Below are 108,279 nucleotides of genomic sequence, written 5' to 3' on the forward strand. Positions count from 1 at the left end.
GAGACGTAGTGTTCGGGGATGCGGGGCATGTACGAGAACACGCGGTCGCCCTCGTCGACGAGGGAGGCGAGAACGTTCGCGAACTTATTCGACTGGCGAGCGAGCTCCCAGAAGGTGAGCGTCTCGCGCTCGCCGTCTTTGCCGGCGTAGTAGAGGGCCACCTTCTCGCGATTTTCGGCGTGGCGGTCACACACCTCGTGGGCAATGTTGAGCGAGTCGGGTGCATCCCAGTCTGCCTCGTCGAAGATGTCGGACCAATCGAAAGAGTCGCACACTGCGTCGTACTCGTGGAGGTTGTGAACTCCCATCACGTTTCACCATCACGAAAGGAGGAAATAAATCATTCCCAACGTTCGTGAAAAATTCGTTCGAAGAACCCTTACATGTAGCCGAGGTCGCGCAGGCGGGCCATGAGGCCTTCCTTGTCCTGTGCGCGACCGGCGCGTTCGGTGGTGTGTTCTAAGTCCTGCAGCCACGCGGGGCGGTCCTCACTCTTCGCAGAGCCTTTCGAGGTGCCGAGGCTGCGGAAGCCTTCGAAGTACTTCGGCCCCACGGGGAGGTCTTCTGGCGTCAGGCCGTTCGGCAGGTCGTCGTAACCCTGTGGCACGTAGCCCTCCTGTGGGTACTCGGGCACGAGGTCGGGCACGAGGTAGAACCAGAAGGCGTCCCAGAGGGCGCGTTCGTTGAACTGGAGAATCGAGTGCACCCGGTCGTGTGGCGGGTACTTCTCGGAGTCGTGGCGCGGGCTGAAGAACGTCTCGTTCTTGCGGGCGTCCTGTTCGTCCCAGCGCACCCCGGAGAACACGCCGTCAATGTCGTGTTCGGTGATGACGTTGTTGAGCGCGACGGTCTTGAGCAGGTGGTTGCCCGCGTAGGAGTCCGCGGAGAAGACGAACGTGTCCGCGGTGTGGTCGAGTCGCTCGCGCAGTTCGCGCTGGTTCTGCTCGTTCAGGTCGGCGACGGGAATCTCGTCGCCGGGCGTCGCCCCGAGACGAGCGAAGTCCTCGTTGCGCGCGACGATGAGTTCGAGACCGAGGTTTTCGGCCCAGCGGTGGACGAACGCCGTCACGTCCTCGAAGTGTTCGTAGTGGTCGATGAAGACGACGGGCGGCATCTCGTAGCCGAACTCCGCTGCGACTTCTTTGACGAAGTAGAGGACGAGGGTGGAATCCTTCCCGCCGGTCCACATGATGGCCGGGTTCTTGTACTGAGAGAGGGCGGTCTTCGTGACCTCGATTGCCTTCGCAATCTTCTCGTCTACGCTCGGGTAGTCTGCACCACTTTGGCCGCGGCCGTCTTCGTAGTCCACGCTGAGATACGAGGGAAACCCTTCAGGCATTGGTACTGTAGTTTGTGCGCTCGCACGATATTGGTATGGGTTGCCTACCGGAACGTTAGGGTCTCTTTGCCCGCCTGAACCGCGTGACGGTGCTGTCGCTAACGAGGGTTGTGAACGGAAAACTGGCGAATCGGTGGCGGTTTACCCAACCATACTCACCGGACGGACCCACCCGTCAGGCGTTGGCCTCCCTGCAGAGGCCGCGTGTGCCACCGCGTCCGCCGAGAGTACCTGCCGTGGGATGACACACGGCGGGGGAAGCGGTCTACGTGACCGACTTCACATGTAGCCGAGGTCGCGCAGGCGTTCCATCAGGTCCTCTTTGTCCTGGGCGCGGCCCGCGCGCTCGGTCGTGTTGTCCAAGTCCTGCAGCCATGCAGGCTCGGTGTCGCTCTTTTCGGTGCTGACTTCGCTGCCGAGGCTGCGAAAGCCCTCGAAGTACTTCGGGCTGACCGGCACGTCCTTGTGGGTCAGACCGTTTGGCAGGTCGTCGTAGTCCTGTGGCACGTAGCCCTCGTCCGGGTAGTCTGCGACCGTCTCCGGGACGACGAAGTTCCAGAACGCCTCCCAGACGTCCGCCTCGTCGAACTGGAGGATTGGCTGAATGCGGTCGTGTGGCGGGTAGATGTCCGGGTCGTGACGTGGGCTGAAGAACGTCTCGTCGGCACGGGCTTCCTGCTCGTCCCAGCGGATGCCGGAGATGACGCCGTCGATGTCGTACTCTTCTAACGCGTTGTTGAGCGCGACGGTCTTGAGCAGGTGGTTGCCGACGTAGGTGTCGAGCAGGAACGGGAACGTGTCCTCCTCGTATTCGAGGATGTTGCGGACGTGGTGCTGGTTCTGCTCGTTCAGGTCCGAGACGTTAATGGTATCGCCCGGCTCGTTTGCGAGGGTGCCCACGTCGTCGTTGCGGGCGTAGATAACCTCTAAGTCCCACTCGTCGGCCCAGTGTTCGACGAAGTCGAGCAGGTCGTCGAAGTGCTGGAAGTGGTCGATGAACACCGCAGGGGGCATTTCGAGGTCGAATCGGTCTGCGACCTCTTTGACGAAGTAGAGGACGAGGGTGGAGTCCTTCCCGCCGGTCCACATGATTGCGGGGTTCTCGTACTCCTCTAAGCCCTTCTTCGTGACTTCGATTGCCTTCTCGATTTTGTGCTCGATCGAGGGATAGTCCTCGGCGCTCTCGCCTTCACCGTCGGTGTAGTCTGCGTTGACGTAGTCGGGGAAGCTCTGTGCCATCTTCATAATTGCATATAATTAGGACTGTAAAAGGCGTTACGGCCTGAAAACGGGTGATAATGACACACAGGGGTCGCCCGGCGCGTGCGCTCACGGGCACACGAGCGATGGAAAGAACGAGTGAAACTTACGAGATGAACTTGTTGTCCCGCCAGTTGACGCCCTTCTTCGAGGCGGCGTCTTCGGTCGGGTTTTCGACGACGTCGATGGAGGCCGGTCGCTCCTCACCGTCGACGATGCGCGTCGCGACGAGTTCGTCGTCGATGGCGGAAATCGCGGTGAGCGTCCCCTTCTCTGCGATTTTCGCGAGTTCACACAGCACCTCGAACATCGGGTACTGGAGCGCCGTATTCTGGAGCACCGTCTCGCGGTCGCCCTTGAAGCAGGCGTACTCGACGAGTTCGGACGGCGGCTTTTCCTGTTCCTCCTGCTCTGCGGCACCCCAGTTTGGTGCGCCGCCCCGCTGTGCTTTGTTCCACTCGTCGAGTGGAACTTCGTACACGCGGTTCTCGCTGACGCTTGCTTTCAGCTGCGCCGTCGGCGTGTACTTGCTGATGCTGTCATCGGCGGCAACCGCACTGATGATAAGGGTGTTATTGCGTCGAGTGATGTCGATGTCTGAGATTTCTTCTGGCAGGTCGGCACTTTCGAAGAACTCGTGGACATCCTCGAGTGGCAGTTCGAGCGTCGAGTGGAGTCGATATACGCGGCTGGTCATGAGTGTGGGGCGTCAAACGGAGTCGACAGCGGCTCCGTATGGGGTCGTCTGTACATAGGTGTTCGGGGCTTATATGGGCTACCCTTTCGGTTTCGCCGCCCAGAACACGCCGGCAATCAGCCTGCCGGCAGGCGAATCTCGCGTTTCGAACGCGACAGTTCAGGCGTCGAGTGCTGCCTCGAGTTCTCCACGTTCGTCCAGTTCTGCGAGGATGTCGCTCCCGCCGATGAACTCGCCGTTCACGTAGGTCTGTGGAATTGTCTCCCACCCGCTGTGGGCCTTGAGTGCGACGCGGAACTCGTCGAGCGAGGCCAGGGTGTCCACCGTCTCGAAGTCCTCGCGGTACTGGCCGATGAGCTGGACGGCGCGTTTCGAGAAGCCACACTGGGGCATGAGGCGGTTACCCTTCATGAACAGGACGACCTCGTTTTCCTCGATGGCGCTGTCTACGCGTTCCGTTACTTCGTCTTGACTCAGTGACTCGCCGGGCTGAAAGGTCATACCCAACGGTACCCGCTCGCGGTCTAAAATCCTTGCGTCGATGACCCGTTCGCGGCGCACGCCCCACGAGCGCCGTCCCTGAATCACCCCTGATTCTGTGAGTCGCTGTGGCATACTCTACGCCCTTAAAAGAAGATTTCCCCTAAAGAGATTGGGCGGAACGTTCTCAGGACCGATCGACCCGCATGACCTGAACGAGCGAGTGAACCGGTACGCCTTCCAGTTCCTCGACGCCCTGTTTGTCCACGAGGACGACGCACGCGACGACTTCGCCGCCTTCCTCCTCTACGGCCTCGATCGTCTCGGTCATCGTCGTCCCGCTCGTGATGGTGTCGTCCACGATGACGCACTTGCGACCCCGAACCTGCGCGAAGTTCCGTGAGAAACTCCCGCCCAGGTCCTGTTCTTCGATGTCGCCGCTCTCCCAGCGGTGTTTCGCGGGTGCGTAGGCGGCGAGTTCCGTGTCGAGCGACCGAGCGACGGCGGTGGCGAGCGGGACGCCCGCCTTCTCGATGCCGACCGTCAACTCGATTTGCTCTGCGGCCTCGCCGAGGACGTTGGCCATCGTCTTCGCGGTGTAACTCAGTCGCTGACTGTTGCGTCCGAGCGAACTCCAATCGACGTGGATGTCGTCGGGACTCGCGTCCGCACTGGGTTGCGCTCGCGTCTGCGTCTGTCGCGACTGCTTTTCGCTCTGTTCGACCAGCCACTTCGCCGTCTCCCGGGAGACGTTGAGTTCGTCCGCGATTTCTCCTTTCGAGAGGCCGTGGTTCGCGAGTTCGCTCGCACTCTCGATGAGGTCGTCTACGTTCTTCATATACGGGCCTTCGCAGGCCCTTTTTATCATCGTTTCGTCAGCGGTCAGACTCGTCAAGCCGCACGCTCCTTCAGGGCCTTCTTGTCGGTCTTCCCGATGTCGGTCAGTGGGAGTTCGTCTACGAATTCCACCTCGCTCGGAACGGCGTGGGCGGCGACCTTTCCGTCGAGGAACTCGACGATGTCTCCAGCTTCGACGGTTCCGTCGTACGCCTCGTCGAGTTCGACGAACACCTTCACGCGCTCGCTGCCGGGCCGCTCTGGGTCCGGAACGCCGACGGTGGCCGGTCGTTCGACCGCCGGATGGCCGAACAGAATCTCGTCTAACTCCTCTGAGTACACCTTGAGCCCACTGACGTTAATCATGTGCTTGACTCTATCAACGATGTACAGCCGCCCCCACGAGTCGAGCATCGCGATGTCGCCAGTGCTGACGTACCCCTCGTCGTCGAAGGGATTTTTCGACTCGTCCAGATAGCCCTTCATCCGCTGGGGGCCATTGACGTAGAGTTCGCCCTCGCGCTCCTCGGCGACGGCCTCGTCCAGCGGAATCACCTCGCCGGAGTCCACGTCCACGAGTTTGATTTCCGTATCCGGAACTGGCACGCCGATGGTCGGTTTGTCGAACCCATCCTCGCGGGTGTCCCGACCGAGGAGCATGTCCTGCAAGCCGCGCGTGTTGAACGTGGTAATCGGGGACATCTCGGAGAGTCCGTAGCCCTGCGAGACGCCCTTGCTCTTTTCCTCGAACTGGCGTTTGGTCTCGTCCGCGAGCGGGGCAGAGCCAGAGATACCGATGACGTCTGTGTCAAGTTCTCCTTTCACGATTTCCATGAACTGCGTCGGCACGCCGAGCATGATGATGGCCTGCCACTCCTGGATGTACTCGACCATCTGGTCCGTGTCCCGGGCGTCGGGGACGACCAGTAGATTCACCCCCAATTCCAGGAGCACGTTCGTGACCGAGTAGCCGTAGGAGTGGTACATCGGCAGCGCCATCACCGCCGACTCCTCGCCGCGCATCATGTTCGCCATCTGTGACTGGCTGGCCACTCCCTGATAAGCGTTCGTGAGCACGTTTTTGTGGGTCAGCATACACCCCTTCGGGAGGCCCGTCGTGCCCCCGGTGAACAGGAGCGTGTGAACGTCCTCGTCTACGTCGAAGTCCAGGTCGGGAGGGTTCGGGTCGGTCTCCGCGATGACCTCGGGCAACCACTCGACGCCCGGCACCTCGTCGTGTGTCACGGGCGGGTCCTGACTGTAGTCTTCGATGTCGGTGAGAATCACGTCGTCGAGGCCGAGTTCGTCCCGCAACGAGAGGACCAGTTCGCGATGTTTGTCCTGGCCGATGAGGACTTCCGGGTCGCCCCGTTCGAGGCGATAGACGAGATCCTCCTCTGCGTCGAGGAAGTCGTTCGGGATGTGGACCCCGCCGGCCCGCGAGATGGCCTTGTCCGCGATGACGAACTGCGCCGAGGTCGGCAGAATTGTGGCGACTCTGCTCCCTTTCTCCACGCCGCGGTCGCGCAGTGCAGTGGCCAGTCGTTCGACGTGGTCGAGCACCTCAGGAAAGGTGTACTGCTGGCCGAACTGCACCAGGCCCTGCGCTGGATAGCGTTCTGCGGCCTGTTCTAGCAGCGAATGGACCGGTTCGTCGGGGTAGGGGGCGAGCGTCTCTGGAATACCGAACTGCTCGTATTCGCGAAACCAGGGTCGGTCGTAAGACATCTATCCGTGTGACTCAGGGACACACCTTCAGTCCGTCTACGGCTATACACGGGGTTTGAAAAGTCGCCAGCTCCGCGGGTGGTGAAATCGAGAGAACCGTCGGATTAGTCGTCTGCGGCGGCGGGTTCTGCACTCGCGTCGGAGGTAGCGTCGTCTTCGATGCTCGGCGGGTACTTGCCGCGGTCGAGCTTCAGGTCCGAGAGCGGGCGAGCCATGCAAGTGAGCGCGAAGTCCTCGCGCTCCTCGTCGGTGAGGCCGCGGGCGGCCGGTTGGGCCACGTCGCCCTCGACGATTTCGGCAGAACAGGCGAGACACATGCCGACGCGACAGGAGTACTCCTGGGCAATCCCCTCTTCGAGACATCGCTTGAGGATGGTTTGCTTGTCGGAGACGGTGATCTCCTCGCCCGTGCCGACAAACTCGACGGTGTAATCGGTCATAGCACCTCCTACGAAAGAGCGCACCTTTACTCTTTATGTAGGCAGGTGGCAACCACGTCCCCCTCGAAAGGTCGGAATCGAACGACCGAGCCAAGATAAAGAGTTTTCTCCGTTGGGAGAGCAGTCGTGTGCATGACCACGTATTCTCCTGACGTTGCCATCGTTGGCGCAGGCACGTCGGGTTGCTACGCCGCGGCGACGCTCGCAAAGGCGGGCTACGACGTCGTCGTCGTCGAGCGAAAAACGGAGCAGGAAGCGGGACACATCGCCTGCGGTGACGCGCTCAAGGGGGCAGACGCCTTCCCGGAGGCCATTCCGAAGCAGAAGATAATGCCGGCGTTCACGAACACGGACGTGGACCACGGCCGGTTCGAGATACCACAGGAGGACGTCGTTCTCGACATCCCGATTCCGGGGGAGCTCGCCGTCATCGACCGCTGGGAGTACGGACGACTCATCATCAAGGGCGCAAAAGAGGCGGGCGCCACCTTCCACTACGACACCGTCGTCCAGGACGTGACCCAGGAAGAGACCGGCCGCGTGACGGGTCTCCGCGGGAAACGAAAGGGTGACGCGGTGGAGTACGACGTGGAGATCACCATCGACGCGGCGGGTGCGCTCTCGCTGCTCCAGGACAAGGTGGACTTCACCGGCTCTACGTTCGACACGAACGTCTCCTACTCGCAGTTCTGTTCTGCCTACCGCGAAATCATCGAGGTACCAAACGAAGTCGAGTGGAGCGACGCACTCGTGTTCAAGCCGACGAAGCGCGCGGCGGGCTACCTCTGGTACTTCCCGCGGACGGGCACGGAAATCAACGCCGGGCTCGGCTTCCAGATGACCGAACAGCCGATGAAGCTCGTCGAAGACCTGAAACAGGACCTGCGCAATCGCCCCGAGTTCAAGGGCGGGAAGGTCACCGACAAACTCGGCGCGGCGCTCCCGACCCGCCGACCCTACGACTCGGCGGTCGCCCAGGGCTACATGGCCATCGGTGACGCCGCAGGCCACGTCAACCCCACCACCGGCGGCGGCATCGCCGGGGCCGCCTACGCCGGCAAGTACGCGGGCGAACAGGCCATCAAGGCACTCGAGCAGGGCGAGGTTACAGAGGAGATTCTCTGGCGGTACAACACCCGCATCATGGAGCACTTCGGCGGACGCTACGCCGCCCTCGACATCTACAACATCTTCACGACGGCCTACGACTCAGACGTGCTGCAGGGGTTAATGGCCGCCCTGCCGATGGACAAACTCTCCGAAGCGCTCTACTCGGGCAGCGCGAGCATCGGGATGGGCCTCAAACTCCAGACCGCGCTCAAAAGCTACGGCTACTGGGGGACGCTCTACGACCTCTACAAGACGAAAAATCTCGCAGACGAGCTATTGACCCACTACGAAGCCTACCCGTCCTCGCCGACCGGCTTCGAGTCCTGGAAGACCAAGCGCGACCGCATCATGGACGACATCTACGCGACGACCGGCGCGGACCCCAAATACTGACGCCATAACGAAGCCATTCGCTCGCTTCTACTGGTGTGACACCTCCGTCGCACCGTGATGACACCCGCCATTCTCACTCGATTCAAACACCCGGCGTACACTGGCGAGAATCGCTGTTTCCCGTGTACCGCCGTGAACCTCGCCATCGCTGGCGCAGCGAGCGCCCTGCTCACGGCATGGTCGACCTGGGCCGCGTTCGCCGTCTTCGTCGCCTGTCTTTCGGTCATCTATTTCCGGGGCTATCTCGTCCCGGGCACGCCGACGCTCACGAAACGCTACCTCCCGGCTCGTATTCACCGGCTATTCGGGACGCATGGCCGCCGTGAACCGCCCCGCGAGGGCGCAATCGACATCGAAACAGAACTCAGTGCGGTGGGCATCGTGAGCGACGACGGCGACGACCTCGTCCTGAGTCGGAGTTTCAGGCGGGCGTGGGACGACGCCATCGCCAGCATCGGTACCGACTCCCTAATCGAGTCGTTAGAGGCCTTCCTCGAAACTGACGGGCCGCTTTTCATCGAGGACAGCCCGGACCGTATCGTCGTCCGCGCTGGCGACCGGCAGGTGGGCAACTGGGAGTCGCAGGCGGCACTGCTCGCCGATGTGGCGGCCCACCAGACGCTCGTCGCTCAGTTTCCGTCGTATCTCGGATACGACCTCCAGACGCGGGCGCGGATGGTCGGAGCGATTCGCATCTTCCTCGACGTCTGCCCGACCTGCGGGGGCCCCGTCGAAATCGGAGAAGAAGTAGTCGAGTCGTGCTGTCGGGCCTTCGACGTGGTCGCGTTCGTCTGCGAAGAGTGCGGCGTGCGACTCGCCGAATTCGAGTTGGTAGACGCAGCTTAAACGTCAGCGCCTTCGAGGCCGAGCAACTGTTCTTTGAGCCCCGGGTACGCGAAGTTCCCGATACCGTCGGTGCGGACGATGCGGTGACACGGAACGACGAGTGGCACCGGGTTTCGCGCACACGCCCCGCCGACCGCACGCGCTCCCGAATCGATGCTCGACGCCACGTCGCCGTACGTCCGCACTTCGCCGTAGGGAATCTCGCTCATCGCCCGCATCACGCGACCGGTGTAGTCGTCGGGATACGCGACGGTGAGGTCGAAGTCGGTTCGTTCGCCGGCCTCGTACTCACGGACCTGTCGCTCGATTTCCGCGGTCGATTCGTCGACGAGCGACTCGTCTATCGTGACCTCCGTGTCGAAGATGGTGACGTGCATACCTCCCCTTCAGCGGGGGCGTGCAAATCCTTTATCGTCACCCTCGTAATCGCCGCCGTACTTGAGCAGGAAGAACGCGAACAGGAGGACGGTGACGAGCGCGATGGTCGTCGCGATGCCGATGACGACCGCGCCGGAGGGAACCGGTTGCGGTGCGGGGCCGGGCGTGGGTGCACCGCCGACCTGCACCGAGATTTGCCCGAGCATTCCAGTCGATTCGTGCGGGATACAGAAGTAGCCGTACTGCCCCTCGACGTCGAACCTGTGCTGGTAAGACTCCCCGCCGGCGACGTTCCCCTGCTGTGGATAGCCGGACCGTGCGGCGGATTCGCTCGAAAAACCGCCGCTCGCCCAGTAGGCGGCGTCCGTCGGGAGTTCATCTTCGTACGCGGTCACCGAGTGGCCGACGTTGCCGACGTTTTCCCAGACGACGGTGTCACCGGGCGAGATTGTGAGCGTATCGGGAGCGAACACCAGTCCGTCGGTCATATCGACGGTGTGCGTCGTCGGCGTCGTCTCCTGTGCGCTCGCCGTCGCGGCGGTCGCTGCGAGAATCGGTGCTGTGGCTGCGGTGCGGAGGAAGGCCCTCCGGGAGTACTGGTCCCCCACCATACGGGAACTACGGCGGGAGCCTACAAAGCCGTTTCAGCGGCTACGGACGGCGAGCGGCGATTTCGAGAATCGACTTAGAGAGCACGTCGACCGCGACGTCGATGCTCTCCTCTTCGACGTCGAACGTCGCGGTGTGGTGGCCCGTCGGATGGGACGTGCCGATGCAGACGTAGGCTGCCTCGCCGCCGTTGTCCTGGACCTCCTGCATGAGGAACGTCGCGTCCTCGCTGCCGCCGAGCGTGTCGCGCTCCATCGTTGAAGAGACGAGCGGTGAGTTGCCGGCGACTTCGTTCACGATGTCGACGAGCGACTGGTCGCTCTCCGCGCTCGGGGCTTCGCCGATTTCCGTGAATTCCACGTCACACTCGTACATGTCCGCGGCCGACTCGATGACGCGAACTGCCTTCTCCTTCATGTACCCCATGAGTTCGGTCGTCCGCCCGCGCACCTCGACGTGCATGAAGGCCGACTCGGGGATGATGTTCGCGGCCGTGCCACCGCCGACGACGCCGCAGTTCACCCGGGTCGCGCCGTCCTGGTGGCGAGGAATCGCGTAGCAGTTCTGGATGGCGGTGGCGAGTGCCTGCACCGCATTGTGTCCTTCGTCGGGAGCGGCCCCGGCGTGGGCTGGCAGGCCCGTGAACTCCACGTTGAAGTGGTTCACCGCGAGGAAGCCGTCGATGCCCGCCACGACCTCGCCAGTTGGGTGGTCCAAGCCGACGTGAACGCCGAGCAGGTAGTCCACGTCGTCGAGGTGCCCGCTTTTCGCCATCGGCTTGCCACCGCCAATGACCTCCTCTGCGGGCTGGAAGAACAGCTTGAACGTCCCGGAAAAGTCGCTCTCTTTTATCTGTTCCAGAACGCCGATGCCGAAGGTGACGTGGGCGTCGTGACCGCAGGCGTGCATCGCGCCCTCGTGTTCCGACCGAAAGCCCTCCGCTGCCGGAACGTGGTTCGGGTCGTCGGACTCTCGCTGGGGCAGCGCGTCGATGTCCACGCGGAGGGCGATAGTCGGTCCGTCACCCTTTTCGAGGACCGCGAGCGCGCCGGTGTACCCGCCCTTGGTCTGTTCGAGCACGTCCTCGCGTGCGCCCTCGGCGCGGGCCTGTTCGAACCATTCGTCGAGGACGTCGTCGTCTGGAACCGCGAGTCGTAGGTCGCCGTGTTCGGTTCCGAGCGCAGCTTTGCCGACGTAAAGCTGGTCGACGCCGATGCGTTCGAGTTCGTCCACGATACGGCTCGTGGTGTAGAACTCACGCCACGCGGGTTCCGGGTGGCGGTGGAGGTCGCGGCGCAGCGAGACGAGGTGGTCAGGCACGGACTGTTGCATGGATGAAACTCAGGGGGGGAGCGGCTTAATACCGTGCTGCCGACCCACGCATCGCTTGCCGGGTTTGGGAAGCGTCACTCGCAGAAGAACGTCAGCGACCGGCCGCGCGAACCTGTTTGATTTCTGCTTCGACGTGGACGCCAGCGGGGAAGTCCCACTGGGTCGCGGCGCGTGCGAAATCGTCGTGACCCTCGATTTCGATGACGCGCGTGTAGACGGTGTACTCCCACTGTGGATAGGAGTCGCCGGTTGGGTGGAGGTGTTTTGCCTGCGGGGCGGCGTGGACTTCGGTCGGCTTGGTGTGTGGTCCGTGGAGTGCGGCGCCTTTTCGATTCGCGGTTCGTTTGATGTCGGTCACGACCTCGTCGAGGACGGTTCGGTCCCCGCTCGTGAGGGTGAGTGTAGTGGTGAAACTCATAGATAATCGGTTATCACTACCCTGTGTGCTCAACCCGTAAAAACTCATCCAAAATCTCTCGCCGCCAGACGTGTCCGACCGCCGGGAGAATCGTGGGACTAATTGGCACAGCACCGGGTGAATTCTCCCTTGAAAACCTTTTAACCAACCACGCAGTATCACTCTGTAATGGCTGTAAAAGCGACAAGCGCGGGGGCTATCCTTTTTCGCGATACAAGGGGCCGCCGCGAATATCTCCTGCTGAAGAGCCGTCCCGGGGACTGGGAATTCCCCAAAGGCGGTGTCGAGGGAGAAGAAGAACTCCAGCAGACCGCGATTCGCGAAGTCAAAGAGGAGGCGGGCATCAACAAGTTCCGCCTCATCGACGGCTTTCGCGAAGACTACGACTACGTGTTCGAGGCGAACGGGAAGACCATCCACAAGACGGTTCACCTGTTCATCGCCAAATCGTTCGAGGCGAGTGCGGAACTCTCGAAAGAGCACCGTGACCTCCAGTGGCGCGACTACGAGCAGGCTATCAACACCATCACCCAGGATGGACCGCGTGATATCCTCCGCGACGCCCACGCCTTCCTCGACAAACTGAAACAGAACGGCGACATCTGAGCCGTCGCCGGGGCGAACGCCTTAGTCTGCGCAGTGCAAACCACGGGCCGTGAACGCGCCGGGCGACTCAGAGTTCAGCTTCGAACTGGCCGTCTGCCAGTGGGCAGAACGCCACTGGCCACCGGACGGTCCGGCCAGCGAGGACGCCGCCTTTGTCGTCGCCCGACAACTCGGCACGCGAGGGCGGCGCTGGGACACCATCGTCGTCGAATCGACCCGAGAGTTGCTTCGCCAGCGCGCCCTGTTCGGCCCCGACGCGCTCTCGTGGAACGTTCTCGATGTCGTCCAGCACGCGCCAGCAGACTGGGCGTGGTACCAGGACGCGCTGCCCGACCCGGGCTATCCGTGGCGCTACGTCAGGGAAGCCATTCACGAGGCCGCAGCGAGCGGCGTCCTGCAGACGCGGCGAAACGGGAACAAAATCGAGATACGACAGATTGCGCCGTACCCGGACTGGGTCTCGCGCATCGTCGCCGTCGAGAACAAACCCGACCTCGACGCGAGCGCCGCCCGCGCCCTGCGCGGCCAACTGGAGAAAGATACGAACCTCGCGCTCGCAGATGAGGTGTGGGTGGCGACCGAGCGAACCGGCGCACAAATCGAACCCGCGCTGCTCGAACGCATGCCCGTCGAAGTCGGCATTCTGACCGTCGAGTTTCCCGCCGCCAGCGTCGAGTGGTATCCGACCAGCCTCTCAGTGGACGAACCCGGCACGACGCCCGGCGGGGACGAACTGGGTCCAGAGAAGAAGGCCAAAAAGCGACTCGCGCTCGCGGAGCGCGCCTACGCACGCGGATGGCGCTCGTACGCGGACACGATGCGTCCCGACTGTCGGCACTTCACCCTGAAGCGCGAGGCGGAAACGTGGCTCCCGTGGTGTGAGGCAAAGCAAAAGTTCCCGACGCGCGCCGAGTGTTCGGGGTCGTGTCCGAAGTTCTCGCCGGAACCGCCCGCCTGGCGAACGCGCGGGTGGCCAATCGAGGGCGGTCCGGGGAAGGCAATCAAGCGATTTCTCGACCGCAAGCGCCGCGAGCAGCGCCCCGGACTGGTCGATTAGTCGAGCAGTTCGACGGTGAGCGAGTCGCGCTCGACCGCGAGCCGGAAGGTTGGGACGGTCCGATAGACGATTTCGACGACGCCTTTCTGTTCTAAACTCCGCAGTCCCGAGCGCACGTCGTCGACCTCAGGGTCGGCGTCGAAGGCGTCGCGAATCCGGTGGAGAATCGACACGACGCTCTCAGATTCTTCGTCGTGGTCGGGGGCGACTTCGACGATTTGCTTCTGGAGCAGCGGGACGCGAATCGCCCGCGGGCCGTCGCCCTCGTCGACGACGCCCGGGTCGACGCCGACCAGTTCCGCGGCTTCCGGCGTCGCCCGAATGAGGCTGTTCTCGTCGCGGTAGTAGTACTCCTTCAGTTCCTTTTCGAGATACTGGTGGACTTCGCTCCCGCTCTCTAACCCCCAGCGTTTCTGGAGGTCCTTGTTCTTTGTTGGCTGGAGCGCCACGATGTCGGCGAGTCGCTTTTCTGCCTCCTCGGACAGCGTCATACGTCGCCGTACGAAGTGGTGGTACATTGGCCTTTCTGACCGCGGGGGAACGATTAAGCCGACCCTTCCCGTCGGTTGTTCCATGTCATGGGACACCGTGAACCTGGAGTGGGACGGCAAGGTTGCGACGATTACCGTAGACCGACCAGAGCGGTTGAACGCGATGAACACGGAGACACTGGATGCCCTCAAGGAGGCCATCGAAACGGCCAAAGACGAGGGCGCGCGCGTCCTCATCCTCACCGGCGCGGGTGACAAGGCGTTCGTCGCCGGGGCGGACATCTCGTTCATGAAAGACCTCTCCGTGACGGAGGGCCAGGAGTACGCAGAGAAGGGCCACCGCGTCACAGACCTCATCGAGGAGTTCCCCGCGCCGGTCATCGCCGCCATCAACGGCTACGCCTTCGGCGGCGGGTGTGAACTCGCCCTCGCCTGTGACCTTCGCGTCGCGAGCGAGCGGGCGGTGCTCGGGCAGACCGAAATCGACCTCGGCATCATCCCCGGGTGGGGCGGCACGCAGCGCCTCTCGCGCATCGTCGGCGACGAACTCGCCCGCAGACTCGTCTTCTTCGGCGAGCGCGTCGATGCACAGGATGCGAACGAGATGGGACTCGTTGGCGAAGTCGTCGCCCACGACCAGCTCGCCTCGCGAGTGATGGACATGGCGAAAGAACTCGAAGCCAAGCCGAAGTTCGCCATGCAGGCGGCCAAAGAGTCGCTGAATCAGGTCCACGAGATGACGCTCGATTCGGGGCTTACCTACGAACGGCGCATCTGGAGTTCCCTGTTCGGGACCGACGACCAGCGCGAGGGCATGACTGCGTTCGTCGAGAAGCGCGACCCCGACTTCGAATAATCAGGCGGGCAGCGTTTCTTCGACCTGCGAGTAGACGAGCGCGAGCGCCAGCACCGAGAGGACGGCGGCGAACGCGAAGGGCACGACGAAGCCGAATCTGACGAGATAGCCGGAGGCGAGCGGGCCAATCGCCGTGCCGAGGCCAAAGGCCATCGTCAGCACGGAGAGCGTCGTCCCCGACTGCCCCTCTTTTGCAAGGTCACCGGCCACCGCGAGGCCCGGCGCGAACACCATTGCGACGGCGACGCCGTGAATGAGGCGCGCGGCGATCATCGTGAGCGAGTCCGTGACGAGTCCCTGGGCGAGGACGGCGGGCGCGAGCAGGACGAACCCCCAGAGCAAGAACGGACGACGACCGATTCGGTCGCTCGCCTGGCCGATGGGGACCTGGAGGAGGACGTTCGCGATGATGACGGCGGCGAACTGCACCCCGAAGAGGAACTCGCCCTGTCCAAGGCGGGTGTTCACGTTCTCCTGCAAGGTGGCGAACAGGGCGATGGAGATACCCATGAACAGCGTCGCGACGCCAAGCGCGAAGACGGGGTCGAGCGCCTGTTTTCCGGTCGGGTCGCGCACCTGAAAGGCGAGGTCTTCGCTAGCGAGGTCTTCGGTCGTTTCGGGGTCTGAGACGAACACCGTGACCAGCGCGATGCTGACGAGTGCGCCGAGTGCGGCGGTGTAGAAGGCCGCGTCGAACCCACTCACGGTGAATCCAGAGAGCGTGTAGGGGCCCGCGGCGACGACGAGGCCGGCCACGATGGGGCCAAACCCGAAGCCGATGAGTCGGAAGGTGTTGAACACGCCGAGGTTGCCGCCGCGCGATTCGGTCGTGGCGAGTTCGTTCACGAGGGCGATGGTGACCGGGATGGTGAACGCCGCGCCGAGGCCCTGAAGCGCGCGGAGGACGACGAGCGTCGCGTAGTTCTGGGCGAAGGCGTAGGCCGCGCTCGCCGCCCCGAGGAGGACGAGGCCGAACAGGATGTACACGCGACGCTTGCCGGTTCGGTCTGAGAGGCGTCCGGTAAACGGCTGGGCAAAGGAGTTGAGGAAGCCAAACAGCGAGAGCAACACCCCGATGAGCAGTTCTTCGGTGATGGTGATGCCGAGTCCCGGAACGGTCGCCCCGAGCAGTCCCTGAAGGGAAACGATGTCGGAAGCGAGGTACAGCGGGAGGACGATGATGAGAAACGAGTTCCCGACAGCGTCTGCCATTCGCGCGAGGGCGAGGACGAGGACACGCCTGTCGGTTCCGAGGACCATGCGTGGTCACTCGTATGGCAAACCAGCCGAAAACCGTTTTGAAAGCGGCTAGACGACTGGTCTGACCTTCGAAAACCCGATGAGGAGGACACCCAGCACGAGCACGAGGGTCATCGCCGACAGCTGGGGATTCGGTATGGAGACGAACAGCGATGCGAGCAACACGAGTACGGAGAACGCCATGAGCGCCATCCCCGCCTGCGTGCCATCCTGAAGCGCTTGGACCTCGACCATGTGTGCGTCTACCACTCACACGTAGTTAGTTGTTGGTGAAAAAACAGGATCGGATGGACGCGCCTAACTCCCAGGTAGGCAGTCCGTGACGAGCGTGAGCCGCAAATTTATCACGATTAATCGATGAATACTAATACCGGTCGGCGGAGATGGACGCGGTATGGCACGAACCGTAAAACTGAGCCGCGTCAATGGGACGCTCGCCGAACTGTCGTACCCGATTTCGCGGACTGACGCCATGGCCGAGCTTTCGGACGTGACGGTCCTCCTCGCAGATGGGGAGACGAAACTCAGCAACGTCATCGAGCGAGCTCCGAGTATGATGTACGAGACGATGGAAGACCTCCAGACGGACCTTCTCACCTACATGCCCGTGCGCGCCGTCGGCGAGCCCGGCCAGTCCGAAGGCGACGCCTGAGCACGGATTTTTGCGTACCCCTGTGTGGTGATTCCACGCCGGGAAAACAACCGACAATATAAATGACCCCGGTTTCTTAACCGTGGTATGGAATTCTGCGACGAATGCGGGTCCCTGATGCGCGCAGAGAACGGCGAATGGGTCTGCAGCCAGTGTGACTTCACGAAGCTCAAAGACGCGAGCAAGAACTACGTCCTCACCGAGAGCCAGGAGGCCTCCGAAATCGTGGACGTGAGCGATGCAGAGGACCGCGGTCTGCCGACGACCAAGGTCCACTGCCCGCAGTGTGAGAACGACGAGGCCTACTGGTACATGCAACAGATTCGCTCTGCAGACGAGAGTGAAACCCGCTTCTTCGTCTGCACGAACTGCGAGCACAAGTGGCGCGAAGACGACCACTGAGATGGCGTCTCGGGGACCAGTCGTCCCCACCGAAAAACTCCCTGAGGGGTGGGAGCAAACGGGACGCGACGAGGAGCGACTCGTCGCCCTCCCGACGATGGAGGTGTGGGGTGAGACGCGGCGATACGAAGACGTGGCGCTTCAGCGATGCCTCGGGAGCGACCACCCGTGGCGGCTGTTTTTCGCGACGCGCCTCACCTTCCGCCCGCCGCTTGCCCCCGGCATCGGCCCGGCGATGCTCATGCCGACGGTCTGGCCTGCCGTGCGCGAGGAATTCCTCGCTGACCTCGAGGAACGAGGCGTTCGGGCCACGGTTCGGGACCGAACAGAACGCATTCGCGTGGACACCGGCGAGCGGGCGTCGCTCGTCTGCCTCGAAGCGCGCCACGGGGACGACGAGGCAGCACAACCGCCACTCGCGGGCTTTCTCGCCTGCTGGCCGCGCCTCACGGACTTTCGCGTCGCGGGCGGATTCTATCCGACCACCCTTCCGCCGGAAGCCGACGACCTACCAACTGACCCGCGGACAGATGAACAAACGTTACTTTCGCTCATCAGGTCAGTTCGATGAATAGAACCCCCCTCAGGACCGTTTAGCAGTGTTCTAAGGCCCAAATTGGGTCGCGCGAGAGGGGCGTCAGACGACCGTCAGACAGTTTATACCAGCCGAAATCGACCGATGAACGATCTAAACCATCACAAACGGTAGAGACCATTTATAAGGAAATAGGCGTGAAAGACTGACAATGAGAACGGGTCAGAACCTCTCGTTGCTCCTCGTGGCGATACTCGTCGTAAGCGGGGTCGCCCCCGTCGTGGCTCTCCCGTTCGAGTCAAGTTCCACCGGAGAACATGCCGCTCAGGAGGCGGCACAGAACGATTCGAACGTGTCGGTGACGGTCGGCGCCCAACTCTCGACGATGATGTCGACGACGGGCGAGAATCTCCAGTCGTCCTACGAAGACGACGCGTTCGAGCGACAGGTCGAATCGTCCGACGACACGAAGAAAGCGAAACTCGTCGCGAACAGAATTCAGCGTCTCGAGCGACAGGCGTCGCAGATTCGCGCCCGGTACGACCGGGTCACCGCCCAGTACGAGGACTACGAGCTGACGCGCAACCAGTACGCCCAGCGACTCGCGGTTCTCAACACCCGGGCTGAGAACTGCCTCGAAAGTTTAGCCCAGGCGGAACAGCGACTCGACCAGCTCTCTGACCTCGAACTGTCTGCCGGCGGTGTGAACAAGAGTGCAATCGCTGCTGCTCGCATCCACCTCGAACCGATTACCGGGCCGGGCGCGACGGCGCTCAAACAGCGGTTCCTCGGCGCGAACGACGCGCAGGTCACCCTCGAGACGGACAACGGGCTGTCCATCAACGTCGACAAGGACGAGAGCGAGCGCTCGCGGACGATAAAACGGCCACGTGACGACGACAACAGCATCGCGGTCAACCAGGGCGAGGCGCTGAAATCCGCACGCGCCGTGTTGCAAGGCCAGAAGTTAGGCTGGACGCTCATGAACGCCCGCGTCAACCGTGACCGAGGCTTCTACGAATTTCGCTTCGACTACGAGATGAACGGCATCACTGGCGACGCAGCGGTATACGTCGATGGCTCGTCGGGCAACGTGTTCGCCATCGACGAGGAGTTCTCGGGGCGAAATGCGTCCAGTAACCAGACGAACGAAACCGACGAACTGGCGGTTATTGTCGCCGAAGGCACACCCGCACCCGACGAGCAGGTGACGATTCAGGCGCTCTCGAACGGCAAGGCTGCCCCAGGCGTCACCATCTCGGTGAACGGCAACGACGTCGGCAAGACGAACTCGAACGGGCAGGTAGCAGTGAGCCTTCCCAGTGGCGACGTGAACATCACAGGCGTCCGCGGACAGGCGACCGGCCACCTCGAATTCGAGTTCGATTCGGCCGCGGACGCCCCACAGACGGGTGCCCTCAGAGGGATGGACGCGACGGCGACGCTCGACAACGGCACCGCGACGGTGACCGTGACCTACGAGGACGAACCGGTCCGCAACGCACTCGTGTTCGCGGAGGGTGACCGCGTTGGACGGACCGACAAAAACGGCGTCGTGACCTTCCAGACGGACGTGACCGACACCCTGCTCGTCGAGGTGGCGAAAGGAGAGTTCGGTGCGGCATTCACTTTCGTCATCGACGGCAACGAGACGATTGTGGACCGCGACGCCCGCCGGAGCAACGTTTCTGACATCCTCCCGGACGACGAAACCCCGCAGAACGAGACCCAGAACGACTCGAACGACAACACGACGGAGACTCCACAGCAGACCAGAACCCCGACGCCGACGGCCACGCAGACACGAACACCAACGCCAACACAGACGCAGACGGCGACGGCCACTGAAACGACTACCAGTACGGAGACGACCACTGGGACAGCCACGACGACGAACGCGGACACCACTCAGTATACGGAGACGACGCAGAATACGTCCACCACCGACTCGTCGAGTGGCGAAACGACGACCCAATCCGCAACCGAAAATCGAACGCCACAGGCCACGTCCTCGCCGGGCTGGACCTGACTTAGCTGTTTCTCGCGAACGTCAGATAGCCGGTGTGTCCGACGCCCTTGGTCGATGGTCGAGAGCCACGCTCGTCGAAGTCCATCCGGCGTTGAATCGTCTCGACCGTCTCAATGTCGGTGAGACCAGCGTCCCGGGCCGTTTCCACCGCGTCGCGCGTGTGCTCGACGAACGGCGAGTAGATGGCGACGAACCCGCCGCTCACGAGCAGGTCTGGCGCGTGAGAGACGACGCTGGCTGCGTCGCCCGTGTCGAGCGTCAGCACGTCGAACTCACCGAGGTCGTCGAGTTCTTCGGTGATGTCGCCGGTTCGAACGTCCACGATGTCCTCGACGCCGGCGAGACGCATGTTGTCGCGTGCGACGTCGGCGAACTCCGCGTTGCGCTCGAACGTCGTCACGTCCGCTCCCATCCGGCCCATGTACGCAGAGAGGACGCCGGTTCCAGTGCCAGCGTCGAGCACGCGGTCACCCTGAGCGATGCCGACGGTGCCGACGATGAGGCCGATGTCACGAGGCAGCATCGGTGCGCCCGTCCGGTCTAAGTGGTTGAACAGGTCGGGGCCACGCAATCGGCGCACCGTGAACGGCTCGTCGAGGTGCGTATAGAGCGTCTGTCCGGGTTCTACGTCGTCGGGAACCTGCAGGACGCCGAGGTCGGTCTGTAACTCCTCACCCGGTTCGAGCAGGTACTCCCGAGAACCGTGGACCAGTAAGACGGTCACTCTAGGCGGGAGATAGCGGCGGCGAGGTCGCCGTTCTCCGCTTCGAGTGCTTCGCGGGCTTCCGTCGCGCTCGCGCCCGTCCGCTGGGCGACGATTTCGACGTCTGAGTCCGGGATATCCACTTCCGTGGACGCATCTTCTTCTGGTTCGCCAGCGGCGTCGCCTTCGACGGCAGGCGTCGAGTCACCCGCACCGCGCGGGCGGGACTCGGGCTCGCCGACGATCTGGTAGGTCTGCTGGCCCTGGGCGTCCATGCGCTGGACCTCCGCGTCGGTGAACACGAGGTCTTCGTCTTTCGTGCGGATGATGACCTCCTCTGCATCGATGTCCTCGACTTCGATGCCCATCTGCTTCATCATCTGCTTCATCTTTCGCGGGTTGAGTCCGCCTCCTCCAAACATACCTCCAGACTTGAAGTCCGGAGGCAAAAGACTAGCGACCGACGACCAGCGTCAGGAGTCTTGCGCACCGTCTCTGACTTTGACCGCCATGCCCGTCTCGAAGTCGAGCATGGCCGAGGCGGACAGTTCCGCCCGTCCCACGGCGAGAATGTACCCCTCCTCGTGGACGACGACGACTTCGTCACCCGGGCGGACGTCGGGGTCCACGTCGCTCACGAACTTCGCGAACACGTTCTTGCCGTCGCGGACGAACGGTTCGCTCTCGTCGCCGACGACGACCCGCGCCTGCGGGGAGGCAAGCGAGTCGAGCAGGCGTCGTCCGCCCTCGACGCCGAGGGTGAACCGGCCGTCCAGCCCGAAGGACACGATGCGTGCCCGCCCGTCTCGAATCTGCTGCGGTCGCCCGTTGCTGGAGCGCTCGATAGAGATGTCACCAGCGAAGAGGGCGTCGCCGGCGCCCGCCCCGAACTGATAGTCTGCGATGGTACGGAGGTCCGTACGCTCGTCTGTCTCGCTCATTGGCCGCTCTTTGGGACTGGCTGGTAAAACGCCTTCCACCCGAAAATGTGTGATTTGCAACCACACATCAATCATGAAAGATAGTGTTCAATGCCACGCCGTACCGCGATTTTCCAGAACGCTCATATGCGAGAACTTCCAAGGACCGGGCATGAGCAACCAAACATCGAAAGTAACCCTCGGCATGCTGGTCCTCGCGATTAGCTCGGTCGTGCTGCTCGGCGTGAGCTTCCTCGGTTCGCCAGTTCCAGTCGCCCTCGCCGCCCTCGCCGCGCTCGGCATGGCAGCTGGGTCGCTGCTCGTCGGGACCTCCGAAAGCGGCCGTCCCGTCTAGAGCAAGAACTCGTCCGGTTTTTCGCTGAAGTCCGTAAAGGAATCCGCCGCTTCGATGAGGGACTCCGACGTCGATTCCTCGAACGCCATCACTTCGACGCGACAGCCCTGATGGCGGACGTGCGAACACAGGCGGCTGAAGTCGCCGTCGCCGGTACACAGCACGAGCGTGTCGTGGTGTGGGGCGAGCGTGACGGCGTCGAGACTCATCCCGACGTCCCAGTCTGCCTTCTTCGACCCGTCTGCGAACGTCTGAATGTCTTTTATCTTCGTCTCAAAGCCGATGTCGTTCAGCGCCTCGAAGAAACTCTCCTCGTCGGGTGAGTCTGCGCGAATGACGTACGCGATGGCTCTGGTGAGCGTGCGGCCGTCGACCGCTTCGTTCAGCAGCGCCGTGTAGTCGATGTTCCGCGAGTAGAGGCTCTGTGCGGAGTGATAGAGATTCTGCGCGTCTACGAGAAGGGCGACGCGCTGGCCCGAGTGATGGATACCCATATTTTGCAATCAGACGCCCGCAAGAAAGGTGTTTACCCTTCTGCCCGTGGCCACATCGAAGCGTGGTGTGTCCACACGACCCATGAGACGGCCGCCGAGCCTCGGCAGGCTTCGCAACTGGCGCAATGCCTAAGTACTGGCGACGCTGTGAATTTCGTATGCGACGCGCTACATCAACGACCATCGCAACACGGAACAGCGATGGGTGTGGCGTGCGACGTTTTTGGGGCGCTAAACGCAAACGTGCGTAAGCACACTCTGTTCACGGCGGACGTGGCACCTCCGTTGTGAGCTATTCTCCGATGGCAGAGCGCACGTAGACTACCTAGACCCCAACCACCAATGACAGACCAGACATTCAGTGGCGTGTTCCCCGCGATGGTCACGCCGTTCACCGACGACCTTAGTATCGACTTCGACCAGCTAGCCGCAGACGCCCGACGCCTCGAGGAAGCCGGCGTCGACGGCCTCGTTCCCGTCGGCACGACCGGCGAGAGCGCGACGCTGACCCACGACGAGCACATCGAGGTCATCGAGTGCGTCGTCGACGCCGTCTCCGACGTGCCGGTCATCGCCGGTTCCGGGTCGAACTCGACCCGAGAGGCAGTGTCGCTCTCCCAACGCGCCGCAGACGCCGGCGCGGACGCACTGCTCCTCATCTCGCCGTACTACAACAAGCCCGAACCGGCGGGCATGGAAGAGCACTTCCGCACCGTCGCAGACGAGGTCGACCTGCCACAGATTATCTACAACGTGCCGAGTCGCACGGGCCGGAACATCGCCGTCCAGACCGCGGTCAACCTCGCCAGCCACCCGAACATCGCGGGTTACAAGGCCGCGAGTGGCGACCTGAACCGCGTCGGCGAGGTCCTAGAGAAGACCCACGACGAGGAGTTCGCCGTCCTCTCCGGCGACGACGGCCTCACGCTCCCGATGATTTCGATCGGCGCGACGGGCACCATCAGCGTCGCCGCGAACGTCGAACCCGAGCGCACCTGCGCGATGGTCGGCGCGGCACTCGACGGCGATTACGAGATGGCCCGCGACCTGCACTACGAACTCGGCCCGCTGTTCCGGGCACTGTTCATCGAAACGAACCCCATCCCAATCAACGAGGCGCTCGCCATCCGCGGCCACGGCACGGGTGCGATGCGTCCGCCGCTGTCTCGAATGGGCGAAAAGAACCTGGACGCGCTGCGTGAAGCCCTCGCAGACCTGCAAGACGCGGAGGCCCCGCTCGCCCGATGACGCGGGTTGCGGTCACCGGCGCGACGGGCCGGATGGGACAAGAGGTCATCACGCTGGCGAGAGACCGCGACGACGTGGACCTCGCCTTCGCCGTCAGCCGCGACCCCGAAGACGTGGCGACGGACGTGACCCTCGAATCGGACGGCGACCTGCCCGCACTGCTCGCCGAGCACCAGCCCGACGTGCTCGTGGACTTCACCGTCCCCGAGGCGTCGGTCGAGTACGTCCGCGCCTGCGCCAAGGCGGGCGTCGCCGTCGTCGTCGGGACGACCGGCTTCGCAGACGAACAGAACGCGGCCCTCGACGCGGCGAGCGAGACGATTCCGCTCCTCGAATCGTCGAACTTCGCTCGCGGCATTCAGGCGCTACTCAACGTCGTCGAGGAAGCCGTCGCCGCGCTGCCCGACTACGACATCGAGCTGGTCGAAACCCACCACAACGGCAAGCGCGACGCCCCGAGCGGGACGGCGAACATGATTTTAGACCGCATCGACGAACAGCGCTCTCTCGAACGGGTCTACGGCCGGGAGGGAGACGCCCCCCGCGCCGCGGACGAAGTCGGCGTCCTCGTGCGACGAGCAGGCAACATTCGCGGGGAACACGAGGTACTCCTTGCTGGGAACGATGAGGTAGTCACACTCACCCACCGTGCCGAGAGTCGCGGGGTGTTCGCCGCCGGGGCGCTGGACGCCGCCGTATGGGTGGCGACCCGCGACGCCGGCCGGTACGACTTCGCGAACGTAATCGACGATTCCCAATGAGCCTACAATCGACAATCGAAGCCCTGTGGCAACGAAAGCAAGACGGACTGACGGCCGCCGACGTCGGCGCGGACGAACTCGACGTGTTAGACGCCTTCCTGGCCGCGCTCGAAGCCGGCGACATCCGCGCCGCGGAGAAGCGCGACGGAACCTGGGAGGCCAACGAATGGGTGAAGCAGGGCATCCTCCTGAACTTCGGCCTGCGAAACACCGAACCCCGAACCTACGGCGGCGTGACCTACCACGACGTGCTCCCGCTTCGCGAGACGAGCGACCTCGCAGAGAAGGGCACGCGAAACACCCCGAACGGGACGGTCATTCGGCGGGGAGCCTACATCGGGTCGAACGCCATCCTCATGAGTCCGGCCTACGTCAACATCGGCGCGCACGTCGGCGACGGCACGCTCGTCGATTCCTGTGACACGGTCGGCTCCTGCGCCCAGATTGGCAACGACGTGAAACTCGGCGCGAACACGCTCATCGGCGGCGTCTTAGAACCGGTCGAGAGCGCGCCGGTCATCGTCGAAGACGGCGTCTCGCTCGGCGCTGGCTGCCGGGTCACCTCCGGATTCGTCGTCGGTGAAAACTCCGTCGTCGGCGAGAACACGCTGCTCACGCCGCGCATTCCGGTTTACGACCTCGTCGAAGAGGAAGTCCTCTACGGCGAACTGCCATCGAACCGTCGGGCGTTCACGCGCTTCGTCGAATCCTCGATTGGCGACCACGAGCTGTTTTCCGGCGGGGCGTACAAGCCCGCCGTCGTCGCCACGGACATCGAGGCGACCACGCTCGAAGCCACCGCACGAGAGGAGGCACTGCGCGAATGAACGACGAAAGCGGCGGCCCCGACGTACGCCGACTGCACGAGTGGGACGCCGGCCTGCTCGCCGACCTCGCAGCGGAGTACGGGTCGCCGCTTTACGTCTACGACGTAGACCGCGTCCGCGAGAACGCCTGGCGGATTCGCGGGGCGTTTCCTGACGCGGAGGTAAGCTACGCGACCAAGGCCAACACCTCGCGACCTGTCCTGCGCGCCCTGCGCGAGGAGGACGTCGGTGCGGAGTGCGCCTCGGCCGGCGAAGTCGAGCGCTCGCTCGCCGCCGGTTTCACGGGAAACGAGGTGCGCTACACGGCGGTCAACCCGCCGAGTGAGGACCTAGACCACGTCTGTGCCCGCGCCGAAGAACACCCGCTGACCATCACTATTGGCGCGGCCGACACGCTCGACCGCCTCGCAGACCGCGGGTTCTACGGCAAGCTCGCGGTGCGCGTAAACCCCGGCGTCGGCGCGGGCCACCACGCGAAGGTTACGACGGGCACTGATCCGAAGTTCGGCGTCCCGTACGACGACGTTCCCGAACTGCTCGCCGAGGCCGCAGACCGCGGGTTCGACGTGGTCGGCATCCACGCCCACGCGGGCAGCGGTATCTCGGGCGACGACCTCTCTTCGCACCGCGAACTCGTGAGTCGGATGGGCGCGCTCGCCCGCGAGTCGCCCGTCGCGCTCGACTTCGTGAACGTGGGCGGCGGCTTTGGCGTCCCGTACCGCGAGGACGAACCACCCCTCGACATCGACGCGGTGGCCGACGCGACTCGCGAGGCGCTCGGCGAGGTGGACGCCCAACTCGCCATCGAACCGGGCCGCTACTTCGTCGCCGACGCGGGCGTTCTGCTCACCAACGTAAACACGGTAAAGCAGACGCCTGAGACGCTCGTGGTCGGCGTGGATGCCGGGATGACGACGCTCGTCCGCCCGGCGATGTACGATTCCTACCACGCGATTCGCAACCTCGCGCCCGACGCAGGAGAACGCGAATCGGTAGAAACGCTCGTCGCCGGCCCCATCTGCGAGACGAGCGATATCTTCGCCACCGACCGGGTTCTGCCAGCGCCCGCCCGGGGCGACTTGCTCTGTATCGGCAACGCTGGCGCATACGGCTACGAAATGGCCAGTCAGTACAACTCACGACCGCGACCCGCGGTGGTCGCACTTGACGACGGCGAGGCAAGCCTCGCGATTCGACGCGAAACCCTCGCCGACGTCACCACCTTAGAAGAACCATGATTCGATTCGACAAGTACCACGGAACCGGAAACGACTTCGTACTAGTAGATGCAGCAGAGGCAGTCCCTGACCGCCGGGCGCTCGCGACGGAACTCTGTCATCGCGAGACGGGTGTCTCCCACCCGTCGAGTGACCGCGTGGGCGCAGACGGCGTGCTCTTTCTCGCGCTCGAAGACCGCTACTCGCCGCCGCGCGTCGTCATGACGCTCGTCCAGCCGGATGGCTCGACCGCCTCGATGTGCGGCAACGGGGCGCGCTGTGCTGCGGCGTGGGCCGCAGAACGCACCGGTGCGTCCGAGATTATGATCGACACGCAGGCGGGCACCCGCCACGCTCGCATCGAAGACGACGGCGTGACCATCGAGATGGGAACGCCCCTCTTCGAACCGGCCGCCGTCCCGGTTCTCGCTGACGAACCGGTCGTCGAGCAGGACTTCGAAGGCTACGCCGTCACGGCCGTGAACACGGGCGTTCCCCACGCCGTCATCTTCGTAGACGACGTGGCCGACGTGGACCTCGACGCGGTGGCCCCGGCCATCCGCCACGCTGAGATTTTCCCGGAGGGGGCGAACGTGAACGTCGCCAGCCAGCGCGACGACGGCGGTTTCGACCAGCGCACCTTCGAGCGCGGCGTCGAGGGCGAGACGCGCTCCTGTGGCACGGGTGCGGTGGCCATCGCGGCCGCCGCCCGCGAACTCGGCCTCGTCTCCGGTGGCTCTGCGGTCTCCGTCTCGCCGCCGGGCGGCGACCTCGAAGTCACGCTCACCGACGGCCCGGCGTTCCTCCATGGGCCGGTCGAACTCGATTTTCGGAGTGAGGTCCCCGTCAGCAAGCCCCGACGACTCGACCCGACGGAGGCCTGAGGTGGATTTCGACCCCGTCGCTTTTCTCGAAGACGCCGTCAAGACGCCCTCCCACGAGGATATCGCCGAGATGCGCCAGTTGCTCGTCTCTACTATCGAAGCCCAGGGCTTCGCGGCACACGTAGACGACGCTGGCAACACAATTTCCACACGCGAGACCGACGAACCCGGCCCCCACGTCGTCCTCAATACCCACATCGACACCGTCGCCCCGCACGTCGAATTTTCCCGCGACGGCGACATTATCCGCGGCCGCGGTTCCTGCGACGCGAAAGGGCCACTGACCGCCCTGCTCGTCGCGTTTTTCGATACCGACCTCCAACGCGGCAAACTCACGCTCGCGATTACCCCTGACGAGGAAGTCAAATCGACCGGCGCGGCCGCCCTCGATTTGGACGGCGACGCCTACATCGTCGGCGAACCGACCGGCCTCGACGTGTGTAACGCGGCGAAAGGCCGCTTCGAGGGAACTATCACCGTCCGCGGGGAGAACGCCCACGCCGCGGAACCACAATCCGGCGTAAACGCGATTACCGGCGCAGGCCACGTCCTCCGGGCGCTCGAAACCTTCCTCGACCGCGACGACGCCCCACCGGTCCACGAGGAACTCGGCGCGGCGACGCTCGAACCGACGATGATTCGTGGCGGGACGGCGACCAACCAGATTCCCGCAGAATGCGAAATCGTCGTCGACCGCCGGAGCGTTCCCCCCGAGACGAGCGACTCCTTCGAGCACCTGCTCGAAACCCACCTTCGCGAGAACGTCCCCGACGTCGAGTTCGACGTGACCTACGACTTCGAGTTCACCGACCGGCCCACACCCTTCCTCGAAGCGTGGGAAACGGACCCTGAGGGGAAACTCGCCCAGACGCTTGCCGCCGCCTCCGGCGGGGCAATTCGTCCGTTCTCGGCCGCCACGGAAGCTTCATACTTCGCCCACGACGCCCCCACCGTCGTGTTCGGCCCGGGCCTACTCGCCGACGGCAATGAACCGGTCGCCCACTCGCCCAACGAGTACGTCCTCGTGTCAGCGGTCGAAGCCGCTGCCGAAGCCGTGACGGAGACAGTCGCCGCATTCCTCTCCTAACTGCCGTCGCCTACAACCCAGTCCGCGAGTGTCTCACGGTTCGTGTATCCTAAAATCGACAGCACGAGCACTAGCAGCCCCAGAACCGCCGCCATTGCGAGATTTCGGCTGGCGAGTTCTGCGCCGACGAGGTTCGTGAGCAGGAGCGACGGGGCGCGACCAACCACCGCGATGACGACGATGCGCGAAAGCGAGAGGCGCGTGAGTCCGGCGACGAAGCAGATGGCGTCGTCGGGTAAGCCGGGAACCAGAAAGGCGAGAAACAGACCAATTTCCCCGCGCCGGTCGGTCACGCCGTCGAACCGGGAGAGGGTATCGGGGTGGACGACGCGCTCGACGTAGGGGCGGCCGAATCGGCGAGCGGCGGCGGCCGCGATGAAACTCCCCAGTCCCGCGCCAACGACGCTGTAAAACGTCCCGAGGTATGCACCGAAGAGGTAGCCGCTCACCACGCCCATCGCCTGGCCCGGGATGGGCGCGAAGACCACCTGGAGCACCTGCACCGCGATGAACGCGAGTGGCGCGAGCGGGCCGTAGGCGGCGATGGTCTCGCGGGCGAACTCGGGGTTCACGAACAGCGGGAGCATCCGCCTGCTGAGCAGGGCGAGCGCGACGAAAAAGAGAAAGAGCGCGGCTACCCGAAGCAGGAATCCGCGCCGCCCTTCAGCAGAGACGAAAAGTTGCACTCATCCACATTACGACGGGCGAACGGATAATATGCTACTCCAGTTCATCCACGAGGTCGGCGGCGAGACCGGTGTAGCCCGCGGGCGTCAGGGCGTGGAGTTCTGCGCGCACGTCATCGTCTACGTCGAGGTCATCGAACAGGTCGCGGAAGTCGGCGAGCGTGACGCGCTTGCCCCGCGAGAGTGCCTTCACGCGCTCGTAGGCGTCCTCGTGACCCTCTCGGCGCAGGATAGTCTGGACGGCCTCGCCGATGATTTCGGGCGTTGCCTCCAGTTCCTCGCGCATGACCGCCTCGTTCGGGACGACCTTCGAGAGCCCCTTCTGGACTTTGGTGTAGGCGATGAGGCAGTAGGCGAACGCCGCGCCGATGTTGCGCTTGACCGTCGAATCCGAGAGGTCGCGCTGGAGGCGCGAAGTAGTGATGTAGTCGCCGAGGAAGACGAGGTCCGAGTTCGCCTTCGAGAGGTTGCCCTCGCTGTTCTCGAAGTCGATGGGGTTCACCTTGTGGGGCATCGTCGAACTGCCCGTCTCGCCTTCGACCGTCTCCTGGCCGAGGTAGCGGTCGGAGACGTAGAGCCACATGTCGCGGTCTAAGTCGATGAGGACCGTGTTCGCGGTGCGGATGGTCGCGAAGAGTGCGGCGAGGTCGTCACACGGGTTCACCTGCGTGGCCAGTGGCGTGTATTCGAGGCCGAGCGAGGTGACGAACTCGCGGGAGAACGCCCGCCAGTCTACGTCCGGGTAGGCGGCGTGGTGGGCGGCGTAGGTGCCGCTCGCGCCGGCGAGTTTCCCCGAGATTTCGTCGGTCGCGCGTTCGATTGTCGCGACGGTGCGCCCGAGGCGGGCGGCGTAGACAGCCATCTCCTTGCCGAAGGTCGTCGGCGTCGCTGGCTGGCCGTGGGTCCGGGCGAGCATCGGCAAGTCGCGAAACTCCCGGGCCATCTCGATGAGCGCGTCGCGCGTGGCGTAGAGTTCGGGGAGGAGAACCTCTTCGACGGCCGGTTTCACGAGCAGGCGATGGGCGAGATTGTTCACGTCCTCGCTGGTGAGGCCGAAGTGGACCCACGGGCCGGCATCCGAGAGCGACGCGGGAAGGCCTTCGCGGATGAAGTACTCCACTGCCTTCACGTCGTGGTTGGTCGCGGTGTAGTCCTTGTAGCCGGTCGTTTCGAGCTGTTTGACGATGTCCGCGTCCGCGGCGTCGAACTCCTCGTAGAGTTCGCGGAGGAGGTCGCGGGCTGCGGCTCCGATTTCGAGGGGTGTCGCGTCGAGGTCGGCGAGCGCGATGAGGTACTCGACTTCCACCTGCACGCGGGCTCGCATCAGCGCGGCTTCACTCGCGTAGGGCGCGAGCGCCTCCGTGTAGCGGCCGTAGCGCCCGTCGAGCGGCGAGACGGCGAACAGCGGGCCGTCGCCAACAAAGGTTGACATACCTTCGACTGCCGCCCGGCGTAGCAAAAGCGTGTCGGTCGGAGGACACAGAGATGTGCATAGAACGCAGGCATAGGCCGCACTTTTGCCCGGTAAATATACACGAACTCGCACAGAATCGCTCCTGCAATCGCAATTACTTTACTCCCGGCGGACCCGCACTCGCACATGACACGAATCGCCGGTCTGGCGAGTAACCGCGGACGGAATCTCATGCACGTTGCAGACCTCGCGCCGGGTGGCGCAGAGGTCGCCGTCGTCCTCACGAACACGGAAGGCGCACCTGTACTGGACGCCGCCGCAGAGCGCGGCATCGCCACCGAAGTCGTCGAACGCGAGGAGGGCGAATCTCGCGAGTCCCACGAGGAACGCATCGTCTCACGTCTCGCGGAATACGACTTCGACCTCGTCTGCCTCGACGGCTACATGCGCGTGCTGACCGGCGAATTCCTCGACAACGTCCCGACGACGCTCAACGTCCACCCGTCGCTCCTGCCGACGTTCAAGGGCATGGACGCGTGGGGCGACGCCCTCTCCGCAGGCGTGAAAGTCACCGGTTGCACCGTCCACGTCGTGAACGAGGACGTGGACGCCGGCCCAATCGTCACCCAGGAGCCAATCCCAATCTACGAGGGGGACACAGAAGAGACGCTCAAAGAGCGCGTCCTCTACGAAGGCGAGTTCAAGGCGTACCCACGTGCTGTCAAGTGGTTCGCAGAGGACAGAGTCACCGTCACCGCAGACGGTGTCGAAATCGAAGGTGACGACGCCGGCGAGTTCCCGGCCCGCCGCGTCGACACGACAGACCACCTCACCGGCCTGCGCTACGGCGAGAACCCCCACCAGGCCGCGGCCGTCTACGCCGACAACACCTGCGAGGAGGCGAGCGTCGTCCATGCAGCCCAGCTCAACGAGGGCGCGAAGGCGCTCTCCTACAACAACTACAACGACGCGGACGCCGCGCTCAATCTCATCAAAGAGTTCGACGAACCCGCCGCCGCCGTCATCAAGCACACGAACCCCGCCGGCTGTGCGACCGCCGACACCCTCGCGGAAGCCTACGAAAACGCCCTTTCGACGGACCCGATGAGCGCATTCGGCGGCATCGTCTCGCTCAACCGCGAGTGTGACGCGAAAACCGCCGAGCTCATCGTCGATTCGTTCAAGGAAGTCGTCGTCGCGCCGGGCTACACCGACGCTGCACTCGACGTGCTCACCGAGAAGAAGAACCTGCGTGTCCTCGACGTGGGACCACTCGGCGACATCACTTCGACGCTCGTTGAGAAACCAATCGTCGGCGGTCGCCTGATTCAGGAGCGCGACCAGCAGAAACTCACCGTCGAGGATCTCGAAATCGCGACGGAGAAGGAACCAACCGACGAGGAACTGGAGACCATGCTGTTCGCGTGGCAGACGCTCAAGCACGTCAAATCCAACGGGATTCTGTTCGCCAAGGGCACGGAAACCGTCGGCATCGGCATGGGACAGGTCAGCCGCGTCGACGCCGTCCGCCTCGCCGCGATGAAGGCCGAGGAGCACGCAGAGGGGAAGGACGCGAAGGGCGCAGTCATGGCTTCAGACGCCTTCTTCCCGTTCCCGGACGGCATCGAAGCCGCTGCCGAGGCCGGCATCACCGCCGTCATCCAGCCCGGCGGCTCGGTCAACGACGAAGACGTGATTGCGGCCGCAGAAGAACACGGCATGACGATGGTGTTCACCGGGAAGCGATCGTTCAAGCACGACTGAGCGGCGGACAGTCGGTCTCCGTGGCGGTCGCTCAAACGGCGGCACTCTCGGTCGAAAAATACTCGTGGTTAGCGAGTGGGTAATTCGGTGAGCCCGAGTTGTTCCATCATGCCGAGCATGTCGGGTTGGACCCACCGCTCTGCGATTTTACCGTCTTCGATGCGGGTGAACACGAGGTTCTGGACCTCGAACGTCTTGCCGGTTGGTTCGTAGCCCATGAACTCGCCGTCGTGGGTGCCCCGTAGCGTCACGCGCATGGCGACGGTGTCGCCCTCTTCCACGATGTCTTCGACAGTCGCGGAGAAGTCGCTGAACGCGTTACGCATGCTTCCAATCTGCTGTTTCGCCTCCTCTCGACCCACGGACTCGCCGAGCGGGCTGTGGTCGCGAATATCTTCGGTGCAGATTTCGTCGATGAGGTCGAGATTGCCTTTCGTCGCGACGTCCTCTGGGATGCGTCGCACAAGTTGTTTGTATTCCGAGCTTCTGGTTGTTGCTGCCATTTTCCCCACCTGGGTAACCGTCCACGAGTCACTCACACGGCGTGAGCACCGTGTAGACGAGTGCTTGAAGATACGTCACGTTGCGCATTAACCGTTGTTCAAAATCCAACCGCTGGACGAATTTCAGTGAGGCTGTCGTGTCGGTCACCGGAAGTGACAAAAAGGGAATGGCGACAGACGACCGCCTCAGTACGCCGGCATGTCCGTCATCTCGTAGCCCACAATCAGCTTCTGAATTTCGGTCGTCCCATCTGGCACGGTCATCGTCCGGGCGTCGCGGTAGTAACGTTCGAGCGGGTAGTCGGTCGAGAGGCCGTTCGCGCCGTGGACCTGCATCGCGTCGTAGGTGGCATCGACGCACTGCTCGCAAGCGTAGCCCTTCGCCAGCGAGGAATACAGGCGCGATTCAGGGTCGGCGTCGTCGAGGAGTTCGACGGCGTGGTAGGCCATGTGCCGCGACGATTCGACGGCGCACTTGATGTCGTAGAGTTGCTCCTGGACAAGTTGGTGCTGACCGATTGGCTTGTCGAACGTCTCCCGGTCGGTGGCGTAGGCGAGCGCGTCGTCCAGGGCGGCCTGTCCGATGCCGACGGCCATGAACGCCATGCCGACGCGCATGAACGAGAAGATAGCGTTCAGCGGTTTCTCGTTCAGGAACAGTTCGACCATGCTGTCGGCGAAAGGCAGTTCGTAGAGGTCCTTGCCTTGCTGAAGCATTCGCGTAATCGAGGTCGAGAGTTTGTTCTCCGCCGGAATGCGCACGTCGTCGAGGAAGATTTGGCCGGTCGGCGAGGCTTTCCATCCGAGCTTATCCAGTTTCCGCGTCTCGAACGGCGAGGTCTCTTGGTCGACGATGAACATGTCCTGCATATCGGCTTCCTCGTCGTGGGCGACGACGAGCGCCACGTCCGCGATTGGCGCGTTCGAAACCCACGTCTTCTCGCCAGAAAGGACGTACTCGTCGCCTTCTTTTCGGGCAGTGGTGTTCGGGCGGGCGGTGTCGCTGCCTGACCCGGGTTCGCTCACGGCCATGCAGCCGATGAGTTCGCCTTTGTCGAGTTTGTCGCCGACGGCGTTCTGCGTCTGCTCTGATGCCCAGTTCGCCCACAGCGCGGGGAAGGACATATTCAGCGTGACGTTGAGACTCGGCCAGACACGGGCGATTTCCTCCGAGCCGATGGCGTAGTACATCAGGTCGCCAAAGTAGTCCTCGGCGGTGTCGGGGTCGTAGCCGATGCCCAGTTCGCGCAGGTCGCGCATGTACGAGAGCGCCTGCTCCTTGGAGAGTGGCTCCTGGTCCATCTCGTCCACCTCGGGAGCGATTTCTCGTTCGAGGTAGTCCCGGAGCGTCTCTTTGAACAGGCGCTGGTCCTGGGTGAGTTTCATTGCTCGAGCGTCGTGGTGAGTTGGTTCATCACCGGCGCGAGGCGAGTACCCTTGCCGACGTTTCCTTCGAGGGAGTACTGCTGTTGCATGAAGCCCTGAACCGGGTCGATGGCGCCCGTGATGAGTTGGACGTGGACTTCGGCGGGAGCTTCGATAGTGAAATCGACGTCTGAAAGCGTGCCCGCTCCGCCCGTGATGGTTCCCGCGTCCGGGTTCAACTGGAGGTGACCCTCCATCGGACAGTCGGTAGCGACGAAGTTCGCCACGATGTCCTCGCGAATCTGATCCTGGAGGTCCTCGTTCTGCCGGGCGAGTACCTCCGCACCCTTCCAGACGAGGTCCATGTAGCGGTCGGCCACGTCGGGGTGGTCGTTGACGAACGCGGCCACGTCTATCTCCTGCATCTGCATCACGAGGCCGCGATAGAGGTCGGGCCGGGATTCTATGAGTTCCGGGACGGTCCCCTCCAGTTCTGCGAGCACCTGTGGAAGGATGTCGCCGAGTTCAGACTGGTCTGCGGTCAGTGCGCGTTCGATGTCAGATTCTGGAATCGTCATTGGAAGTCAGTTGGTGTAAATTTCGTCTGCGAACTGTGCGTCGACGGAGGCGGCGAGTTCGGTCAGGCGCTGGGCGGCGGCGGAGTACTGCAACGTCTTTTGCATGTCGCCGTCGAGTGCGAACCGCCCGGACATCATCCCGGAGATGATGTCCACCTGCCCGTCGATGAGGTCCTTCCAGTCGTCGATGGTCGCCGTGAGGACGAAGCCGTGGTCCACCGCGTCCGGGCTTTCGACGAGGCGCGCGCCGGTGCAGCGCCCGTCTTCGAGGCCGAGGTAGGCACACCCAACGTGGCCGTCGTCGGGCGTCTCGTGGACGAATTCCTCGAGTTCCTCGCGCAGAAAGTCAGGCATCTCCGCCTCGTTCATCTCGTCTACGGGCATGTCTGTCATCACGAAGATGTAGTCGCCGTTGAAGTCGGTGCCATAGCCGTCTGCGAGTTTCGCGTGCTTTTCGTCGCCGTTGATGACTTCCCGATACCGGTCGAACCAGGGTTGGCTCGGGAAGATGAGTGGGCCGGTGTGGTCAGTTGCCATGTGAGTTCGTGACAATCGACGCGACTAACTCCGAAGTCGATTGGGCGTCGCATACGAGGGACTTTATAAGCCGGCTACCGCCGGCAGAAGCTAAACCGTGGCTGCGCGTCGATTTGAACGACGCATGCGGCAGTTCACCATCCGGCTGACACCGAGCACGCCGGGCTTTCACAGCGTCGACGGAGCCATCGCCGAGTGTCGGGCGGTGACCCGCGAATCGTTCTTGCACCTCAACCTGCTCAACGACGGAACGGGCGTCGCACTCTATCGGTTGCGAGGGGACGCAGACGCGCTGAAGGCGGTACTCGCCGACAGCGAAGCGGTGCTCTCCTTCGACGTGTTCGACGCGACTCGCGAGCAGTTCCACGCGCACGTCCACTTCGAACCGGACGACCCGGCGACGGCACTGCTCACCCTCGCCGACGAGCACAAACTCATCATCGACACGCCACTCGAATTCACCGGCGAGGGGAGCCTCAAACTGACGCTCGCCGGCGCACAGGACCGAATTCGGCGAGCCTTCGCCGGCCTGCCCGAGAGCGTGACCGTCTGGCTCGAACGGACGGGGGAGTACGACCCGGACCGAGAAGCGTTGCGGGCCGCCCTCACCAGTCGCCAGCGAGAAGTTCTGGACGTAGCACTCGACCTCGGCTACTACGAGAACCCGCGAGCCGCGACCCACGCCGATATCGCCGCTGAACTCGACTGCGCCGCCGGGACGGTGGGCGAGCACCTGCGGAAGGCCGAGGGCGCGGTGTTGTCGGAACTCAGGCGGTAAGCGCCGCCGCTTTCGGCCTTCGACAGGCTAAAGCGGACACCTCAAGATTTCATCTGTATGGAGTTCCACGACGCCGCGAACTTTCTTTTCGACCTGCGGCGGTTCACCCCACGGGCCGGGACCGAGGCGACCCGCGACCTGCTCGACCACCTCGGCAGTCCCGACGAGGACGTCGCCTTCGTGCAAGTCGCGGGGTCGAACGGCAAGGGAAGCACCGTCCGGATGGTCGAATCCACGCTCAGAGAGGCCGGACTGAACGTCGGCCTCTACACCTCGCCACACTTAGAAGACGTTCGCGAACGAATCCGCGTCAATGGCCGGATGATTTCGAAGCGGGGCCTCGTCCGATTCGTCGAGGAGGCAAAGTCGTATCTCACCGAGGCGGCGGCGCGCGGCGAGTCACCCACCTTCTTCGAGACGCTCACCGCACTCGCCATCTGGGAGTTTGCCCGACAGGACGTGGACGTGGCCGTCCTCGAAGTTGGCATCGGCGGGAAGTACGACGCGACGAGCGCCGTCGACCCAATCGCCAGCGCGGTTACGAACGTCTCGCTCGAACACACCCAGTACCTCGGTGACACCGTCGAAGAAATCGCCACGGACAAGGCCCACGTCGCGAGCGGCGTGAACCCCCTCGTCACCGCCGCGACGGGGTCGGCTCTCGACGCGGTCCGCGCACAGGCCGGCGACGTGGTGACCGTGGGAACCGACGGCGCGGACGTGACGGTCACCTACGAGGGACGCGACGGCCTCGAAGGCCGCATCTCCCTCGCCGGCCCCGACTGGAACGTCGATGCGCGACTACCCATGGTCGGCGCACACCAGGCGACCAACGCGGGCGTGGCCGCCGTGCTCGCTCGACAGGTCGCAGACGTAGAAGGGAGGACGCTCGCCCGCGGGCTGCGCAAGGCGTTCTGGCCGGGCCGATTCGAAATCATGAGCCAGGAACCGCTCACCGTCCTCGACGGGGCGCACAACCCCGGTGCATGCGAAGTCGTCGCCGACGTGCTCGCGGAGTTCGAGTACGAGAACCTCCACCTCGTCTTCGGCGCGATGAGCGACAAGGACCACCAGGGCATGGTCGATGCGCTGCCGACGCCCGATTCCGTGGTCACCTGCCAGCCCGACATGGACCGCGCCGAGGACAGAGCCGTGCTCGCGAGCATCTTCGAGGAGCGCGGCGTCTCGGACGTCGAACGACGAAGCGCGGTCGAGAGCGCCGTGGAACTCGCGCTCTCGAAAGCTGGCCCCGAAGACTGCGTCCTGATGACCGGGTCGCTGTTCGTCGTTGCTGAGGCGCGCCGGCGCTGGACGCGGGTCGAGATTCCAAAGCGAATCGTTGACTTAGACGCCGCCCGCGACACGCTCGCCGGCGCACACGTCACCGCCCCCGGCGTCTGGCGGATGCGCGAGAAGGGCGTCCACCGCGTGCTCAAGACTCGCGTCCAGAAGCGCCAGGCGCAGTACCTGAAAGAGGAGCTGCTCTCACTCGGCGGCGAGTGTGCCCTCTCGGGGCTGAACGACCAGGACGAGGAGACGTTCGACGTGGTGTTGATGGGGACGCTCGCCCAGTTCAAGCGCCTCGCCGACAAACTGGACGGCCAGCCCTACGGGCTCTCGCACTTCGCAGACGACATCCGCGAGGCGCTCTCGATTCAGACCCAGCCCGAATCACTCGGCTACCCGTGGGAGGACCACCCTGTCGTCATGGGGATTCTGAACGTCACCCCCGACAGCTTCCACGACGGCGGCCGCTACGAGGCCGTCGACGACGCCCTCTCGCGGGCGAAGGAGATGCTCGCGGACGGCGCAGAAATCATCGACGTCGGCGGCGAGAGCACGCGCCCCGGCGCGGAGGAAGTGAGCATCGAAGACGAGATTGCACGGGTCGTTCCCGTCATCGAACAACTTGCCGACCTCGATTGCCTCATCTCCATCGACACGCGCAAAGCCGCCGTGGCGCGGGCAGCACTGGATGCGGGTGCCCATATTATTAACGACGTGACTGGCCTCGGCGACCCGGAGATGCGCTTCGTCGCCGCCGAGTACGACGCGCCCGTGGTCGTCATGCACAGCTTAGATGCGCCCGTCGTCCCAGAACACACCGTCGAGTACGACGACGTGGTCGAGGACGTCATCGAGGAACTCAAAGAGCGCGTCCTGCTCGCGGAGAAGGCGGGTTTGGACCGCCGGAAGATAATCGTCGACCCCGGCCTCGGATTCGGCAAATCGCCCGCCGAAAACTTCGAGATTCTCGGCCGGGCCGGCGAGTTCCACGCCCTCGGCTGTCCCGTCCTCATCGGTCACTCACACAAGTCGATGTTCGGCCTCATCGGCCAAGAAAAGGGCGACCGACTGGCCGCAACCGTCGCGGGGACGACGCTCGCCGTCGAACGCGGTGCCGACATCGTTCGCGTCCACGACGTAAAAGAGAACGTGGCGGCAGTCCGCGCCGCGTTGGCCGCACGCGACCCGGCACGATTCGACTGACGCCTCCAGAACTTCGGATTTTTTATCACAATTATTCGGGCAAAACTTTTCTCCATCTGGAACCCGCCTCAAACGGTATGAGCATCATCGTCGAGTTTCGCGTTCCATCAACCGCGTTTTCGCTCGGGAACGCGTTCGCCGGGCATCCGGAGACGCATGTCGAACTGGAACGAATCGTTCCCCTCGGGGAGACGCCAGTTCCGTACGTCTGGGTTTCAGGGGTGGAACCAGACGCGTTCGAGGATGCGGTCAAAGGGGCGTCAGCGGTCGACGCGCCGATTTTGCTCGACCACATCGGCGATAAACGCCTCTATCGCATCTCGTGGGAGGTCCCGCCCGACGACTTGCTGGAGGGGTTGGTTCGAGCGAGTGGCACGCTCCTCGAAGCGAGCGGCGGCGAAGAGTGGTTCTTCAGGGTTCGGTTCCCCGAACACAACACCGCCACCACGTTTCACTCGTTCTGTGAGGCCCACGAGATTCCGGTCGAGATTGTCCGCGTCGTCTCTCCCACGGCCGGAGACGCGAAGGAGGGTCGATACGACCTCACGAACGAGCAGTGGGAGGCCCTCGTGCTTGCGGTCGAAGAAGGCTATTTCGAGAGTCCGCGCGCGGCGTCGCTCGACGCGCTCAGTGCCGAACTCGGCATCTCCTCGCAGGCGGTCTCAAAGCGCCTGCGACCGGCGGTCCGGAAAGTCGTCCAAGCGGCGGTTGGGTCCTTCGACGACGACGGTGGGGAAGCGGACGCTTCATAAATACGTTTCCCGAGCAACCGAATGAAATAACTCCGCGAGTATGAAAAGTGACGGTACCTGCGTGCACACACGTTGGGGGGTGTACGCGCGTAGGTCGCGCCGAGGGGCGATAGAAACGGGGGCGGGTAAAAATGGAACTTGCATTCCGGGGAACGCACCACCGCCGCCCCTCGCGTGCCATACGCTTTTCAGAACAGTCCGTACGTCCCGCGGACGTCGCGGTAGCAATCGAGATACCGCTCTAGCATCGTCTCCTGACTGTATGTGAAAAATCGGTCGTCGGTCGTGCGGTGGTCCAGTCGGCCGGCTTTCTCGATGGCGCTCGCGATTTCGGGCGGCGAGGTCGCCCGAAAGCCGCGTTCGAGTCCCTCGACGAGTTCGTGGGCCGCCGAGTTCGCGTGGTACTCGACGACGCCGACGCAGCCGCAGGCGAGCCCCCAGAGCAATTCCGTGGCGAAGGGCGTTCGCTTCGCGGTGTGGGCGAACACGTGGGCTCCCTTGTAGTAGGCGACGCGTTCTGCGGGCGGGAGTTCGCCCGTGAACGTCACGCGGTCTGCGATTCGTAAGTCCGCGGCCTGTTCCTTCGCGCTCGCACGCGCCGGACCGTCGCCGATGACGACGGCGTGCCAGTCACGGTCGCGCAGTTCCGCGAGCGCGAGTAGCAGACTCTCGACGTTCGCGTTCCCGTCCATCTGCCGGCAGGTGACGATGTCCACGTCCGAGTGTGGCTCGGTCTCAGCCGTGAGTTCCACGTCGATTCCCTCCGGAATGATTTCGACGGCCTCCTCTGCCGCGCCGGCTTCGCGAACCCAGGTGCTCACCATCCGCGAGGGCGTGACCACGGTGGTGGGTGCACGGGTCGTGTATCGTTCGCCCCACGACGTGGGCGGGTCCTCGTCGCCGTACCACTCGACGACGAGCGGCCGGCGGCCGAAGAGAGAGAAGAACCGGGCGGCAGCGACCTGCGACGGCGGGTCGGGGGTGGCGTGGACGACGTCCGGCGAGAACGAACGCAAGGCGAAGGGAAGGCGACTCGCAAACGAAAGCGGGCCAGGAGTGTCAGTGAGGGCGTGGTAGGTGACGTCCGCGCGGTCGAAGACGGAGACGGTCTCTCCCTCCCACCACTGGGCACAAAAGACGGCAACCTCGTGGTCGGCCGCGGCGAGTCCCTCTGCGACTCGGCGAACTCGCCAATTCCCCGGAGTGTCTCGCCTGTCTGCCCCAGAAAGCGAGACGAACGCGACGCGCATACACCTCGGGACGAAATCAATTGATAAAAAACCACCCGGAAGGACCCCGACGTCCTCGTGACAGTCACGCGACCCGAACGGCTTTCTCCCAGCCGTCGTATGTTGACCTATGACGTACGAAGTCGAGCGGTATCTCAATATTCGCAGTGCCGGGTCGGCCTCCTTTGGCCCCCACGGCGAACTCGCCTTCCTGATGGACACGACCGGCGTTTCGCAGGTCTGGTCGCTCCACGAACCCGGCCACTGGCCCGAACAGCGCACGTTCTACGACGAGCGAATCACCTTCGCCTCGTGGTCACCCGAGAATCCCGAACTCGTCTTCGGGATGGACGAGGGCGGCAACGAGCGCGAGCAACTGTTTCGCCTCGACAGCGACGGGACGATTACCAACCTCACCGCGACCCCGGACGCGAAACACTGGTGGGGCGGCTGGAGCCACGACGGCGAGCGATTCGCCTTCTCGTCGAATCGCCGCGAAGGGAGCGTCTTCGACATCTACGTACAGGACAGAGACGACATGGGCGACGAGGCACGACTCGTCTACGAGGGCGACGGCTGGCTCACGGTCGGCGGCTGGAGCCCCGACGACTCACGACTCCTCGTGTCGAAAGCCCACTCCAGTTTCGACCAGGACGTGTACGTCCTCGACATCGAATCGGGCGACTTAGAACACGTCACGCCCCACGAGGGGGACATCCGCTATGGGAGCATCCAGTGGGGTCCGGACGGCGAGAGTCTCTATCTCGTGACTGACGAGGACGCGGATCTGCTCTGGCTTGGCCGCCTCGACCTCGCGACCCACGACATCGAACCGGTGGTCGTCGACGACGAGTGGAACGTCTCGGGAGCCGCCATCGACGAGGAGACGGGCCGCATCGTCTACGCCCGGAACGTCGAGGGCTACACCGACCTCACCGTCGGCGACCTTGTCGCCGCGACGGAAATCGAATCGTACCCGGACCCCGACCTCCCGCGCGGCGTCCAGGGCGGCATCAGCTACAACGACGACGCGACCCAGTTCGCGATTACCGTCACCGGGAGCGCAGAGAACGCGAACGTCTACGTCGTGGACGTAGAGACCGGGGAGTCGACGCGGTGGACGAACGCCGCCACCGCCGGGATTCCGAAGGACACCTTCCGCGAACCGGAAGTGGTCCGCTACGAATCGTTCGATGGTCTCGACATTCCCGCCTTTTTCACCCTCCCAGCTGACGCCCGCGACGGGGAGACGCCGGTTCTCGTGGACATCCACGGCGGGCCGGAGAGCCAGCGACGGCCCTCCTTCAGCCCCGTCAAGCAGTACTTCCTGAATCGCGGCTACGCGATGTTCGAACCGAACGTCCGCGGGTCGACCGGCTACGGGAAGTCCTACACCCGCCTCGACGACGTCGAAAAGCGCATGGACTCGGTGGCAGACATCAAAGCCGCAGTCGAGTGGCTCCACGACCATCCGAAAGTAGACCCCTCGCGCATCGCGGTGATGGGCGGGTCATACGGCGGGTTCATGACGCTCGCCGCGCTCACCGAGTACCCGGACCTCTGGGCGGCCGGCATCGACATCGTCGGCATCGCGAACTTCGTCACGTTCCTCAAGAACACGGGCGACTGGCGACGCGCCCTCCGCGAAGCCGAGTACGGGTCACTCGAAACAGACCGCGAGTTCCTAGAGCGCATCAGCCCCATCAACAACATCGACGCCATCGAAGCGCCGCTGCTCGTCCTCCACGGGAAAAACGACCCGCGCGTCCCCGTCGGCGAGGCAGAGCAAATCGCCGCGGAAGCGGAAACCCACGTCCCGGTGGAGAAACTCATCTTCGACGACGAGGGCCACGGCTTCTCGAAGCTCGAAAACCGCGTCACCGCCTACACCACGGTGGTATCATTCCTCGAAAAGTACGTCTGACTGGTCACCACCCCTGTAAAACGGACGAGGACAGTCATCACCCCACATAAGTCCCGTTTCAGAGAGATTCGAACGACGAGGGGAGGAAAGTACCAGACTCGGACACGTTCGAATCCGTACCCGCATTATTGTTGCCGTACAGGTCAGCTTCGAGTACATTTGGGATTGTAGAAGACTTATTACGTCTGGTTGTTTTGAACCGGCTATGGCTGTCTCAGATCGCTCCCGCGAGGACGTCGCGGAGCTTCTTTCTGCACTCTCCGGCCGGTATGGGTCGGTCGCGGTAGATCAGACGACGACCGCCCTACCGCCTGCGGCCTACGAAGAGGCGCGAAAGCGGTTCGCAGACGGAAAAGTCGCCTGTGCAGGCGTCTGGATCGAAGACGACGAGGGCCGGGTGCTGCTCGTAAACGACGACGACCGAACCAACCGCTGGGCGGAACCGGGTGGAGCCATCGAGGCCGACGAATCCCTCGAAGCGGGCGCGGCGCGGTGGGTCGAACAGACAACAGGCTATCGATGCCGCATCGACGACGTCAAACGCGTCTCCATCGTCGGCATCGGTGACGAACGCAACGTCGACCGACCGCCCGTGTATCAACTTCAAGTCCTCTTTTCTGGTGCGCTCTCCGGTGACAAACTCGAACTCGGTGAGCGAGTCGCAGGAGTAGAATGGTGGCAGGACCCGCCTGCGACCATCGCCGACGCGCTTCCCGCTTAGATGACGCCTGTCACGGTCGCAACTTCTATCGCCGCGTCCTCACTGACGCCGTCACCGAGAATCGTATAGCGGTCGCGGATTTCGTGGGCCGTCGTCAACGCTTCGATTACTGTTTCTGCGTCGATACCGAGTCCCTTCGCTGTCGTGGGCGCACCCAACTTGTCGAGGGCGTCGCGGATGTTCTGCCACTGACCCTGTTCACCCGAGTGGAGATACTCGATGAGAATCGACCCGACGCCCACCTGGTGGCCGTGGAGTGCCGCACCCGGCGCGAGGCGGTCTAGCTGGTGGGAAAAAAGGTGTTCCGCGCCGCTGGCCGGCCGAGAGGACCCGGCGATGGACATCGCCACGCCGGAGGAGACGAGCGCCTTCACCACCACCCACGAGGACTCCTCTAAGCCGGGTTTGATGGCGTCGATGCGCTCGACGAGCAATTCGGCGGTCATCTGGGAGAGCGCCCCCGCGTACTCTGAATATTCGACGTTCTTCAGCCGGTGGGCGAGTTGCCAGTCTTTGACCGCGGTGTAGTTACTGATGATGTCCGCACATCCGGCGGTGGTGAGTTCCCACGGCGCGTCGGCGAGCAGTTCCGTGTCAGCGACGACGGCCAGCGGTGGGTCCGCGGCCACGCTGTGACGGGTGTCACCCTCGGGAACCGACCCGCGCCCGCTCACGATGCCGTCGTGGCTGGCGGCGGTCGGGACGGAGATGAATCCGCGGTCGATGCGGTCTGCGGCCATCTTCGCGATGTCGATGGCTTTGCCGCCGCCGACGCCGACGAGGAATCCGGCGTCCACCGCTTCGGCCTGGTCGATAACACGCTTGACCTCCGCGAAGGTCGCCTGCTCTACGACCACGACCTCCGGGGAAAAGCCTGCATCCTCGAACTGCTCGATGATTCGGTCGGCCGCAATCTTCCGCGGCGTCGGACTCGTCACGAGAACCGGCGTGCCGCGAAGATGGAGTTCGGAGACCGCCTCGACCGTCTGGTCGAGCACCCCGTGGCCCACCAGGACGTTTCGCGGCAGGCGAATCCACGACGACTTGGTAAACATACCAACACATGAACCGCCCGCCGTGATACCGTTTACTCTCCGTGCACTGTCGTTTGGACGGATTTGTCAATACTGGTTTACCGCTCACTCGGCTTACTACGGACGCTGGCCGTGACCAGCGACGTTCCCCCACACCCTCAGTTTTCCATTCAGATGGTGTCGAGTACCGAGAGCACCCGCTCTTCAGCGTCGCGGCCGGGGTCCCACTCGCTGCCGTTGCGGTCGCTGTCGCGGTGGTCGTCGACCGACCGCTGCATCGCCTCGCGAAGCGGCGTCGATTCCCAGCCAAGGCGAGCGAGTTTGTCCGTCGCGAGCACGTGCGGGTAGTCTCGCCAGAGCACGAAGTCCTCGGGAGCGAGGTCGGCGATAGACAGCTCGCGCTCGCCCGCGTGGACGACCTCTACGTCGGTATCGAGACAGTCGGCGATGCGGTGGACCATCTCCTCTAAGGTCACGAGGCGCTGGTCGCCGACGTTGTAGGCTTCACCGGGGTCGCCCTCCTCCGCGATGATGCGCATGGCGCTCGCCACGTCCTCGACGTAGGCACGATGCCAGAGGTTCGTCCCGTCGCCGGGGACGACGACACGGTCGTAGTTGCGCACCCGGTCTATCCAGTAGTCGAGGCGCTCCGTGTAGTCGTCCGGGCCGTAGACGATGCACGGGCGGATGCTCATGGCGTTCACGCCGCGCTCTGCGGCCGCGAAGATGGCGCGGTCGCCTTCGGCTTTGCGCGGGCCGTAGGACTCGTCAGTGTCGGCTGTGGCCTGCTCGTTCGTACACTCACACAGCCGCGTGACGCCCTCGCGCTTTGGAATCTCCTCGTCGCCGTAGGCGCTGCCACTGGAGATGTAGACGTAGGCATCTACGTCCTCGAAGATGCGCGTCGCGGTGCGTACCTCGCGGGGTTTGTAGGCGACGCAGTCGAAGACGACGTCCGGGTCTGCCTCGCGGGCCGCAGCCACGAGTTCGGCGTCGTTCGTTCGGTCACCCTGGATGTGCGTGACCGCCTCACCGAAGGGATTCTCGTGGTTCCCCCGGTTGAAGATAGTCACGTCGTAGTCGTTGTCGAGGAGGTCGCGTACTGCCCATTTGCCGATGAACCGGGTGCCGCCGATGACGAGCGCAGTGTCCATGGCAGGTGCTGGGTGGCGGGTGCGCAAAGTACTGGCGAAGGCGGTCGGTTTCGAGCGGTGCCACAGGGGCACTGGTCCCGCATTCGGATAAAAAGGTACGCCCTCTGTTCAGTCGTCAGAGAGCGCGAAACCGTTTCCCGCCGGGGCCTCTGTAAACTCCGTGGCCGACTGTGGGAGTTCCGTGCGCACGTCCTCCGTGTCGCGCTCGCCGATGACCTCGGCGTAGGCGTCCGGCATCACCTTCACGAAGCTCGTGAGCGCGGCGTCCCAGTTTTCGAGCAGGCGCTTCGCCCGCTCGCTGCCAGTGTAGGCCGCGTGATTCTCGACCAGACGCTTTAGCATGCGGCGGTCGCGCTCTGCGAGGTCGCGTTCCAGACTGACCATGCCTGTGTTCGCTTTTCCGGCGAGCGTATCGTTCTCGTCGAAGACGTAGGCCACGCCACCGGACATCCCGGCGGCGAAGTTCTTGCCCGTCTCGCCGAGGACGACGGCGACCCCACCAGTCATGTATTCACAGCCATGGTCACCGACGCCTTCGACGACGGCTTTCACGCCGGAGTTACGCACGCAGAACCGCTCGCCGGCGATGCCGTTGATGTAGGCTTCACCCTCGGTCGCGCCGTAGAAGGCAACGTTACCGATGAGGACGTTTTCGTCCGCGGCGTAGGACGCCGTTGGGGGTGTCTGGACGGCGATTTTGCCGCCCGAGAGCCCCTTGCCGACGTAGTCGTTGGCGATGCCCGTCAGGTGCATCGTGACGCCCGAAGCGAGGAACGCGCCAAAGGACTGGCCCGCTGTCCCCTCGAAGTCGATGGCGATGGTGTCGTCCGCGAGGCCGTCGCCGCCGAATTTCGTCGAAATGCGGTTCGAGAGCATCGCGCCGACCGCACGGTCGACGTTCGTAATGCCACTCTCGATGGCGACCGGTTCGCGGCGCTGTAAGGCGGGCATCGCCTGCTCGATGAGCGCGTGGTCAAGTTGCGAATCGAGGTCGTGGTTCTGTTCTTCGGTCTTCGTCCGCGCCTCGCCCGCGAGGGGCGCGAGCACCGCAGAGAGGTCAACTTTCTTCGCTTTCTCCTGGCTCACGTCGGTGCGTTGTTCGAGCGCCTCTACGCGGCCGACCATCTCCTCGACCGTGCGGAAGCCGAGGTCGGCCATGATTTCGCGCAGTTCCTCCGCGATGAACGTCATGTAGTTGATGACGTGCTGTGGTTCGCCGGGGAACCGCCGGCGCAGGTTCTCGTCCTGCGTGGCGACGCCGACCGGACAGGTGTTCTTGTGACACTGACGGGCCATCACACAGCCGGAAGTGACGAGACTCGCCGTTCCGAAGACGTACTCCTCTGCGCCGAGCAGGGCGGCGACGGCCACGTCGCGGCCCGTCTTCAGCCCGCCGTCTGCGGTCACGCGGATACGCGAGCGCAGGCCGGTCTGACAGAGCATCTGGTTCGCCTCCGCGAGGCCGAGTTCCCACGGCAGGCCCGCGTTCTTGATGGACGTGCGCGGACTCGCACCCGTCCCACCGGAGTGGCCGCTGATGTGGACCACGTCGGCGTTGGCCTTCGCGACACCCGCTGCAATCGTGCCGATGCCAGCCTCGGAGACGAGTTTGACGTTGATGTCTGCGTTCTCGTTTGCGACTTTGAGGTCGTGGATGAGCTGTTTCAGGTCCTCGATGCTGTAGATGTCGTGGAGCGGCGGCGGCGAGATGAGGCCGACCCCCGGCGTCGCGTACCGGACGTGGGCGATCATGTCGTTTACCTTCTGGCCGGGGAGGTGGCCGCCCTCGCCGGGCTTCGACCCCTGGGCCATCTTGATTTGCAGTTCGTCGGCCGAGGAGAGGTAGTGGCTCGTGACGCCGAAGCGCCCCGAGGCGACTTGCTTTACGTTACACTCCTTTTCGGTGCCGAAGCGTTCTGGGGGTTCGCCACCCTCGCCGGTGTTCGACTTCGCGCCGAGGCGGTTCATCGCGATGGAGTTGTTCTCGTGGGCTTCGGGTGAGAGCGACCCGAGACTCATCGCGGCCGTCGAGAAGCGTTTCACGATGGACTCGATTGATTCGACTTCCTCGATGGGTATCGAGTCGCGGCTGTCGTCGAATTCGAGCAGGCCCCGCAGCGTCTGGAGTTGCTCGTTCTGGTCGTTCATCTGCGCCGCGAACTCCTTGTACCGCGAGTAATCGCCGCTGCGCACCGATTGCTGGAGCGTGCCGACCGACTGTGGGTTCCAGCCGTGGAAGATGCCACTGGAGCGGTGTTCGTACTCTCCGACCCGCTTCAGGTTGGCGTCCTCAGCGAAGGCCGTCGCGTGGCGTTCGAGCAGGTCGCCTTCGATTTCCTCGATGCCGATGCCCTCCGTGCGGTTCTCGGTCCCCTCGAAGTACTCGGCGACGAAGTCGGAGTCGAGGCCGACCGCTTCGAAAATCTGCGCACCCTGGTAGCTCTCGACTGTCGAGATGCCCATCTTCGCCATGATTTTGAGCAGGCCGTCTTCGAGCGCGCCGACGTAGGCGTCAACGGCGGCGACGGGGTCTGCGCCGTCCGGGCCGGCGACGAGGTCCGCGATGGTCTCGAAGGCGAGGTACGGGTTGATGGCGTCCGCACCGTAGCCGACGAGCGTCGCCATGTGGTGGACCTCGCGCGGGTCGCCCGATTCGATGACGAGGCCACAGTGGTTGCGAAGACCGTTGCGCACGAGGTGGTGGTGGACCGCACCCGTGAGCAGGAGGCTCGGAATCGGGGCGCGGTCCGGGCCAGCGTCGCGGTCGGAGAGGACGACGATGTCGTGTGCTGCGGCCGCTTTCGTCGCCCCTTCGCGGATGGCTTCGACGCCGGCTTCGAGTCCCTCGTCGGGGTCGTACGTCGCGTCGAGCGTGGTTACAGAGAGGGTGTTCAGTCCGCGAATCGAGTCGAGTTCCTCGGTGCGGAAGATGGGCGAGTCACAGACGAGCTGGTTCGCGTGTTCGGGCGATTCGGCGAGCAGGTTGCGCTGGTGACCGAGTCGCGTTTCGAGCGACGTGACCAGTTCCTCCCGGATGTAGTCGAGCGGCGGGTTCGTCACCTGGGCGAACAGTTGCTTGAAGTAGCTAAACAGCGGCCGGTTGTAATCAGAGAGCACCGACAGCGGCGTGTCGTCGCCCATCGACCCGACCGGGTCCTTGCCCTTGCGAGCCATCGGTTCGAGCAGGTTGTCGAGTTCGTCGTAGGTGTAGCCAAATAGCGCCTGCCGGTTGCGAAGGTTCTCGGGAACCGTCGCGTCCGCGTCGGCGACGTTGAGGTCCGTGAGTCTGACCTGCTGGTCTGCGACCCACTGGCCGTATTTCGGGTCCACGAGGTCCGCGAACACGTCGTCGTCCGGGACGACGCGCCCCTGTTCGGGGTCGGCGAGGAACAGTTGCCCGGGCTGGAGGCGACCGCGTTCCTCGATGTTCGCCGGGTCGGTTTCGAGAGCGCCGACTTCGGAGGCCATGATGAGCCGACCATCGCTCGTGATGTCGTAGCGACACGGGCGCAGGCCGTTGCGGTCAAGCACCGCGCCCACGCGGTCGCCGTCGGTCGCGGCGACGAGCGCCGGACCGTCCCACGGTTCCATGAGCGAGGCGTGAAAGTCGTACCAGTCGCGGCGGTCGTCTGCGATATCGACGTTTCTCCACGCCTCGGGGATGAGCATGCGAAGCGCGTGTGGCAGCGATTTCCCCTCCGCGAGCAGCAAGTCGAGGACGTTGTCGACGGAGGCGGTGTCGCTCTGATTTTCGTCCGCGATGATCGGCCGAATGTCGTCTAAGTCGTCGCCGAGCACGTCGCTCGCCAGGTCAGTCTCCCGGGCGCGCATCCAGTTGATGTTCCCCCGGATGGTGTTGATTTCGCCGTTGTGAATCATCCGGCGGTACGGGTGGGCGAGGTGCCACGCACCGAGCGTGTTCGTGGAGAACCGCGCGTGGACGAGCACGAAGTTAGAAGCGACCCGGTCGTCGGTGAGGTCCGGGAAGTAGCCCGCGAGCTGGTCTGCCTTGAGCAGACCCTTGTAGACGAGCGTCTTCCGGTCGAGCGAGCAGAGGTAGAAACGGTCGCTGTTTTCGATATCGGCGGCTTCGACGGCCTTCTCGACGGTTCGGTGGGCAACGTAAAGTCGGCGGTCGAAGGCGGTCACGTCTACGTCGGCGGCGGGTTTGACGAACACCTGCGCGATGTGCGGTTCGGCGTCGAGTGCAGTCTGGCCGAGCGCCGCGTTGTCGGTTGGAACGTCGCGCCAGGCGAGCACGTCGAGGTGCTGGTCTGCGAGTGCGTCTTCGACGACGGCTGTCACAGCGTCGCGTGCGTCGTCGTTCTGGGGGAGAAAGAGGGAGCCGACGGCGTAGGTTCGTGGCGCGCCGAGGTCGGCGTCAATCTCGGCGGCGAAGAAGTCGTGGGGAATCTGGAGCATGATGCCAGCGCCGTCGCCAGTGTCTTCCTCCGCGCCAGTGGTGCCGCGATGTTCGAGGTTTACGAGCAGTTCGACGCCATCGGCCACGACGGAGTGGGAGACGCCGCCGTCTAAGTCCATGACGACGCCGACGCCACAGTTTGCCCGGGCGTCCATCGGGTCCGCGAGACCCCGGACAGGGGACTCACGGCTGTCAGGTGAAAGGTTAGCCATGTGCCAAACGTCCGCATTCACCAATAAGAGGTTACCCCTGAAGGACTAAGGGACTGTTTAACTCACTTAATTGCATATATATGCCACTATATTTTCAGGATTCGTCATACGCGAGCGTCGTCTCAGGGGCGGAAAATCAAAATCTTCGACAGAAAATCTGCGTATTTAGTAGGATTTGGCAAAGTATGCCGTCTCGTGGGCATCTTCGCCACAGATAGCGCAGGTGTCGCCGATAGGTTCCTCGTCGCGGTCTAGCGGGACCATGACGATTTCCGCGGCAATGGTGTCCTTGATTTCCGTCTCGCAGGACTCCTCACCGCACCACGGCGTCTTCACGTAGCCGCCGTGTTGGCCAATCGTCCCGAGGATTTCGTTTCGGTTGTCCGCCTCGCGGACGTTCTCGTAGAGGCGTTCTTCTGCGGCCGCGTAGAGTTTGTCGTAGATGGTGTCGAGGTGCGACTGGACGGTCGCCGCGAGGTTCTCGTCGTTGTCCTCGGTGACGTTCTCGCCGTCGGGGCGGTGGACGAGCGTGACCTCCTCGTCTTCGACCTCGTAGCCGCCGACTTCGATGCGCAGTGGGACGCCCTTGAGTTCCCATTCGTTGTACTTGAAGCCGGGATTGCGCTCGTCGCGGTCGTCAAGTTCGACGCGGATGCCACCGGCGTCCAGCTCGTCTCTAATGTCTTCTGCGTAATCGAGCACCTCCTCGCGGTTGTCCTCGTTCCAGATGGGGACGATGACGACCTGTTCCTGGGCGATTGTCGGCGGTACGATGAGGCCCTGGTCGTCGGAGTGCGTCATGATGAGCGCACCGACCGCGCGCCAGGAGAGGCCCCACGACGTGGTGTGGGCGACCTGCTCGACTTCGTCTACGTCGGTGTAGGTGAGGTCGAACGCTTCGGCGAAACTCTGCCCGAGATAGTGGCTCGTCGCGCCCTGAACCGACTTGCCGTCGGGCATGAGCGCCTCCGTCGTCGTGGTCGTGTGCGCGCCGGGGAACTTGTCGTGTTCCGGTTTCCGTCCTTTGAGGACGGGGATGGCGAGAACGTCGGTGTAGAGCTTTTCGTACTGGTCGAGGCGGGTCATCGTCTCGTCCCAGGCCTCGGCCTGGCTCTCGTGGGCGGTGTGACCCTCCTGCCAGAGGAATTCTTTGGTCCGGAAGAACGGCTTCGTGTCCGTCGCCTCCCAGCGCACGACCGAACACCACTGGTTCAGTCGAAGGGGCAGGTCACGGTGACTGCGCACCCATTTCGCCATGTACGGGGCGATGATGGACTCGCTCGTCGGGCGAACGGCGAGGCGCTCTTCGAGTTCGTTGTGCCCGCCGTGGGTGACCCACGCGACTTCCGGGTCGAACCCCTCGACGATGTCCTTCTCGCGTTCGAGGTAGCTTTCCGGGATGAAGAGCGGGAAGTAGGCGTTCTGTGCGCCGGTTTCTTTGAACCACCCGTCCAGGTTTTCCTGAATCCCCTCCCAGAGGGCGTAGCCGCGGGGCTTCGTGACGATGAAGCCGCCCATCGGCGCGTAGTCAGCCAGATTCGCCTTCTGGACGACCTCGGCGTACCACTCGCCGGGGTTGTGTTCTTTGCTCTCTGTGACACCGAGTTCCTGCTCTCCGCTCATTGATAGAGCAGTGACGGAGGCCGGTATTAAACCCGGTGTTGTTCGGTTCTCGGCGACGAGGAGGCGTCAGTCGGTCACGGAGAATGGACTCTCTCCTTCGGTCCACGACCACCCCGGCAGGCGGGTCTGGAACCCTGCGGCGAGGGCGGCGTCGAGGTCGTCCGCGCCCGCGACGCCCGACGTGTGCGTGTGTACGTCCGCGAAGTGAAACGTGGCCTGTCCGAGCAGGTGGAACGGCTGGTTCCCCGCAATCATCGCGGCGAGTTCGCGCCCGAGCAGTTCGTCCACGACGAAGCCGGGGTAGTCGCCCTCGCAATCTAGGTCCCGGAGGATGGCGACGATGCCCGCGACGTTCACGGCAAGTGTGCCGTCTGCGAACACCTCGTCTACGGCGTCTCGATAGGCGGCCTCGATTATCGGTTCGACCGTCACGTCGAACTGCGCGCCAAGTTTCTCGCGAACGTCGTTTACGAGCGGAACGACGACTGAGGCACGGTTTTTGACCCAATCGCGCTCTTCACGGACGGCGTCGGGGGTGAGTCGCATGGCTGAACATGGCGGCCGATTGGCTACAATTTTGCGAAGGCTTTTATAACCAAGAAGTGTTACCGAGAATTACGTGCGGGTTTTCCGGACTCTTCCCGCAATCCGGCTTCACAGGTCCGGATCGCACTGCTCGATTCAGTAACGAAATCGATTCACACAGTACCTGTTATGCTACACAGTTTACGTACTGAAAATGCCACTTTCGGTCACGTCGGCGACGAGGTGACACGGTGAGCGACCGGATTCCGGGCCGACGGCTCCGGGCACGGACCAGAGCAGGGCAGAGCGGAAGACCCACCACCCAAATTGCAGCCAATTTTGACCTATGAGTACTGTAGAACGGCAACTTGAGGATTTGAAAGAAACGATTACGAGCGAACTGCCGAGCAACATCACCGTCTCCGACGTCAAGTACGAGGGGCCGGAGCTCGTCATTTACACACGCGACCCAAAGGAGTTCGCCCAGAACGGCGACCTGATTCGGACGCTCGCCAGCAAGCTCCGCAAACGCATCACGGTTCGACCGGACCCCGACGTGCTCACCGCGCCAGAGACGGCGCGCGAGCAGATTCTCTCAGTCATCCCCGAGGAAGCGGGCGTCACTGACCTCGATTTCCACATCGACACTGGCGAGGTCGTCATCGAAGCAGCGAAACCTGGGATGGTCATCGGCCGCCACGGTTCGACGCTTCGTGAAATCACGCAGAAGGTGGGCTGGACGCCGGAAGTCGTCCGCACCCCACCAATCGAGTCCTCCACGGTCTCGAACGTGCGTAATTTCCTGAAGCAGGAACGCGAAGAACGCCGCGACATCTTAGAGCGCATTGGACGCCAGATTCACCGCCGCGAGATGTCCAAAGAGGACTGGGTTCGCATCACGACCCTCGGGTGCTGTCGCGAAGTTGGTCGCGCAAGCTTCCTCCTTTCGACGCCCGAAACCCGCATCCTCATCGACTGTGGTGACAAACCGGGTGCAGAAGACGAGGTGCCCTACCTCCACGTCCCCGAGGTCACGCCGCTCAACTCCATCGACGCGGTCGTGCTGACTCATGCTCACTTGGACCACTCCGCCCTGCTGCCGCTGCTGTTCAAGTACGGCTACGACGGGCCAGTCTACACGACTGAACCGACCCGCGACCTGATGGGCCTGCTCCAGCTCGACTACCTCGACGTGGCCGCGAAGGAAGGCCGAACGCCGCCGTACGAGTCCGAGATGGTGCGCGAGACCATCAAGCACACAATCCCGCTCGAATTCGGCGACGTGACGGACATCGCGCCAGACATCAAACTCACGCTCCACAACTCCGGGCACATCCTCGGAAGCGCCATCGCCCATTTCCACATCGGCGACGGCCTCTACAACGTGGCGTTCTCCGGCGACATCCACTATAAGGACACGCGCCTGTTCAACGGCGCGGTCAACGAGTTCCCGCGCGTCGAGACGCTCGTCCTCGAATCGACCTACGGCGGGCGCAACGACTACCAGACTGACCAGGCGGACTCGGAGGCGCGCCTCATCGAAATCATCAACGAGACCCACGAGAAGGGCGGGAAGGTGCTGATTCCGGCGTTCGCCGTCGGTCGCTCCCAGGAAATCATGCTCGTGCTGGAAGAGGCCATGCGCGAGGGCAAGATTCCGAGGATGCCCGTCCACCTAGACGGGATGATCTGGGAGGCGACGGCGATTCACACGACCTACCCAGAGTACCTCCGCGACGACCTGCGCGACCGCATCTTCCACGAGAACGAGAACCCGTTCCTCGCCCCCGAGTTCAACCACATCGACGGCGGCGAGGAGGAGCGCCAGGACGTCACCGACGGCGGTCCGGCTATCATCCTCTCGACCTCCGGGATGGTCACTGGCGGCCCCATCATGTCCTGGCTCGAACACCTCGGTGGCGACGAGCGCACGACGCTCGTCTTCGTCGGCTACCAGGCACAGGGGACGCTCGGGCGACGCATCCAGAACGGCTGGGACGAGATTCCAATCAACGACGGTGCCGGTCGCTCGAACACGCTCAAGCTCAACATGAACGTGGAGACGGTCGACGGCTTCTCCGGCCACGCAGACCGAAAGGGTCTGATGGACTTCGTGCGCACCATGAACCCACGGCCCGAGAAGGTGCTCTGTGTCCACGGGGACGAGTCCTCGACGCAGGACCTCTCGTCTGCGCTCTACCACGAGTTCAACATGCGCACCTTCGCGCCGAAGAACCTCGAGACGTTCCGCTTCCTCTAACCACCGCGCCGTTCTACCATCACGTGGTCGCGGTAGGTGACCACCGTCTCCTCGTGCTGATTTTTCACGACGATATCGTAGTCTACGTCACCGCGACGGTCGTCACGCGGGCGCTTTTCGACCAGTTCGACCGACACGGAGAGTGCATCGCCCGGACGGACGGGCCGACGCCACCGCAACTCGTCTACCCCCCACCCGCCAGCGAAGGCCAGGTTCGAGAACACGTCGGCGACGATGGGGCGGAACGTCGCCGCGCAGGTGTGCCACCCGCTCGCGACGAGCCCAGCGAAGGGGCCCTCACGCGCCGCGTCCGGGTCAGTGTGAAACGGCTGGGGGTCGTACTGTTCTGCGAAGGCGACGATGTCCGCCTCGGTGAATTGGACTGGACCCACGTCGTGAGTCTCCCCGACGGAAAGGTCCTCGAAGTAGCGCAGCGGCATGCCAGACGATTGGGTCGTGATACCAAAGCTCTCGGGGAAGCCGAAGCCGTTACGTTCTCCGGTACGTAGTGGCGACACGAACCAATGTCCCTCACGCGACGACAACTCCTCGTGGCCAGTGGCGCTGTCGGAACCGCGGCCCTCGCCGGCTGTCTCGGCGGCGGTGGCGGCGGCTACGAACTCGAACCGCGAAGCGACGCAGCCCTCGACTCGCCTGCGGCAAACGCCCCGCTCCCCGAATCGCCGGGCGACCACACCTACGCGACGATGGGGTCGTCCGACGCGCCGAAAATCACCTACTTCGGGAACTGGAAGTGTCCAGCCTGCAAGCTGTTTTCGACCGACGACTCGCGGGCGCTCGGGCTCTCGACAATCGTGACCGACTACGTCGAACCCGGCGATCTGGCACTCGAATTTCGCGCCCTCTCCTACGGGAGCAACGGGAGTCCGTTCCTCGGCGAAGACGCCCCGCGCGCCGCCCAGGCCGGACTCGCGGTGTGGAACGTAGACCCCGAACACTACTGGCCGTTCCACGAGTACGTGTTCGCGAACCAGCCGCCGGAAGACAAGCAGTGGGCGACCACCGAGAACCTCAAAATTCTCGCAGAGGAGGCGGGCGTCAACTCCATCGACGAGTTCGAATCACAACTCGACTCCGGCCAGTACGAGGACGCCGTGAAGGCAACCACAGACGCGGCCAATCAGGCTAGCGTGAGCGGAACGCCGACGCTCGTCATCGACGGGACGGGCTACTCGCCGTTCGAAAAGGAACGAACCCGTTCGGCCATCGAATCGCTCGTCAATGGCGGCAACTGAACTGAGGGCGAAACACCTGCTCGCCGCGGCGACAGCCGTCGCCACCGTCGCCACGGTCGGCAGTCTCTACTTGAGCCTCGGCCTCGGCCTCGTTCCCTGTGAATTGTGCTGGTACCAGCGCATCCTGATGTACCCGCTCGTCGTGATTCTCGGTGTGGCAACGCTCGAATCTCGCGTCGAGGTGTTCAAGATGGTGCTCCCGCTCTCGGTGCTTGGCCTTGGAATCGCCGCGTACCACTCCTACATCCAACTCGTCCCGACAGCAGCGGTGACGAGTTGTAGCTTCGACGCCGGCGGGTCGAGTTGCAGCGCGGTGCTGTTCAAAGTCGCCGGCCTCACCGTCCCGAACCTCTCGCTCATCGCCTTCGTTCTCATCACGGGCCTCGTCGTGGCCGCACTCCGGCGCTGAGTCGAAGCGCCTACGGTTGCCTCGGGCTTTTTCTCGCCCATGAGCAACAATCTCGCCGTCGTCTTCGCGCTCGTCGCGATGGTCTCGTGGGGCGTGTGGGCCGTCTTCGCCGACATGGCGACACGCTCGCTCGAACCCGAGGTGGCCATGATTATCTCCTACATCGTCGGCATCGTCATCGCCCTCGGCTACGTTCTCGCGCTCGGAAAAGACCTGAGCGTCGGCGGGCCGGGCCTCACCTTCGCCATCGCTGCGGGCGTCTTTTCGGGCATCGCCGCCGTCGCCTTCTACGCCGGGTTGAGTGCGGGGCGAACTGGCATCGTGACCACCGTGAGTGCGCTGTACTTCGTCGTCGCCGCCATCATCGCGGTTCTCGTCCTTGGCGACTCGATGGACCTCTCTGACATCGTCGGCGTCGGCTTTGCCATCCTTGCCGTCGTGATGCTGGCGCGGTAGCCCACCGCCCGACGGTTTCAGCCCAGCCACTCGACCAGCAACTCGGTTCGACGATACGACGACCTGACTGTCCGAGAATTCGGTAATTCACGTCTAAAACGCTCGTCCTGAAAATAATTATCCCCACTCCCGTCGATTTCTCAACTGACGTAACCTGTACGTACGTCACAGAGGGGAAAATCATGCCAAAGTTTGCGGTGCTGGCAAAGCGGACTGAGAAAGGGCGGACGATTACGCCCGACGAGAACAAAGAACGGCGGCGTATCGGGACCGAGATGATACACGACGTGGGTGGTGAAATCGATACGCTCTACTACGGAACTGGCCCGTACCACTTCGTCCTGATCGTCGACTTGCCGGACGCGGCCGCCCTCGCGAAACTCCAGATTGCCTACGAGTCGCTCGGCCTCATGGAGATAGAGGGCTACGAGGTTTTCGACCCGGCACACTGGGACGAGATTCTCGAAGGTGCCCCGTCGAAGTCGATGTAGGAGACCGGGCAGTCACGACACGCTTTTTTCGCGATGGCTATTCGATGGCCGCAGACGGGTCGACGACCTCACCACGTTCCGGATAGACACCGACCTGGTCACAGCGGTCCGCCATCGGACAGGCGTCCGGGTCGTCCAGACACGCCGGTTTTCGTGCTGAACAGTACTCCCGGCCGAACTGGATGCTCGCGGTGTGCCCGAAGCCACACTTTTCCGGGGGAACGTCGCGTTCGAGGACGGCTCTGACTTCCTCGTGGTCTGCGTCAGCAGGCGCGATGCCCAGCCGCCGGTAGATGCGATGGACGTGCGTATCGACGGGGAACACTCCGGTCCGTCCGCCTGCGAACAGGAGGACGCAATCGGCCGTCTTCGGGCCGACACCGCGAATGTCGAGCAGGTCGTCGCGGACGGTTGCTGGCGCTTCTCCCTTCACCAAGTCGTCGAATTCTGCTGCACTTCCGTACTCGTCTACGATTCGTTCTGCGGCCTCGATGATGACCGTCGCCTTCTGGTTGTAGAGACCTGCAGACTGGATTGTCTCCGCCAGTTCGTCGTGTGCTGCGTCGGCGAGCGAAACGGCGAGGTCCTCACCCCCGTACCGGTCTACGAGCGCGTCGTGGGCGGGTTGACTCGCCACGTCGCTCGTATTCTGGCTGAGAATGGTGCGGACGAGGCAGGTGAAGGCATCTTGCCCGCCGTACTGTTTCTGCCAGTACAGGTCGCCGAGTCGGTCGACGACGGCCTCGGCGCGGGTGGCTGGTTCGCCACTGGCGAAGCGGGCCGCGGTTCCGCCACCGTCCGCGCCGCCGCTGATGTTCGCTGCGGGTTCCTCAGGCATACGAGTGGGTTGTGCGGCCGGGGTAAAAGGTCAGTTGGCGGGCCGCGGCGTCCACTCACAAGCCGCACCAGTCGTGAGTCCCTTCTCCTCGATGTGAGCTGTGAGACAGGCGTAGTTACAGAACTGACCGGTTTCGACCCGCGTGCCACCGTCGAATTCCTCGACGAACACCGGGTCGTGGACGTACACGTCCGCCCCGCAGTAGGTACACTGCTCACTCATATATTTCGATAGTTGTTCGAACGAGGAGACGTTTTCGCCGGTTAGGATGAACAGCGTTCACTCGCGCGTGCGCGGCCCTACTCGACCGAGAGGGTGAGCGTACAGTCTGTGCCGGCTGCGAGCGCGGCCACGATATCGCGGTCCAGGTCCGCCGCGGCCTTGTCCGCGCCGACCATCACTGTGCGGTCGTCCACGTACTCGCTCGTTCGGAAGACGAGGCTACGGTCGTTCTCGAAGGTCATATCCGAGTGGCCCCGGCCCGTGACCGTTTCGGTCAGGTCGCCAACGTCGAGCGTTGCCGTGAGCGTCGCCTCGGCCGACTGGCACGCCTCGACGAAGGCCTCGTCGAAGTCGGCGGGGACGCGGTCGGCTTCGATGCCGAGGATGCAGTCGCCGGCGGGCGTGAGGAAGTCGTCGCTCGTGAGTTCGAACGTCGAAGAATGGAGCCCTGACACGTTCTCGTGCCCGTGGGCGTGTACAACTTCGTCCATGACCCCGCTTTTCGGCGGGACTATTTAGGCTACCTGCTGTCGGTCGCGGCGACTCCCTTACCGAACGACCGTCACCGTGACCGCACCGCACTCGCACTCGTAGGCGCGACGTTCGCCGACCTCGGTTCGCATCGAGAGCATGAGGCGGTCGTCGTGCAGCGTGCGACCGCACTCGGGGTTCTCGCAGGTGCAGGTGAGTTTCTCCAACATACCTCAGGGATGGCACGCTACCACTGTTAAATCGACCCGTGCGCGGAGTGAAAGTGAAAGTACAGGAGAGCGTCACCGTCACTGGTGAGTTGAACGAAATTCAAAGCGTTTAGGTATCACTCGTATATGCTGGTCGTCCCTCACTACAAGATGAGGGGAGAGGGTGACCTCGATGACGCTCTACGGCTCGTTACGGGGGTAGCGAGTGGGACTACGATCCGCGGCCAGAGACGGACGCTGCGTTCGGGCTCGTTGGGGGCGGGCCCGTCGGTTCCGTTTTCTGGGTATATGAATACGCCGTACAGCGCAAGGGTTTGTTTAAATACTGAATTCGTGTCATGCCACACCGTAACGCATCCCCGTATAGCGATTGTTACGTGCTTGCATAGGTCGCAGGATGCACAACATTTATAACGTCGCAGTGGGTATTACCGAGTACCAGAACGCCACCGGCGTTTGGCAGTACAGCACGCAGAATGACAGGGACAACGTGTTATCGGCTGCTTATCATCCCCACTGAGTGGCAACTGCCACGCGCCGGTGCGGTAATGGAATCGTGAGTTAACTATGGTACAAACGCTAGACCAGTCCAAAAACATCGAACTGACAGAAGACGACCTCGACACTGATTCTAAAGGCCAACTCATCAAACTCGCTGGCCAGCTCCGAGACCGACGAAACGAGCTGAATCAGATGGCCTCCGAACGCGCAAGCAAGCGCGACGAACTCAACGCGAAGACTCGTGAGGCCGTAGACAAGGCCCAGGAGCACCGCGAACAGCGTGACTCGCTGAACGAGCAGGTTCAGGAGCACAAGAAGCTCCGCAACGAGCTCAACGCGGAAGCAAACGAGCTGTTCGAGAAGGTCGAGTCGATGAAATCGGACCTCGAACTCGACAACGGCAAAGGCCTCGAGGAGCTCAAGAAGGAAATCGAGCAACTCGAATTCAAACAGCAGACCGAGGTTCTCTCGACCGAAGACGAGCGCGAACTCATCGAGAAAATCGAGAACAAGCGCGAGGAGTATCAGGGCCGCAAAGAGAAACTCGACGACAACGACAATCTCGAAGAACTCGTCGCCGAAGCAGAGGAAGTGCGCGCCGAGGCCAGCCAGCACCACCAGAAGGTGACGGAACTGGCAGACAAGGCCCAGCAGCACCACAACGAGATGATCGAGGCCTACCGCGAGGCCGATGACATCCGTGACAAAGCAGACGAGATGCACGAGAAGTTCGTCGAGGCCCAGGAAGCGGCCGACCAGCACCACAACGACTTCGTGCGCGTCCAGAAGCGCCTCCGCGAGATGGACAAGGCAGAGGAGAAAGAACGCCGCTCCGCCCGCGAGGAGAAGCGCGAGGAAGCCAAGGCAGAAGCCGAGGAAATCTATCAGCGCTTCAAGGACGGCGAGACCCTCGACACCGAGGACCTCATGAAGCTGCAGAAGACCGGGATGCTCTAAGTTCGGGAATCGCGTTTTTCGGTGCCGTTCACAACCCAGTGAGCCACAGCACTGTGTCGGCCTGACACGGAAAACTCCACAAGCGTGTCACCGGAAAAGCCACTAAAGGCTTTTCCCTGCGTGGGTCCCACCCCACGACATGGCAACAGATAGCGATGACCGACGCGGACAGGTCGGTCGCATCCTCGTTCTTCTCGTCGGCGCGGTCGTGGCGCTCCTCGTCGGCTGGTGGGCGTTCGTCGTCGTCCCCGGCGGGTCGCTCGGCGGCGTCGTCGGCGTCCTCCTGACGATACTGACCGTCGTCCTCGGCATCCGTCTCGCCGGGCGGGTCGCCCAGTCGCGGTTTCCCGGTTACAACGTCGCGGAGGTGGCCGTCGAAGGGCCAATCAGCCGCGACGGCGGGGGGCGATTCCCCTCGACGCCAGGCGGGGCGCACGCAGACCAATTCGTAGACCAGATAGACGCCGCGAACGACGACCAGAACGTAAACGCGCTCATCGTGCGGCTGAACACGCCCGGCGGCGAGGTGGTTCCGAGCGACGACATTCGCCTCGCCGTCGAACGCTTCGAGGGGCCAACCGTTGCGTACGCGACCGACGTGTGTGCGAGCGGTGGCTACTGGATTGCCTCCGGCTGTGACGAACTCTGGGCGCGGGACGCGAGCATCGTCGGCTCCATCGGCGTCATCGGGTCGCGGGTGAACGCGACCGAGCTAGCCGACAAACTCGGTCTCTCCTACGAGCGGTTCGCCGCGGGGAAATTCAAGGACGCGGGCACGCCGCTCAAGGAACTCTCCGAGCCAGAACGCGAGTACCTCCAGGGTATCATCGACGACCTCTACGACCACTTCGTTTCGCGGGTGACCGCCGCACGCGACCTGACGGAGGCGGAGGTGCGAGCCACGGAGGCGAAGGTGTATCTCGGTGAGGAAGCCCTGAACCTCGGTCTCGTGGACGCACTCGGCACGCGCGACGACGTAGAAGACCGCGTCGCAGAACTGCTCGGCGTCGAATCCGTGTCGGTCGTCGAGTTCACACCCCAGCGCAGACTCGTCGAGCGGTTCAGCCTCAGCGCAGAGCGTATCGCCTACGCGGCGGGGGCAGGTGTCGGTCGCGTCCTCACGCAGGATGGCGAACAGGGCGAGATGAACATCCGGCTGTAGGCAGGTTTTTTATTCGACCGGCGTCTCGATTTTACCGTGACAACGCTGGTCGTCTGTGTCGACCGCGGCGACGTCATCCCGCAGACTGGAATCGAAACGCCAGTCTCGGGGTGGGAGTCCGTCGCGTCGCTGGTCACCGAAGTGGGAATCGCAGACCCCGAGGACAGCCATGTGAACTGTCTGCTCGAAGCCCTGCGAATCACCCGCGACCTACGTGATACGAACGAAGACGCCGTCGTCGCCGTCGTCTCCGGAACCGGTGACGCCGTCAACGCAGACCGTGCCGTCGCCCGACAGGTCGACCAGCTCATCGACCGTTACGACCCCGAATCCGCCGTCGTCGTCATCGACAGCACCGAGGACGAACGCCTCGTCCCTATCATCGAGAGTCGGGTACGCGTCGACGCCGTAGACCGCGTCGTGGTCCGGCAAGCCCGCGACCTCGAATCGACCTACTACCTGCTCAAACAGTTCCTCGCGGACGAAGAACTGCGCCAGACCATCCTCGTCCCCATCGGGGCGGCCCTGCTCGTCTTCCCGGTTCTCCTGATGCTCGCAGAGAGTCCGACCGTCGCCATCGCGGCCATCACGGCGGTCATCGGCATCTTCCTGCTCTACAAGGGGCTGGGCATCGACGACGCCATCTCCCGGGCGGCGAGCGGCGTCCGCGACGCGCTCTACTCGGGGCAGGTGTCCATCGTGACGTACGTCGTGGCCGCCGGTCTCGCGCTCGTCGGCGTGTTCGCGGGCGCAATCGGCGTCTCCAGCCTCGAAGCGACCGACGCCGTCTTCATCCTCGCGATGCAGTTCATCTTCGACAGCGTGCCGTGGCTCGCGATGGCCGCGCTCACCGCGAGTACGGGGCGACTCATCGACGAATCCATCCGCGAAGACGCGATTCGGTCGTCGTACATGAACCTCCCGTTCGGCGTGGTCGCCGTTGGCCTCGTCGTGCGGGGCTTTTCGGCCTACTTCCTCGAACGCGCCGGCATCATCGGCCAGTTCACCGTCCCGGACCTCCAGTTCGGCGCGGTTTCGGTCTCCGGGTTCACGCTCTCTACGGGGACGCGCCTCGCCGTGTTCGTCATCGGCGGCGTCCTAATCAGCCTCATCGGCGTCCGCCTCACCTCCTACGTGACCGGCGGCAGCCTCCGGGACGAACTGCCCGAATAAGTCCGCGGCGTGTAAATCCCCCCACCGCCAACCACGGGTATGGCAGACGACGCAGCCGGCACGTGGGTCAGCCTCTTCTCGGGCGGGAAGGATTCCTCGTGGGCGCTCTACCGGGCGCTCGAAGAGGGACTCCCCGTCTCCCATCTCCTCACGGTCCACCCCGAGGGAGATTCCTACATGTACCACGTCCCAGCGACGGACCTCGCCACCCTCGCCGCAGAGAGCATCGACATTCCACTCATCGACGTGCATCCGGGCCACCTTGGCGCAGAATCGGCCACCGAGTCGGGCGAGCAGGGCGACGCGGAGGTCGAACCGCTCGAGGCGGCGCTGCGCGAACTCATGGAAACCGAATCCATCGCGGGCGTAACCGCCGGAGCGATTCAATCTGAGTATCAGACGAGTCGCATTCAGGCGATGTGCGACCGCCTCGGCATCGACCTGTTCGCGCCGCTGTGGCAGCGCGACACCGACGAACTCGCGGCCGAAATGCTGGCTGCTGGCTTCGAAATCACAATCATCCAGGTCGCCGCCTACGGCTTAGACGAATCGTGGCTTGGTCGCACCCTCGACGAAGACGCGCTCGCCGAACTGCGCGAACTCAACGACGAGTACGGCGTCCACATCCTCGGAGAAGGCGGCGAGTTCGAGACGTTCGTCGTAGATGGGCCGCACATGGACCGACGCATCGCACTCGAATACGAGACCGAGTGGGAGGGCACACGGGGCCGCCTTCGGATCACGGACGCGACGCTCGAACCGAGTGCTGTGGAAAATCAGTGACCGTTCGTCAGGTGCGTGTGTGCGCCGATGAGCGCGCCGGCGAGGTCCACGTTCGCGACGTGGGTTTCCTCGTCGATGATGCACTCTCGGAGGTCGCAGTTCTCGATGGTCGCGTTCGGGAAAATGACCGACTGGTCTACATTCACGTTTTCGAGGGTCGCCCCCTCCATGATGAGGACGTTCTCGCCGAGCGTGACGTTGTCGAGCGACGCCGAGTCGGCCACGATGTTCTCGCCACCGAGTGACCACGCGATGGCTTCGAGGTAGCTTTCTGGCGTCCCGATGTCGTACCACGCGCCCTCGAAGGTGTAGGCGTTTACCTCCTGCCGGCTGAACAGCCACTGGATGAACCAGCCGGGTTCGTCGGGGTTGTTGCCGCCGTTTAGGTACTCCTCGAACAGCAATGCGTCCTGCGGGAAGGCGTAGCAGGCGATGGAGACGAGGGTGCTCTTTGGGTTGTCCGGCTTCTCCTGGAAGTCCACGATGACGTCGCCGTCTATGTCCACGAGGCCGTAGGATTTCGCGCGGTCGAGCGACCCCACGTCGTAGGCGGCGAGCACCGGATTTCGCTTCTCGTCGAAGAAGTCGATGAACTCGCTGACCTGGAAGGAGATGAGGTTGTCTCCCGCGATAACGAGCAGGTCGTCGTCGATGCCCTCGCGCTCTACCAGTTGGGCGAGCGCGCCGATGACGCCGAACTTCTCGTCTTCCTCGGTGGTTTCCTCGACGGAGAGACGCGGTTTTTCGTACGTACTTTCGTCTAAGTGCTGCTCGAAGTCCTCCGCGAACCGCTCGTTCGTGCTCACGTAGACGTGCTCGATGCGGTCGTCGGCTTCGAGTTGGTCGAATATCCGGTCGATAACCGTCTCTTCGCCGACCGGGAGAAACATCTTGGGCCGATGTTTGGTAATCGGCCAGAGACGCGTCGCATAGCCACCCGCCAGAACGACTGCTTGCATAGTTCGATAACTCAAAGCGAGTGGCTAAGACCTTTTTGCCTCAGGCTGGAAATTCAGGCCGATTGAAACACGAAAAAAGTGAACGACGAAGCGCGATTCGTCCGATAGCTGGCCAAAAGTTGTATAAAAGCATCACACACCATAGCACGGACAGTTTCCGCCGCCAACAAGTAGTTGGTCGCCTGGCACGCACAGTCCTCCATGCGCGAAGCAGAGCAGACGACTCGACAGCGCATCGCCGAGTATCTTCGTGAGGAAACCGCGACCGCGAGCGAACTCGCCGTCGCGCTCGACCTCACTCCCCACGCCGTCGTCTCCCACATCGAACACGTCGCCAAAACGCTCGACGGCACCGGCGAGCAACTGCTCGTCGCCCCGCCGACGTGCAGAGAGTGTGGGTTCGACCGGTTCGACGACCCGGTAAACCTGCCCTCGCGGTGTCCAGAGTGCAAAAGCGAGAGCCTCGACCAACCCGCCTTCCGCGTCGAGGCGACCTAATTTCCGGTGAAGTCGATGCGCCCGCCCGAGGAGAGGTCGTACGCTCCCGACGGCCCGAGGTGTTCGAACTCGTAGCGGTCGTCGGTGAGGTACACTACGCCGTCCTCGACGGCCACCTCGACTTCGTTCAGGAACGCGCCCTCGCAGGGACCGAGGGTGCAGCGCCCTGTGTCGCCTTCGAAATATGCGCCGTGTTTCTCGCAGACGATTTCTCCGTTTCTGACGTACGCGCCGCTGCCCTTGTCGAGGCGCACGTCCGTCCAGTGCTGGCAGTAGTTTCGCCACGCGGCCACGCCGTCGGCCAGTTCGATGCAAATCACTTCGACTTTGTCGAAGCCCTCGCGGACGGTGAACAGGAGGGTGCTGTCCGTCGGAATCTCGTCGAGCGACGCGATGCGACTATCCTCGTCCATGGACCCGCTTGGGAACCGTCTGGTTCAACTGTTGTGATTGAACGCGAGTGAAACGGCAACTCTGCGACTGAGAACGATAGCCGACGGCAATGAACCGCACAGCCCTGCAGGTCTGTCTCAGCCCTGGTAATTGCGCTCTTCGACGTACTCCTTGAACACGAGCGAGAGGAGGTCGGTGACCGGACCGCCGCCGACCTGAATCCCGTCTACCGATTCGACGGGGCGCAGTTCCCACGTCGTGTTCGTGAGGAACGCCTCGTCCGCGCGGCGAAGCTGGTCGGGGGTATAGGTTCCCTCTTCGACGGGGATTCCCTCCTCGCGGGCGAGTTTGAGTACAATGTCGCGGGTCACGCCGGGGAGTACCGGGCCGGTCGTCGTCGGCGTGCGGAGGGCGTTGTCGACGACGAAGAAGACGTTGCTCGTCGCGCCCTCGGCGATGTTTCCGTCGGCGTCGCGGATGAGCGCCTCGTCGGCCTGGTAGGTGTCAGAGGCCGCCTTGCTGAGTTCGAGGCGGGCGAGAATTCCGTTCAGGTAGTTGTGCGTCTTCGCGTCCGCCGGAACCGCCTCGTTTGGAATCCGCCGGGTCTTCACCGTCTGGACGACCGCCGGGCGGTCCCAGACCGGGGTTCCCGCCGTCCCGCCGCGGGGGAGTTCCTTCACGATGACGACCACCGTCGGGTCAACTTCGGGCGCGGGCGTCAGTTTTCCCGGTTGGACGCCCCGCGAGATGGAGAGTTTGACGTAGGCGTCTTCGAGGTCGTTCGCGTCGAGCGTCTCCTGAATGCGGGTGAGCAGGTCGTCGTCCGTAAGCCCGTGGTCGAGCGAGAGCGTCTCGCAGGTGCGACGCAGGCGGGCGGCGTGGGCCGGCCACTCGAAGACGCTCCCGCCGTAGGCTCTGAGTGTTTCGAAGGCGGCGTCGCCGTACATGAATCCCCGGTCGCGCACCGAGACAGTTGCCTCCGCTTCCGGAACGAGTTCGCCGTTTACGTGGAAATACATTGGTTGACGAAGTTCTCGATGAGTTGTTTGCCCGCGTCGGTCAGGATGCTCTCAGGATGAAACTGGACGCCTTCGTGGGGTTTCTCGCGGTGGCGAACCCCCATCACGACGCCGTGTTCGTCCTCCGTGTACGCCGTCTCGATGAGCGTTTCGGGGAGGTCCTCTCGGCGGACGGCGAGCGAGTGGTATCGCCCCACTTTGAGCGGGTTCGGCAGGCCGCGGTAGATACCTTCGCCGTCGTGGACCATCTGGGAGGACTTGCCGTGAATGACCGCCGGGGCGTGGCCCACTGGTGCGCCGTTGGCCGCACAGAGTGCCTGATGGCCGAGACAGACGCCGAGCGTCGGATAGTCGAGGTCCGCGAAGATAGCCATCGAGATGCCCGCTTCCTCGGGCGTGCCTGGGCCGGGCGAGACGACGATGCCGTCCGGGTCGAGTTCACGAACGTCGGCGACAGAGAGGGCGTCGTTGCGCCGGACGAGGATGTCGGGGTGGAACTCGCCCACGAACTGAACGAGGTTGTAGGCGAACGAATCGTAGTTGTCGATGACGAGTATCACTCTTCGACCTCCATGTCACCCTGTGCGCCGAGCGCCTCGTCTAAGGCGGCGATGAGCGCCCGCCCCTTGTCGAGCGTCTCGTCGTACTCGGCGTCGGGGACCGAGTCGTGGACGATGCCCGCGCCGACGCGCAGGTAGTAGCGGTCTGCGTGTCGGACGAGCGTGCGGATGATGATGTTGAGCGTCGCCCGGCCGTCGAACCCGAACACACCCATCGACCCGGTGTAGGGTCCACGGCGGGTGGTTTCGACCTCGTCGATAATCTCCATTGTCCGGGGTTTTGGTGCGCCGGTTATCGTCCCGCCGGGGAAGACGGCGGCCACCGCGTCCGCGACCGTCACGTCCTCGCGAAGCGTGCCGCGGACGAGCGAGACGAGGTGCATCACGGCAGAGTAGCGGTCTACACGTCGGTACTCGCTGACCTCGACGGTCCCGTACTCGCACACTTTCCCGAGGTCGTTTCGCTCCAAGTCGACGAGCATCGCGTGTTCTGCGCGCTCCTTTTCGTCGCCGAGCAGGTCGGCTTCGAGGCGGACGTCTTCTTCCTCCGTCTCTCCGCGGGGTCGCGTCCCGGCAATCGGTTCCGTCGTCGCACGTCGGCCATCGACCGAGAGCAACAGTTCGGGACTGGCACTCACGAGATCCACGCCGGGGAACTCCATGAGCCCTGAGTAGGGTGCGGGATTCACCCGTCTGAGCGCCGCGTAGGCCTCGACGGGGTGAACGGTTGCGGGCGCGGAGAGACGCTGTGAGATGTTCGTTTGGAACGTGTCGCCATCGCGAATGTACTGCTTTACGCGACGGACGCGCGCTGCGAACGTCTCGCGGTCGCAGTCGGATTCGAAGGTGACCGGCCCGGCCGTCGAAGTCGGAGACGGCACGGCCGGGTCACCCGAGAGCGCGGCAGTAGCCAGGTCAATCGCCCGCGCTTTGCCCGCCTCGTAGGCGGCGTCGATGTCGTCACCGACCTCGGGGCAGGCGGTAATGCGGAGGGTCACGTCGCCCTCGTGTGGTTCCTCCCACGAGGCCACACAGTCGTAAACGCCGACCTGTAATTGGGGCAGCCCCCGGTCGTCCGTGGTCGTCTCGGGGAGGCGTTCGAGTTCGCGGGCGAGATCGTAGGAGAGCCAGCCGATTGCCCCGCAGGGATAGGGGACGTCGCAGTCGCCGCGGACGAGCGTCTCGCGGTCGAGGCGCTCGGCGAGCGCGGTGAGTGATTCAGAGCCAGCCGCCGAGTAGCCAGAAACGTGCGTTTCGAGGTGGTCCACCGGGTCGACCGCGAACAGGCCGAACCCCGATTGGCCACCCGTCGTTTCGAGAAAGACGCCGCAGGGGCCGTCGCGCGCGCGGCGGTAGGCGAGAAACGGGTCTGAAACCGTGACCTGCACCTCGACCGGCACGCGCCCGCCGGGAGGGGCGTCGCGTGCCGGTCCCCGGAACGAGGCCCTGTCGGTCACGACGGTTGGCCCAGTCATGCAGTCAGAAAGTCGGTGTGCGACTAACCCTCTTGTGGTTTGGTGCGTCTATACGCGGTGTTTGGCGCGCTCGATCCAGCGGCCGACGCGCTTTGGTGACACGTCGATTGCCTCGCCGATTTCCTTCGCATCCGCGGCCGCGAGGTCCGCAATCGAGCCGATACCGACCTCTTCGAGACGGTCTGCGTAGGCCGGGCCGATGCCCTTGATGACGGTGAGGGGTTCCTCCGTATCTCCACCCACGGGACCGACGGCCTCCGCTGGTTCTGCCGCGCCGACTTCCTCGTCGGCCTCGTCGGTCATCGTTTCCGTGGAGGCTGTCGCCTCGGTGTCGGTCGCCGCTGCGTCGGCTTCCTCGTCCGGTTCCGCGTCAGGCTCCACTTCCTCTACGGACGCGGTGGCGTCCTGCGTCGTCGTGTCGGCGGGTCCGACCGCCTCGGCCGGTTCTGTAGCGCCGGGCGTCTCGTCCGCCTCGTCAGTCAGCGATTCCGTAGATGCCGCAGCGTCGGTGTCACTCGAAACGGACGACGCTTGAGACTCCTCCTCGCTGTCCGAGATAGGAACCCCAACACCGTCGTTGCCGCGCCGTTCGGGGCGCGACTCGTTCATACCGAGCAACGATTTCAGCCAGTCAAACAGACCCATGTCATTCGATAGAAAGGCTTCGCACTTAAAGACGTTCACGTAACGCGGTATTCATCTCGGCGACAGGCGCGTCACGACCGGTCCACCGTTCGAAGGCTTCGACGCCTTGATAGAGCAACATCCACGCGCCGTCGACCGTCGTCGCCCCGACCGCCGCGGCGTCCCGGAGCAAGCGAGTTTCGAGCGGTCGATAGACAGCATCCAGAACCGCGAGGTCTGCGTGGAGCGCGTCGCGCGGGACGGGCGTCTCGTCGCTCTCCATGCCGACGCTCGTCGCGTTCACGAGCACGGACGCCGATTCGAGTAGCGCGGGAAGTTCAGAGAGCGCGTGGCCAGTCGCGTTCGGGACCACCGCCGCGAGGTCGTGGGCGGTCTGTTCGGTTCGGTTTGCGATGCGGACGGTCACCCCCTCGTCCGCGAGGCCGAACGCGACGGCCCGGCCCGCGCCGCCCGCGCCAACCACGACCGCTTCGCCCGACAGGTTTACGTCGTGGTCGCGCAGTGCCCGAACCGCGCCGACGGCGTCCGTGTTGTGGCCCGTCGGCGTCTCGCCCGAGAAGTCGATGGTGTTGACCGCGCCGATGCGCGCGGCGAGGTCGTCAGGTTCGACGAGTTCCAGAACGTCCTGTTTGAACGGAATCGTCACGTTGAGCCCTGCAATGCCGAGAGCGTCCGCGCCCCGAATCGCGGTTTCGAGGTCGCTCGGCGCTGGTTCGAAGGTGACGTAGCGCGCGTCCATTCCCAGCGCCGCGTAGCCTGCTTCGTGCATCGGCGGGGACAGCGAGTGCCCGACGGGGTTCCCGAGAAGTCCAAACACCTGCATGGCAGTGGCCACGCGGTAGGCCGGAATAAAACGGTCGTCTCGCGTCAGTTTCCGCCGGTCACGCTAAGTCCCAGAAACAGAACGTGGTAGACGAGCACGACGATGAACAGCAGGTAGAACGCGCCGCCAATGAGGAACGGCAGTGGCTTCATGTTGCCCTCGTTTACAGTTCTCGCGCGCAGGTACAGGAGGACGCCCGAGAGGATGGCGAGGACGGCAGAGAAGGCGTTCAAGAAGCCAGCAGACCCCCACTCGAGCGAGAGATTCCACGAGGTGAACACGATGCCGAGCGTAACCGGGAGCGTCCCCTGAAACGCCATCGCGCCGGTGATGTTCCCGATGGCGAGCGTGTCCTTGTCCTGTGAAATCCAGATGATGCTGTTGAACTTCTCCGGGAGTTCGGTCGCGAGCGGTGCGAGCAGGAGAGCGACCACGGCCGCCGGAATGGTGAGGACCTCCTCTGAGAAGAACTCGACTTCTGTGACGAACAACTGCGCCCCCGCGACGATGAACACCAGCGCGAGGAAGGTCTGGACGAGAACGAGTTTCTTCGAGGGGTCGTCGCTGTAGTTTTTCGCGGCGTCGCCGATACCGGGGATGGGACCCCACCCGCGCTCGATGAACAAGCCAAGGTGGAGGTCGTCCAGGTCGCCACCCTCGATGAGTTCGCCGCTCTTGAGCGAGCGATAGACGTAGACGCCGTAAAGGACGAGCAACGAGGCAGCGATAGCCAGTTGAATCGGCCGCCAGCGGACGAGCGCGGCGGTGAACGCGAGCGTGTAGCCCACGAGGAAGAAACTCAGGTCCCGGCGGGTCGAAACTTCGTTGAAGTGAAACTCCGGGCCGTACGACCGTCGCCGGGAGAAGTAGAGCACGCTCACGCCGATGAGGAACATCGCGATGGTCGCGAGCATGAACGGTGCGCCGAGAATCGCGCCGACGCCGACTTCGTCCGCGCCAGACGTGTCGCCGGTCGCGAGGCCGTGGACGATTGCGATGAGCGGTATCATCGTCTCAGGGAGCGCGGTTCCAACGGCCGCGAGGATGCTCCCAGTCGCGCTCTCGGAGACGCCGAGTCGATGGCCGAGCCACTCGACGCCGTTCGTGAACACTTCCGCACCGAGCAAGAGCAACAGAAACGATCCGAGCAAGAGAATCCCGTTTTCGAGTGCCCGCGACGAAATTGGGAGAGAGACTATTGCAGGATGCAGCGCCATTGTTCACCGTTTCTCGCTCGGTTTATTAAGCCGTTCTCTCCAACTCCGACGGCTTTTATTTCTCGCCCGCAGGACCAACGTGTGTGATTGGAATCGTCGTCAGCCGCGCCGACCACGCCTCCGTCCACATCGGCGAGCAGTTGCACGCGCTCGCAGACTGGACCGAATCGACCGACGAGCGCCGACCCGACGGGGCTGGCGGCGGAACCGTCTACCATACCGATGGGTTCGAACTTCGGGAGTTCGACGACCTGCACATCGAACTCGAAGACGCAGCGGGGGCCTTCGACGACCCCGACTACCTCGTGTTCGCCTCCCGGCACGCGGGCGACACCGGCCCGCTTTTGACCGCCCACTTCACCGGGAACTTCGGACCTGCGGAGTACGGCGGCGTCGAGGGGGGGCTGGCCCGCGCCTGCCCGAACGCGCACAAGGCGGTCGTCGCGGCCCTCGCAGAGCACGCACCAGACGGCTACGACGTAGGCATGGAGTGTACCCACCACGGCCCCTCCGAAGTAGGCGTCCCGTCGATGTTCGTCGAACTCGGCAGCGGCGACGAACAATGGGAGGACGCAGAGGCCGCACGCGCCGTGGCCGAAGCGATTCTCAGCCTCGACGGCGTCCCGACCGACCGCGAGCGCCAACTCGTCGCGTTCGGCGGCGGCCACTACGTCCCGCGGCCGACGCGCATCGTCACGGAAACGGACTGGGCAGTCGGGCACATCGCTGCAGACTGGTGTCTCGCCGACATGGGAACCCCCGAACAAAACCGCGAGACCATTGCGCGCGCCTTCGAGCAAAGCAACGCCGCGCACGCCGTCGTGGACGGCGAGAAACCGGACCTCGTCGCGGTTATCGAGTCCCTCGGTTTCCGCGTCGTCAGCGAAAGATGGGTGCGCGAGACGGACGCCGTGGCGCTCGACGCGGTCAGCGCTCTCGAAACCGCGCTCTGTTCAGTGGACGACGGCCTCCGATTCGGCACCGCGCGCGAGGCGTGGACCGACGACTTCACTACTGTCTCGCTGCCCGCGGACCTCGTCCAGGAAGCGGAAGGTATCGACCGCGAGGCCGTTCGGACGGCCGCAGAATCGACACTGCTCGCGTTCACGACTGAGGAAGCGGGCACGCGCGTCGGCGCGCAGGCAGCCGTTTCCGACCCCGCGAACCGCCGCGAGTTCGTCGAAGCATTGGTGGCTGTTCTCCGACAGAAATACGACGAGGTGACGATTCAGGAGGACGCGGTCGTCGCCCAAATATCGACGTTCGACCCGTCGAAGGCAGAAACGCTCGGGATTCCCGAAGGGCCCGCATTTGGGAAGCTGGCAAGTGGGCAACCTGTCACAATTCGTGGTCGTGAGATACCACCCGCCGAAGTCCAGACGCGACGCGAACATCGGTTCGTCCTCTGATTTTGTCAGTCATTTTTTCGAGGGTAAATTACGTCTGACGTCAGTCAGACAAGAGGGGAAAAATAATTACCTCTCGTCTTGAACCACTCCGTATTACATGGACTCAATTATTGAGGACGCTATCGAGGAAGCCGAGCAAGACCGAGGCGAGGAGGCACCTCAGGGGGCACAGAATGGAGCGAACGGGCAGGGTATGAAGACGTCCGGGACGATGACCGACGAGGAGCTGCTCTCGGTCGTCGACGACCTGAAGACGGAGATTACGGTCGTTGGCTGCGGTGGCGCGGGGAGTAACACGGTGACGCGCATGGCCGAGGAGGGCATTCTCGGTGCGACACTCGTCGCCGCGAACACGGATGCCCAACACCTCGTCAACAACACGAAAGCGGACACCAAGATTCTCATCGGTCGGCAGCGCACCGGCGGCCGCGGTGCTGGCTCCGTTCCGAAAATCGGCGAAGAAGCCGCCCAGGAGGACATCGAGGACATCAACGAAGCCGTCACCGGGTCCGACATGGTGTTCATCACCGCTGGTCTCGGCGGCGGCACCGGGACCGGGTCTGCGCCCGTCGTCGCGCAGGCCGCTCAGGACGCGGGCGCGCTCACCATCGCCATCGTGACGATTCCGTTCACCGCAGAGGGTGAACGTCGCCGTGCGAACGCGGACGCCGGCTTAGAGCGCCTGCGCTCGGTCGCAGACACCGTCATCGTCATCCCGAACGACCGACTGCTCGACTACGCGCCGAACATGCCACTGCAGGACGCCTTCAAAATCTGTGACCGCGTGCTCATGCGCTCGGTCAAAGGCATGACCGAGCTCATCACCCGACCAGGGCTGGTCAACGTGGACTTCGCCGACGTTCGCACCATCATGGAGAACGGCGGCGTCGCCATGATTGGGCTCGGCGAGAGCGACACCGAAAGCAAGGCGAAAGACTCCGTGCGCTCTGCACTGCGCTCGCCACTGCTCGACGTCGAATTCAAGGGCGCGAACTCTGCGCTCGTCAACGTCGTTGGTGGTCCCGACATGAGCATCGAAGAGGCAGAGGGCGTCGTCGAAGAAATCTACGACCGCATCGACCCAGACGCCCGCATCATCTGGGGCGCGACGGTCAACGACGAATACGAGGGCAAGATGGAGACGATGATCGTCGTCACCGGCGTCGAATCGCCGCAGATTTACGGCAAGAGCGAAGCAGAACGCGAAAAAGCCTCACAGCAGGTTCGCGACGACATCGATTTCGTCGAATAATCGCGAACGTCCCCCGTTTCTGTACAGTCTAGCGAACCTCATATAGCAGGGGTACCCAGTATCTACATGGACCACCCGCTGGCCGACATCGAGTTTCTGGCTCGTTCGAACAACCGGGTGGTAATCTTGGATACACTCGCGACGCGACCGTGTACCCGCGACGAACTGCGCGAGGCGACGGGTGCCTCACGGGTCACCCTCGGACGAATTCTCGGCGACTTCACCGCTCGTGGGTGGATACGCCAGGAAGACGGCGAGTTCCGCGCGACGGCCATCGGCCGACTGGTCGCGACCCAGTTCAACCGACTCATCGCGACGATGGAGACAGCCGACAATCTCCACGACATCATCCAGTGGCTGCCGGCCGACGACTTCGATTTCCAGCTTACATGTTTCAACGATGCGACCATCGTACGGCCCACGCAGAGCGACCCGCTCGCACCGGTCAGACGAGCCGCCGCCTACCTCCGGCAGGCAGACTACGTCGAAGTGCTCACCCACTCGGTGGCCGCGGAGAATCTCGAAGCGGACTGGCAGGCCGTCGTCAACGGAACCCAGCGGTTCGATGGCGTGCTCACGACGGCGGTCATCGAGACCATCCGTGCAGACCCGGTGCTCGCCACGCAGATGGCCGAGATGGTTGAGACGGGGAACGCGACCGTCCACAGGTACGAGGACGACGTGCCGTACGTGGTCATGTTGGCGGACGAACTGACCCTGCTCGGTATTACCGACGACCAGCGAATGCCGCGGGCGCTCATCGTCACCGACGACGAGCAAGTACGGATGTGGGCAACCGAGATAATCGACGCATATCGCCAGACTGCGAGCGCGGTCACCCCCGAATTGTTCACCATCGGCGGGTGAGGCTGTAAGCAATAAATAGAAAAAGGCGGAGAGGTAACACCTCGACATGGAAGTTCCGTTTAAGCTCTCGTCGTACACACGAGTGCTCAAGCTTGCGAGTACGCCATCGCGAGAGGAGTTCTCTCAGATTGCGAAGATCGCCGGTGCGGGCATCGTGTTGGTCGGTCTGCTCGGATTCATTATCTTCGTAATCATGAGTTTCGTCCCAGGCGGTGCATAAGCGATGCCGATTTACGCCGTAAAGACGACCGCGAGCCAGGAGCGGACGGTCGCAGACATGATTATCAACCGTGAAGAAGACGAGATTCACGCTGCGCTCGCTCCCGACTCCCTCACGAGCTATGTGATGGTCGAAGCCGACAACGACGCCGTCATCAAGCGCGTCTTAGAAGACATCCCACACGCCAGAACTATCGTCCCCGGGGAGAGTTCTATCGGCGAAGTAGAACACTTCCTCTCGCCGAAACCGGACGTCGAAGGGATTGCGGAGGGCGACATCGTCGAACTCATCGCCGGGCCGTTCAAGGGCGAGAAGGCACAGGTCCAGCGCATCGACGAAGGCAAAGACCAGGTGACGGTCGAACTCTACGAGGCAACCGTTCCGATTCCCGTGACCGTGCGCGGCGACCAGATTCGCGTCCTCGACTCAGAAGAGCGCTAGTCCGCCGCTCGTTTTCAGCCGTTCCAGCAATCGAGAAGCAACAGGAAGAGATTAACGTCAGGCAGGGTTGCCGGCCTGTTCGATACGCGCGAGCACTTCGTCTAAATCGACGGCCGATTCGATATCGTCGAGGATGCTCTCGCGGCGGCGAACGTCAGCCGCGTTCGCATCGTAGGCTCGGACGTATTCAGCCCGCGTGTGTTCTTCGAACGCGTGTTTGATGGCGAAGTAACCATCTGGCAACGTCGTTCCACAAACCTGACAGGCGTGGTGGTCGTGGTCGGTAGCCTGATGGACAGCTGCACTTTCTACGCGCTCAAACTGCTCGCCGCAGCCATCGATGGCGCACTCCCAAGGTGACATCCGTACAGAATTCATGGATATAGTGATATATACAGTTTCCTCCACTGTCGAGCAAATCAGAATCGATTAATCCCCTACCACCGAACCAGCGGACGTGAGTCGCGACGAGTTCCGTGTCGATATGCACGTGAAGATTCTCGACGAGAAGGTCGTAGCGCGGGCCAAAGCCCGCGGTATCGACGCACTCGTCTATGCACCCCACTTTACCCGTCTCTCTACCATCGAAGCACGCGCGACGCGGTACTCAGACGAGGACCTGCTCGTCGTTCCCGCCCGCGAAATCTTCACTGGCGACTGGAAGACGCGCAAACACATCCTCGCCCTCGGTCTCACCGAGCCAGTTCCTGACTTCATCACGCTCGAAGGCGCGATGACGGAACTCGCACGGCAGGGTGCTGCCGTCCTCGTCCCACACCCCGAATTTCTCACGGTCAGTATGGAACAGCCGGACATAGAACGGTTTACAGACCGCATTCACGGCATCGAAGCCTACAATCCCAAACACTGGCCCCACCAGAACCGGCGTGCCGCCGAACTGGTCAGAGACCTGTCGCTGCCCGGATTCACCTCCTCGTACGCACACCTCCGCGGGACCATCGGGGAGGCGTGGACTGCGTTCGACTCATCGTTCGAATCCGCAGACGACCTCGTCACCGCCCTCAAAGAACAGGTCACTCGACGCGTGGTTTATCGGACGGGACTCGGCCATCGGCTTCGCTGTCTGGCGGAGTTCGCCCATCTCGGCTACGAGAACAGCTACGGGAAGATAGACCGCCTCTTTCTCTCCGGCACCGAACCGACCCACCCGGACAACATCGCCTACGACGGCCGGTTCGACGACGTCAGCGTCTACTAGGCAATCCCAAGTGACTGGAGGCCGAGTTGCGCGAGCGGTTCTCGATAGACGATGACCGCCGCCGCGACGAGTTCGACAGCGGTCACCGCGAGCATCACCGCGTCGGCGTAGCGACTGCTCACGGGCACCCCGACGGGGAGATTGTACTCCTTCTCGAACGGGTAGAACAGCGCGATGCCACGCCGCGACCCGAGAACGTCCAGAACGTAGTGGGTGAGAATTCCAATCCAGACGTAGTGGAGATTGCCAAAGTACGTCGGCCACGCCGCGAAGATGCCGAGGACGAGCAGGTTGTGCAGCGTTTTCCGGTGGCGGCCGAAGGCCGTGTCCACGTCGGGAAAGAGCGCACCGAGGACCACGGGGACGCTCACCTCGGCGATAGTTCGGAGCGTCTCTACGTCGCCGCTCGGATGAAGGATGTATCCGAGCCCGATGCTCAGCAACAGGGCGTTCAGCACATGACCACGTTTGTTCATCGACAGCGGAGTGGACGGAGCGACTGCCTACAAGGCTTTCCGTTTTTCTGTCACAGCGGCAAGCACGTCTTCGAGCGCCTGGATTGCGATGTGTCGTTTTATCTCCGTGCGCGTCCCATCGAACTGGTGGCGGACGACCGTCGTCTGGGAAGTTTGCGTGCCCCACTCGCCGGCGTAGGCAACGCCGATGAACACCGTCCCCACGGGTTTCTCCGGTGTGCCGCCGTCTGGCCCCGCGATACCTGTCGTCGCGACGCCCCACGTCGTGTCAGCCGTGTCGCGAATGCCCTGTGCCATCTCGCGAGCGACCGGTTCGCTCACCGCCCCGTGTTCGTCGAGCGTCTCGCGGTTGACGGCGAGCAGTGCGCGCTTGGCGTCGTAGGAGTAGGAGACGACGCTCCGGTCGAAGTAGTCACTGGAGCCCGGCACGTCCGTCAGAAGCGACCCGACGAGCCCGCCGGTACAGGACTCCGCAACGGCGATGGTTCCGCCAGTCTCTCGGAGTGTGTCACCCAAGCGAGCCTCGATTGCGTCGTCGGTCATGCTCGAACCAAGGGTCGCTTCGCGCAAGAAACTACAGGGCGAAAGAAACAACCATCCCCTCCGATGAGGTGAGACATGGACTACGAAGAGCCGCTGTTCTTCCGGGTCATGCAGTACGCCGGAAACGCGGACAGGGACGTTATCGACATGGTGAGTGGGAATCCCGATTGGGGCGCTCCACCCGCCATCAGCGACGGCCTCCACGAGTACGCTGACCTCGGTGGCGAGGCCTTCCAGTACCCGCCGAGCGACGGGATGGTAGCGCTCCGTGAAGAGATTGCGAAGCGCCAAAGCGTCGCTGCAGAGCGCGTGGTCATCGCCAACGGCGGCGGCGAGGCGAACTATCTGGCCATGGCTGGCGCGCTGGAGCAAGCCACGGGCAACGAAGTGATTCTCACCGACCCCGTCTATCCCTACTATCCGGGCAAGACGCAGATGCTCGGGGGCACGCCACGATACGTTCCCGTCGCCGAAGACGGCACGCTCGAGCCGGATGCGGTTCGGGCCATCGCGAGCGAGGAGACAGCGCTCATCATGGTTAACACGCCGAACAATCCCACTGGGGCCGTGTACGACCACGACATCATGGCCGAACTGGTCGCGATTGCAGAGGAACACGACGCCTTCCTCGTGAGCGACGAAGTCTACGACGAGTTCGACCATTCGGGGACGTTCACAAGCGCGCTCTCGTTCGAATCTGACAACTGCATTATCACGAAGTCTTTCTCGAAGTCGTTTGCCATCACGGGTTTTCGCGTCGGCTATTCGATTTTCCCGGACGAACTGGTCGCCGCTGCGCGGACGCGACACATGCTCGTGAACGTCACCAGCCCGCATCCCTCCCAGTACGCCGTTCTGCGGGCGCTCAAAGAAACCCCCGAGTCCTACCACGAAGAGACGCGAGAACTGCTTGGAGAGCGCATCGAGACGTTCACCGCTGCGCTCGACGAAGCCGGGGCTACCTACACGCGTCCCGCGGGCGGCTTCTACGTCATGGCGCGATTCGACGGCTTCCCGGGCACGCTGGATAACGTGTTCCGACTCATCGACGAAGCCGGCGTCGCGGGGATGCCTGGCGAAGCGTTCGGCGAGGAGCGAAGCGACTGGCTGCGTTTCGCGCTCGTGACGCCGCGAGCGACTGAAGCGGCCACCCGACTGGCTGACTTCTTCTAGCGACTCCCGCTTGGGATACTCGGACTCGTAGTTGGTGGTTGCGACTACGCCGCGCCAGACGGGGAGCGCGGGAGCGTCCGTGGCGGACTGGTACCGACATCGTATTTGAAACCTTGGAGCGACCGAGAAGTACACAAGTCCCCGCCGGTAACGGGCGCGTATGAGTGACCTGACGGTCGAGCCGGTGGAGTCGATCGATGACGCAGACGTTCCCGTTGGCATCGACGCCCCCGAATACGTGCTGTACGGCGGCAAGGGCGGCGTCGGGAAGACGACGATGGCGGCGGCGACGGCGCTCGCGAGCGCCCGCGATGGAACGTCGACCCTCGTCGTTTCGACGGACCCGGCCCACTCGCTCTCCGACACCTTCGAGACGCAAATCGCCGCGGAGCCGGCTCGTATCCGCGACGACGTCCCGCTCTACGGCGCGGAAATCGATCCAGACGCCGCGATGGAAGACGGCATCTTCGGCGAAGGCGGAGCCGGGGGAATGGGCGGCATGGGCGGCCTCGGCGAACTGCTCGGCGGCGAAGACGGTGACGACGCGAACCCACTGATGGGCGGGACGATGCCCGGCGCGGACGAGGCGGCGGCGATGCGCCTCCTGCTCCAGTACATGGACGATGAGCGATTCGACCGCGTCGTCATCGACACCGCGCCGACGGGGCACACCCTGCGACTGCTCGAACTGCCGGAGGTTCTGGACTCGATGGTGGGCCGCTTCATCAAACTCCGCCAGCGATTCAGCGGGATGATGGACGGACTGAAGGGGATGTTCGGCGAAGGGCAGGATCCCGAAGCCGGTATCGGCGATTTAGAGGCGTTCGCCGCCCGCATCGAACGCCTCCGGGCGACGCTTCGCGACCCGCAGAAGACCGATTTCCGCATCGTGATGGTGCCAGAAGAGATGAGCGTCGTCGAATCCCAGCGGCTGCTCGCCCGGCTTCGAGAGTACCAGATTCCCGTCGGAACGGTCGTGGTCAATCAGGTGATGGAAGACCTGACGGACGTGACCGGCATCGAGACCGACTGGTTCATCTCGCCGAACCTCGACTCCTGTGAGTTCTGCCAGCGACGCTGGAAGGTCCAGCAGAACGCACTCACGAAGGCACAGGACCTGTTTATGGGTCACGACGTGAAGCGTGTGCCACTCTTTGCTGACGAAGTTCGCGGAGAACGGATGTTACGAGTCGTCGCCGCCTGCCTCGACTAGAGGAAACGACGCGCCTGGCGGTACAGGAAGTCGATCCAGTTCGCAGGGATAAACCGGGCGTATTCGCCCAACTCGGCGGGTTTGCCGACCTGGTAACGAGTGTGTGGATTCGGTGAGAACGCCGCCTCGACAATGTCTTCTGCCACGCGCTCTGGTGTGACTGCGCCGAAGGTGTCACTGCCGATGAGCACGGTGTCGTCGAACAGTTCGTAGAACCCTTCGTAGGCTGCCGTTCGTTCGAGTTCGTCGAGTTCGTCTTCGACGCGGTCGTTGAATTTCGTCTTGACCGGACCGGGTTCGACGAGGACGACATCGATTCCGAACTCGTCTACTTCGACGCGAAGCGCGTCGGACATGGCTTCGAGGGCGAACTTCGACCCGCTGTAGATGCCGGTTCCGGGCATGGAGATGCGCCCGAGTACCGAGGAGACGTTGATGATGGTTCCGTCGCCCTCCTCGCGCATGTGCGGCAGGACGGAGCGGATGAGGCGGTGGGGGCCAAAGACGTTCACGTCAAACTGTTGTTGAGCCTCCTGTGGTGTCACGTCCTCTACCGGGCCGAGTTTCCCGTAGCCGGCGTTGTTGACCAGACAGTCGATGCGTCCCTGTTCTTCGACGATGCGTTCGACGACGCGTTCGACGTGCGCACTGCGGGTGACGTCGAGGCGAGCAGTGTGAGCACCGGCGGTTTCGAGCCCCTCGATGTCTTCTGTGTCGCGGGCCGTGGCGTACACTTCCCACTCCGTATCGAGAAACTCCTGTGCGGTGGCACGGCCGATGCCGGAAGAACACCCAGTGATGAGGACCGTCTTCGTCATGCCCTCACTCACTGGCCGGGGATAGTTAACTGTCCGTGGTTCGCTTCACTTCTGCCGCATAGTTGTCGGCGAGTCGCGTCGGTTCCGGCAACTTGTACTCGGTCGCCGTCGCCGCCACGAGGTCTGCGGCCGTCTCCGCGCTCACGCGGTGGCCAGCGCTCACGTATAGCGGATTTATCTTCATCGAGTTCGGGTACTGGCGGGTCTGGACGGCGTAACCGATGAGTTCGCCCGCAGGCGCGGTCACCGAGTCGTCAGCCTCGATGGGGACGCGAGCGCCCTCGGGGAGGCCATCGAGCGACCCGGTCGGATGCCCGCAGAGCAGACTCTTCGCCACGCCAATCGACGGCACGTCAAGGGTCACGCCGATGTGTGTGGCGATGCCCGCCTCCCGAAAGTGGATGCGCCCGCTGCCGTCGAACATGATGAGGTCGGGCGTCAGTTCCAGTTTCTCGAAGGCGTCGAGGATGGACCGCCCTTCGCGGAACGACAGGAGGCCCGGAATGTACGGGATTTCGACCGGTGAGATGGCGTACACCTTCTCGATGACCGCACCGTTTCGCATCAGGACGATGGCGCTCACTGCCGTCTCGTCGTCGAGGAACGCCTGATCTACGCCTGCAATGATGGCCGTCGTCGGGTCGATTTCAGTGTCGTCTTCGAAAATTGCGGTTGCCGCGATGTCGCGCTGGAGTTGCTCCATCTCCCCGCGCGAGAGCGACGGGTCGGGGACGAATTCGGGGTGCTTCACGCTCAGAATGGGCCGCGCCCCCGGCCAGGTCCGCGTCCACCACCGCCGCCGAACTGGAGTTGCTCTGGCGCGCTTTCACCGCGCTGTTTCAGGATGTAGCCGTAGAGGAGACCGATGCCGAGGCCCGAAAGGTGGGCGAGCTGGGCGACGCCGCCCGCGCCGATACCGAACGAGGCGGAGACGAGCGCCGAGTAGCCCGCGAACAGCGCCGTGGCAATCCACAGCGGCATCGGGATGATGAAGTACAGATAGATGCGCAGATTCGGATTCAGCACCGTCAGAACGCCCATGAGCGCAGCGATAGCGCCACTCGCGCCAACGACGCCGCCGCCGAGTGCGCCCGGCGAGGCAATAATCGTCGCCCCAATCTGTGCCAGCCCGGCGACCATCCCCGCGCCCAGGAACAGCGCGACGAACTTCGTCGAACCAACGCGGCGTTCGACGATGGGGCCAAAGAAGTACAGCACGATGCTGTTGATTGCGATGTGCGTGAAGCCGCCGTGGGAGAAGATGGAGGTAATCCACGTCCAGACGAACTCCGGATTTTGCGGCGTGAGAACGAAGACGGCCCGCCACAGCGGGGAGTTCTGGGGTGCGACGAGCAGCGGGAAGAGGGCGATTTCGATGATGAACCAGATCCACATCAGCCCGAGGAAGACGTAGGTCATGTTGCCCCGGAAATAGCCGAGTGGACCGCCGGTCCCGGTGTTCACGCCCACGCGGTCGAACACGGACTCTGAGCGCCCGCCCTCGTACCGGACGCTGTCGTCGAAGTCACTCGCGAAGATGCCCTTCGGGTCGTTCCAATTATCTAAGCCCGGACAGGCGTGGTTCTCGGGCAGCCGGTGCTCCGAGCAGTAGGTCCCACCACAGTGTCGGCAGTTGTAGGGTAGATTCTCGTGTCTGCCACACTGGTCACACGTCGCCATTGGTGGCGATAAGCACCCGAGCATAAAAAGGGGTTGGGGTGATTCCGTCGGCACACACAGGCGCGGGGCTGTAGATTTTTGCCTGTCGACCCTGTAGACAACCTGTGAAAGAGTTCGAGCGAAAACAGCGCCTTGAACGCGTAGAACGCGAGGGCGCGACGGTGGGTGCGGACATCCCCGACCGCATCACGGTACAGGGCGAGCCGCTCGACCTGCGGTCGTTCGTCTTCGAAATCAAGCGCCTCGATACGATTCCCGACGGCAAACAGGCCGAGGTCGACGAGGCGAAAAAGAACCTCCGACGCGAGCGAAACGAGCGGTTGGCCCGTCTCGAAGACGGTGACATCACGGTCGAGGAGGCAGACGAGCTGGTAAACACGATTATCGGCATCGACCGGGCGTTGAACGCGCTCGAACAGCTCGGGCCGGCAAACTTAGAGCAGAAGATGTCGGTCCAGCAGGCCGCAGACCAGAAACGGTGGATGAACTTCCTGAAACAGGCCCTCGGCAAGGAGAAGAGTCAGGGGCGGGGTCGATGAGCCGAAACGACGAGGTGGCGACGCTGTTCGAGGAGTTCGCAGACCTCCTCGACGCGAATGACGTGGCGTACAAACCCCGTTCGTACCGGAACGCCGCAGAGAACATCCGAGAGCACCACCGCGACATCGAAGCGCTCGCAGCAGACGGACAGGACACCGTCGAAGAGATTTCGGGCGTCGGCGACGCCATCTCCTCGAAGATCATCGAGTACTTCGAGACGGGGGAAATCGCGGAGCTCGAAGCACTCAGAGCAGAGCTGCCGGTCGATATGGCGGAACTCACCGCCGTCGAAGGCGTCGGGCCGAAAACCGTCGGCAAACTCTACGAAGCACTCGGCATCACCACGCTCGACGAACTGGAGGAGGCCGCGAAAGCCGGAAAGATTCAGGAGGTCTCGGGATTCGGCGCGAAGACGGAGGAGAACATCCTCGAAAACATCCCCTTCGCCCGCGAGTCCCAGCAGCGCGAACTGCTCGGGGACGCCCGCCCGCTCGCCGAATCGATTCTCGCGTACTTCGAGGACGTCGCCGAGGCCGAAAAGTGGGAGGTCGCAGGCTCCCTCAGACGCTGGAAAGCCACCATCGGCGACATCGACATCCTCGCGGGCAGCGACGACCCCGAAGCCCTCATCGAGGCGTTCACCGGGTGGCCCGACGTAGACGTCGTCATCGAATCCGGGACCAAGAAGGCCTCGGTGCGCTCGTCGGGTCTCAGAATCGACCTTCGCGTGGTCGACGTCGCCGACTTCGGCGCGGCGCTCCAGTACTTCACTGGGAGTAAGGCCCACAACGTTCACCTCCGCAACGTCGCCATCGACCAGGACCTCAAAATGAACGAGTACGGCGTGTTCGACGTGAGCGGCGTAGACGACCCGGATGCGGGCCAGCGCGTCGGCGAGCGCATTGCTGGGGAAACAGAAGAGAGCATGTACGACGCTGTCGGCGTCCCGTGGATGCCACCCGAACTCCGGGAGGACCGCGGCGAGATCGAGGCCGCCCTCGATGGCACCCTCCCGACGCTCGTAGAAGAGCGCGACATCAGAGGAGACCTGCACCTCCACACCGAGTGGTCGGACGGAAACAACACCATCGCCGAGATGGTCGAAGGGGCCGCAGAATTCGGCCACGAGTACCTCTGTATCTCCGACCACGCGACCGGTCCCGGCATGGTCGGTGGGGTCGGTCTCGACGACGAGGAGTTGCTCGAACAGCTCGAGGAGATTCGCTCGGTGGCTGCAGACGCCGATATCGAGGTGTTCGCGGGCGTCGAAGCAAACATCGACGCAGACGGCGGCATCTCCATCGGCGACGAGGTTGCAGAGGCACTGGACATCGTCGTCGCCTCGCCGCACAGCGGCCTCGACGGGGACGCCACAGACCGCCTCGTCACGGCCGTCTCGAATCCGGACGTGAACATCCTCGGCCACCCAACCGGTCGGTTGCTCAACCAGCGATCGGGTCTCGAATTTGACATCGAGGCGGTTGCGAAAGCCGCCGCAAAACACGAGACTGCCCTCGAAATCAACGCGAATCCCCACCGCCTCGACCTCTCTGGGAGCATGGTCCAGCAAGCGTTGAAACACGGCGCGACAATCTCCATCAACACCGACGCCCACAGCCCGGCGAGCTACTCGCTCATTCGCTACGGCGTCCACACGGCCCGTCGCGGGTGGGCTGAGGCAGACGACGTGGTCAACACCTGGCCGACCGACGACGTGCGCGAGTTCATCGAGTGATGGCACCGCGGCTGCTGCTCGACGTGATGCTTGGCCGACTCGCGAGCTATCTGCGCATGTGCGGCTACGACACCGTCTACGCGCTCGACCGTAACATCGAAGCGGACGACGAACTACTCGCGCTTGCCCGCGAGGAAGACCGGAGACTGCTCACGCGAGACGTTTTACTCGCAGCGCAAAGCCACGCGAGTATCCTCCTTCGAGAACGCGACGTACACGAGCAGTTGCGCGAACTCGAGGCCGCCGGCCTCACGCTTGAGCTCGCAGAACCGGCGTACTGCGGGCGGTGTAACGGCTCGCTCGAACCGAGTACATCCGATTCACGCCCCGAATACGTCCCGGACGAGGTGACCGCATTGTGGCGGTGTCGTGACTGCGGGCAGTTCTTCTGGAAAGGGAGCCACTGGGACCGCGTCGAACAGACGCTCGAATCGCTCTAATCGTCGAGATTCGACTGCCACTGAGCACACGGTTCCATGTCGCTCATCAGTTCGTCGTGCGCCCCACAATAGGGCTTGCGTCCCTGCGTGGTCTGGACGTACTGGAAATGCGCGCAGTTGCCACAGTACGGGTCGGCGGGTCGCTGCTGGCGTGGCTGGTCCAGTAGTTCTGCGCCGTCGTCGAACGACATGTCCCGTCGCTGACGGGCGTCCGCGCCGCCGTCGCTCATCTGGCGAGCGTGCCGGGAGGTTTGTCGGGACTTCTGTACGGCCGTCTGCGTCTCGACTTCGCCGTCCGGCTGTGCACCGAGCAGGCCAATGCCACCGAGGCCACCGGACAGCGCAGGGCCATCGACGGCGACAATGCGCGTCTTGCCCTCCTTGGTTACTTCGAGTTTGACCGTTCCGCCCGGCTTGTTGCGAACTTTGAAGTTCGTCACGCCGGCGAACAGACACCAGAGTGTGGTCATCGTACCGAGGAAGTAGACCGCGACGACGGGGAGCGTGAGGTCGACCGGGTCCTGGAACCACATCTTCGGGAACGCATACCAGAAGAGTGCGACACCGAGCAACGAGACGCTCGCGCCAAGGGTGGCGAGTACCCGAGTGCGCCGTCCCGCCGGCAGGACGCTGAAGATGCCCACGAAGACGGCAGGCAGGCCAATGCCCGCGAGGACGCCCGCGACCTCCCGCGATTGCCAGAGGATATCGCCGACGACCTGCGTCGTGGCGACGATGATGCCGAGGACAACGAGGACCGCGCCGACGCCGAACAGCCCGAGGCCGAGATACAGCCGTTGGAGGCTCGCTTCAGTGCCCACGTTCCTCTCGTACACCTCCGTAAGGCTGGTCATGACGAGGTCTACACTTCCCCTCCACAAAACAGTACGTCAGACATTGCCCTATTTATTGTCACTATGCGCGACTTGCGCGTGTACGCGATGCTAGAGCGTGCGAAAACGCCGCGAGTCGAAAGGTCTAATCACGGGGCAAGCAAACGTCGTCCCATGGCAGACGAAGTGGAAGAAGAGACTGGGCCGGCAGTCGAACTCGGCGAGGGTGAAGCCGTCGAAGGCATCCCGCTCGCTCGCGTCGCGTCCCGACTGACGTGGGGCATCGAGCACAGTGAAATCGAACGCCGCGAGGGCGACACGGTCATCCGGACGCCGGACGGGCCACAGTCGCTCGCCGACGTCCTCGCGAAGATCGACACGCCGTACTTCTCCACCCGGCAGGAGTTCGTAGACGACGTCCGCACGGCAATCGGCACCGGCCCGGTCCCGACCGAATAAGGTGGCAACCGAGGCGCTGCGACGGCGACTCCCATCGCTGTCCTGGGTGCAACTCGCACTTCTCTGGGGAGCCATCCTCACCATCGTCTGGATGGAGTGGGAGACCACCGGCCTCAACCAGCGGGTAGTCCGCGAGTCGGTCGTGTACATCGTCGGCCCAGCCACGCTTGCACTGTTCTACGGCAAGCACCTCGGCTGGCGCGTCGACCGCCTCGCGCTCAAGAACACCGTCCTGCTCGCGCTGTTCGTGTTACCCTTCTACATCGTCGGTTCCTCACTCCCCTCGGTCAGAACCTACTACCCGATGTGGGAGACGGGGGCTGCACTCGGCGAGTTTCTCCCACACACTGTAAAGCAATTCGTCGTGGTAGTCGCCGCAGAGACCTACTACCGTGGCCTCCTGTGCGTCAGCGTTCGCGAGATTGGCTTTAAGAGCGTGTTCATCAGCCCAATCGTATACACCTTCCACCACCTCGGCAAGCCGCCAATCGAGATTCTCCTCTCCGGGCCGACGGACGTGCTGTTCGGTGCCGTAGACTACAAGAGCAACTCCATTCTCCCCTCTATCGTCGCCCACGGGATGGGGCTCGCGCTGCTCGATTGGCTCGTCCTGCACGACCCGCTCATCCCGCCCGAGCAGGTGCTCTCGTGGTTGCGCTGGCTTCCGATTCCACTCTAGCGAGAAGCCTTTTTGCTCTGCCGTCCGTCCCCCCGGCTATGAGCCCAACGTTCGACCCGTCAGAACTCGACCCTAAGGCCATCGGCGAGGAGACGGCGACGCTCCGGATGGACCACGACGAAGCAATCGAGCACGTTCGTGAGGCGTTCACGAGCGCTGGATTCGGCGTCGCCACCGAATTTTCGCCATCCGAACTGCTGAACGAGAAGGTGGATGCAGGCCGCGACCCGTACTACGTCCTCGGCGCGTGCAACCCGAAGATGGCGGACTGGGCGCTCGACGCGAGCGACAACAAGATTGGGGCGCTGTTCCCCTGCAACGTCGTCATCTGGGAGGAAGAACCCGGCGTCCAACAGGTCTACCACGTGAGCATCATGCGAGCAGCGCGCCTGCTCGGCATGGCTCCAGATAACGAGGAGTGGGAGGAACTGGTCGCAGAGACGGGCGAACTCGTCGACGAGGCGTTCGCGAACCTCGACAGCGAGTGATCAGGAGAAGTCGGTGAGGTTCGCCTGAATCCCCGACACCATCGACGATTTTCTGCGGAGGTCGTTGAGCGAGACCGGCAAGAGCGGTGCGACCTGTCGAACCGCATCGTGGAACGACTCAGCCTCACCGTGGTCGCCGTCGAAGGCGTTTCGCACGCTCTCTCTGACCTGCCAGACGCCCACCGGCCCCCAGTAGTCGTCGGAGACGTGCCGAAGGACGAGACACTTCGCCTGCCGCCCGATGGACTCCAGATGTTCGAGGACGCCGAGCCGGGCGGCGTAGTACGCCCCGGACGTTTCGTCGACGTAGGCCATGCGGCCCTCGTAGCCCTCAGAATCGGCCCCCATCCAGAGTGCGCCACCGGGGTCGGGGTTCCAGATGCTTCCCGGTGCTTTCATCTCGACGAGTTCGAACTCCCAGCTGCCCGGCGCGAGGACGACCCAGAACTGATTGCCCATGTACTCGTTCGTCCACACCTGCACCGAGTCGATGCTCGGCGCGTTGCGGATGCGCCCTCGCAGATACTGGCCGACCGTGTCGTCGACGGCGGTAATCGACCAGCGCGTCGGAACCAGCTTCCGTGTCTGAGCCTGCCCGAGTGCCCCCGCCGAGAGAATCTTGTTGATGTCGTAGACGTCGAATCCGCGACGGTAGAGATAGTTCATCGCCCCTTGTGCCTGCCAGTCGTCGTCTTCGAGCGTCTTCTGGACCGGCCGCGGAATGTAGGGATTCTCGGCGAGGTCGGCCGACCGAGCGCGAGCTCGCGGGCCTGTCGGGGTCGAAATCTCGTCGATGGTCGGCTGTAAGTCGAGCGAGGAAGCGTTGTCGAGACCGATTTCCACATCGACCGGGCGGCCCGCGATTGCCACCTCTCGCTGGACGCCGACGAAGCCGTCCCACACGTCGTTGACGTCGACGGCCGCAGAGCGCGTCGAGTTGAGGAGACCGGTTCGACGCTGGAACACGTCGTCGATGCTCAGCCCCTGGCGGTACCACTCGCCGCTGGTCGCGAAGTCTGCGGCGTTCGACTCGGGATCCATCGGAGAGAGCAGGCCCGTCGAAACGCGGGGGTAATTAGACCGGCCGACGAAGATAGACGGGGCACTGCTCCCGAACAGCGAATCGCCCTGTAACACCTCGTTGAACGACCGCTGGGCATTGTCGATGTAGTCGAGGATTTCGTAGGATTTCTCGGCCGCGAGCCGCCGTCGCTCGGCGTCGGGGTCGCGTTCGAGTCCCTCGATGAATTCGTCGAGCCGCATTCGAGTAAACCGACGGCTGGGACGGCCTTCAATGTTCGTTCGTGGCGAGCAGGCGACACCGAATCCGCCCACGAGACGGCGTGTCGCACGACCGCAGTGCGTCCCGTGGCTGGCGTGCAGGTGATGTCACTCCGTGGTCGCGGCTTCGGTGATAAAAGGCAGGGTGGACGGGCCTAGTTGTGGATGCCCATCGCTTCGATCTGTTCTTGGTAGCGGTTCCGGATGGTGACCTCGGTGACCTGCGCGACGTCTGCGACTTCTCGCTGGGTCTTCTTCTCGTTGCAGAGCAGCGAAGCGGCGTAGATAGCAGCGGCGGCGTAACCGGTCGGCGATTTGCCGGACAGCAGGCCTTTTTCGGCGGTCGTCTCGATAATCTCGTTTGCCTTCGACTGAACTTCTTCAGAGAGGTTGAGTTCAGAGCAGAACCGGGGGACGTACTTCTTCGGGTCCACTGGACGCATTTCGAGACCGAGTTCCTGTGAGATGTAGCGATAGGTGCGGCCAATCTCCTTGCGTTCGACACGCGAGACCTCGGAAATCTCCTCTAAGCTACGCGGGATGCCTTCCTTGCGGCAGGCGGCGTAGAGTGCGGACGTGGCGACCCCCTCAATCGAACGTCCGCGAATGAGGTCTTCTTTCAATGCGCGGCGGTAGATAACACTCGCAACTTCGCGGACTGACCGTGGCACACCGAGCGCGGAGGCCATGCGGTCGATTTCGGAGAGCGCGAACTGCAGGTTCCGTTCGCCCGCATCCTTCGTGCGAATGCGCTCTTGCCACTTGCGGAGTCGGTGCATCTGACTGCGCTTTTTCGACGAAATAGAGCGGCCGTAGGCGTCCTTGTCTTTCCAGTCGATGGTCGTCGTAAGCCCCTTGTCGTGCATCGTCTGCGTCGTCGGTGCACCTACACGCGACTTTTGCTGGCGTTCCTGGTGGTTGAACGCCCGCCACTCCGGACCTGGGTCGATGTTTTCCTCTTCGACGACTAAGCCACAGTCGTCACAGACAATCTCCCCCCGGTCTGTACTCTTGACAAGATTCTCAGATTCACATTCAGGACAAGTGCGAACCCCCTCTCGCTCCTCCCCGGTTGATTCCTCCTCGAGCGTACGCTCCCGTGTTCGGGTGGACCGTGTCATCGCATTTTTATAGTAGTAACACCGAGCTACTTAAACCCTTGGTGTGGATCTTGTGGCTCGTCCGAGGACAGGTACAGATCACACCAGCGAAAAACCGCAGTACAGCGCCGATGTGAGACTGTGTTGCCGGAAAGATAAACCGGAAATCGTATATTAGACTATCAGTGACTTCACCTCCAATGCCAGTCATCGAGTGCGATGTAGCAGAGGCCCGAGACCGCCTGCAAGCGGCGGGTATCGAAGTGCAAGCAGGCAACACAGACCACGAGCAGTGGCGGGCCTCCTACGAGGGCGCGACGGCCGTCGCCTACGCGGACAAGGTCGTGATTCAGGGAACGAACACCGCTCGACTGGCTGGCCTCCTCGAAGGTGGTGGCGGCCGCGCGCACCTCTACTTCGACGGCGCGAGCCGCGGGAATCCCGGTCCGGCTTCCGTCGGCTGGGTCATCGTGACCGGCGACGGTATCGTCGCGGAGGGGAGCGAACGAATCGGTGAGACGACCAACAACCGAGCCGAGTACGAGGCGCTCATCACGGTACTCGAAGTCGCCGCCGATTACGGATTCGACGAGATACACGTTCGCGGTGACTCCCAACTCGTCGTCAAGCAGGTTCGCGGCGAGTGGAACGCAAACGACCCCGGGATGCGCGAACGACGAGTACGCGTCCACGAACTGCTCGGAAACTTCGGCGAGTGGTCGCTCGACCACGTTCCGCGAGAGATAAACGAACACGCTGACAAGCTTGCGAACGAGGCCCTCGACGATGCCTGAAGTACCTGACGACGTGATAGCTGAGGCAGAGCGACTGACGAGACTGGCGCTTTCAGTCGTCGACGAAAACGAGGCGGCGGCTCACCGAGCACGGCGAGACCAGCTCGTCGCCGGATACGATTTCGTCGCTCGCGTCCGCGAGGAAGGAACGCGCCACACGCTGGTGCTGTACCCGACCGAGTGGGTCGAAGACGACGAGGTGCAGTTCGACCGCATCCGGGATACGTCGCGGGCGATAGAGCGCGTCATCGACGGCACCGGCGCGGAGAGCGAGTGGGAAGCCGTCGAAGCGCACAATCAGGCTCTCGTCGAACAGATCAGCACCGAGTTCGGTGACGACCACGCGGCGAACGTCCGGAAGTTCGCCGATTTCATGGGCAACCACTACGTTCGGCGGCTGGACTCCGCGACGACCGCAGAGGTAGAAGAATTCCTCTCAGAGTACTATCTGCGCAACACGTGGCCGACCGACGCGCAAAAAACGATTGTGCGAGCGAGTCTGGCGCGAGCGTTCGAACTCGCGGGCAGAGAGTCGCCGCCGTTATAGCTGCTTGTTGATGATGTCGCGAACGGTTGACGCCCGGTCGTCCTCGTTCACGAACTTCGAGAGAATCCACTCGAGTTTGTCGACGACCGCGCCCTCACCCTTGCTGGTGAGTGCGTACTGGTTGGTGCGCTTGTCGAGTTCACTCTTCTCTACGAGTCCCATCTCCACGAGGTCGTCTAAGTTGGGGTAGAGACGCCCGTGGTTCACCTCTGAGCCGTAGTACGACTCGAGTTCCCGCTTGATTGCGAGCCCGTACATCGGTTTTTCGCTCAGGATGACGAGAATGTTCTGTTGGAACGCTGTCAGGTTCCGGACCATGCCCAGGTCATTCGATACTGCTTGTGCCTCTGACATAGGGGATGATATGTCACCAATCCATTTAACACTTCTCAACCAATCAGCGGGTTTCACGCCGGCTACCGGTGCTTATTGCCGACAGATTGGTGGGAACCGGCGTGCTGTGGAGCAGATAGGGTCAGCGTGTGGCGCCACCTCGCGGGCATGCCGAAAGGACTTTTTTCCCCCCTCACCGACACGCAGGTGCATGGCGAATCTCTGGGAAGATCTGCAGACAGGGCCGAACTCGCCCGAAGTGATCAACGTCGTCGTCGAGTGTCTCAAAGGTGAACGCAACAAGTACGAGTACGACAAGGACATCCCCGGTGTCGTCCTCGACCGCGTACTTCACTCGAACGTCCACTACCCGAGCGACTACGGGTTCATCCCGCGCTCGTACTACGACGACGAAGACCCATTCGACGCGCTCGTCCTCGTAGAGGACGCGACGTTCCCCGGGTGCATCATCGAAGCCCGTCCGGTCGCCCTCATGAAGATGGACGACGATGGCGAACAGGACGACAAGGTCATCGCTGTTCCGAACGAGGACCCACGCTTCGACCACATCGAGGACTTAGAAGACATCCCACAGCACCTGCGCGACGAAATTGACGAGTTCTTCTCGACGTACAAAAACCTAGAGAAGGGCAAGGAAGTCACGACGCAGGGCTGGGAAGACAAGCAGGCGGCGTACGACGCCATCGAACACGCACGCGACCTCTACGCACAGCACTTCGGCTGAACGGTCGCTGTCGGCGACACCGCCAACACCCTCACGTTTTCGGCTGTGTTCGATTACCCGACCCACGGGTGTGGCGCGGGTCGCCGTCACGAATTGCCGCAATCGACGAGTCCACCTGATTTTCGCAGTCGAAACGAAACTTCTTGTGCCCCACGACGGAATGGGTGGGTATGGGTTTGTTCGACCGGCTCCGTGGCGACGATGCTCCTCGCGTCGCTTTCTTCGGTATCGACGGCGTACCGTACAGCCTTCTCGCAGAACACGAGGACGAATTTCCGAACCTCGCCGCACTCGCGGACGAGGGGGCGTCCGGTGCAATCGACAGCATCGTCCCGCCCGAATCGAGCGCCTGCTGGCCATCGCTTACCACGGGGAAGAATCCCGGTGAGACTGGTGTCTACGGGTTCCAGGACCGCGAGGTCGGTTCCTACGACACGTACGTCCCGATGGGGCGCGACGTGCAGGCGGAACGCCTCTGGGACCGCGTGACCTCCGAGGGACGCAACGCGACGGTGATGAACGTCCCCGTCACGTTCCCACCCCAGCGCAACGTCCAGCGCATGGTCTCCGGGTTCCTCTCACCGAGCCTCGACAAAGCGAGCTATCCAGACGATCTGGAATCGACGCTCGCCGACTTCGGCTACCGAATCGACGTGAACGCCAAACTGGGCCACGACGACGACAAGACCGCCTTCATCGAGGACGCCCACAAGACCCTCGACGGACGGTTCAAGGCGTTCAAGCACTTCGTCGAGCAGGACGACTGGGACCTCTTCTTCGGCGTCTTCATGACGACCGACCGGGTGAATCACTTCCTGTTCAAGGACTACGAACACGACGGCGAGTACAAGGAGGAGTTCATGGAGTTCTACCGGAAGGTAGACCGCTACCTCGGCGAACTCCGCAACGCGCTTGCAGACGACGTGACGATGGTGGTCGCGAGCGACCACGGCTTTACCACCCTTAACTACGAGGTTCACTGCAACGCCTGGCTCAACGAAGAAGGGTGGCTCGATTACCAGGATGACGACCACTCCGGACTCGACGACATCTCCGGGGACACGAAGGCCTACTCGCTCATTCCCGGCCGCTTCTACATCAACTTAGAGGGGCGCGAACCCCGCGGCAGCGTCCCACAGGACGAATACGAAGCCGTCCGCGACGAACTCAAGTCGAAGCTCGAAGCACTCGAAGGCCCCGACGGCAAGAAGGTTGCACAGCGCGTGGTCAAGAAGGAAGAGGCTTTCCGCGGCGACCACGAGGACATCGCTCCCGACCTCGTCGTCATCCCGAACCACGGCTACGACCTGAAATCCGGGTTCAAGCCACACGGCGACGTCTTCGACGTCGGACCACGAAACGGGATGCACAGTTTCGACAACGCCTCGCTCTACATCGACGACCAGAACGCGACCATCCGCGACGCGGACCTCTTCGACATCACGCCGACCATCCTCGACCTGATGGATATCGACTTCGCCCGCGACGCCTACGACGGCGCGAGCCTGCTCTAAAACAGGTCCTCTAACTGGTCGTTTTTGAACGCGGCCGCCGGGTCCGCCCGCTTCTCTGGGCGCGACTCGTGGGCCACTTTCGCCCGCTCCATGAACTCCCTGAGCCGTGGCGACCGCTCGACGCCACACACGAGCACCAGCACCGCGATGCGCTCGCTGTCGAGCGGGAAGTCGCCACCACGAACCTGCATGCTCCCCGTCTCGTCTTCGAGCCACCGCCGCGCCTTTTCGACGCCCTTCCTCGAAAGTCGGTCGGGCTTACCCGCGACGACGAGCAGCGCAGCTTCAGCGTCCACCGCGTTCGGCAGACTTGACCCGGTGAGCAGCGCGTTCCGGGCAACACTCGTGATAACGGTCAGATTCTCGCCCGCGTCTGGACTCGCCGTCGCACTGGCGTAGCCGAGGGCAGCAATACCGCCCGCCCGGAGGGTGTTGATGACCTCGCTCGAATCGACGACGCTCTCCCCGACACCCTCCGTCGCCTCGCCCGCCGCGAGCAGGAGGCCGACTCGCTGGGCGATGTGCTCGTTTATCGTCCCGAACCCTTCTTCGACGCTCTCGCCCGTTGCGTGCCACGCGTCGTTGTCGATGAGCAACACGGCGTCTGCCTCGCGGGCCACCGTCTTCAGCGACCGACCTGCGTTCGCCTGATAAAGCGACCCCTCGCTACGCCCGGGGAGCACACCGATGACGTACACTGGAATGTCGTAGATTCGTTTCAGGTGGCGGGCGAGAACCGGCGCACCGCCGCTGCCCGTGCCCCCGCCGAGTCCAGCGACGATGAACAGTGCCTCCGCCTCCGAGGTGATGCGCCCGTCGAGCGCGTCCATCACTTCCGGAGCGTCTTCGTCCATGATTTTCGCGCCGAGTTCGTTGTCGCCACCGACGCCGTGGCCCTTCACCCGCTCCTGGCCGATGAGTAGTGTATCGATGGAGAGTCCCTGGAGGTCCGCGTGCGCGGAGTTCACCGCGAGTGCTCCGCGAATCGCGTCGAACCCCATTCTGGCGTCGAACTCGGCCATTCGTTGCGTGAGTTTCCCCCCGGCCTGTCCGACCCCGATGAGAACGGCTTTCATACGAGAATGTCGATTGCTGAACTAATCAACGTTGTCCCGGACATTCAAAGCAGATGGCGCGACCAGCGTCGGCTATGGTCGATACAGAAACGCTCGAAACCCGGTTGCAAGCCGTCGAACGCGCACTCACCGATTCCGACCACTCCGTCGCCGCGATTCTCAACGCTCAGCGGGAGGTGACGGCAGAGCCATCCCGACCCATCGAAGGGTCGGTGACGGGACCAGTCACGCTCTCGGTGGACGGAGCACCCTCGTATCTCACACTGGCGGCGGTCACCCACGAGTCCGTACCCGCCGTGAACCGAGGCGAGACGACGCATCCGCTCGTCGCTCGAAATCAAAATCTGTTCACCATTCCGTACGGCGATGTCGCGAATACGGTGACTGCGGGACTTGGAGGCAATGAGGAGCGGACAGGCCTCCGAACCGCCGCACAGGTCCTGAAAGCGGCGCGTTCCGTCTCAGCCGCCACCGCGAACGAATCGCTCGCCACGAACCGTCGTGAACTCGAAGCGTCGGTGTCTACGGGGACAGGTCACGTCACCTCACGCCTCGTCACGGCCCTGAGACGGGAGGGAGTTGGGGCGAGCGACGACGCCCGGGAGCAACTCGTCGAGGATGCGCTCGGTCGATGGCAGACACCAGCGGGCAGGGCGCTCGCACTGGCAAACGGGTCGGCTACCCGGGCAGTGGCACGGGCGGGTGCGGCCGAAGACGACTCCCGCACCGCGGAGCGACTCGCCGTTCGGTTGGACGTGGCAGTCGCAGAATCGCTGCAAGAACAGGCATCCCGACCGACCGAGGAAGTGGTGAATACCACGCTTCAGACGACCAGAACCGTCTCCCAGACGGTGGCGAAAGAGGTCATCGCGAACGCGACAGAGCACCACAGCAAAGCGGTGCTCGAACGGCGACTCAACCGCTCGTTCGCCCGGCTTCCGGCTGGCCTTCCGGTCGCGCCGGTGCCGGGGTACTGGTACGCGACGACGAACCTCTGGACGGTCGATGTCGCTGGAGCATACACTCGATTCACAGTCGCGTCGTCCACTGGACCCCGGGGAATCGCCTACACCCGGGCGGGTCAGACAGTAACGCTCGACGTCGATGACGACGGCGTCGTCGAACAGTTTGGACGCGCTCCGAAAATGTCGTTCACCGTCGAAACGGCTGTCGTGGTCGTCGTCCCACCGGGTCGCGCCGGCGTCGGCGATATCGACGGCGACGCGGACGAACGCTCTCCGGGCTGGCCCACCAGCAGTACCGGTGGCAAGTGACAACCACTTGTACCGGGAGGTTCTACAGAGGCGCATGTTGTACGACGTGAGCGACGAGCCGGGCGAACTGTCGCCCACCGAACTGCGAGCCCTCTACGAAGCTGAGTTGCGCGAGACGATTTCTGCGGTCGGCATCGAGTCCGTGGCCGCAGCGAGCGACGTGGACATAGAAACCGTCGAGGCGCTGGCTGGCGGCGAGTCACCCGCACTGACGCTCGAAGACGCAGCGGCGATTCTCGCCTGTGACGACGCGCTCCCCGACAAACGAACCATCCTGATGGAGGTCCGCGACCACCTGCTCATGGGAATGACCACGGCCATCCTCGACGTGGAAGCCATCGAGTCCGGGCTGAACAACCACCTCGACGCGCGCGACATCCAGCAGAAAGTCGAGGGTCGTGCGCCGATGACGCTGAGCGAGTTCGCAGCGCTCCACCAGTTCATCGAGAGTCGAAAACGCTGATGCGCGTCGCAATCCTCGGCTGTGGCTACGTCGGGCTGGAACTCGGTCGCCAGCTCACGCCCCGCCAGGAGGTGTGGGGCGTCAGGCGCTCTGCCGAGGGCCGAAACGCCATCGACGCGGCCGGTTTCGAGCCGATTCGCGCAGACCTGACCGACCCCGACTCACTCGGTGCGATTCCAGACATCGATGCCCTCGTGTTCGCGGCGAGTTCTGGTGGCCGCGGAGCGGCCGCTGCCCGCCGCATCTTCGTCGAGGGATTACAAGGAGCAATCGACCACTTCGGGGCGAGAGCGAACGCTCCAGACCGACTCGTCTACACCTCGAGTACAGGCGTCTATGGCGACCACGGCGGCGAGTGGGTGGACGAAGCGACGCCCATCGAGCCGACGACAGAGAAGACGCGTGTGCTCGCCGAAGCAGAACGAGTCGCCATCGAATCGGCCGCCGACGCGGGAATCGATGGAACAGTCGCACGATTCGCCGGGTTGTACGGCCCAGACCGCTACCGGCTCAACCGTTACCTCTCGGGCCCGGTCACGGAGGGGTATCTCAACATGGTCCACCGCGACGATGCGGCCGGTGCGCTGGCCTATTTCCTCGAAGCGGACCTTGCACGCGGGGAGGTAGTGCTGGTCGCAGACGACGAACCGGCCGCGAAGTGGACGTTCGCCGATTGGCTCGCCACGGAGTGCGGCGTGCCGGAACCGGCGAAGCGAACGAAAGCCGAGCGCCTCGAAGCCGACGCACTCTCCGAGGCGGCGAGGCGGCGGATTCTGACGAGCAAGCGCTGTTCGAACGACTATCTCCGCGCTCTCGGGTACAAATTCGCGTTCCCGACGTACCGCGAGGGCTATCGCGCTGCTATCGACGCGTACCGCCAGCAGAACCGGTAGCCAGCGAAGAACCCATACCCAGTGTCGTGGTTGAGGGTAACATACTTACCAATTCGCGTAGAGCGAATGGGTATGTCGAGACAGGCGGTTGTCGCAGGCGAATTCGGTCAACTTACCGATACCGCCTCGGCATTCGCCGCGGAGAACCCGTTGCTCGTCGCTGCCGGTGGCGTTCTTCTCCTCGCACTGCTCGTCTTTGCGGTGCGGGCGGGAACGCCTCAACTGCGTCGGCATCCGAGTTCGAAGTTCTGCAAGCAATTGGCTCGATACGACGAGGTGACGGTGCTGATGCACCCGAACCCCGACCCGGACGCGATGGCGTGTGCGGCGGCAGTCGAATTCCTCGCAGAGAGCGTCGGGACGCGGGCAACGCTCCAGTATCCGGGAAAGATTCGCCACCAGGAAAACCGAGCGTTCGAGACGGTACTCGACCTCGAACTGGTCCACATCGACACCGCAGGCGACCTCGCCTCCGAGAACGTCGTACTCGTAGACCACAACGTCCCACGGGGGTTCAACGGCGCATCAGGAATCGTCCCGTTCGCCGTCATCGACCATCATCCGGGGACTGGAACGGGAACCGCCTTCACCGACTGTCGGACGGCCTACGGGGCGTGTTCGACGATTCTCGCGGAATACCTCGACGAACAGGGCTACGAACCCGACCGCGAGGACGCGGACGTAGAGAAACCGGTTCCCCGAACGCTCGCCACCGGTCTGTTGTACGGAATTCAAGCCGACACGAAACATCTGACCAAGGGCTGTAGTGCGGCGGAGTTTCGCGCCTGCAGCTTCCTGTTCCCGGGCGTGGACGAGGATTCGCTCGACCGCATCGCCAACCCGCAGGTCGGAGCCAACGTGCTCAAAATCAAGGCTCGCGCCATCACGGAGTGTGACTTAGACCACCCGCCGTTCGCCGTGAGCGACGTGGGTAACGTCGATATCGTAGACGCCATTCCGCAGGCCGCAGACGAACTCGTTCGCCTGGAAGGCTTTACGGCCGTCGTCGTGCTGGGGTCGAGCAATGGGACCATCCACATCTCGGGGCGCTCCCGGGACGATCGGGTTCACATGGGAAAGACCCTCCAGGAGGTCGTAAACGACATCCCGATGTCGAGTGCGGGCGGCCACGCGAGAATGGGCGGCGGACAGGTTTCGGTCGAACACATGGAGGGCATCGGCCCTCGAAAGGGGATGAACCGAGAGGAACTGATCGACCGCCTGTACGACGGCATGGCCGGCGAACTCTAACTGGGGGCTTTTACCCCTCGCGGCGCTACGACAGGCATGGCTACTGCCGACGGCACCTGGCGCTATCGGAATCGCTACTTCGAGCGGTTCGGCCGCGCCTATTTCCGGCGTTTTGGCGACCAGACCATCACGAGCATCGGCCTCGGAACGTACCTCGGCGACCCGACCGACACGGTGGACGAGTCCTACCACGAAGCCATCGTCACGACGCTCGAATCGGGCTGTAACGTCGTGGACACGGCCATCAACTACCGAAATCAGCGAAGCGAGCGCGTGGTCGGCGCGGCGCTCGCGGATGCGGACGTAGACCGTGAGGAGATTCTCGTTTCGACGAAAGGCGGGTTCGTCCCGTTCGACGGCGACCGCCCGGAAAATCCGGGCGAGTACGTGAAATCCGAGTACGTCGATTCCGGCCTCGTCTCGCGGGAGGACCTCGCCCACGGCAGCCACTGCATCTCGCCTGCGTATATCGACGACCAGGTAGACCGGTCGCTCGAAAATCTCGACCTCGATACCATCGACCTCTACTACGTCCACAACCCCGAGACGCAACTCGACGTGCGCTCCCGGGAGACGGTGTACGACGCGCTCGAAGCCACGTTCACGCGACTCGAAGAGCGGGCCGCAGCCGGGGACATCAACCACTACGGTGTGGCGACGTGGGACGCCTTCCGCGTACCGAAAGACCACGACCACTACCTCTCTATCGTGGAGGTCGTCTCGCGAGCACGGAAGGCTGCGAAAGCCGCCGGCAACACGACCACCCACTTCCGGGCGATTCAACTGCCGTTCAACGTCGGGATGGCCGACGCCTTCACCCAGGAGAGCCACGACGGCCCGGAAGGAGCACAGAGCGTCCTCTGGTTCGCCAGAGAGGCGGGGCTCAACGTGTTCACGAGCGCGAGTCTGTTACAGGGGCGACTCGCCCGCGACCTGCCGGACGCCGTCGCCGCCCAACTGCCCGGTGAGACGACCGCTCAACAGGCACTCAACTTCGCCCGAAGTGCCCCCGGCGTGACCTGCTCGCTCGTCGGAATGTCCTCGCCGGCCCACGTCGAAGAGAATCTCAAGGCCGGCGAAGGGGACGCGATGGGTGCCCGGGCGTTCGACGCCATCTTCGAATGATTAGCGCAGTTCGCGCCACTCCGTACCACAGTCCGGGCAGGCCCGTACCGAGCCGATTTCGTCCGGGTCGTTTCGCGTCTTGAGTTTCTTGTTGCACTCCGCGCAGGTGAGCCGTTCGTAGGTGTCCTTGACGATGGTCCCCGACCGAAGGCCCTTGCGAGTCGATTCCATACTGCCGGGCTACGGACGGGGAGCCCAAATATACCGGGGTGGCTGTAGAACCGGTAAACCCACTCACGGGACTGCGCGATACGTGAGTCAGGAGCACGCAACGGGGCACTTCGGAACCTTTGAGAGGGCGAGGGTGAAATCCCAGGACGTGTCACGCCGCCAGTTATTCGGCTCACTCTGTGCGATGGTGTTCCTCGTCAATCTCGGACGAGTGCTGTTCGCACCGCTCTTAGAGCCGCTCATCGTGGACTTCGAGACGACCCGCACGACGATGGGTCTGGTGGCAACCCTCGCCTGGATGGGCAGTGCCCTGCCACGGATTCCGACCGGCTACCTCCTCACCCGGGTCCGCCGGCATCGCGTGGTTCTGCTCACGGGCTTCATCCTCACCGCCGCGTCGCTGTTCACCGCGGCCGCGTCCTCCGTCGAAATGCTGATGGTCGGGTCGTTCTCGATGGGCGTCGCGAGCGGGGCGTACTTCATCGCCGCGAATCCACTCGTGAGCGAACTCTACCCCCAGCGCCTCGGGCGCGCCATCGGCGTCCACGGTATGTCGAGCCAGATGGCCGCCGTCCTCGCTCCGCTGCTCGTGACCGCGGTGCTCTTCGTCGACGACTGGCGGAGCGTGTTCCAACTCGTCGCCGTCGTCGCCCTCCTCGCGACGGCCGTGCTCTTTCTCGTCGCCCGTCGAACCGACATCCCGCAGGGTGGAGCCTCCGACCGCAATCTGCTCACGGCGGTGAAAAAGCAGTGGCGCATCATCCTCGCAGGCATCGCCTTCGTCGGCGTCGCCTCGTTCGTCTGGAACGGCCTGTTCAACTGGTATCCATCCTACCTGACGGTGAAAGGGCTGTCGCCTGAAACCTCCCGAACTATGCTCTCGGTCGTCTTCGCCGCGGGCGTCCCCGCCTTCCTCGTCGGTGGCCGGTTCGCAGACCGCTTCGACACGGTGCGCCTGCAACTCGCCATCGTCGGCGCGTTCGCACTGAGCCTCGTGGCTCTGACGTTCGCCGCCGGATTAATACAGATAATCGTCGTGAGCACAATCATCGGCTTCGTCATCCACAGCATGTTTCCGACCGTCGATACCTTCCTGCTGTCGTCGCTGCCCGACCAGCACCGCGCGAGCGCCTACTCGGTGTACAGCGGGACGATGATGCCGATGCAGGCGACCGGCTCGTACGTCGTCGGCGGCCTCACCGACGTGGGATACAGTTACGGAACGATTTACCAGTTCTTCGCGGTCTGCCTCGTCGGCGTGATGGTCGTCCTGTTCGTGCTGAACCGCGCCGGACGCATCCCGCGGCGCGGCCGAACCGACGCCTGAATGCGGCTGCTTTTTGCGACCCAGAACCTATCAGTCGCCGATGGAGTACGTCCAGGAGCGCGTGACGACGCTGCACGACCTGACCGGGCACGTCCCCGACGCGCCGACAGACCGGGCCGCCGTCGTCGTTCCGATGACCGAGCGCGAATACGCGGGACTGGCCGCAGAACGGGTACTCTCGACGCTAGAGCGCGTCGGCCCCGCCCGCGTGGTGGTCCCGCTCCGGGCGAGTGCGGACCGCGTTGGCGACTTCTGTGACTGGTTCGACGCCTTCGAATTGGACGTGGACCTACTCTGGTGTACCGGACCGGGACTGGGAGACCGCCTCGCGGAGGCGGGGCTCTCCGGACCGATGGGAAAGGGTCGGGACGTGTGGCTCGCCCTCGGCATCGCCGCCCAGGAGGAGTACGTCGTCGTCCACGATGCGGACGCGAAGACCTACGCCGCGAGCCACGTTCCACGGCTTCTCGCACCGCTCGCGGGCGAGTACGAGTTCACGAAGGGCTACTACGCCCGCGTCGAGAACAACCAGCTCTACGGTCGCCTCGCCCGCCTGTTCGTCGCGCCCCTGCTTCGGGCGCTCGCCGCCGAACACGACGCCCCGATTCTCGATTACCTGACGGCGTTTCGCTACCCGCTCGCCGGAGAATTCGCAGCCACCTCGAAACTCGCCCGTCACCTCCGTCCTCAGCGCCAGTGGGGGCTCGAACTCTCGACGCTTGGCGACGCTTTCGGTGCAGTCGGCTTTACTGGCTCTGCGCAGGTCGATTTGGGGAAACACGAACACGACCACCGCGCCGTCTCCGGTCCGACTGGCCTCTCCGACATGAGCGAAGGAGTCGGCCAGGCGCTCTTTCAGGTGCTCGCAGACTTCGACGTAAAACCGGATTACGACGCACTGCCGGGGCAGTACCGCGAGACTGCGCTCCAGTTCGTCCGTCAGTACGCCGCCGACGCCGCGTTCAACGGGCTCGACTACGACCGCGAAGCCGAACGCCGGCAGGTGGGCGTGTACCAGCAGGCAATCGAACCACTGACCGATGACATGCGCCTGCCGTCGTGGGACGAGAGTTCCCTCGCGCCCGACGAGGTGTGGCACGCCTCGCGAACCGACCTCGAAGCCGCGATGGATGACCATTAAGCCGGGGTGGCCAGAATGTGGTGACGATGGACCTGAGACACGACGAACTCGCGGGGGTCGTAGACCTCTTTACCGCACTCACCCGTGAGGAACTCACCACTGCGCTCGCCGAACTTGCCTACCGACAGGGCACGGAGGACGCGGTGTTTACGGACCAAATCGACGCCGCCGTCGAACGCTACTTTCTGGTCGAATTCGAGCGCGACGGAACGGCCTACCTCACACCCGGCCCGGTCGCGTTCCCCGAGCTGCCCGACGGCGGCGAGGACCTCCCGCACATTCTCGATGTAGAATTGCGAGAGATAGACCGGAGCGCGATTGCCACGCCCGTCGAGGCACGATTTCGTCGGGACGCCGCGGCCGCCGTCAACGCGGGCGACGACGAGCGCATCCTCCACCTGCTCGACGTGAGCTACGACCTGGAAGCGTGGGGACCGGTCGACTTGGACGCCGCCCGCGACCTGCTCGACGAGGCCCGGGCGAATTAAGCCGCTCCGTCGCATGACTTCGCATATGAATCTCGACCGGGTGGCGCGCTACTCGCCCTCCGAAGTCACGGACGAGGAGCGCGAAGCGGGCGTCCTCGTGCCCATTCTCACCCGTGACGGGGAGCCACAGCTTCTCTTTACGAAGCGCGCAGACCACCTCGGCGAACACCCCGGGCAGATGTCGTTTCCCGGCGGCGGGCGCGAGCCCGCGGACGCGGACCTCGAAGCAACTGCCCTCCGAGAGGCAAACGAGGAGATCGGCTTGGACCCCCGCACCGCAGAAATTGTGGGCCGGCTGGACGACATCAGGACGATTACGAGCTACGCGGTGCGCCCGTTCGTCGCCACCGTCCCCGACGCCCAGTACACTCCCGACGAGCGCGAGGTGGCCGAAATCGTCGTCCTCAGCCTCGAGGACCTGACCGACCTCGCGAACTACGAGTCAGAGCGCCGGATGCACCCCCACTACGGCGACATCCGACTGCACTTTTTCCACGTCGATGGCTACACTGTCTGGGGCGCGACGGGGCGCATCCTGGTGAACTTCCTCGAAGTCGCGACGGATTGGGAGATGCCACGGAAAGTTGATAGGGTGGTTGATCCAGACGCGGACTTGCCCACTTGAGCGGTTTATCGCGAAAGAGCGAATCAGCGTCTGTCTGATGCGGACCTTCCCACCTGAGTCCTCACGGCGCACGAGGAACTGACTCCGACTCTCGAACGAACGTGAGCACAGCATCCACGAATTCGTCCGGAGCCGAATTTATCGCGACGTGGCCGTGACCCTCGAACGTGACGATTCGGCTGTTCGGCAGCGTTTCTGCGAGTGTAGCCGTGGCTTCCCGGAGGAACGGGGCACTCTCGCTGCCGGTCAACAGCAGCGTCGGCATCGTGAGCGCGGCGAGTCGGTCGGCGTCGAATTCGTACGCGTCTGGGGCCGCCTCCTCTCTCGCGATTGTGTGTGCGGCGGCAACGCGGTCCGGCCAGTTCGGAGCCCTGCGAAGCACGTCAACCTCCGCTGGTGGCATCCCGGCGACGTCCTCGAAGAAGCGGACCAGTGCTTGCTCGTTCTGATTGCGGTCTACAAGTGCTTGTATCGCTTCGAGCGTCTCGTGCGACGAGATGACCTGGCCCGTCGGTGAGAACGGCGGTTCGTACAGGACGAGTTTGCTGACGTTCTCGGTGTGCAGCGCGGCCTCCAGCGAGCAGAGTGCGCCGTACGAATGGCCGAGCAAGACCACTGGTTCCCCGATCGAGTCGACGACGGCGACCACGTCTTCTACCTCTCGCTCTAAACTATACTCGGGTGCGTCACCGCTCTCGCCGCGACCTCGGCGGTCGATGGCGTAGAGCGTGAAGTGTTCTTCGAGCGCCGAGCGGATTGGTTCCCACCGGGTATGGTCAGCCGTCGTCCCGTGAACGAGGACCATCGGTGGCCCGTGGCCCGTCTTTTCGTACGCAATCTCGATTCCATCTGCCGAACGAACTGTTTTCATCTGCCTCCCCTCACGAGACTAGACGAGCGCGACAGTGCTCTCTGTTTCGCCCGCATTCGAGACAGTCAGCTGGCCGTGACAGGCAATTTCGCCACGAGCGATAACCTTTTGCCGGGAACGGCGATAGAAGGTGTATGGTCGCACAGACGATGGATCGAGTTCCGGAGCGGCGATAGACTATTTTCCATGAGAGGTGGCTATGCTAACTGGTGAGACACGTCTCTCTGAGACGGGTTTGGACGCGGTCGCGCTCAAACCCGCGGAGTGTGACGTGCGCAGAGCGGACGCCCTCTCCGTGGGCGTCGTCACGATAGACTACGAGGGCCGCGAGCACCTCCCCGACGTCGACGTACTCGCCGAACTCGCCCGGACGAAGGAGGTCAGACTGACCACGCCCGTTCGCGCAGACGGTTTCGACCCCCTCGGCGACGACTCGCGCTACGACGAGATTCCAGATGGAATCAAGCAGGTGCTCGTCGCCGGCCACTCGGCGTACCTCACAGCGGAGGAGCGAAAACGTCCCATAGCGCCCCGGTTGGCCGCCGCCCTCGAACGTGCGCCCGACTCGTGGGTCGGCACGGAAGGCGTAGAGCGAATCGCGCTCGCCACCGGCGGGACGCAGTTCGACCTGCTCTCGCGGACGACCCGACGAGACGTGCGGGCGCTTCGGGCCGCCGGCTACGACGGCGAACTCGCCGTCTACGCACCCACGGTGCTCACCGACGACGAGGACGAGATTCTGGATGCAGTTGGAGCCTACGCCGCGCGCAGACGGCCCGTCGCCCGGGCGCTGCCCGACGGCGCGGCCACCGACTCGTCGGCCACCGGTCGCGCTCGGAAGGTGTTGCTCGCGGCGAGTCGCGACTACGCGCTCGTCGGCACGCCCAGCGCGGTCGCAGAACAAATCGAAGCGCTCCGCGCGGTCGGCGTCGATACCGTCGTCGGCTACCCCGCCCGGGGCATCGACGAGTTTCTGCGCTGAGAGTTAAGCCCCCGGCCGACGAGGGTTCCGTATGACGTTTCGAGTGGCCGTCGCCGGCGGCGGCGCAGTTGGCGTGACCACCGCCCACGACCTCGCGGTGCGCGACGCGGACGTGACGCTTTTCGAACGCGACGAACTGGCGAGCGGGTCGAGCGGCCGCGCCGCTGGCGTGTGTTACTCGCACTTTCCGAACCCGGTTGACGCGCGGATTGCTCGACGGTCGCTCTCCCGATTCCGGGAGTTCGCCGCTGCGCGCGAGGACTTCGAATTCACGTCCTGTCCGTACGTCTGGTTCGCTCACGAGTCAGACGAGGAGCGGTGCGACCGGCTCGGCGAACAGGTCGAGCGGATGAACGCAACCGGCGGCGACGTCTCCCGCGTGACGCCTGCGGAACTAGAAGCCGACTTCCCGGCGTTACGGGCCGCGGACATCGGGGCGGCCGCCCGTGCCGACGACGCCGGCTATACGGAACCCGCCACCTACGTCCGGGCGATGGGCGAGGCGGCCCGTGAAGCCGGCGTCACCATCGAGGAGAACGCGCCGGTTCGTCTCGACGACGATGGGAATCTGGAGACACCCCGGGACGCAGGTGCGTTCGACGCCGTGGTTCTCACGACGGGTGTCCAGACGCAGAAGTTACTCGCAGATGCAGGCATCCAGATTGCGATGAAGCCGTACCGGGTGCAGGCGCTCACTACCGAAAAGGCGGCAGCGAGCGACGAGATTCCGATGACCTATGACGCGACTGAGGGGTTCTACTTTCGCCCGCGGAAAGGCGGCCTGCTCGTCGGGGACGGGACCGAACTGTTCGAGCGCGATCCGGACGACTACCCCGAGGATGCAGACGACGAGTTCGTGGAGACGAACCGGCAACGAGTGGCCCGACGCGTCGCGTTCGAACCGAGAGTTTCCCGAGCGTGGGCGGGGATGTGTGGGGCGACGCCGGACTACGACCCACTGGTCGGGGAAGTAAGAGACGACTTGTTCGTCGCCTGTGGCTTCCAGGGCCACGGCTTCATGCGCTCGCCAGGCATCGGAGAACTGCTCGCAAAACAGGTGCTCGGGGAAACCGACTTCGACGCGTTCGACCCGACACGATTTCGGGGCGACGAGGAGTTCGAAATCGTCGAAGGACTCAGCTGATTACGGCCGGTCTTCGTCGTCTGCTGCCTCGTCCGTGTCCTTGATGTCGTCCGTGCCTGCCGGCTTGACGTCGGATTCGTCGACGTCGTCCATCTCGATGACCTCGTCCTCCTCGTCTTCGACCGTGACTTCTGTCTCTTGCACCTTCGGCACGCGGACATGAAGGGTGCCGTTTTTCGTGAGTTTCGCCGTCGCGTCGGTCGTATCGACCTCTGCCTCGGGGGGCAGTTTCACGCTGCCGTCGAGCGAGAGGCCGCGGCCGGGAAAGCGCATCTCGTAGCCGTCGTGGAAGTCACGGAAGCGGTCGACGCGGACGTGGATGGTGTTCTCGGCAAAGCGCACCTGCACGTCGCTCTGGGTCGCCCCGGGAGCGTCGAAGACGGCGAGGAAGGCGTCGTCGCTTTCGAGTAAATCGACGGGCAGTGGCTTTCGTTCCTGGACGCGACTAGAGGCGCGCCCGACGTTCTCGACGATGACGTTCCCGATGGATTTGCCAAGTTCCTTAATCATACCTCGATTTCCTCCAGCGAGTCGTCTCGCTCGCAGTACGGGCAGGAGAAGTCTGCCACGGTGACGCTGTCTGGCATGTCGTAGGTGTAGTGCAACTCGAACATGTCGAGCTCGCAGGCGTCGTTCGTGCAGGCTACTTCGAGCGTCTTTGGCATGCGAGGAGATAGTGTATCCACGAGTATAAGCGCGCGGGCTTTCGCATCCGTTTTACCGTTCGACGGGCTAGACTGGCCTATGACTGACCCCGCCGACCTGCAGGTCACCATCGTCGACGGGTACGTAGACGAACCGGCGCACTTCGGCGTGCCACCGTACATCTCGACGTATCCGCGGTACACGGCGGGCGCGCTCGTAGACGCCGGCGTTCCCGAGTCCCAGATTACCTACCACACCATCGACGCACTACGCGACGAAATGACCAACTGGCGCGACGTCGAGGAAGCCGACTTGCTCATCTACGTCGGCGGAATGACCGTCCCCGGGAAGTACGTCGGCGGCACGTCCGCCGAACCCGACGAGGTCAAACGTCTCGCGTGGACCGCCAGGGGCACGACGCTCATGGGCGGCCCCATCCGATTCGGCGTCGGCGAGAACAACGAGGGCGGCAGCGAAATGGAGCGCAAGGACCTCGACTACGACTTCGTCGCCAAGGGCGACATCGAGGCGGCCGCCCACGACCTCGTCGAAAGTGGCCTCGAAGGCTTCGGCGACCGGATGCGCTCGAACGAGGAAATCGACCGCTGGGCCGCGAACGGCGCGTTCGTCATCGAGAACCACCCGAACTATCCCGAATATCTCATCTGCGAAATGGAGACCTCCCGGGGCTGTGCTTACCGCTGTTCGTTCTGCACGGAACCACTGTACGGGAACCCAGCGTTCCGCAGCGCAGAGTCCGTCGTGCGCGAAGTCGAGGAACTCTACACCCGCGGCGCGCGCCACTTTCGCATCGGACGGCAGGCCGACATCCTGGCCTTCGGCGGCGACGGCGAGAAACCGAACCCGGACGCCCTGCGCGACCTCTACGGCGGCATCCGCGAGGTGGCCCCTGACCTCGGCACGCTCCATCTCGATAACATGAACCCCATTACGGTCGTGAAGTGGCCGGAACTGTCGAGAGAAGGCATTCGCGTCATCGCGAAGCACAACACGCCCGGTGACACCGCCGCCTTCGGCCTCGAAAGCGCGGACCCGGTCGTCCAAGAGGAGAACAACCTAAACGTCACAGCAGAGGAGTGTTTCGAGGCAGTCAAAATCGTCAACGAGGAGGCTGGCTGGCGACCCGGTGACGACCCGTCTGCGGCCCCGACCCACGGCGAGGAGGCGTCTGCACGGTTACCAAAATTGCTGCCCGGCATCAACCTCCTGCACGGGCTGAAAG

General features: G+C 63.5%; 121 protein-coding genes (2 of these 121 only partly in view). 62 read left to right on the forward strand and 59 right to left on the reverse strand.

Annotated features, from left to right (window positions below; genetic code table 11):
* The 8 genes from P1M51_RS10180 to P1M51_RS10215 all read right to left on the reverse strand — a co-directional run.
* Nucleotides 1-308, reverse strand: partial view of an acyl-CoA synthetase gene (locus tag P1M51_RS10180; RefSeq protein ID WP_276248094.1) — the start only. Its footprint begins 1,336 nt before the window's first position; only the first 308 of its 1,644 coding nucleotides appear in the window; it begins with the start codon at nt 306-308; the stop codon falls past the left edge of the window.
* A 71-nt stretch (nt 309-379) separates the two neighbouring features.
* A complete protein-coding gene (locus P1M51_RS10185) occupies nt 380-1,339 on the reverse strand; it encodes a phosphoadenosine phosphosulfate reductase family protein (RefSeq protein WP_276248095.1) in 960 nt (319 codons plus the stop codon).
* Nucleotides 1,340-1,618: 279 nt separating this feature from the next.
* A complete protein-coding gene (locus P1M51_RS10190) occupies nt 1,619-2,578 on the reverse strand; it encodes a phosphoadenosine phosphosulfate reductase family protein (protein WP_276248096.1) in 960 nt (319 codons plus the stop codon).
* A gap of 127 nt (nt 2,579-2,705) precedes the next feature.
* Entirely contained in the window at nt 2,706-3,296 is a 591-nt protein-coding gene (locus P1M51_RS10195; RefSeq protein WP_276248097.1) for a hypothetical protein, read from the reverse strand.
* A 159-nt stretch (nt 3,297-3,455) separates the two neighbouring features.
* Nucleotides 3,456-3,797, reverse strand: coding sequence for a glutaredoxin (locus P1M51_RS10200; RefSeq protein WP_276248430.1), 342 nt, complete (start codon nt 3,795-3,797; stop codon nt 3,456-3,458).
* A 166-nt stretch (nt 3,798-3,963) separates the two neighbouring features.
* Nucleotides 3,964-4,614 carry a transcriptional regulator GfcR gene (gene gfcR / locus P1M51_RS10205; RefSeq protein ID WP_276248098.1) on the reverse strand — a complete coding sequence of 217 codons (651 nt, stop codon included), beginning with the start codon at nt 4,612-4,614 and terminating at the stop codon, nt 3,964-3,966.
* 53 nt (nt 4,615-4,667) lie between these two features.
* Nucleotides 4,668-6,341, reverse strand: coding sequence for an AMP-binding protein (locus tag P1M51_RS10210; RefSeq protein ID WP_276248099.1), 1,674 nt, complete (start codon nt 6,339-6,341; stop codon nt 4,668-4,670).
* A 104-nt stretch (nt 6,342-6,445) separates the two neighbouring features.
* On the reverse strand, nt 6,446-6,781 hold the full coding sequence (locus tag P1M51_RS10215) for a 2Fe-2S iron-sulfur cluster-binding protein (RefSeq protein ID WP_276248100.1): 336 nt from the start codon (nt 6,779-6,781) through the stop codon (nt 6,446-6,448).
* Nucleotides 6,782-6,913: 132 nt separating this feature from the next.
* Here P1M51_RS10215 and P1M51_RS10220 point away from each other — a divergent pair, with 132 nt between their 5' ends.
* Nucleotides 6,914-8,284 (forward strand): geranylgeranyl reductase family protein, encoded by a 1,371-nt coding sequence (locus tag P1M51_RS10220; RefSeq protein ID WP_276248101.1) that lies wholly within the window; start codon nt 6,914-6,916, stop codon nt 8,282-8,284.
* A 57-nt stretch (nt 8,285-8,341) separates the two neighbouring features.
* Entirely contained in the window at nt 8,342-9,130 is a 789-nt protein-coding gene (locus tag P1M51_RS10225) for a hypothetical protein (RefSeq protein WP_276248102.1), read from the forward strand.
* Here the strand turns inward: P1M51_RS10225 and P1M51_RS10230 are convergent.
* The 4 genes from P1M51_RS10230 to P1M51_RS10245 all read right to left on the reverse strand — a co-directional run bounded on the left by P1M51_RS10230 (nt 9,127) and on the right by P1M51_RS10245 (nt 11,867).
* Entirely contained in the window at nt 9,127-9,507 is a 381-nt protein-coding gene (locus P1M51_RS10230; RefSeq protein WP_276248103.1) for a methylated-DNA--[protein]-cysteine S-methyltransferase, read from the reverse strand. The two genes, P1M51_RS10225 and P1M51_RS10230, sit on opposite strands and share 4 nt — an antisense overlap.
* Nucleotides 9,508-9,516: 9 nt before the next feature.
* Nucleotides 9,517-10,119, reverse strand: a complete 603-nt coding sequence (locus P1M51_RS10235) for a plastocyanin/azurin family copper-binding protein (protein WP_276248104.1) — start codon at nt 10,117-10,119, stop codon at nt 9,517-9,519.
* Between the two features lie 40 nt (nt 10,120-10,159).
* Entirely contained in the window at nt 10,160-11,449 is a 1,290-nt protein-coding gene (locus P1M51_RS10240; protein WP_276248105.1) for an amidohydrolase, read from the reverse strand.
* Between the two features lie 91 nt (nt 11,450-11,540).
* A complete protein-coding gene (locus tag P1M51_RS10245; RefSeq protein ID WP_276248106.1) occupies nt 11,541-11,867 on the reverse strand; it encodes an uS10/mL48 family ribosomal protein in 327 nt (108 codons plus the stop codon).
* Nucleotides 11,868-12,035: 168 nt separating this feature from the next.
* Here P1M51_RS10245 and P1M51_RS10250 point away from each other — a divergent pair, with 168 nt between their 5' ends.
* Nucleotides 12,036-12,473 carry a bis(5'-nucleosyl)-tetraphosphatase gene (locus P1M51_RS10250; RefSeq protein ID WP_276248107.1) on the forward strand — a complete coding sequence of 146 codons (438 nt, stop codon included), beginning with the start codon at nt 12,036-12,038 and terminating at the stop codon, nt 12,471-12,473.
* A 49-nt stretch (nt 12,474-12,522) separates the two neighbouring features.
* A complete protein-coding gene (locus P1M51_RS10255; protein WP_276274437.1) occupies nt 12,523-13,530 on the forward strand; it encodes a DUF5787 family protein in 1,008 nt (335 codons plus the stop codon).
* Here P1M51_RS10255 and P1M51_RS10260 read toward each other — a convergent pair.
* Entirely contained in the window at nt 13,527-14,021 is a 495-nt protein-coding gene (locus tag P1M51_RS10260) for a DUF5797 family protein (protein WP_276248109.1), read from the reverse strand. The two genes, P1M51_RS10255 and P1M51_RS10260, sit on opposite strands and share 4 nt — an antisense overlap.
* 82 nt (nt 14,022-14,103) lie before the next feature.
* On the opposite strand from P1M51_RS10260, the gene P1M51_RS10265 reads away from it, so the two are divergent.
* On the forward strand, nt 14,104-14,877 hold the full coding sequence (locus P1M51_RS10265; RefSeq protein WP_276248110.1) for an enoyl-CoA hydratase/isomerase family protein: 774 nt from the start codon (nt 14,104-14,106) through the stop codon (nt 14,875-14,877).
* Here P1M51_RS10265 and P1M51_RS10270 read toward each other — a convergent pair whose 3' ends face one another.
* Nucleotides 14,878-16,137, reverse strand: a complete 1,260-nt coding sequence (locus P1M51_RS10270; RefSeq protein WP_276248111.1) for an MFS transporter — start codon at nt 16,135-16,137, stop codon at nt 14,878-14,880.
* A gap of 48 nt (nt 16,138-16,185) precedes the next feature.
* Complete coding sequence (locus tag P1M51_RS10275; RefSeq protein ID WP_276248112.1) at nt 16,186-16,371, reverse strand: hypothetical protein; 186 nt, start codon at nt 16,369-16,371, stop codon at nt 16,186-16,188.
* Between the two features lie 160 nt (nt 16,372-16,531).
* Between P1M51_RS10275 and P1M51_RS10280 the strand changes: the two genes are divergently transcribed.
* The 4 genes from P1M51_RS10280 (at nt 16,532) to P1M51_RS10295 (ending at nt 19,755) form a co-directional block, all read left to right on the forward strand.
* The gene (locus P1M51_RS10280) at nt 16,532-16,789 is read left to right on the forward strand and encodes a hypothetical protein (RefSeq protein ID WP_276248113.1); all 258 of its coding nucleotides are present in this window, start codon (nt 16,532-16,534) and stop codon (nt 16,787-16,789) included.
* 87 nt (nt 16,790-16,876) lie between these two features.
* A complete protein-coding gene (locus tag P1M51_RS10285; protein WP_276248114.1) occupies nt 16,877-17,191 on the forward strand; it encodes a transcription factor S in 315 nt (104 codons plus the stop codon).
* Between the two features lies 1 nt (nt 17,192).
* A complete protein-coding gene (locus P1M51_RS10290) occupies nt 17,193-17,762 on the forward strand; it encodes a hypothetical protein (RefSeq protein ID WP_276248115.1) in 570 nt (189 codons plus the stop codon).
* 175 nt (nt 17,763-17,937) lie between these two features.
* Nucleotides 17,938-19,755 (forward strand): hypothetical protein, encoded by a 1,818-nt coding sequence (locus P1M51_RS10295; protein ID WP_276248116.1) that lies wholly within the window; start codon nt 17,938-17,940, stop codon nt 19,753-19,755.
* 1 nt (nt 19,756) lies between these two features.
* Here P1M51_RS10295 and P1M51_RS10300 read toward each other — a convergent pair whose 3' ends face one another.
* Genes P1M51_RS10300 through P1M51_RS10310 form a run of 3 tightly spaced genes read right to left on the reverse strand, consistent with a single transcriptional unit; the run spans nt 19,757 to nt 21,399 of the window.
* Nucleotides 19,757-20,479: a tRNA (adenine-N1)-methyltransferase gene (locus P1M51_RS10300; protein WP_276248117.1), complete on the reverse strand. Its 723-nt coding sequence runs from the start codon at nt 20,477-20,479 to the stop codon at nt 19,757-19,759.
* Complete coding sequence (locus P1M51_RS10305) at nt 20,476-20,880, reverse strand: nascent polypeptide-associated complex protein (RefSeq protein ID WP_276248118.1); 405 nt, start codon at nt 20,878-20,880, stop codon at nt 20,476-20,478. The genes P1M51_RS10300 and P1M51_RS10305 overlap by 4 nt, the downstream gene beginning before the upstream one ends.
* Before the next feature lie 51 nt (nt 20,881-20,931).
* On the reverse strand, nt 20,932-21,399 hold the full coding sequence (locus tag P1M51_RS10310; protein WP_276248119.1) for a PUA domain-containing protein: 468 nt from the start codon (nt 21,397-21,399) through the stop codon (nt 20,932-20,934).
* Between the two features lie 151 nt (nt 21,400-21,550).
* On the opposite strand from P1M51_RS10310, the gene P1M51_RS10315 reads away from it, so the two are divergent.
* Complete coding sequence (locus P1M51_RS10315) at nt 21,551-21,733, forward strand: hypothetical protein (RefSeq protein WP_276274438.1); 183 nt, start codon at nt 21,551-21,553, stop codon at nt 21,731-21,733.
* Here the strand turns inward: P1M51_RS10315 and P1M51_RS10320 are convergent.
* Complete coding sequence (locus tag P1M51_RS10320) at nt 21,730-22,227, reverse strand: NYN domain-containing protein (RefSeq protein WP_276248121.1); 498 nt, start codon at nt 22,225-22,227, stop codon at nt 21,730-21,732. The genes P1M51_RS10315 and P1M51_RS10320 overlap by 4 nt on opposite strands.
* Nucleotides 22,228-22,569: 342 nt before the next feature.
* Between P1M51_RS10320 and dapA the strand changes: the two genes are divergently transcribed.
* The 6 genes from dapA to P1M51_RS10350 are packed head-to-tail and all read left to right on the forward strand — an operon-like array spanning nt 22,570 to nt 28,251.
* Nucleotides 22,570-23,475 carry a 4-hydroxy-tetrahydrodipicolinate synthase gene (dapA, locus tag P1M51_RS10325; protein WP_276248122.1) on the forward strand — a complete coding sequence of 302 codons (906 nt, stop codon included), beginning with the start codon at nt 22,570-22,572 and terminating at the stop codon, nt 23,473-23,475.
* Nucleotides 23,472-24,236 (forward strand): 4-hydroxy-tetrahydrodipicolinate reductase, encoded by a 765-nt coding sequence (gene dapB, locus P1M51_RS10330; protein WP_276248123.1) that lies wholly within the window; start codon nt 23,472-23,474, stop codon nt 24,234-24,236. The genes dapA and dapB overlap by 4 nt, the downstream gene beginning before the upstream one ends.
* A complete protein-coding gene (locus tag P1M51_RS10335) occupies nt 24,233-25,063 on the forward strand; it encodes a 2,3,4,5-tetrahydropyridine-2,6-dicarboxylate N-succinyltransferase (protein ID WP_276248124.1) in 831 nt (276 codons plus the stop codon). The genes dapB and P1M51_RS10335 overlap by 4 nt, the downstream gene beginning before the upstream one ends.
* Nucleotides 25,060-26,301 (forward strand): diaminopimelate decarboxylase, encoded by a 1,242-nt coding sequence (gene lysA / locus P1M51_RS10340; RefSeq protein ID WP_276248125.1) that lies wholly within the window; start codon nt 25,060-25,062, stop codon nt 26,299-26,301. The genes P1M51_RS10335 and lysA overlap by 4 nt, the downstream gene beginning before the upstream one ends.
* The gene (gene dapF, locus P1M51_RS10345; RefSeq protein WP_276248126.1) at nt 26,298-27,164 is read left to right on the forward strand and encodes a diaminopimelate epimerase; all 867 of its coding nucleotides are present in this window, start codon (nt 26,298-26,300) and stop codon (nt 27,162-27,164) included. The genes lysA and dapF overlap by 4 nt, the downstream gene beginning before the upstream one ends.
* A gap of 1 nt (nt 27,165) precedes the next feature.
* Complete coding sequence (locus tag P1M51_RS10350) at nt 27,166-28,251, forward strand: M20 family metallopeptidase (RefSeq protein WP_276248127.1); 1,086 nt, start codon at nt 27,166-27,168, stop codon at nt 28,249-28,251.
* Here the strand turns inward: P1M51_RS10350 and P1M51_RS10355 are convergent.
* Entirely contained in the window at nt 28,248-28,937 is a 690-nt protein-coding gene (locus P1M51_RS10355; RefSeq protein ID WP_276248128.1) for a TVP38/TMEM64 family protein, read from the reverse strand. The two genes, P1M51_RS10350 and P1M51_RS10355, sit on opposite strands and share 4 nt — an antisense overlap.
* Before the next feature lie 34 nt (nt 28,938-28,971).
* A complete protein-coding gene (gene purB, locus P1M51_RS10360; protein ID WP_276248129.1) occupies nt 28,972-30,369 on the reverse strand; it encodes an adenylosuccinate lyase in 1,398 nt (465 codons plus the stop codon).
* A 168-nt stretch (nt 30,370-30,537) separates the two neighbouring features.
* Here purB and purH point away from each other — a divergent pair, with 168 nt between their 5' ends.
* Nucleotides 30,538-32,115, forward strand: a complete 1,578-nt coding sequence (purH, locus tag P1M51_RS10365; protein WP_276248130.1) for a bifunctional phosphoribosylaminoimidazolecarboxamide formyltransferase/IMP cyclohydrolase — start codon at nt 30,538-30,540, stop codon at nt 32,113-32,115.
* A gap of 68 nt (nt 32,116-32,183) precedes the next feature.
* Here purH and P1M51_RS10370 read toward each other — a convergent pair whose 3' ends face one another.
* From P1M51_RS10370 to P1M51_RS10385, 4 genes are all read right to left on the reverse strand, one after another.
* Nucleotides 32,184-32,618 (reverse strand): ester cyclase, encoded by a 435-nt coding sequence (locus tag P1M51_RS10370; RefSeq protein WP_276248131.1) that lies wholly within the window; start codon nt 32,616-32,618, stop codon nt 32,184-32,186.
* Nucleotides 32,619-32,804: 186 nt separating this feature from the next.
* Entirely contained in the window at nt 32,805-34,004 is a 1,200-nt protein-coding gene (locus P1M51_RS10375) for an acyl-CoA dehydrogenase family protein (protein WP_276248132.1), read from the reverse strand.
* Complete coding sequence (locus P1M51_RS10380) at nt 34,001-34,561, reverse strand: SCP2 sterol-binding domain-containing protein (protein WP_276248133.1); 561 nt, start codon at nt 34,559-34,561, stop codon at nt 34,001-34,003. The genes P1M51_RS10375 and P1M51_RS10380 overlap by 4 nt, the downstream gene beginning before the upstream one ends.
* 6 nt (nt 34,562-34,567) lie before the next feature.
* Entirely contained in the window at nt 34,568-35,098 is a 531-nt protein-coding gene (locus tag P1M51_RS10385; RefSeq protein ID WP_276248134.1) for an SCP2 sterol-binding domain-containing protein, read from the reverse strand.
* A 124-nt stretch (nt 35,099-35,222) separates the two neighbouring features.
* Between P1M51_RS10385 and P1M51_RS10390 the strand changes: the two genes are divergently transcribed.
* From P1M51_RS10390 to P1M51_RS10400, 3 genes are all read left to right on the forward strand, one after another.
* Nucleotides 35,223-35,876 carry a helix-turn-helix domain-containing protein gene (locus P1M51_RS10390; RefSeq protein WP_276248135.1) on the forward strand — a complete coding sequence of 218 codons (654 nt, stop codon included), beginning with the start codon at nt 35,223-35,225 and terminating at the stop codon, nt 35,874-35,876.
* A 57-nt stretch (nt 35,877-35,933) separates the two neighbouring features.
* Nucleotides 35,934-38,366, forward strand: a complete 2,433-nt coding sequence (gene folP / locus P1M51_RS10395) for a dihydropteroate synthase (protein WP_276274439.1) — start codon at nt 35,934-35,936, stop codon at nt 38,364-38,366.
* Between the two features lie 77 nt (nt 38,367-38,443).
* Nucleotides 38,444-39,118: a helix-turn-helix domain-containing protein gene (locus P1M51_RS10400; RefSeq protein WP_276248137.1), complete on the forward strand. Its 675-nt coding sequence runs from the start codon at nt 38,444-38,446 to the stop codon at nt 39,116-39,118.
* 188 nt (nt 39,119-39,306) lie between these two features.
* On the opposite strand, the gene P1M51_RS10405 is transcribed toward P1M51_RS10400, so the two are convergent.
* A complete protein-coding gene (locus P1M51_RS10405) occupies nt 39,307-40,368 on the reverse strand; it encodes a glycosyltransferase family 4 protein (protein WP_276248138.1) in 1,062 nt (353 codons plus the stop codon).
* Nucleotides 40,369-40,477: 109 nt separating this feature from the next.
* Here P1M51_RS10405 and P1M51_RS10410 point away from each other — a divergent pair, with 109 nt between their 5' ends.
* Together P1M51_RS10410 and P1M51_RS10415 are read left to right on the forward strand one after the other, a co-directional pair.
* The gene (locus P1M51_RS10410) at nt 40,478-42,271 is read left to right on the forward strand and encodes a S9 family peptidase (RefSeq protein ID WP_276248139.1); all 1,794 of its coding nucleotides are present in this window, start codon (nt 40,478-40,480) and stop codon (nt 42,269-42,271) included.
* A gap of 205 nt (nt 42,272-42,476) precedes the next feature.
* Entirely contained in the window at nt 42,477-42,992 is a 516-nt protein-coding gene (locus P1M51_RS10415; protein WP_276248140.1) for an NUDIX hydrolase, read from the forward strand.
* Here P1M51_RS10415 and P1M51_RS10420 read toward each other — a convergent pair.
* The 5 genes from P1M51_RS10420 to P1M51_RS10440 form a co-directional block, all read right to left on the reverse strand.
* The gene (locus tag P1M51_RS10420; protein ID WP_276248141.1) at nt 42,989-44,047 is read right to left on the reverse strand and encodes an NAD(P)-dependent glycerol-1-phosphate dehydrogenase; all 1,059 of its coding nucleotides are present in this window, start codon (nt 44,045-44,047) and stop codon (nt 42,989-42,991) included. The two genes, P1M51_RS10415 and P1M51_RS10420, sit on opposite strands and share 4 nt — an antisense overlap.
* Nucleotides 44,048-44,196: 149 nt before the next feature.
* Complete coding sequence (locus P1M51_RS10425) at nt 44,197-45,180, reverse strand: NAD-dependent epimerase/dehydratase family protein (protein ID WP_276248142.1); 984 nt, start codon at nt 45,178-45,180, stop codon at nt 44,197-44,199.
* A 108-nt stretch (nt 45,181-45,288) separates the two neighbouring features.
* The gene (gene gltB / locus P1M51_RS10430; RefSeq protein WP_276248143.1) at nt 45,289-49,815 is read right to left on the reverse strand and encodes a glutamate synthase large subunit; all 4,527 of its coding nucleotides are present in this window, start codon (nt 49,813-49,815) and stop codon (nt 45,289-45,291) included.
* A gap of 165 nt (nt 49,816-49,980) precedes the next feature.
* Nucleotides 49,981-51,438, reverse strand: a complete 1,458-nt coding sequence (proS, locus tag P1M51_RS10435) for a proline--tRNA ligase (protein WP_276248144.1) — start codon at nt 51,436-51,438, stop codon at nt 49,981-49,983.
* A 66-nt stretch (nt 51,439-51,504) separates the two neighbouring features.
* Nucleotides 51,505-51,984, reverse strand: a complete 480-nt coding sequence (locus P1M51_RS10440; RefSeq protein ID WP_276248145.1) for a hypothetical protein — start codon at nt 51,982-51,984, stop codon at nt 51,505-51,507.
* 325 nt (nt 51,985-52,309) lie between these two features.
* Between P1M51_RS10440 and P1M51_RS10445 the strand changes: the two genes are divergently transcribed.
* Nucleotides 52,310-54,223, forward strand: coding sequence for a beta-CASP ribonuclease aCPSF1 (locus P1M51_RS10445; RefSeq protein WP_276248146.1), 1,914 nt, complete (start codon nt 52,310-52,312; stop codon nt 54,221-54,223).
* Here P1M51_RS10445 and P1M51_RS10450 read toward each other — a convergent pair.
* A complete protein-coding gene (locus P1M51_RS10450; RefSeq protein WP_276248147.1) occupies nt 54,220-54,741 on the reverse strand; it encodes a MaoC family dehydratase in 522 nt (173 codons plus the stop codon). The two genes, P1M51_RS10445 and P1M51_RS10450, sit on opposite strands and share 4 nt — an antisense overlap.
* 6 nt (nt 54,742-54,747) lie before the next feature.
* Between P1M51_RS10450 and P1M51_RS10455 the strand changes: the two genes are divergently transcribed.
* The 4 genes from P1M51_RS10455 to P1M51_RS10470 all read left to right on the forward strand — a co-directional run bounded on the left by P1M51_RS10455 (nt 54,748) and on the right by P1M51_RS10470 (nt 56,835).
* A complete protein-coding gene (locus P1M51_RS10455) occupies nt 54,748-55,479 on the forward strand; it encodes a DsbA family protein (protein WP_276248148.1) in 732 nt (243 codons plus the stop codon).
* Nucleotides 55,466-55,888 (forward strand): disulfide bond formation protein B, encoded by a 423-nt coding sequence (locus tag P1M51_RS10460; protein ID WP_276248149.1) that lies wholly within the window; start codon nt 55,466-55,468, stop codon nt 55,886-55,888. Before P1M51_RS10455 ends, P1M51_RS10460 begins: the two co-directional genes overlap by 14 nt.
* 39 nt (nt 55,889-55,927) lie before the next feature.
* Nucleotides 55,928-56,344, forward strand: a complete 417-nt coding sequence (locus P1M51_RS10465) for an EamA family transporter (protein WP_276248150.1) — start codon at nt 55,928-55,930, stop codon at nt 56,342-56,344.
* A 182-nt stretch (nt 56,345-56,526) separates the two neighbouring features.
* A complete protein-coding gene (locus tag P1M51_RS10470) occupies nt 56,527-56,835 on the forward strand; it encodes a GYD domain-containing protein (RefSeq protein ID WP_276248151.1) in 309 nt (102 codons plus the stop codon).
* A 37-nt stretch (nt 56,836-56,872) separates the two neighbouring features.
* Here P1M51_RS10470 and nth read toward each other — a convergent pair whose 3' ends face one another.
* The 4 genes from nth to P1M51_RS10490 form a co-directional block, all read right to left on the reverse strand.
* A complete protein-coding gene (nth, locus tag P1M51_RS10475; RefSeq protein ID WP_276248152.1) occupies nt 56,873-57,673 on the reverse strand; it encodes an endonuclease III in 801 nt (266 codons plus the stop codon).
* 30 nt (nt 57,674-57,703) lie between these two features.
* Nucleotides 57,704-57,895, reverse strand: coding sequence for a hypothetical protein (locus P1M51_RS10480; protein WP_276248153.1), 192 nt, complete (start codon nt 57,893-57,895; stop codon nt 57,704-57,706).
* A gap of 77 nt (nt 57,896-57,972) precedes the next feature.
* Nucleotides 57,973-58,386, reverse strand: a complete 414-nt coding sequence (locus tag P1M51_RS10485) for a DUF371 domain-containing protein (RefSeq protein ID WP_276248154.1) — start codon at nt 58,384-58,386, stop codon at nt 57,973-57,975.
* A gap of 57 nt (nt 58,387-58,443) precedes the next feature.
* Nucleotides 58,444-58,596 carry a hypothetical protein gene (locus P1M51_RS10490; protein WP_276248155.1) on the reverse strand — a complete coding sequence of 51 codons (153 nt, stop codon included), beginning with the start codon at nt 58,594-58,596 and terminating at the stop codon, nt 58,444-58,446.
* Nucleotides 58,597-59,163: 567 nt separating this feature from the next.
* On the opposite strand from P1M51_RS10490, the gene P1M51_RS10495 reads away from it, so the two are divergent.
* The 4 genes from P1M51_RS10495 to P1M51_RS10510 all read left to right on the forward strand — a co-directional run bounded on the left by P1M51_RS10495 (nt 59,164) and on the right by P1M51_RS10510 (nt 63,172).
* Entirely contained in the window at nt 59,164-60,054 is an 891-nt protein-coding gene (locus tag P1M51_RS10495; RefSeq protein WP_276248156.1) for a coiled-coil protein, read from the forward strand.
* A gap of 139 nt (nt 60,055-60,193) precedes the next feature.
* On the forward strand, nt 60,194-61,216 hold the full coding sequence (sppA, locus tag P1M51_RS10500) for a signal peptide peptidase SppA (RefSeq protein WP_276248157.1): 1,023 nt from the start codon (nt 60,194-60,196) through the stop codon (nt 61,214-61,216).
* A gap of 36 nt (nt 61,217-61,252) precedes the next feature.
* Nucleotides 61,253-62,389 carry a DUF373 family protein gene (locus P1M51_RS10505; RefSeq protein ID WP_276248158.1) on the forward strand — a complete coding sequence of 379 codons (1,137 nt, stop codon included), beginning with the start codon at nt 61,253-61,255 and terminating at the stop codon, nt 62,387-62,389.
* A gap of 39 nt (nt 62,390-62,428) precedes the next feature.
* Entirely contained in the window at nt 62,429-63,172 is a 744-nt protein-coding gene (locus P1M51_RS10510; RefSeq protein ID WP_276248159.1) for a diphthine--ammonia ligase, read from the forward strand.
* On the opposite strand, the gene P1M51_RS10515 is transcribed toward P1M51_RS10510, so the two are convergent.
* The gene (locus P1M51_RS10515) at nt 63,166-64,131 is read right to left on the reverse strand and encodes an NDP-sugar synthase (protein WP_276248160.1); all 966 of its coding nucleotides are present in this window, start codon (nt 64,129-64,131) and stop codon (nt 63,166-63,168) included. The genes P1M51_RS10510 and P1M51_RS10515 overlap by 7 nt on opposite strands.
* 201 nt (nt 64,132-64,332) lie before the next feature.
* On the opposite strand from P1M51_RS10515, the gene P1M51_RS10520 reads away from it, so the two are divergent.
* Nucleotides 64,333-64,629 carry a transcriptional regulator gene (locus tag P1M51_RS10520; protein WP_276248161.1) on the forward strand — a complete coding sequence of 99 codons (297 nt, stop codon included), beginning with the start codon at nt 64,333-64,335 and terminating at the stop codon, nt 64,627-64,629.
* Here the strand turns inward: P1M51_RS10520 and P1M51_RS10525 are convergent.
* From P1M51_RS10525 to P1M51_RS10555, 7 genes are all read right to left on the reverse strand, one after another.
* Nucleotides 64,626-65,042 carry a Rieske 2Fe-2S domain-containing protein gene (locus P1M51_RS10525; protein ID WP_276248162.1) on the reverse strand — a complete coding sequence of 139 codons (417 nt, stop codon included), beginning with the start codon at nt 65,040-65,042 and terminating at the stop codon, nt 64,626-64,628. The two genes, P1M51_RS10520 and P1M51_RS10525, sit on opposite strands and share 4 nt — an antisense overlap.
* Nucleotides 65,043-65,159: 117 nt before the next feature.
* Complete coding sequence (locus tag P1M51_RS10530) at nt 65,160-66,041, reverse strand: aminotransferase class IV (protein WP_276248163.1); 882 nt, start codon at nt 66,039-66,041, stop codon at nt 65,160-65,162.
* Nucleotides 66,026-66,601, reverse strand: a complete 576-nt coding sequence (locus P1M51_RS10535) for an aminodeoxychorismate/anthranilate synthase component II (protein ID WP_276248164.1) — start codon at nt 66,599-66,601, stop codon at nt 66,026-66,028. The genes P1M51_RS10530 and P1M51_RS10535 overlap by 16 nt, the downstream gene beginning before the upstream one ends.
* Nucleotides 66,598-68,076: an aminodeoxychorismate synthase, component I gene (pabB, locus tag P1M51_RS10540; RefSeq protein ID WP_276248165.1), complete on the reverse strand. Its 1,479-nt coding sequence runs from the start codon at nt 68,074-68,076 to the stop codon at nt 66,598-66,600. Before pabB ends, P1M51_RS10535 begins: the two co-directional genes overlap by 4 nt.
* Nucleotides 68,077-68,124: 48 nt before the next feature.
* Nucleotides 68,125-68,721, reverse strand: coding sequence for a helix-hairpin-helix domain-containing protein (locus tag P1M51_RS10545; RefSeq protein ID WP_276248166.1), 597 nt, complete (start codon nt 68,719-68,721; stop codon nt 68,125-68,127).
* Nucleotides 68,722-68,746: 25 nt separating this feature from the next.
* Nucleotides 68,747-69,544 carry a shikimate dehydrogenase gene (locus tag P1M51_RS10550; protein ID WP_276248167.1) on the reverse strand — a complete coding sequence of 266 codons (798 nt, stop codon included), beginning with the start codon at nt 69,542-69,544 and terminating at the stop codon, nt 68,747-68,749.
* Nucleotides 69,545-69,588: 44 nt separating this feature from the next.
* Complete coding sequence (locus P1M51_RS10555) at nt 69,589-70,761, reverse strand: sodium:calcium antiporter (protein WP_276248168.1); 1,173 nt, start codon at nt 70,759-70,761, stop codon at nt 69,589-69,591.
* 83 nt (nt 70,762-70,844) lie between these two features.
* Between P1M51_RS10555 and P1M51_RS10560 the strand changes: the two genes are divergently transcribed.
* The 5 genes from P1M51_RS10560 to P1M51_RS10580 all read left to right on the forward strand — a co-directional run bounded on the left by P1M51_RS10560 (nt 70,845) and on the right by P1M51_RS10580 (nt 74,950).
* Entirely contained in the window at nt 70,845-72,170 is a 1,326-nt protein-coding gene (locus P1M51_RS10560) for a D-aminoacyl-tRNA deacylase (protein WP_276248169.1), read from the forward strand.
* Between the two features lie 97 nt (nt 72,171-72,267).
* Nucleotides 72,268-73,422 (forward strand): cell division protein FtsZ, encoded by a 1,155-nt coding sequence (gene ftsZ, locus P1M51_RS10565; RefSeq protein ID WP_276248170.1) that lies wholly within the window; start codon nt 72,268-72,270, stop codon nt 73,420-73,422.
* Nucleotides 73,423-73,488: 66 nt separating this feature from the next.
* On the forward strand, nt 73,489-74,289 hold the full coding sequence (locus tag P1M51_RS10570; RefSeq protein ID WP_276248171.1) for a winged helix-turn-helix domain-containing protein: 801 nt from the start codon (nt 73,489-73,491) through the stop codon (nt 74,287-74,289).
* Between the two features lie 46 nt (nt 74,290-74,335).
* Nucleotides 74,336-74,509 carry a protein translocase SEC61 complex subunit gamma gene (locus tag P1M51_RS10575; protein WP_276248172.1) on the forward strand — a complete coding sequence of 58 codons (174 nt, stop codon included), beginning with the start codon at nt 74,336-74,338 and terminating at the stop codon, nt 74,507-74,509.
* A 3-nt stretch (nt 74,510-74,512) separates the two neighbouring features.
* On the forward strand, nt 74,513-74,950 hold the full coding sequence (locus P1M51_RS10580) for a transcription elongation factor Spt5 (protein WP_276248173.1): 438 nt from the start codon (nt 74,513-74,515) through the stop codon (nt 74,948-74,950).
* Nucleotides 74,951-75,007: 57 nt separating this feature from the next.
* On the opposite strand, the gene P1M51_RS10585 is transcribed toward P1M51_RS10580, so the two are convergent.
* Nucleotides 75,008-75,313 (reverse strand): hypothetical protein, encoded by a 306-nt coding sequence (locus P1M51_RS10585; protein ID WP_276248174.1) that lies wholly within the window; start codon nt 75,311-75,313, stop codon nt 75,008-75,010.
* 121 nt (nt 75,314-75,434) lie between these two features.
* Here P1M51_RS10585 and P1M51_RS10590 point away from each other — a divergent pair, with 121 nt between their 5' ends.
* Complete coding sequence (locus P1M51_RS10590) at nt 75,435-76,169, forward strand: PHP-associated domain-containing protein (protein WP_276248431.1); 735 nt, start codon at nt 75,435-75,437, stop codon at nt 76,167-76,169.
* On the opposite strand, the gene P1M51_RS10595 is transcribed toward P1M51_RS10590, so the two are convergent.
* Complete coding sequence (locus P1M51_RS10595; RefSeq protein WP_276248175.1) at nt 76,166-76,645, reverse strand: metal-dependent hydrolase; 480 nt, start codon at nt 76,643-76,645, stop codon at nt 76,166-76,168. The genes P1M51_RS10590 and P1M51_RS10595 overlap by 4 nt on opposite strands.
* A gap of 27 nt (nt 76,646-76,672) precedes the next feature.
* Nucleotides 76,673-77,188, reverse strand: a complete 516-nt coding sequence (locus P1M51_RS10600) for a CinA family protein (RefSeq protein ID WP_276248176.1) — start codon at nt 77,186-77,188, stop codon at nt 76,673-76,675.
* A gap of 75 nt (nt 77,189-77,263) precedes the next feature.
* Between P1M51_RS10600 and P1M51_RS10605 the strand changes: the two genes are divergently transcribed.
* Nucleotides 77,264-78,361 (forward strand): pyridoxal phosphate-dependent aminotransferase, encoded by a 1,098-nt coding sequence (locus tag P1M51_RS10605; protein ID WP_276248177.1) that lies wholly within the window; start codon nt 77,264-77,266, stop codon nt 78,359-78,361.
* A gap of 160 nt (nt 78,362-78,521) precedes the next feature.
* Nucleotides 78,522-79,574 carry a TRC40/GET3/ArsA family transport-energizing ATPase gene (locus tag P1M51_RS10610; RefSeq protein WP_276248178.1) on the forward strand — a complete coding sequence of 351 codons (1,053 nt, stop codon included), beginning with the start codon at nt 78,522-78,524 and terminating at the stop codon, nt 79,572-79,574.
* Here P1M51_RS10610 and P1M51_RS10615 read toward each other — a convergent pair.
* Genes P1M51_RS10615 through P1M51_RS10625 form a run of 3 tightly spaced genes read right to left on the reverse strand, consistent with a single transcriptional unit; the run spans nt 79,571 to nt 82,072 of the window.
* Nucleotides 79,571-80,392, reverse strand: a complete 822-nt coding sequence (locus tag P1M51_RS10615) for an SDR family oxidoreductase (protein ID WP_276248179.1) — start codon at nt 80,390-80,392, stop codon at nt 79,571-79,573. The two genes, P1M51_RS10610 and P1M51_RS10615, sit on opposite strands and share 4 nt — an antisense overlap.
* A gap of 25 nt (nt 80,393-80,417) precedes the next feature.
* The gene (locus tag P1M51_RS10620; RefSeq protein WP_369685103.1) at nt 80,418-81,095 is read right to left on the reverse strand and encodes an endonuclease V; all 678 of its coding nucleotides are present in this window, start codon (nt 81,093-81,095) and stop codon (nt 80,418-80,420) included.
* Between the two features lie 50 nt (nt 81,096-81,145).
* A complete protein-coding gene (locus tag P1M51_RS10625; protein ID WP_276248180.1) occupies nt 81,146-82,072 on the reverse strand; it encodes a rhomboid family intramembrane serine protease in 927 nt (308 codons plus the stop codon).
* 104 nt (nt 82,073-82,176) lie between these two features.
* Here P1M51_RS10625 and P1M51_RS10630 point away from each other — a divergent pair, with 104 nt between their 5' ends.
* Genes P1M51_RS10630 through P1M51_RS10640 form a run of 3 tightly spaced genes read left to right on the forward strand, consistent with a single transcriptional unit; the run spans nt 82,177 to nt 84,787 of the window.
* Complete coding sequence (locus P1M51_RS10630) at nt 82,177-82,611, forward strand: DUF5788 family protein (RefSeq protein WP_276248181.1); 435 nt, start codon at nt 82,177-82,179, stop codon at nt 82,609-82,611.
* Entirely contained in the window at nt 82,608-84,347 is a 1,740-nt protein-coding gene (polX, locus tag P1M51_RS10635; protein WP_276248182.1) for a DNA polymerase/3'-5' exonuclease PolX, read from the forward strand. Before P1M51_RS10630 ends, polX begins: the two co-directional genes overlap by 4 nt.
* Complete coding sequence (locus P1M51_RS10640) at nt 84,347-84,787, forward strand: Mut7-C RNAse domain-containing protein (protein WP_276248183.1); 441 nt, start codon at nt 84,347-84,349, stop codon at nt 84,785-84,787. Before polX ends, P1M51_RS10640 begins: the two co-directional genes overlap by 1 nt.
* Here P1M51_RS10640 and P1M51_RS10645 read toward each other — a convergent pair.
* Nucleotides 84,784-85,641 (reverse strand): hypothetical protein, encoded by an 858-nt coding sequence (locus P1M51_RS10645; RefSeq protein WP_276248184.1) that lies wholly within the window; start codon nt 85,639-85,641, stop codon nt 84,784-84,786. The genes P1M51_RS10640 and P1M51_RS10645 overlap by 4 nt on opposite strands.
* A gap of 153 nt (nt 85,642-85,794) precedes the next feature.
* Between P1M51_RS10645 and P1M51_RS10650 the strand changes: the two genes are divergently transcribed.
* The 3 genes from P1M51_RS10650 to P1M51_RS10660 are packed head-to-tail and all read left to right on the forward strand — an operon-like array spanning nt 85,795 to nt 87,246.
* Nucleotides 85,795-86,079, forward strand: coding sequence for a DUF5789 family protein (locus P1M51_RS10650; RefSeq protein WP_276248185.1), 285 nt, complete (start codon nt 85,795-85,797; stop codon nt 86,077-86,079).
* A 1-nt stretch (nt 86,080) separates the two neighbouring features.
* Nucleotides 86,081-86,758, forward strand: coding sequence for a CPBP family intramembrane glutamic endopeptidase (locus P1M51_RS10655; protein WP_276248186.1), 678 nt, complete (start codon nt 86,081-86,083; stop codon nt 86,756-86,758).
* 38 nt (nt 86,759-86,796) lie between these two features.
* Nucleotides 86,797-87,246, forward strand: coding sequence for a DUF302 domain-containing protein (locus tag P1M51_RS10660; RefSeq protein ID WP_276248187.1), 450 nt, complete (start codon nt 86,797-86,799; stop codon nt 87,244-87,246).
* Here the strand turns inward: P1M51_RS10660 and nreA are convergent, their stop codons facing one another.
* Both nreA and P1M51_RS10670 read right to left on the reverse strand, forming a co-directional pair.
* Nucleotides 87,247-88,509: a DNA repair protein NreA gene (gene nreA / locus P1M51_RS10665; protein WP_276274440.1), complete on the reverse strand. Its 1,263-nt coding sequence runs from the start codon at nt 88,507-88,509 to the stop codon at nt 87,247-87,249.
* 173 nt (nt 88,510-88,682) lie between these two features.
* Complete coding sequence (locus tag P1M51_RS10670; RefSeq protein WP_276248189.1) at nt 88,683-89,648, reverse strand: transcription initiation factor IIB family protein; 966 nt, start codon at nt 89,646-89,648, stop codon at nt 88,683-88,685.
* A 179-nt stretch (nt 89,649-89,827) separates the two neighbouring features.
* Between P1M51_RS10670 and rnhA the strand changes: the two genes are divergently transcribed.
* Together rnhA and P1M51_RS10680 are read left to right on the forward strand one after the other, a co-directional pair.
* A complete protein-coding gene (gene rnhA, locus P1M51_RS10675; protein WP_276248190.1) occupies nt 89,828-90,421 on the forward strand; it encodes a ribonuclease HI in 594 nt (197 codons plus the stop codon).
* Nucleotides 90,414-90,968: a rnhA operon protein gene (locus P1M51_RS10680; protein ID WP_276248191.1), complete on the forward strand. Its 555-nt coding sequence runs from the start codon at nt 90,414-90,416 to the stop codon at nt 90,966-90,968. Before rnhA ends, P1M51_RS10680 begins: the two co-directional genes overlap by 8 nt.
* On the opposite strand, the gene P1M51_RS10685 is transcribed toward P1M51_RS10680, so the two are convergent.
* On the reverse strand, nt 90,963-91,322 hold the full coding sequence (locus tag P1M51_RS10685) for a PadR family transcriptional regulator (RefSeq protein ID WP_276248192.1): 360 nt from the start codon (nt 91,320-91,322) through the stop codon (nt 90,963-90,965). The two genes, P1M51_RS10680 and P1M51_RS10685, sit on opposite strands and share 6 nt — an antisense overlap.
* A gap of 190 nt (nt 91,323-91,512) precedes the next feature.
* Here P1M51_RS10685 and P1M51_RS10690 point away from each other — a divergent pair, with 190 nt between their 5' ends.
* Together P1M51_RS10690 and P1M51_RS10695 are read left to right on the forward strand one after the other, a co-directional pair.
* On the forward strand, nt 91,513-92,046 hold the full coding sequence (locus P1M51_RS10690; RefSeq protein WP_276248193.1) for an inorganic diphosphatase: 534 nt from the start codon (nt 91,513-91,515) through the stop codon (nt 92,044-92,046).
* A 170-nt stretch (nt 92,047-92,216) separates the two neighbouring features.
* Nucleotides 92,217-93,560: an alkaline phosphatase family protein gene (locus tag P1M51_RS10695; RefSeq protein WP_276274441.1), complete on the forward strand. Its 1,344-nt coding sequence runs from the start codon at nt 92,217-92,219 to the stop codon at nt 93,558-93,560.
* On the opposite strand, the gene P1M51_RS10700 is transcribed toward P1M51_RS10695, so the two are convergent.
* Nucleotides 93,557-94,636, reverse strand: coding sequence for a tubulin/FtsZ family protein (locus P1M51_RS10700; RefSeq protein ID WP_276248195.1), 1,080 nt, complete (start codon nt 94,634-94,636; stop codon nt 93,557-93,559). The genes P1M51_RS10695 and P1M51_RS10700 overlap by 4 nt on opposite strands.
* Nucleotides 94,637-94,710: 74 nt before the next feature.
* Between P1M51_RS10700 and P1M51_RS10705 the strand changes: the two genes are divergently transcribed.
* The 5 genes from P1M51_RS10705 (at nt 94,711) to P1M51_RS10725 (ending at nt 99,642) form a co-directional block, all read left to right on the forward strand.
* Nucleotides 94,711-95,910, forward strand: coding sequence for a hypothetical protein (locus P1M51_RS10705; RefSeq protein ID WP_276274442.1), 1,200 nt, complete (start codon nt 94,711-94,713; stop codon nt 95,908-95,910).
* Between the two features lie 34 nt (nt 95,911-95,944).
* Nucleotides 95,945-96,373: a DUF5791 family protein gene (locus P1M51_RS10710; RefSeq protein ID WP_276248197.1), complete on the forward strand. Its 429-nt coding sequence runs from the start codon at nt 95,945-95,947 to the stop codon at nt 96,371-96,373.
* The gene (locus P1M51_RS10715; RefSeq protein ID WP_276274443.1) at nt 96,373-97,266 is read left to right on the forward strand and encodes an SDR family oxidoreductase; all 894 of its coding nucleotides are present in this window, start codon (nt 96,373-96,375) and stop codon (nt 97,264-97,266) included. The genes P1M51_RS10710 and P1M51_RS10715 overlap by 1 nt, the downstream gene beginning before the upstream one ends.
* Nucleotides 97,267-97,338: 72 nt before the next feature.
* A complete protein-coding gene (locus P1M51_RS10720; RefSeq protein WP_276274444.1) occupies nt 97,339-98,517 on the forward strand; it encodes a bifunctional oligoribonuclease/PAP phosphatase NrnA in 1,179 nt (392 codons plus the stop codon).
* 36 nt (nt 98,518-98,553) lie between these two features.
* Nucleotides 98,554-99,642 carry an aldo/keto reductase gene (locus P1M51_RS10725; RefSeq protein ID WP_276248200.1) on the forward strand — a complete coding sequence of 363 codons (1,089 nt, stop codon included), beginning with the start codon at nt 98,554-98,556 and terminating at the stop codon, nt 99,640-99,642.
* Here the strand turns inward: P1M51_RS10725 and P1M51_RS10730 are convergent, their stop codons facing one another.
* Complete coding sequence (locus tag P1M51_RS10730) at nt 99,643-99,813, reverse strand: HVO_0758 family zinc finger protein (RefSeq protein ID WP_276248201.1); 171 nt, start codon at nt 99,811-99,813, stop codon at nt 99,643-99,645.
* 148 nt (nt 99,814-99,961) lie between these two features.
* Between P1M51_RS10730 and P1M51_RS10735 the strand changes: the two genes are divergently transcribed.
* Genes P1M51_RS10735 through P1M51_RS10750 form a run of 4 tightly spaced genes read left to right on the forward strand, consistent with a single transcriptional unit; the run spans nt 99,962 to nt 103,394 of the window.
* Nucleotides 99,962-101,140 (forward strand): MFS transporter, encoded by a 1,179-nt coding sequence (locus P1M51_RS10735; protein ID WP_276248202.1) that lies wholly within the window; start codon nt 99,962-99,964, stop codon nt 101,138-101,140.
* Nucleotides 101,141-101,180: 40 nt separating this feature from the next.
* Nucleotides 101,181-102,281 (forward strand): glycosyl transferase family 2, encoded by a 1,101-nt coding sequence (locus P1M51_RS10740; protein WP_276248203.1) that lies wholly within the window; start codon nt 101,181-101,183, stop codon nt 102,279-102,281.
* 26 nt (nt 102,282-102,307) lie between these two features.
* Nucleotides 102,308-102,769, forward strand: a complete 462-nt coding sequence (locus P1M51_RS10745; RefSeq protein ID WP_276248204.1) for a hypothetical protein — start codon at nt 102,308-102,310, stop codon at nt 102,767-102,769.
* A 25-nt stretch (nt 102,770-102,794) separates the two neighbouring features.
* Entirely contained in the window at nt 102,795-103,394 is a 600-nt protein-coding gene (locus P1M51_RS10750) for a CoA pyrophosphatase (RefSeq protein WP_276248205.1), read from the forward strand.
* Between the two features lie 61 nt (nt 103,395-103,455).
* On the opposite strand, the gene P1M51_RS10755 is transcribed toward P1M51_RS10750, so the two are convergent.
* Complete coding sequence (locus tag P1M51_RS10755) at nt 103,456-104,265, reverse strand: alpha/beta fold hydrolase (RefSeq protein WP_276274445.1); 810 nt, start codon at nt 104,263-104,265, stop codon at nt 103,456-103,458.
* Nucleotides 104,266-104,464: 199 nt separating this feature from the next.
* Between P1M51_RS10755 and P1M51_RS10760 the strand changes: the two genes are divergently transcribed.
* Together P1M51_RS10760 and P1M51_RS10765 are read left to right on the forward strand one after the other, a co-directional pair.
* Complete coding sequence (locus P1M51_RS10760; protein ID WP_276248207.1) at nt 104,465-105,247, forward strand: luciferase; 783 nt, start codon at nt 104,465-104,467, stop codon at nt 105,245-105,247.
* A 31-nt stretch (nt 105,248-105,278) separates the two neighbouring features.
* On the forward strand, nt 105,279-106,391 hold the full coding sequence (locus tag P1M51_RS10765; RefSeq protein ID WP_276274446.1) for an FAD-binding oxidoreductase: 1,113 nt from the start codon (nt 105,279-105,281) through the stop codon (nt 106,389-106,391).
* On the opposite strand, the gene P1M51_RS10770 is transcribed toward P1M51_RS10765, so the two are convergent.
* Entirely contained in the window at nt 106,392-106,901 is a 510-nt protein-coding gene (locus tag P1M51_RS10770; RefSeq protein WP_276274447.1) for an Hsp20/alpha crystallin family protein, read from the reverse strand.
* Entirely contained in the window at nt 106,898-107,056 is a 159-nt protein-coding gene (locus tag P1M51_RS10775; RefSeq protein ID WP_276248210.1) for a hypothetical protein, read from the reverse strand. Before P1M51_RS10775 ends, P1M51_RS10770 begins: the two co-directional genes overlap by 4 nt.
* Nucleotides 107,057-107,135: 79 nt before the next feature.
* Here P1M51_RS10775 and P1M51_RS10780 point away from each other — a divergent pair, with 79 nt between their 5' ends.
* Nucleotides 107,136-108,279 carry the 5' portion of a radical SAM protein gene (locus tag P1M51_RS10780; RefSeq protein WP_276274448.1) on the forward strand. Its footprint extends 584 nt past the window's final position, so the window shows 1,144 of its 1,728 coding nt (coding positions 1-1,144); the start codon lies at nt 107,136-107,138; its stop codon lies off the right edge, out of view.

The organism is Haladaptatus sp. QDMS2 (assembly GCF_029338295.1).
Taxonomy (GTDB): domain Archaea; phylum Halobacteriota; class Halobacteria; order Halobacteriales; family Halococcaceae; genus QDMS2.

What these genes read in the sequence shown, in the direction of transcription:
- P1M51_RS10690 (WP_276248193.1), top strand. Translation starts at nt 91,513, where the DNA reads ATGGCGAATCTCTGGGAAGATCTGCAGACAGGGCCGAACTCGCCCGAA.
- P1M51_RS10770 (WP_276274447.1), bottom strand. Translation starts at nt 106,901, where the DNA reads ATGATTAAGGAACTTGGCAAATCCATCGGGAACGTCATCGTCGAGAAC.
- P1M51_RS10210 (WP_276248099.1), bottom strand. Translation starts at nt 6,341, where the DNA reads ATGTCTTACGACCGACCCTGGTTTCGCGAATACGAGCAGTTCGGTATT.
- P1M51_RS10390 (WP_276248135.1), top strand. Translation starts at nt 35,223, where the DNA reads ATGCGGCAGTTCACCATCCGGCTGACACCGAGCACGCCGGGCTTTCAC.
- P1M51_RS10480 (WP_276248153.1), bottom strand. Translation starts at nt 57,895, where the DNA reads ATGAGTGAGCAGTGTACCTACTGCGGGGCGGACGTGTACGTCCACGAC.
- pabB (WP_276248165.1), bottom strand. Translation starts at nt 68,076, where the DNA reads ATGACTGGGCCAACCGTCGTGACCGACAGGGCCTCGTTCCGGGGACCG.
- P1M51_RS10650 (WP_276248185.1), top strand. Translation starts at nt 85,795, where the DNA reads ATGGCAGACGAAGTGGAAGAAGAGACTGGGCCGGCAGTCGAACTCGGC.
- P1M51_RS10370 (WP_276248131.1), bottom strand. Translation starts at nt 32,618, where the DNA reads ATGGCAGCAACAACCAGAAGCTCGGAATACAAACAACTTGTGCGACGC.
- P1M51_RS10250 (WP_276248107.1), top strand. Translation starts at nt 12,036, where the DNA reads ATGGCTGTAAAAGCGACAAGCGCGGGGGCTATCCTTTTTCGCGATACA.
- P1M51_RS10315 (WP_276274438.1), top strand. Translation starts at nt 21,551, where the DNA reads ATGAGCAACCAAACATCGAAAGTAACCCTCGGCATGCTGGTCCTCGCG.
- P1M51_RS10385 (WP_276248134.1), bottom strand. Translation starts at nt 35,098, where the DNA reads ATGGCAACTGACCACACCGGCCCACTCATCTTCCCGAGCCAACCCTGG.
- P1M51_RS10225 (WP_276248102.1), top strand. Translation starts at nt 8,342, where the DNA reads ATGACACCCGCCATTCTCACTCGATTCAAACACCCGGCGTACACTGGC.
- purH (WP_276248130.1), top strand. Translation starts at nt 30,538, where the DNA reads ATGACACGAATCGCCGGTCTGGCGAGTAACCGCGGACGGAATCTCATG.
- P1M51_RS10530 (WP_276248163.1), bottom strand. Translation starts at nt 66,041, where the DNA reads ATGTATTTCCACGTAAACGGCGAACTCGTTCCGGAAGCGGAGGCAACT.
- P1M51_RS10755 (WP_276274445.1), bottom strand. Translation starts at nt 104,265, where the DNA reads ATGAAAACAGTTCGTTCGGCAGATGGAATCGAGATTGCGTACGAAAAG.
- P1M51_RS10685 (WP_276248192.1), bottom strand. Translation starts at nt 91,322, where the DNA reads ATGTCAGAGGCACAAGCAGTATCGAATGACCTGGGCATGGTCCGGAAC.
- P1M51_RS10185 (WP_276248095.1), bottom strand. Translation starts at nt 1,339, where the DNA reads ATGCCTGAAGGGTTTCCCTCGTATCTCAGCGTGGACTACGAAGACGGC.
- P1M51_RS10265 (WP_276248110.1), top strand. Translation starts at nt 14,104, where the DNA reads ATGTCATGGGACACCGTGAACCTGGAGTGGGACGGCAAGGTTGCGACG.
- P1M51_RS10495 (WP_276248156.1), top strand. Translation starts at nt 59,164, where the DNA reads ATGGTACAAACGCTAGACCAGTCCAAAAACATCGAACTGACAGAAGAC.
- P1M51_RS10680 (WP_276248191.1), top strand. Translation starts at nt 90,414, where the DNA reads ATGCCTGAAGTACCTGACGACGTGATAGCTGAGGCAGAGCGACTGACG.
- P1M51_RS10335 (WP_276248124.1), top strand. Translation starts at nt 24,233, where the DNA reads ATGAGCCTACAATCGACAATCGAAGCCCTGTGGCAACGAAAGCAAGAC.
- nth (WP_276248152.1), bottom strand. Translation starts at nt 57,673, where the DNA reads ATGCCTGAGGAACCCGCAGCGAACATCAGCGGCGGCGCGGACGGTGGC.
- P1M51_RS10460 (WP_276248149.1), top strand. Translation starts at nt 55,466, where the DNA reads ATGGCGGCAACTGAACTGAGGGCGAAACACCTGCTCGCCGCGGCGACA.
- P1M51_RS10610 (WP_276248178.1), top strand. Translation starts at nt 78,522, where the DNA reads ATGAGTGACCTGACGGTCGAGCCGGTGGAGTCGATCGATGACGCAGAC.
- P1M51_RS10200 (WP_276248430.1), bottom strand. Translation starts at nt 3,797, where the DNA reads ATGACCTTTCAGCCCGGCGAGTCACTGAGTCAAGACGAAGTAACGGAA.
- folP (WP_276274439.1), top strand. Translation starts at nt 35,934, where the DNA reads ATGGAGTTCCACGACGCCGCGAACTTTCTTTTCGACCTGCGGCGGTTC.
- P1M51_RS10585 (WP_276248174.1), bottom strand. Translation starts at nt 75,313, where the DNA reads ATGTCACCTTGGGAGTGCGCCATCGATGGCTGCGGCGAGCAGTTTGAG.
- purB (WP_276248129.1), bottom strand. Translation starts at nt 30,369, where the DNA reads ATGTCAACCTTTGTTGGCGACGGCCCGCTGTTCGCCGTCTCGCCGCTC.
- P1M51_RS10615 (WP_276248179.1), bottom strand. Translation starts at nt 80,392, where the DNA reads ATGACGAAGACGGTCCTCATCACTGGGTGTTCTTCCGGCATCGGCCGT.
- P1M51_RS10695 (WP_276274441.1), top strand. Translation starts at nt 92,217, where the DNA reads ATGGGTTTGTTCGACCGGCTCCGTGGCGACGATGCTCCTCGCGTCGCT.
- P1M51_RS10700 (WP_276248195.1), bottom strand. Translation starts at nt 94,636, where the DNA reads ATGAAAGCCGTTCTCATCGGGGTCGGACAGGCCGGGGGGAAACTCACG.
- P1M51_RS10270 (WP_276248111.1), bottom strand. Translation starts at nt 16,137, where the DNA reads ATGGTCCTCGGAACCGACAGGCGTGTCCTCGTCCTCGCCCTCGCGCGA.
- gfcR (WP_276248098.1), bottom strand. Translation starts at nt 4,614, where the DNA reads ATGAAGAACGTAGACGACCTCATCGAGAGTGCGAGCGAACTCGCGAAC.
- P1M51_RS10725 (WP_276248200.1), top strand. Translation starts at nt 98,554, where the DNA reads ATGGCTACTGCCGACGGCACCTGGCGCTATCGGAATCGCTACTTCGAG.
- P1M51_RS10545 (WP_276248166.1), bottom strand. Translation starts at nt 68,721, where the DNA reads ATGGGTCTGTTTGACTGGCTGAAATCGTTGCTCGGTATGAACGAGTCG.
- P1M51_RS10605 (WP_276248177.1), top strand. Translation starts at nt 77,264, where the DNA reads ATGGACTACGAAGAGCCGCTGTTCTTCCGGGTCATGCAGTACGCCGGA.
- P1M51_RS10765 (WP_276274446.1), top strand. Translation starts at nt 105,279, where the DNA reads ATGACGTTTCGAGTGGCCGTCGCCGGCGGCGGCGCAGTTGGCGTGACC.
- P1M51_RS10415 (WP_276248140.1), top strand. Translation starts at nt 42,477, where the DNA reads ATGGCTGTCTCAGATCGCTCCCGCGAGGACGTCGCGGAGCTTCTTTCT.
- lysA (WP_276248125.1), top strand. Translation starts at nt 25,060, where the DNA reads ATGAACGACGAAAGCGGCGGCCCCGACGTACGCCGACTGCACGAGTGG.
- P1M51_RS10625 (WP_276248180.1), bottom strand. Translation starts at nt 82,072, where the DNA reads ATGGCGACGTGTGACCAGTGTGGCAGACACGAGAATCTACCCTACAAC.
- gltB (WP_276248143.1), bottom strand. Translation starts at nt 49,815, where the DNA reads ATGGCTAACCTTTCACCTGACAGCCGTGAGTCCCCTGTCCGGGGTCTC.
- dapB (WP_276248123.1), top strand. Translation starts at nt 23,472, where the DNA reads ATGACGCGGGTTGCGGTCACCGGCGCGACGGGCCGGATGGGACAAGAG.
- P1M51_RS10440 (WP_276248145.1), bottom strand. Translation starts at nt 51,984, where the DNA reads ATGCGACTCACCCCCGACGCCGTCCGTGAAGAGCGCGATTGGGTCAAA.
- P1M51_RS10280 (WP_276248113.1), top strand. Translation starts at nt 16,532, where the DNA reads ATGGCACGAACCGTAAAACTGAGCCGCGTCAATGGGACGCTCGCCGAA.
- P1M51_RS10520 (WP_276248161.1), top strand. Translation starts at nt 64,333, where the DNA reads ATGCGCGAAGCAGAGCAGACGACTCGACAGCGCATCGCCGAGTATCTT.
- P1M51_RS10190 (WP_276248096.1), bottom strand. Translation starts at nt 2,578, where the DNA reads ATGGCACAGAGCTTCCCCGACTACGTCAACGCAGACTACACCGACGGT.
- P1M51_RS10600 (WP_276248176.1), bottom strand. Translation starts at nt 77,188, where the DNA reads ATGACCGACGACGCAATCGAGGCTCGCTTGGGTGACACACTCCGAGAG.
- P1M51_RS10220 (WP_276248101.1), top strand. Translation starts at nt 6,914, where the DNA reads ATGACCACGTATTCTCCTGACGTTGCCATCGTTGGCGCAGGCACGTCG.
- P1M51_RS10400 (WP_276248137.1), top strand. Translation starts at nt 38,444, where the DNA reads ATGAGCATCATCGTCGAGTTTCGCGTTCCATCAACCGCGTTTTCGCTC.
- P1M51_RS10485 (WP_276248154.1), bottom strand. Translation starts at nt 58,386, where the DNA reads ATGGACGAAGTTGTACACGCCCACGGGCACGAGAACGTGTCAGGGCTC.
- nreA (WP_276274440.1), bottom strand. Translation starts at nt 88,509, where the DNA reads ATGCGGCTCGACGAATTCATCGAGGGACTCGAACGCGACCCCGACGCC.
- P1M51_RS10425 (WP_276248142.1), bottom strand. Translation starts at nt 45,180, where the DNA reads ATGGACACTGCGCTCGTCATCGGCGGCACCCGGTTCATCGGCAAATGG.
- P1M51_RS10515 (WP_276248160.1), bottom strand. Translation starts at nt 64,131, where the DNA reads ATGCAAGCAGTCGTTCTGGCGGGTGGCTATGCGACGCGTCTCTGGCCG.
- P1M51_RS10570 (WP_276248171.1), top strand. Translation starts at nt 73,489, where the DNA reads ATGGACCACCCGCTGGCCGACATCGAGTTTCTGGCTCGTTCGAACAAC.
- P1M51_RS10260 (WP_276248109.1), bottom strand. Translation starts at nt 14,021, where the DNA reads ATGACGCTGTCCGAGGAGGCAGAAAAGCGACTCGCCGACATCGTGGCG.
- P1M51_RS10670 (WP_276248189.1), bottom strand. Translation starts at nt 89,648, where the DNA reads ATGACACGGTCCACCCGAACACGGGAGCGTACGCTCGAGGAGGAATCA.
- P1M51_RS10760 (WP_276248207.1), top strand. Translation starts at nt 104,465, where the DNA reads ATGCTAACTGGTGAGACACGTCTCTCTGAGACGGGTTTGGACGCGGTC.
- P1M51_RS10775 (WP_276248210.1), bottom strand. Translation starts at nt 107,056, where the DNA reads ATGCCAAAGACGCTCGAAGTAGCCTGCACGAACGACGCCTGCGAGCTC.
- P1M51_RS10580 (WP_276248173.1), top strand. Translation starts at nt 74,513, where the DNA reads ATGCCGATTTACGCCGTAAAGACGACCGCGAGCCAGGAGCGGACGGTC.
- P1M51_RS10595 (WP_276248175.1), bottom strand. Translation starts at nt 76,645, where the DNA reads ATGAACAAACGTGGTCATGTGCTGAACGCCCTGTTGCTGAGCATCGGG.
- P1M51_RS10640 (WP_276248183.1), top strand. Translation starts at nt 84,347, where the DNA reads ATGGCACCGCGGCTGCTGCTCGACGTGATGCTTGGCCGACTCGCGAGC.
- P1M51_RS10375 (WP_276248132.1), bottom strand. Translation starts at nt 34,004, where the DNA reads ATGAAACTCACCCAGGACCAGCGCCTGTTCAAAGAGACGCTCCGGGAC.
- dapA (WP_276248122.1), top strand. Translation starts at nt 22,570, where the DNA reads ATGACAGACCAGACATTCAGTGGCGTGTTCCCCGCGATGGTCACGCCG.
- P1M51_RS10740 (WP_276248203.1), top strand. Translation starts at nt 101,181, where the DNA reads ATGGAGTACGTCCAGGAGCGCGTGACGACGCTGCACGACCTGACCGGG.
- P1M51_RS10295 (WP_276248116.1), top strand. Translation starts at nt 17,938, where the DNA reads ATGAGAACGGGTCAGAACCTCTCGTTGCTCCTCGTGGCGATACTCGTC.
- P1M51_RS10555 (WP_276248168.1), bottom strand. Translation starts at nt 70,761, where the DNA reads ATGGCGCTGCATCCTGCAATAGTCTCTCTCCCAATTTCGTCGCGGGCA.
- P1M51_RS10490 (WP_276248155.1), bottom strand. Translation starts at nt 58,596, where the DNA reads ATGTTGGAGAAACTCACCTGCACCTGCGAGAACCCCGAGTGCGGTCGC.
- polX (WP_276248182.1), top strand. Translation starts at nt 82,608, where the DNA reads ATGAGCCGAAACGACGAGGTGGCGACGCTGTTCGAGGAGTTCGCAGAC.
- P1M51_RS10660 (WP_276248187.1), top strand. Translation starts at nt 86,797, where the DNA reads ATGAGCCCAACGTTCGACCCGTCAGAACTCGACCCTAAGGCCATCGGC.
- P1M51_RS10465 (WP_276248150.1), top strand. Translation starts at nt 55,928, where the DNA reads ATGAGCAACAATCTCGCCGTCGTCTTCGCGCTCGTCGCGATGGTCTCG.
- P1M51_RS10230 (WP_276248103.1), bottom strand. Translation starts at nt 9,507, where the DNA reads ATGCACGTCACCATCTTCGACACGGAGGTCACGATAGACGAGTCGCTC.
- P1M51_RS10620 (WP_369685103.1), bottom strand. Translation starts at nt 81,095, where the DNA reads ATGGAGCAACTCCAGCGCGACATCGCGGCAACCGCAATTTTCGAAGAC.
- P1M51_RS10730 (WP_276248201.1), bottom strand. Translation starts at nt 99,813, where the DNA reads ATGGAATCGACTCGCAAGGGCCTTCGGTCGGGGACCATCGTCAAGGAC.
- P1M51_RS10750 (WP_276248205.1), top strand. Translation starts at nt 102,795, where the DNA reads ATGAATCTCGACCGGGTGGCGCGCTACTCGCCCTCCGAAGTCACGGAC.
- P1M51_RS10285 (WP_276248114.1), top strand. Translation starts at nt 16,877, where the DNA reads ATGGAATTCTGCGACGAATGCGGGTCCCTGATGCGCGCAGAGAACGGC.
- P1M51_RS10510 (WP_276248159.1), top strand. Translation starts at nt 62,429, where the DNA reads ATGGCAGACGACGCAGCCGGCACGTGGGTCAGCCTCTTCTCGGGCGGG.
- P1M51_RS10310 (WP_276248119.1), bottom strand. Translation starts at nt 21,399, where the DNA reads ATGAGCGAGACAGACGAGCGTACGGACCTCCGTACCATCGCAGACTAT.
- P1M51_RS10235 (WP_276248104.1), bottom strand. Translation starts at nt 10,119, where the DNA reads ATGGTGGGGGACCAGTACTCCCGGAGGGCCTTCCTCCGCACCGCAGCC.
- P1M51_RS10590 (WP_276248431.1), top strand. Translation starts at nt 75,435, where the DNA reads ATGCACGTGAAGATTCTCGACGAGAAGGTCGTAGCGCGGGCCAAAGCC.
- P1M51_RS10575 (WP_276248172.1), top strand. Translation starts at nt 74,336, where the DNA reads ATGGAAGTTCCGTTTAAGCTCTCGTCGTACACACGAGTGCTCAAGCTT.
- P1M51_RS10445 (WP_276248146.1), top strand. Translation starts at nt 52,310, where the DNA reads ATGAGTACTGTAGAACGGCAACTTGAGGATTTGAAAGAAACGATTACG.
- P1M51_RS10380 (WP_276248133.1), bottom strand. Translation starts at nt 34,561, where the DNA reads ATGACGATTCCAGAATCTGACATCGAACGCGCACTGACCGCAGACCAG.
- P1M51_RS10195 (WP_276248097.1), bottom strand. Translation starts at nt 3,296, where the DNA reads ATGACCAGCCGCGTATATCGACTCCACTCGACGCTCGAACTGCCACTC.
- P1M51_RS10720 (WP_276274444.1), top strand. Translation starts at nt 97,339, where the DNA reads ATGTCGAGACAGGCGGTTGTCGCAGGCGAATTCGGTCAACTTACCGAT.
- ftsZ (WP_276248170.1), top strand. Translation starts at nt 72,268, where the DNA reads ATGGACTCAATTATTGAGGACGCTATCGAGGAAGCCGAGCAAGACCGA.
- P1M51_RS10240 (WP_276248105.1), bottom strand. Translation starts at nt 11,449, where the DNA reads ATGCAACAGTCCGTGCCTGACCACCTCGTCTCGCTGCGCCGCGACCTC.
- P1M51_RS10715 (WP_276274443.1), top strand. Translation starts at nt 96,373, where the DNA reads ATGCGCGTCGCAATCCTCGGCTGTGGCTACGTCGGGCTGGAACTCGGT.
- P1M51_RS10745 (WP_276248204.1), top strand. Translation starts at nt 102,308, where the DNA reads ATGGACCTGAGACACGACGAACTCGCGGGGGTCGTAGACCTCTTTACC.
- P1M51_RS10710 (WP_276248197.1), top strand. Translation starts at nt 95,945, where the DNA reads ATGTTGTACGACGTGAGCGACGAGCCGGGCGAACTGTCGCCCACCGAA.
- rnhA (WP_276248190.1), top strand. Translation starts at nt 89,828, where the DNA reads ATGCCAGTCATCGAGTGCGATGTAGCAGAGGCCCGAGACCGCCTGCAA.
- P1M51_RS10405 (WP_276248138.1), bottom strand. Translation starts at nt 40,368, where the DNA reads ATGCGCGTCGCGTTCGTCTCGCTTTCTGGGGCAGACAGGCGAGACACT.
- P1M51_RS10470 (WP_276248151.1), top strand. Translation starts at nt 56,527, where the DNA reads ATGCCAAAGTTTGCGGTGCTGGCAAAGCGGACTGAGAAAGGGCGGACG.
- P1M51_RS10455 (WP_276248148.1), top strand. Translation starts at nt 54,748, where the DNA reads ATGTCCCTCACGCGACGACAACTCCTCGTGGCCAGTGGCGCTGTCGGA.
- P1M51_RS10305 (WP_276248118.1), bottom strand. Translation starts at nt 20,880, where the DNA reads ATGTTTGGAGGAGGCGGACTCAACCCGCGAAAGATGAAGCAGATGATG.
- dapF (WP_276248126.1), top strand. Translation starts at nt 26,298, where the DNA reads ATGATTCGATTCGACAAGTACCACGGAACCGGAAACGACTTCGTACTA.
- P1M51_RS10245 (WP_276248106.1), bottom strand. Translation starts at nt 11,867, where the DNA reads ATGAGTTTCACCACTACACTCACCCTCACGAGCGGGGACCGAACCGTC.
- P1M51_RS10705 (WP_276274442.1), top strand. Translation starts at nt 94,711, where the DNA reads ATGGTCGATACAGAAACGCTCGAAACCCGGTTGCAAGCCGTCGAACGC.
- P1M51_RS10290 (WP_276248115.1), top strand. Translation starts at nt 17,193, where the DNA reads ATGGCGTCTCGGGGACCAGTCGTCCCCACCGAAAAACTCCCTGAGGGG.
- P1M51_RS10320 (WP_276248121.1), bottom strand. Translation starts at nt 22,227, where the DNA reads ATGGGTATCCATCACTCGGGCCAGCGCGTCGCCCTTCTCGTAGACGCG.
- P1M51_RS10525 (WP_276248162.1), bottom strand. Translation starts at nt 65,042, where the DNA reads ATGGACGAGGATAGTCGCATCGCGTCGCTCGACGAGATTCCGACGGAC.
- P1M51_RS10550 (WP_276248167.1), bottom strand. Translation starts at nt 69,544, where the DNA reads ATGCAGGTGTTTGGACTTCTCGGGAACCCCGTCGGGCACTCGCTGTCC.
- P1M51_RS10215 (WP_276248100.1), bottom strand. Translation starts at nt 6,781, where the DNA reads ATGACCGATTACACCGTCGAGTTTGTCGGCACGGGCGAGGAGATCACC.
- P1M51_RS10275 (WP_276248112.1), bottom strand. Translation starts at nt 16,371, where the DNA reads ATGGTCGAGGTCCAAGCGCTTCAGGATGGCACGCAGGCGGGGATGGCG.
- proS (WP_276248144.1), bottom strand. Translation starts at nt 51,438, where the DNA reads ATGAGCGGAGAGCAGGAACTCGGTGTCACAGAGAGCAAAGAACACAAC.
- sppA (WP_276248157.1), top strand. Translation starts at nt 60,194, where the DNA reads ATGGCAACAGATAGCGATGACCGACGCGGACAGGTCGGTCGCATCCTC.
- P1M51_RS10410 (WP_276248139.1), top strand. Translation starts at nt 40,478, where the DNA reads ATGACGTACGAAGTCGAGCGGTATCTCAATATTCGCAGTGCCGGGTCG.
- P1M51_RS10645 (WP_276248184.1), bottom strand. Translation starts at nt 85,641, where the DNA reads ATGACCAGCCTTACGGAGGTGTACGAGAGGAACGTGGGCACTGAAGCG.
- P1M51_RS10420 (WP_276248141.1), bottom strand. Translation starts at nt 44,047, where the DNA reads ATGTTTACCAAGTCGTCGTGGATTCGCCTGCCGCGAAACGTCCTGGTG.